Source organism: Amycolatopsis pretoriensis (assembly GCF_900107925.1).
Lineage (GTDB): Bacteria > Actinomycetota > Actinomycetes > Mycobacteriales > Pseudonocardiaceae > Amycolatopsis > Amycolatopsis pretoriensis.
The window spans coordinates 173,015-283,967 of sequence record NZ_FNUJ01000010.1; the positions used below are offsets into that span (position 1 = coordinate 173,015).

Sequence of the window (110,953 nt, forward strand, 5' to 3'; positions counted from 1 at the left end):
CTACGGCTTGGGCGACGGCCGGAAGGCGGGCCAGGTGTTCGTCGAGGCCATGACCGACCTCGTCTTCCGCGACGGCGTCAAGGAACTCCTCGAGTGCCACCAGGGCCGCTCGTACCGGTACGAGTTCGAGTGGCGGGCCCCGCGGCTCGGCGCGTGCCACGGCATGGAGCTGCCGTTCGTCTTCGACTCCCTCGCCGCGTCCGCCTCGCTCGTCGGCGACGAGCCACCGGCCGAGCTGGCCCGCGAAGTCAACGCCGCCTGGACGCGGTTCGCCGCCACCGGCGACCCGGGCTGGTCCCCGACCGGGACGACGCACCTGGGCTGATGGACACCCACGGCCTGCGCGAGCTGTACGACCTCGTCCTGCGCCTGTCGGCGGTCCACGACCTCGACGCGCTGGTGCAGGAGGTGGTCGACCACGCGCGGCGCCTGCTCGGCGTCGACGTCAGCTACCTCGCGCTGGCCGAGCCGGACGGTTCGCTCGTCATCCGCGTCACCGACGGCTCGCTCGGCCCGCGGCTGCGCGGTGTCGTGCTGCCGCCGCACAGCGGGCTGGCCGGGCAGGTGGCCGGCACGGGCGAGCCGGTGCAGAGCGCCGACTACCTCGGCGACGCCGCTTTGACGCACCTGGGCGAGGTCGACCGCGTCGCCGAGGACGAGGGCCTGCGCACGATCCTCGGCGTGCCGTTGCGGTTGCGCGGCAAGGTGGCCGGCGTGCTGATGGTGTCGCAGCGGGCGGTGCGCCGGTTCACCGCGGCGGAGTCGTCGCTGCTGACGTCGCTGGGCTCGTTCGCCGCGATCGCGATCGAGAACGCCAAGCTGGTCACCGCACTGGCGGAGGCGAACGACCGGCTGGAGCGGGCCGTCCGGCTGCACGACCGGCTCGGCGAGGTGGCGCTGCACGGCGGCGCCGCCGAAGACGTCGTGGTGCCGCTGTCGGAGCTGGTGGGCGGGTTGGTGCTGGTCGCCGACGAGCACGACGACGTCCGCGCGGCCGCCCGCGCCGGCTCGCTGGTGGAGGGACGTCTCGACGGCGCACCGTCGGCGTTGTTCGCCGCCGCCCGGCGGACGCACGTGACCGAGCGGGTGGTGACCGTGCCGGTCGCGTCGGCGAACGCGTATTTCGGCGCGCTGCAGGTGATTCCCGACGCGCCGCTCGCCGAGGCGGACGTCCGGTTGCTGGAGCGGTCGGCGATGACCGTCGCGCTGGTGGCGTCGGTCGAGCGCGCCGAGCGCCGGACGGCCGAGGAGCTGGTCGAGCACCTCGTGACGCGCCGGGTTCGCGAAGTCCCGGCCTACGCGCGCGACCTGCGGCGTCCGCACCTGGTCGTGGTGAGCGAAGACCCGCGGCTGCGGAGCCTCGCCACGCTTTCGTCCACAGTGGATGGTCGCCTGGTCGCCCTGGTCCGCGCCGACGAGGCGACGGTCCGCTCGTGGTCCCTGGGCACGACCGGTCTGGCGGGCCCGGCGACCGGGGCGGCCGCGCTGGCCGACGCGTACGACGACGCGGTCGCGTGCGTCCGGGTCTTGAACGCCTTGGGACGCAAGGGTTCCACCGCCTCGCCGGCCGACCTGGGTCCGTACCGCTACCTGCTGAGCCAAGCCGGGCGCGCGGAAGCCGGCACGTTCGTCACCCGCACGCTGGGCCCGCTGCTGGCCCACGACGAGGAGCGCGGCACGGACCTGGTCCACACGGCGGAGGTCTTCCTGCGCGCGGGCCGCCGCAAGACCCCGGCGGCCGAAGAGCTGACGATCCACCCGAACACGCTTTACCAGCGCCTGGACCGGATCACGGCGTTGCTGGGCGAAGGCTGGCAGGACGGCGATCGCGCGCTGGACGTCCACCTGGCCCTGCGCCTCCACCGCCTGGCCGCCGACCTCGCGTGACCCCCCTGTCGTCAACCCCTGTTCGGGCCGATTGACACAATGAGCGTGCGTCAGGGATCGTCGAGAGACGAAGAACACATTCCTCGTTTTTCCTCCGCGCAGACGAACCCACGGAGATGACCCATGACGAATATCAAGGTGACGCTTTCCGGCGGTCCGGCAGAACTGGTCGAACGGCACCGGGAGTGGACGGTCGCCGGCCTCGGCGAAGTCGCGAAGGTCAGTTTCGGCGCCGGCTACGAGCATTTCTCCCACGAAGGCGAGTTCACGACGACCACCGGCGGCGACCAGGTCCCGGTGTTCGCGTGGTGCGGCCGCACCCGGGTCGCCGAATAACCCGGGTTGTCGTGAGTGGTAATTCGGGTTCTAACCCGAATTACCACTCACGACATCTTTAGCCGTCCGACTCAGCGGAGGGGAGGTACGCCCCCGGCACCTGCTCGGGCGCCACGACCTGGTTCTCACCCGGGTAGGGCTGGGACCACCCGTGCGTCTGGTACCACGTGAAGTGGTTCATCTGCGCGGGGTTGGCGTAGTCCGCGACGGCGTTCGGGCCGGTCAGACGCTGGTGCGTCGTCCATTCCTGCCACTGCTCCGCCACCTGCTTCTTGTCCGCGGGCACCGCCGAGGACGGCACCGGCGCCGCCGCCGGGTTCGCCGCGGCCGGGGTGTCCGGACCGCACGACGGTTGCGTCGCCAGCCCGCCCGTCAGCGACGTGCGGTTCGGCAGCGCGGTGAACGGCGTGTAGTCCGGCTTCTTCGTGAAGGCCGCGCTCATCGGCGTCGCCGCGCTGTCCTTCTGGTTCATCGGCTTGACCCCGAGGATCTGCTCGATCGTCCGGACCATCGTGATCTGCGAGTAGTAGTGGCTGTCGACGACGCCGTGCTGGGCGTAGGGGCTGATGATCTGCACCGGCGCCCGGTGCCCGTCGACGTGGTCCAGACCGGCCTGGGAGTCGTCCTCGACGACGAAGATCGCCGAGTCCTTCCAGTACTGGCTGTGCGAAATCTCGTCCACGATGCGACCGACGGCGAGGTCGTTGTCGGCCACCTGGGCGGCCGCGTTCGGCGGGCCGCCGGTGTGGTCGCTGGACAGCCAGAACATGTTCAGGTTGGCCGGCCCGTTCTTCTCGAAGTCGTTCTTCCAGATCTGGTACCGGTAGACGTCCGGCACCGCCGTGTCGAACTTCGGGAAGCCCGGCACCGAAACGTCGTTCAGCGACGGGATCGGCGACGACGACACCAGCGGGTAGGCCGTCGGCTCACCCGTGGCCGCCATGTTCTTGGCGTCGCAGTACAGGTTCTGCCAGCTCGCCCCGGCGGGCTTGGTCAGGAACTGCTGGAACTCGCCGAAGTCGCGGACCGACTTCCCGGCCGCCTGCGCGCCGGTCCAGAGGAACCCGGAGCTCTGGTGGCCGAGCGCGTCGTCCTCGGTGTCGTAGCTGCGCAGGTACTCCCCCGCCGACGACTCGGTGTACTCGGGGTTGTCGGCCTGCATCAGCCAGTTGTGGCCCTCGGCGGAGTTCGTGCCGATGTCGTAGGTGTTGTCGTACAACCCGAACTGCTTCTCCAGCGCGTGCTGATTCGGCGTCACGTTCTCGCCGAACTGCGTCACGCTCGGGTCGCCGTTGCCGCGCGCGTCGTCACCGAAGACCTGGTCGTAGGTCCGGTTCTCCTTGACCAGCAGGAAGACGTGCTTGATCGTCGACGGGTCGCCGAGACGCGCGGGCACCGGCACCGGGCTGCGGTGGCCGTTGTCCGTGGCCAGCTGGACCGAGTCGTTCGTCCAGCCGTTCTGCTTGAACACCTGCGCGGTGTAGCCGCGGATCGCGCGGTCGTCCGGCAGCCGGAACTTCTGCACGCTCGACGTCGTGTCGTGCGTGCCGTGCCCGGCGGCCGTGGTGGGCCGGAGGGCGTCGATGCCGCGGGTGTTGGAGACGACGACGTCCTTGCCGACCGTGGTGATCGCGGTCGGGAAGTAGTCGGTCGGCAGCAGGCCGACGTAGCTCACCGGCTCCTGCGCCCGCTCGAAGCGGTAGACGGCGACCGCGTTCGCGCGGCCGAGCGTCACCAGCAGATGCCCGTCGCCGGTGAGGGTGACACCGTCCGGCTCGTACCCGACCGAAGCCTGCGGCCACGGCTGCGTCGCGATGGTCTGGACGACCTTGTCGCGGGCCGGGTCGATGACCGAAACCGTGTTGCTCGCGGTGTTCGTGACGAACAGCGCACCCTTGGCGGAGTACACCGCGGTCGGGTGCAGGCCGACGTCGATGCTCTTCGGCGCGGCGGTCGCGTTCGCGAGGTCGATCACGCTGACCGTGCCGCTGGTCGTGGCGCCGGTGAACTGGCTGGCCGGCACCTGGGTGTTGTAGGAGTTCAACGTCGGCTCGCCGGGCTTGGCCGGGTGACCGCCTTCGTTGCTGACGTACAGCTTGTCGCCGACCTTCACCAGGTCGCGCGGCGCGTTGCCGACGGCCCAGCTCTGCTTGATCGTGCCGGTCGCCGCGTCGAGGGCGACGACGCGGTTCTGGCCGTTGACCGCCGAGTACACAGTGGACGCATCGGACGAGAAGACCGCCTGCGCGACCAGCGCGTGCTTGGCGCCGTCCGCCGGGATCTTGACCGACGTCGGCGCGGCCACGGTGCCGTCGGGGTTCACCGTGAACTTCGTGTAGCCGTCGGTTTGGGCCAGCCACAACGACTTCCCGTCCGGCGAGTACGTCGGGCCTTCCTGCCCGACGTCGTTGCCGGCGATGCGCAGGTTCGCCGTCGCGGAGTTGCCGACGAGCTGCTGCACCTTCCAGTTCTTCAGGTCGACGACGGTGAGCGCGATGCCGCCGTCGGTGGTGAGCGCGGCGAGGTGGCTGCCGTCCGGGCTGACCGCGGACGCCATGATCTTGCCGTTGTTCACGACCAGGCGGTCACCGATCGGCTTGATGTACTGGTCCGCGGAGACGACCTGGCCGTTCTCGGTGACCTGGCCGACGTGCTCCTCGCCGAACTGCGCCGTCGACGCGACACCGACGCCGGTGCCGGTGGCGACGAGCACGAGCGTGGCGGAGCCGGCCGTCGCGTAGCGCAGCCGGTGGCCGCTGCTCCGGCTCTTCCCGGCACGCCGTCTGCGGCGTGTTACCTGCATCGGGTTATCCCTTCGTGGTGGTGAGCAGCTCGACGTTCCCGTCGAACTGCCAGAGCGGGTTGGGTTGGTCCCCCGCGGGGGTCCGCACCTGGAAGTAGCCGTTCACTTCCTTCGGTCCGTCGCCGTCGGCGACGTACCGCCCGTCCGAGGTGATGTCCAGCTGGTAGATCGCCTGGCCCGTCGCGTCGACGCCCGGCAGGTGCCAGGAGACGACGCACCGCCAGTCGTTGCCGGGCCCGTCCGGCGCGACCAGGCCGTCGCCCTTGGTGCACGCGGCCGACGCGGCCAGCTGCTCCTCGGTGACGTCGGGCCGGTTGAGCTGCCCGGCCTGCAGCCGGTAGAGGTGGGCGAAGGCGGTGGCGACCGACCGCTGGACCTTGTCCAGGTCGATCCCGGACCCGGTGGCCGGCGTGGCGAGCGCGACGATCCCCGCCGTCACGGCGAGCAGCGCGACCAGCGGCAGGACACCGAGGGTGAGCGCGCGGCGGCCCCCGCCGTCGTGGGCGGGGTTGGTGAAGTCGCGGCGCACGAAGAGCAGGTAGGCCAGCGCGGTCGCGACGACGGCCCACGCGAGGCTGACGCCGACCGCGATCAGCAGCGGCCCGAGCTGGGCGGGGTCGGTGAACAGGCCGTTCCACGCGATGAAGGCGTAGCTGGGCAGGGCGAGCCGGACGGCGACCGGCAGCGGCAGCAGCTGGGCCAGTGCCAGCACGAGCGCGACGACGGCGGGCAGCAGCAGCCCCATCGGCGAGCGGCCCCAGAGCACCGATCCGAGCAGCCCGATCGCGCCGAGGGCGAGCGTCGGGGCGAGCACGCAGACCCACGCGAGCAGGACCTGCACCGCGGCGTCGCCCGGGGCCAGGGAGTGGCCGTCGAGGCCGACCAGCGGCCGGCTTCCCGCCGCGAGCACCCCGCCCACCGCACCGGAAACGGCCATCCCGGCGACGAGCACGAGGATGGCGGTCAGGCTGGCAAGCGCTTTCGCGACGAAGATCCGCCGCGGCGAGCGGACCGCGACCAGCAGGTGGCGCCAGGTGCCGAGCCGGTCTTCGGAGGCGAAGACGTCCCCGGCGACGACCGACGTCAGCAGCGGCAGCGCGTACGTGCCGGCGAACCCGAGCATCACCAGCGGTCCCGCCCAGCCGGTCGCGTTCATCCACCGGCCGAAGAGGGTGTCGACGGGCAGCGAACTCTGCTCGCTGACCACCGCGACGAACAGCGCCGGCGCGATCCAGCAAGCGAGCACGAGCAGGCGGATGCGCCAGGCGGCGAACAGCTTGACGAGCTCGAAGCGGTAGCCGCGGGTCACCGGGACGGGCCGGGCGGCTTCCGTGAGGGTCGCGGTCATCGGCCGGCCTCCGGCTGTTCGGTGAGGGCGAGGAAAGCGGCTTCCAGCGGCGACACGACGGGCGCGAGCTCGCGCACCGCGATGCCGTCCTTCGCCAGCCGCAGCACCAGTTCGTCGAGCGCGGGGGTCAGCGCGCGCACCACGAAGACGTCGGCCTCGGGATCGGCGACGCGGACCCCGGGCGCGGCGGCGACCAGGGCGCGGGCTTTGCCCGGGTCGGAAGTGCGCAGGCGGTGATCGAGTTCGCCGTTCTCGGCCGAGAGCTTGCCGAGCGGGCCGGTGAAGACGACGCGGCCGGTGGCGAGGATGGTGACCTCGGAGCACAGCGCTTCGAGGTCGTCCATCCGGTGGCTGGAGAGCACGACGGTGGTGCCCTCGGCGGCGAGCCGGTCGAGGACGCCGTGGACGTGCTTCTTGCCGGCCGGGTCGAGGCCGTTGGCCGGCTCGTCGAGCACCAGCAGGCGCGGCTCGGTGAGCAGGGCCGCGGCGAGCCCGAGGCGCTGGCGCATGCCGAGGGAGAAGCCGCGCACGCGGTCGTCGGCGACGTCGGTGAGCCCGACTTCGCCGAGGACGCCGTCGATCTTCGGCGTCTTGCGGTCCCGGCCGTGCAGGCCCATCAGCGCGGCGAGGTTCTGCCGGGCGGTGAGCGACGGGTAGAGGCCGGGACCGTCGACGAACCCGGCGACCCCGCCGAGGTTCCTGCCGACCGGCGCGCCGAGGATCTCGAGGCTGCCCTCGTCGGCGACGGCCAGGCTGAGCAGCAGGCCGAGCAACGTCGTCTTGCCGGCGCCGTTCGGGCCGACGAGGCCGTGGATGTGGCCGGGCGCCACGTCGAAGTCGATGCCGTCGAGCGCGACGACGTCACCGAAGCACTTCGTGATCCCGCGCGCTCTCACTGCCAGGGGTGCGTCCATGGGTTCCTTGCTTTCACTCTGCGGCTCGAGCAGGAAACTTAGGCACCGCAAATTACGGCGGCGGGCGAGCAGGGTGAACAGGGTCCGAACGGCAGCCGACCGGCGCCCGCCGAGGCGGTGAAATGTCCGGGTTAAGCCGGTCCCTTACGGCGAGTTAACCGACCGCTTGTCTGTCCACAGTGGATCCGATGGATCTCCACCCCGGTCTCCACCCGGCGGAGGTCCTGCTCCACCCGGGTCCCGCCCTAGCGTTTCCTCGTCGGAACACGAGGAGGGAAACGGACATGGGTGAAGTCGTCCAGTTCATGCTGCTGCGGTTCGCGATCATCGGCGGCGGGGTGCTGCTGCTGCTGATCGTGCTCGGGGTGATCGCCGTCGTCTTGAAGAAGGTCGGGCGGTGATCACCGCTTCGGCTGCAGTCCGTGCCGTTCGGCGTAGCGCAGCGCCTCGACGCGGTTGCGCACGCCGATCTTGGCGAAGGCGTTGTTGATGTGCGTCTTGACGGTGGCCTCGCCGATGAACAGCTCGGCGGCGATCTTCGCGTTGCTCAAGCCGGCGGCGATCAACCCGAGGACTTCGGCCTCCCGCGCGGTGAGGCCGTCCGGAAGGCTTTCCTTGCGCGGCTTCACCCCGGAGAGGGCCCCGGCGACCTGGCGCGAGACGTCGGCCCCGAAGGTGAGCTGCCCGGCGACGACGGCCCGCAGCGCGGCGCCGATCTCGTGCCGCCCGGCGTCCTTGGTGAGGTAGCCCTTGGCCCCGGCGGCGAGCGCCCCGGCGATCGACTCGTCGTCGGAGTACGTGGTGAGCACGAGCACGGCGACGCCGGGGTGTTCCCGCGTCAGCCGTTCGGTCGTCTCGACGCCGTTCAGCACGGGCATGTTCAGGTCCATCAGGACGACGTCGAGGCGGTCGAGTTCGCCGGCCAGGGCGAGCGCCTGCTCGCCGTTCGCGGCCGAGCCGACGACGTCGACGTCGTCGAGCAGGCCCAGCAGCGCGACCAGGCCTTCGCGCACCACCTGCTGGTCGTCCACCACCAGCACCGCGATCGTCATGATCGGCAGTCTGCCGCATCCGGGAGGATGGGCGGGTGCTGATCCCCGAAAGTGTCCGGACCCACTGGTGGCGCGGCGCGCTCGTGGTGGTGGCGGTGGTCGTGGTCTGCTTCTCGACGAGCCCGTTCGGCGGGCTGTTCGGCCTGGTCCCGCTCGTGGTCTGGAGCACGCTGGCGCCGTCGCGGCGGTCCGGGCTGATCGTCGGGGCGGTGCTGCTGGCGCTGCTGGCGTGGTTCGTGCTGCCGGGCGCGCTGGGTCTCGCCGGGCGCTGGGTGCCGGCACCGATCGAGATCTACTGGCTGCACACGACCATCGCGGCGGTGGTGTGCGCGATCGGCGCCCGGCGCGGGTTCGTCGGGCTGTTCCTACTGGTCATCGCCGGATTCATCGTGACCGGCGGCGCGCTCTTCGCGGCTTACGAGTCCCCGCCCGGCTGCGAAGGAGTGGCGCCCGGTCCCGCGCAGTTGCGGATTACTCGCGACTTCAACTGCGGCTCGCACAACTGCTGGGGCGTCCTGGAGACCACCGGCGACCGCGCCCCCGAGGTGATGCGCGACTACCTCGTGGCCCGGCACTTCACGCCGGCGCCGACGATCAACCGAGTTCCGCGCTACTGCCGGACGACGGGGCTCCTCGTGGAGCACGAGGTCTGCGTGGACGTCTGGCCGCTCGGGCCGGCCGCGGCGCGGGTGGAGTGGTACGTGAACTGAGGGAAGGTGGCGCGGCGGGTTCCGGAGCCGCCGCGCCACCGGGCCTCACCCGGGCGCGACCGCGCGGCCGGTCTGCGGCGAGATCATGCCCGCGCACAATCCGCGTTGCGCCAGGGTCTGCGCGATCCGCGGGATGGCGGCCAGCGTGTTGGCGGGCCATTCGTGCATGAGGATGATCTGGCCGTTCCCGAGGCGGGCGTTGGCCTGCACGATGGCGTCGACGCTCGCGTTGTTCCAGTCCTGCGAGTCGACGTCCCAGATGATCTGCCGCAGGCCGTACTTGGCCTCGACGGCCTGCAGTGTCCCGTTGGTTTCCCCGTAGGGCGGCCGGAACAGCTTCGGCGTCCCACCCCCGGCGGCCGCGATGGCTTGCTGGGTGCGGGAGACCTCGGAGTCCATTTGGGACTGGCTCTGCTGCGTGAGGTGCGGGTGGGTGTAGCTGTGGTTCCCGACCCACATCCCGGCACTGACTTCGGCCCGCACTTGAGAAGGATAGGCGGCGGCGTACTGCCCTTCGTTGAACATGGTGGCGCGCAGGCCGTTCTGCCGCAGCGCGTTGAGCAGCGACGGGGTGTGCGCGTTGGATGGACCGTCATCGAAGGTGAGCCCGACGTACCCACCGCAGGCAGCGGCGTGCGCGGGAGTGGTGCTTATTGCACTGGTCATCGCGAGCAGCGCGGCCGCGAGGATTGTCATGCGCATCGGTCAGCCCACCGAGATGTTCGAGTTGCCGCTGCTCTGGTACCCCTCGGTGGCGAGGATCATGTAGTAGTTGAAGCTGCCCATGCGCATGCCGTAGCGCGCCCAGGCGTCGAAGTGGTTCCCGGTGGTGATGCTGCCCCCGGTGCGCTTTTGTTGCCGCACGGACCAGTACTGGTTGAAGGTCTTGGTCCCTTCGACGGAAGGGGCGTTGTAGCGGGTGGTCTGGTAGACGTCGTAGGTGCCGCCGTCGCTGGTGACGGTGCCCTTGTAGGTGCCGGTGGGCCGGTAGGTGCCCCAGTTGTCGACGATGTAGTACTCGACGAGCGGGTTCGAGGTCCAGCCGTAGAGGGCGAGGTAGCCGTTGCCGGAGGGGTTGAAGCTGCCGGAGTAGTTGACGGTCCGCCGGCTCCCGTTGCTCCACCCCTTGCCACCGACGAAGTTCCCGACGTTGCTCCAGTTCATCCGGTAGTTCCCCCCGGACCCGAGCGTCATCTGCACGGACCCGCCACCATCGGTCCAGAAGGAGTAGTAGTAACCCCCGTTGTTCCCGGTCTGGCTGGTGGTGATGACGGTATCGGCCCGCGCGGTCCCGGGCAGCAAGGCGGCGACCAGCGCAAGGGCGGCCCCACCGGCGAAAACCCTGAAGCGGTTCTTGGTGAGCATGCTTCCTCCTCATCGAGGCCTGGCGATGGGTAAAGCATGTGATCGGGAAGAGTGGCGGGACAATGACTTTCGGAAAGTTTCGCGAGTACGGCAGTGATTACCAACTCACCAGCAGACGAGCCAACGCGTCCACAACCTGCTGGTGCACCAGCTCCACGACGGCGGCCTGGCCGAAATAGCCATCGCGACGTCGGCCACGATGGTGACCGGTGACGTCGCCCAGGAGCTGTCGCTCCGGCGGAAGACCGCGCGCGTCCTGGCCGATGGCGGGTGGTGCCCCCTCGGCACCACCCGCCTTCCACCCCCGCAGCTACTCCCGCAGGCCGATAGCGTCGATCGGCCGGGCCCTCAGTGCCACGAACGTCGACAACCCCATCGCCAAGAACCCCAGTACCGCCGCCCCGCCGATGACTCCGAAGTAGACGGACAACGGACCCGACGGCACCGGGCTCCCCCGCAACCCCGCGTTCAGCAACCCCAATGGCACCAACGCGACCACAGTCCCCACGACCACGGCGATCCCCACCGTCACCAAAGCCTCGAGCCGCATCATGTGCGTCACCTGGCGACGAGTCGTCCCCACCAACCGCAGCAACGCGAACTCGCGGGACCGCTGGGCCGTCGTCAACACCAGTGTGTTGGCCACCGAAATCGCCAAGTACCCGACGATCACCCCCGCCGCCACCAGGTTCAAGTAGAACTGCGCCTCCGAAGACGGCGAAGCGGACGCGGACGAAGACGACGCAGCCACCGTCAAACCCGGGTACGGCAACGAACGCAACGCCGCGGCCACCGCCGCGGGATCCGCGCCGGGAGCACGCCGGACCAGCACCGAGTCGTCCAACCGCCCGCCATTGTGCTGACGTGCCAACGAAACCGGCAGGACGAAGTCGCCGAAAGCCTTGTCGTGCGTGTACGTCGCCACCAGGCGGAGCTTGGCCGGGACGCCGTCGCCGAAATAGAACGTCACCTCGTCGCCCAGCTTCTTGTCCTGCCAGGCGGCCTCCGCCTTGCTCAGCGCCACCGTGTCGCCCGTCAAATCCGCGAGCCGGCCGGAGTCGACGCCCAGTTCCAACACCCCCTGAGACGAACCCAGCCCCTGCGCCGACGTTCGCTGGACGTCCGTGCTGTCGCCCACCGTCGACACCGTCAGCACCGACGTGCGCACCACCGGCGTCGCCGCGGCCACGCCCGGCAACCGGCTGACCGCCGCGGCCACCTCCGGCGAGACCCCCGCCGGGCCGGACAGCTCGTAGTCGGCCGTGGTCGAGCGCGAGGTCTCCGCTGCGGCGGCCGCCGTCGCGGACGTGGGGCCGTAGAACATCGCCAGCGCGAACGCGATCGCCAGCATCAACGGCGTCGCCGCCGCGGCCAGGCGCCGCGTGCCGGCCTGGGCGTTCGCCCCGGCCAGGTAGCCGCTGATCCGCCACAGCCGCGCCAGCACCGGGCTCAGGAACCGCACCGCCACCCCGGTCACCTGCGGCCCCACCACGGCCAGCCCGATCACGATCACCAGCGTCGACATCGACGAAACCGCCGTCGCCACGTCGCCGCGCAGGAACAGCGGCACCAGCGCACCGGCCAACCCGGCCAGCACCAGGCTCCAGCCGGTGATCGCCCGGACGCGGCCGAGCTCACGACGTTCGACCGCCGCCTCGCCGAGTGCCTCGACCGGCCGGATCGACGACGGGCGCCGCGACGCCGCCCACGCCGCCAGCCGGGCCGCGCCCAGCCCCAGCAGCACCGCCGCCAGCGACGGCAGCGGGCTGATCGCCAGGCCGAAGTCGGCCGGGATCACGCCGATCGCGGCGAACGCGTCGCGCAGCCCGGACGCGACCGCCAGGCCCAGCGCGCCGCCGAGCACGCCGGCGACGAGCGCGACGATCGTCGTCTCCAGGCCGATGAGCTTGCGGATCTGCCGCGGCGTCGCCGCGACCGCCCGCAGCAGCGCGAACTCCCGGCGCCGCTGGTTGATCGTCAACGCGAGCGTGCTGGCCACCACGAAAATGGCCACGAGCAGGGCGAACCCGCCGAACGAGCCGGCGATCGCGAGCAGCAGCGTCCGCGTCTGGCTGACGTCGAGGAACTCGATCGTGCTGCGCTCGACGCCGGTGGTGACTTCGGCGCCACCGGCGACCGCGCCGATCCGCTCGGCCAGCGTCTCGGGCGCCACACCAGGTTCGGCCAGGACGCCGATCGCGTGCGCCTGGCCGGGGCGGGCGGCCAGTTCCAGGGCCCGGGACGGCGTGAAGAACAGCGCCGACTGCCGCGACAACGCGTCCACGATCCCGCTCACGCGGAACTCGACGGGCACTGATCGGGTCATGATCCGCACCTGCCCGTCGACACCGACCCCCGCCTGCCGCGCCAGTTCGGCGTCCAGCACGACCTCGTCCGGCGCCCCGGGCGCCCGGCCGGCGCTCAGCCGGAACGGCGCCAGGACGGCCGCGTCCCAGTTGTGGCCCAGCGACTGCGGGCCGCCGAGCACCTCCCCGGAAGCCGTGACGACCTGCGCCGGGAAGCTCTGCTCGGCCACCGCCGTCCGGACACCGGGCACCGAAGCGATCCGCCCGGCCAGCTCCGCGGGCACCGAAGGCTGCTCGCCGACCTGGTCGAACGTCAGCGCGTCGGCACCCGGCGGGTGCACGGTCTGGGCACCGCCGACGACGACGGCCGCGGCGGCGTAGCGCTGGGTGGGGACGCCGGCGCGCAGGCCGGACTCCATGAGGACCCCGCAGCCCGCGACCAGCGCGGTACCGCAGAGGATCGCGATGAAAGCGCCGGTGAACCCGCCGAGCCGGCTGCGGATGGTCTGCCACGCGAGGGTCAGCACGCTCACCACTCCCCGAGGTGCGTCATGCGCTCCGCCACCCGCTCGGGGGTGGGGTGCGGCAGGTGCCCGGCCAGCTTGCCGTCGGCCAGGAAGAGGACGCCGTGCGCGGCCGAGGCGGCGACCGGGTCGTGGGTCACCATCAGGACCGTCTGGCCCATCCCGTCGACGACGGCGCGGAGCAGGTCGAGGACCTGCCGCGCGGTGCGGGTGTCGAGCGCGCCGGTCGGCTCGTCGGCCAGCACGACGTCGGGCCGGGCGATGAGCGCCCGCGCGATCGCGACGCGCTGCTGCTGCCCGCCGGACAGCTCCGCCGGCCGGTGCTCCAGCCGCTTGGCCATCCCGACGCCTTCGACGATTTCGCGCAGCCACTGCGGATCCGGCTTGGCGCCGGCCAGCCGCATCGGCAGCGTGATGTTCTGCAGCACGTTCAGCGACGGCAGCAGGTTGTAGGCCTGGAACACGAACCCGACGCGGGTGCGCCGCAGCCGCGTCAGCTCGTTCTCCTTCAGCCGCCCGATCTCGGTGCCGCCGAGCACGACCTTCCCCGACGTCGGCCGGTCCAGCCCGGCCGCGCAGTGCAGGAAGGTGCTCTTGCCCGAGCCCGACGGGCCCATCACGGCGGTGAACGTCCCCCGCGGCACCCCCGTCGTCACGCCGTCGAGCGCGGTGACGGCGCCGTCGCCGGAGCCGTACACCTTCCGCACCCCGGCCAGTTCCAGCGCGTTCCCTGTGGTCATTTTCGATCCCCTTCGTTCTCTGACACGAAAACTAGGGCGCTGACCTGGCCCGATCGATCCCGTGGAGAGGTGGATCCGGGGTAGCGCCAGCACCACCACGGTGGTGGGGTGGGACACTCCCGTCGTGAAGTCCCGCCTGCGCGTGTGGTGGTCGGCGATCCGGTACCTCGTGGTCGGCGCCGGCACCTCGGTGCTGTCGATCCTGGCTCTGGCCGGGCTCTTCGGCGTGCTGCTGCTGTGCCCGTTCGGGGTCGGGATCCCGTCGCTGGCCCCGGCGATCCGGCTTTCGCGGTGGCCGGTCGGGGTCGACCGGCGCCGGGCCGCGCGCCGGCTCGGCGAGGCCATTCCCGAGCCCTACCGCGACGGCTCCCCGCTGAAGGACCCGGCGACCCGCCGCGACCTCGCGTGGCTCGCGATCCACGCCGCGACCGGGATGCTGCTCGGCAGCATGGCGTTCGGCCTGCCGCTCGGCGTGGTCCAGCAGGTCGTGACGCTCGTGGCCTGGCCGGCCGCGGGCGGGATCGAAGGGTCCCTCGGCTTCGTGGTCGATTCGTGGCCGCGGGCCGGGCTGACCCTCCTGGCCGGCATCGCCTTCGCCGGGCTGACGCTCCTGCTGCCCCGCGCCGCGCGCTGGCAGGCCCGCACCGCGCGGAAGCTGCTCCGGCCGGCGCCCGGTGTCGTGCTGGCCGACCGGGTCGCCGAACTGACCGCGACGCGGGCGGCCGCGCTGGAGGCGCACGGCGCCGAGCTGCGCCGCATCGAGCGTGACCTGCACGACGGCACCCAGGCGCGGATCGCCGCGGTCGTGCTCCAGCTCGGCATCGCCGGGCAGCTCTACGACCGCGACCCGGACACGGTGCGCGACCTGCTGGTCAAGGCCCAGGACACCGCGACCGACGCGCTGGCCGAGCTGCGGACCGTCGTGCGCAGCATCTACCCGCCGCTGCTGAGCGAGCGCGGGCTCACCGGGGCGGTGCGCGCGCTGGCCGAGCACTGCCCGGTGCCGACGGCGGTCCACGTCGAGTACGAGACCCACCGCCCGGCCGCGGTCGAGGCCGCCGCGTACTTCGTCGTCGCCGAGGTGCTGGCGAACGTCACCAAGCACGCCGACGCGTCCACTGTGGACATCACGCTCGGCGGCACGGCTTCCCTGCTGTCCCTGCGGATCCGGGACGACGGCCGCGGCGGCGCCGACGAGCGGCGCGGCAGCGGGCTCTCCGGGATCCGGCGCCGCGCCGAGGCCTTCGACGGAACCCTCACCTTGACCAGCCCACCCGGTGGGCCGACCGTGCTGCGAGTGGAGCTGCCATGCGGGTCGTGATCGCCGAAGACGACGCCTTGCTGCGCGAAGGCCTCGCGCTGCTGCTGAAGACGGCGGGCATCGAGGTGGCCGCCACGTTCGACAACGCCGAGGGCTTCCTCGAGTTCGTCGAAGGCGACCGGCCCGACGCCGTCGTCATGGACGTCCGGATGCCGCCGACCCACCGCGACGAGGGCCTGCGCGCGGCCGTGCGCGCCCGCGAGATCCACCCCGGGCTGCCGGTGCTGGTGCTGTCGGCGCACGTCGAGACGAGCTACGCCGTCGAGCTGCTCGCGGACGGCGTCGGCGCGGTCGGGTACCTGCTCAAGGAGCGCGTCGGCAAGGTCGAGCGGTTCCTCGACGCGCTCGAACGGGTCGCGAAGGGCGGCACGGCGATGGACCCGGAGGTCATCGGCCAGCTGATGTCCCGCCGGCGCGCGGCCGACCCCCTCGAAGCGTTGACCGCGCGGGAGCGGGAGGTGCTGGCGCTGATGGCCGAGGGCTACAACAACGGCACGATCGCGGAGCTGCTCGTCGTCAGCGACGGCGCGGTGCTCAAGCACATCCGCAACATCTTCGCGAAGCTCGGCCTGCCGTCCGACGAAGGCGGCGGGCACCGCCGGGTGCTGGCGGTGCTCGCCTACCTCGGCCGCGACGCGGGGTAGCGCTGGCGCTACCCCGGATCCGGGTGCCGGCGGGATCGTTCCGGCAGCGGCGCGTTCGTAGTGTTCGGGGCATGGAAAACACCACTGCTCCCGCCCGCACCGCCACCCCCGTCGTCCTCTGGGTGGTCCTCGCCGTCAGCGCCGCTGTCAACGCCGGCGGTTCCGTGACCGGCCTCGACTTCACGCTCCGGATGATCGCCGGCGGGATCGCGCTCGCCGCGACCGCCGGCCTGATCACCTACTACGTCCGGCGACGGCAGCAGCGGTGAGCACCGCGGCGACCCAGAACGGGTCCAGCGCGCCGGCGAGGATCGGACCCGCCGTCGCGCCGACGTTCAGGGCCGCCGTCGCGTAGGAGCCCGCCATGGTCGGCGCACCGGTGGCCGCACGGAGGATCCGCGTGATCACCGTGCCGCCGACCGCGAAGGCCAGCGCGCCTTGCGGGAACGCGAGGACCACGAGCGCCGCCGGCACCAGGGCGAGCACGACCCAGCCCCCGAGCAGCAGCGACCCACCGAGGGCGACGACCCGGCCGGGCCACCGGTCCGCGAGCCGCCCCGCCGCGGTGATGCCGGCGAAGCACCCGGCACCGAAGAGGCCGAGCACCACCGGCGCGGGCGCGACACCTTCGCTCAGCGGCGCCAAGTAGGTGAAGACGCCGAAGGTGGCGGCGTTGACCAGCGCCGCCCGGAGCAGCACCGGGGCGAGCGGGCGGAGTTCGGCGAACTCGCTCCTCAGGTCGGCCACCCCGCCGGCGGGGGTGCCGGGGACGCGCGACACCGCGGCGAAGGCGGGCAGGCACAGCGCGGCGACGGTCCAGGAGGCCGTGGGCCAGCCGAGCAGCGCCCCGCCGGGGATGCCCGCGGCGCAGGCCAGGGTCGTCCCGCCGAGGAGGACGGCGAGCGCGCGTCCGGTGCGGTCCGCCGGCACGAGCGAGGTGGCCGCGGTCAACGCGACGGCGAGAAACCCGGCATTCGCGACGGCGGCGACCAACCGCGTGCCGAGCAGGACGCCGAACGACGACGTCAGCGCGCCGACGACGTGCATCGCGACGAAGAGGGCGAGGAAGGTCCGCAGCGCGGTCCGGCGACGCCAGGTCCGCGCGAGGGCGGCCATGAGCGGCGCCCCGACCACCATCCCGGCGGCGAACGCGCTGGTCAGGTACCCGGCCTGCGCCAGCGTGACGTCGAACGCGGCGGCGATGCCGGGGACGAGCCCGGCGAGCATGAACTCGGACGTGCCCATGGCGAACACGCCGAGGGCGAGGAAGTAAAGGGGCACAGCGAAACTCCAGGGATCACGAAGGCATGGGACGCTTTCGTGGTCACCCGGGAGCCCGGGGAGGCGGGGAGTTACCGGGCTGCCGGAGTGACCGGCAGCCCCGCCCTGGACGCTTCGGGGCTCGACATGGCGCCGACCCTAACGCAGCCGCCGGGATCAGCCCACCGGGGCCCGGAAGCTCGCCCGGTAGGCCTGCGGACTAGTCCCCACCACCCGCTTGAACCGCTCACGGAAGGCCCCCGGCGACCCGAACCCCACCAACCCGGCGATCCGGTCCACCGGCTCCCCCGTCGACTCCAGCAGGTGCTGCGCCCGCCGGACCCGCACCCGCAGCAGCCACTGTAACGGCGTTGTCCCCGTCTGCTCGCGGAAGCGGCGGTTCAACGTGCGCGTGCTCATCCCCACCTGGGCCGCCACTCCGGACAGCGTCAGCTCCGACGCGCAGTTCTCCTCCAGCCACGCCAGCACCGGCTCCAGCTCCGACCCGCGCGGCGTCGGCGGTGGGTCGTGCGCGATGAACTGGGCCTGGCCGCCCTCGCGCTCCAACGGCATCACCGACAGGCGGGCCGCCGAGGCCGCCACCGCCGAACCGTGGTCGCGGCGGATCAGGTGCAGGCACAGGTCCAGGCCCGCCGCCGCGCCCGCCGAACTCAGGAGCTGCCCGTTGTCGACGTACAGCACGTCCGGGTCCACCTCGATCGCCGGGTACCGCCGGGCGAGCTCCCCCGCCGCCGCCCAGTGGGTCGTCGCGCGCAGGCCGTCCAGCAAGCCCGTCTCGGCCAGCACGAACGCGCCCGAGCAGATCGACGCGATCCGCGCTCCCCGGGCGGCCGCGGACCGCAAAGCGGAAATCACCGAAGCCGGCACCGGCGGGTTAGCCGAACGGCCCGGCACGATGATCGTGTCGGCGTCGGCCAGCCCGGACAGGTCCCACGGCGGCCGCAGCGTGAACATCCCCGCGTCCAGCTCGCGCGCGGGGCCGCAGATCCGGACCTCGTACGCCGGCCGGCCGCTCAGGAGCGTCCGCGAGAAGACCTCGATGGGCGTCGCCAGGTCGAACGGGACGACCTGGTCGAGCGCGAGGACCGCCACGATGTGCATGCCCCCACGATAGATCGTCCACTATGGACGGAGGCTGCGCAGCATCAGGTTCGCGAAGTGCTCGCCGACCTGCTCGCCCGACAGCGAGCCGTCGGCGTGGTACCACATGCCGAGCCGGTGGATGGCGCCGAAGTGGTAGTTGATCACCAGGTCGGCGGGGACGTCGGCGCGGAACACCCCGGCCCGCTGCCCCTCGGCGACCAGGTCCCGCACGCGCTCGTGGTAGGTGCGCCGCTCGGCGCGCACCTGGACCTGCTTGGACTTCTCCAGCAGCGGGAACGACTGGAAGAACACCGTCGCCGCGTCGAGGTCGGCGATGCTCGTCACGACGACGTCGGCGACGATCGCGTGCAGCCGCTCCGGCAGCGGCAGGTCCGACTCCGCGATCGTCACCATCCGGCGCGTCTGCATCCGCAGCATCGCCGTGTAGATCTCGAAGAGCAGGTCGTCCTTGGACTCGAAGTAGTGGTACAGCCCGCCTTTGGTGACGCCGGCCTCCTCGACGATTTCGCGGACCGTCGTGGCCTCGAAGCCCTTCTCGGCGAACAGGCGCACCGCCGCCCGCACCACCTTGTCCCGCACGTTCATGTCGCCACCCTAGGTGAGCGGCCGGACCGGCCCGCGCGGCGCCACGGGCCGGTCCGGTCCATTACTTACCCAGCAGGTTCACCTGGTCCGGGGTGGCGCGTTCACCGGTGTACGGCGTGATCGCCCCGGTGCCCCGGTCGGTGACCGACGGTGGCTGGATCACCGTCGTCGTGGTGTCCGGGTTGATCTTGAACACGTACGCGCCGGTGTAGCCGGAGTGCGAGTCCTTCGAGAACCCGAACGGCGTCAGCCCCGGCCCCTTCAGGGCGCCCGAGCTCATCGCTTCGACGATCTTCTGCCGCGTCGGGTCCGGCCCGGCGGCCTTCAGCGCCTGGCCGAACGTGTACGCCTGCACCATCCCGTAGAACAGCGTGTTGGTGAGCGGCTCCTTCGGGATGTACTTGTCGTGGATGCCCTTGAAGTAGGCGACCCACGGGTCGGTCGTCTGCGCGACGTCGGGCAGGTAGCCGGTGCCGATCAGCCCGGCCAGCAGCTGCGCGCTCGACACGCTGGCGCCGCCGCGCTTGGCGAAGTCCTGCAGCAGCCCCGACAGCGTCGCCGGGTCCGCGCCGATGCTGCTGACGACGAACTGCGGCTTGTACCCGATCTTCGCCGCGGCCAGGATCGACAGCGCAGTGAACGCCGGGATGCACTCGCAGACCACGACTTCGGCGCCCGCGGCCTTGAGCGCGGACAGCTGCGGCGTGACGTCGGTGTTCGCGCTGTCGTAGCCCTGCCGGACGACGGTCTGGTCCTTGACGAACTGGTCGAGCCCGGCCTGGGTGTCGCGGCCGACGTCGTCGTTCTGCGTGAAGTACCCGATCTTCTTGCCGGCGAAGGTGTCCTTGATGTACTTGCCCTGGATCTTGCCTTCGCGCGTGTAGTCCACCTGGTAGCCGAAGGTCATCGGCGCCTTCTGCGGGTTGTCCCACGCGAGCGCGCCCGAGGACACCAGCAGGTCCGGCACGCCCTCGGTGTTGAGGTAGTCGACGACCTTCGAGTGCGTCGGGGTCCCGAGCCCGCCGACGATCGCGAACACCTTGTCCTGCAGCACGAGCTTCTTGACGACCTCGACGGTCTTCGTCGGGTTGTAGCCGTCGTCCTCGACCTTGTAGTCGATCTTGCGGCCGTTGATCCCGCCGCCGTCGTTGATCGCCTGGAACACCGCCCGGGCGCCGACGGAGATCTTGCTGTACCCGGGTGCGGCCGGGCCGGTGAGCGGCTGGTGCGTGCCGATGGTGACGGTGTCCTTCGTGACGCCGACGGCCGAGTCGGCCGCCTGCTGGCCACCGCCGTCGCTCTCCCCCGCTCCACCGCACGCGGTCAGCGCCAGGGCGAGGGCGACGAACCCCGCGCCGTACCTAGTGGTTCTCATGGTTCTCCTTCTTTTCGGCGGGTCGACGGAGAATGCCGCGCAGCTTTTGGAAACCACCCTGGATACCGCGCGGGAACGCGAGCACGACGACGATGAGGATCACGCCGTACACCGCGAGCGGGAGGTTGTTGGCGACGTCGGTGTTCAGGTGCAGAACGTCGGCGAGGTCCTCGGACCAGGCCTGGAAGTAGACGAGCGCGACCGCGCCCCACAGCGCGCCCCACAGGGACCCGAGCCCGCCCAGCACGACCGCGGCCAGCAGGCTCAGCGACAACGCGGGCGTGAACGAGCCTGGCGCGGCGGTGCCGAGCAGGAACGCCTGGAGGCCGCCGGCGAGACCGCCGCACACCGCGCTGATGAGGAACGCGAGGATTTTCGTTCGTCCGACGGCGATCCCGCTCAGCGACGCGGCGACCTCGTCGTCGCGGACCGCGCGGAAGTCGCGCCCGAGCCGGCCGCGCACGACGTTCACCACGAGCACCAGCGCGATGAGCACGCTGAGCCAGACGATCCAGGTCTGCCAGCGCAGTTCCGGGATCGCCACGCCGGACGGTCTGCTGTGGACGGTGAAGCTCAACCCGTTGCTGCCGCCCAGGAAGTCCTGGAACCGGCGGGTCAGCGCGGGCAGGCCGACGGCCAGCGCGAGCGTCGCGCCGGCGAGGTACGGGCCGCGCAACCGGGCCGCGGCCGCCCCCGCCAGCAGCCCGGCGAGCCCGCCCGCGACCGACGCGAGCAGCAGGTCGGCCCACAGCGGGAACGACGGCACGTGCTTGACCAGCAAGGCGACCGTGTACGCGCCGATGAACATGAACGCGCCGTGGCCCAGCGAAACCTGGCCGGTGAGGCCGGTCAGCAGGGTCAGCCCGGCCACCGCGATCAGGTAGTAGCCGATGGTCGCGATCCGCAGGTTGGTGAACTCGTCGGTGACCAGGGTCAGCGCGACGACGGCGGCGAACGCGGCCAGCGCGTACAGGGTGTGGCGCAGCAGGGGCGGCAGCATCCGCTTTTTCGCGGCGGCTTCCACGCGGCTTTCCGGAAGGCTCGTGCGCACCGTCATACCCGCCTCACCTTCGCCCGGCCGAACAACCCGCTGGGCCGCACGATCAGCACGACGACGAGGATCGCCAGCGCCGCGATCGTCACCATCTCCGGTCCCAGGTAACCGGACACGTAGGACAGTCCGACGCCGAGCACGAACCCGCCGGCGATGGTGCCCAAGGGGTTGTCGAGCCCGCCGAGCACGGCGGCGGTGAGGGCGTAGACGAAGACGCCGTCCAGGACGTTCGGGAAGAGGAACGGCGGCGTGGCGAGCAGCCCGGCCAGGGAGCCGACGGCCGCGGCCATCCCCCAGCCGACGGTGAGCATCAGCCCGACCCGCACGCCGAGCGTGCGGGCGACGTCCGGGGCGAACGCGGCCGCCCGCATCCGCAGGCCCAGCGGCGTGTACTTGAACACCACCAGCACGAGCGCGGCGATGGCCAGCACGATCAGCACGACGAACAGGTCGTTGGCGGAGAACCGGCCGCGGAAGTCGAAGGCGTACGGGAACGCCAGCGGCTCGTTGGACCAGATCATGCCCGCGATCGCCTGCAGCACCAGCAAAAGCCCGAGGGTGACGATGATCGAGCTCAGCTCGGAGCGGTGCCGCAGCGGCCGGATCAGCAGCCGTTCGGTGGCGACACCCAGCACGGTCCCGGCCACGATCGCGACGGCGAAGCCGAGCCAGTAGCTGCCCGTCGCCTTCGTCACCGAGTACGCGAGGTACGTCGAGATCAGGGCGAGGGCGGGCTGGGCGAAGTTCACCACCCGGGTGGCCCGGTAGATGATGACCAGCGCGAGCCCGAGCGCCGCGTAGACCGCGCCGGCGGAGATCCCGCCGAGGGTCAGGTCGAGGAATTCCTGCATACCGGACCGTTCTCTCCCTGGTGGTTGCTCAGAAACCGAGGTAGGCGTGGCGGAGGCCGTCGTCGGCCAGCAGTTCGGCCGCGGTGTCGACGGCGACAACCCGGCCCAGCGCCAGGACGTACCCGCGGTCGGCGATGGACAGCGCGGAGTGCGCGTTCTGCTCGACGAGCACGACGGTGAGCCCGGTCGAGGCCCGCAGGTCGCGCAGGATCCCCATGATCCGGGCGGTGATCAGCGGCGCGAGCCCGAGCGAGGGTTCGTCGAGCAGCAGCAGCGACGGCCGGCTCATCAGCGCGCGGCCGATCGCCAGCATCTGCCGCTCGCCGCCGGACAGCGTCGACGCGGGTTTCGCCGACCGTTCTTCCAGCGGCGGGAAGAGCTCGTAGACCTCCTCGCGGGCGGCCGCGCGGTCGGCGCGGTCCCGCCGCCACAGGGCGCCCAGCCGGAGGTTCTCGTCGACGGTCAGCTCGGTGATGACGCCGCCGCCCTCGGGCACGTGCGCGACCCCGCCGCGGGCGATGCGGTCGGGCGCCAGGCCGGTCAGTTCCTTGCCGTCCCAGGCGATCCGGCCGCGGCGGGCGGGCTGCAGGCCGCTGATCGTGCGCAGCAGCGTCGTCTTGCCGGCGCCGTTCGCGCCGAGCACGGCGGTGATCCCGCCGCGGTCGACCTCGATGCCGACGCCGTCGAGCGCGCGGACGGCGCCGTAGGCCACGGAAAGCCCGTCGATCTCAAGCATCCGGGGCCTCCTCGGCGGGGTCGCCCAGGTAGGCCTCGGCGACGCGGGGGTCGGCCTGGATCTCGGCCGGTGTGCCCGCGGCGATCACCTCGCCGAAGTTGAGCACCACGACCCGGTCGCACACCTGCATCACGAGGTCCATGTGGTGTTCGACCAGCACGACCGCCATGTGCCGCCGCAGCGAGAGGATCAGCGTCGACAGCTCGACGAGCTCGGCGAACAGGCCGCTCGCGGGTTCGTCGAGCAGCAGCAGGTCGGGCTCGGCCACCAGCGCCCGGGCGAGGGCGACGCGTTTTCGCACGCCGTAGGGCAGCACGCCGGGCAATCGGTCGGCCAGGTCGGCGATCCCGAGTTCGCCGAGCGTGGCGCGGGCCCGCGCGGCCAGGTCGGATTCGTCGCGCGCCGACCGGCCGGCGCCGACGAGCGCGGGCAGGACGCCGGTGCGGGCGTGGCGGCCCGCGCCGGCCATCACGTTCTCGAGCACGGTCAGCCCGGCGAACAGGCCGAGCCCCTGCAGGGTCCGGACGATCCCGAGGCCCGCGAGGTGCTCGGGGCGGTGGCGCACGAGGGGCTCCCCGCGCCAGACCACGCGGCCGGACTGCGGCCGGACGAACCCGCAGATGACGTTGAAGAGCGTGGTCTTCCCGGCGCCGTTGGGCCCGATGACCCCGACGACCGTGCCGGCGTCGACGCTCAGCCGGACGTCGTGCAGCGCGGTGAGCCCGCCGAACCGGACGGTGAGACCGTCCACTACGAGCAGGTCCTCGCCGGGGAGGGTCATCGTCGACTCCTGTCTCACCATGTGGACCAGGCCGTACCGCGCGGTCGGTATGAAGAGGGTGGGGTGCGACGCCGGTCGTGTCAAGGCACGAATCCACACGAAAAGGGCGGGCGCGCTCTTCAGCGCACCCGCCCTTCGTCGTGTCGTGCCGGGATCAGCCCGTGCCGGCCTGCGGGGTGATCATCGAAGAGGCGTCGAGCTTCGTCTGGATGACGCCCAGCTGCTGCAGCAGGTCCGGCACGCGCTGGATGCGGCGGGCGTCCAGGGTGGACCCGAACGCCGGCATCACCATCAGGCTCGCGATGTCCTGGTCCACGTGGGCGTTGCGGACGACGAGCGGCTCGATCCGGCCCCGGTCGACCGCGGCGCGCGTGGCGTTGAGCATCGCGCGCTGGAACGCGAGCATCGTCTTCGGGTGGTCCTGCACCCACTTCCCGGTGGCGCCGAAGCCGGTGAGCGGGAAGGCCTGCGTACTGCCGCTGGCGGCGTCGATGACCGGGAACGCCCCGGCCGTCTTGGCGGCCTGGGTGAGGAACGGCTCCGGCTGGTAGGCGGCGTCGACGCGGCCCTGCGCCAGCGCGACCCCCATCTCCGGCAGCGGCATCGGGACCCACTGCACCTTGTCGAACTCGACGCCGTGGTCGCGCATGACCGACCGGGTCAGCACGTCGGACGCGGCGTTCTTCGAGCTGATGGCGATCCGTTTGCCGTTGAGGTCGTTGACGGTCTTCACCGCCGAGTTCGGCACGGTGACCAGCTCGTTGCTGCGCGGGCTCGCCGACGTGGCGTCGGAGACCAGCTTCACGTCCGAACCGTTGTTCTTCGCCAGGAAGAACAGCGTGTAGGTCGAGAGCGCGAGGTCGTCCTTGCCGTCCGTCAGGCGGGACAGCGACTCCTGCCCGCTGGCGGCGGTGTCGGCCTGCACGTCGAGGCCCTCCGCCTTGAAGTAGCCGCCTTCCTGCGCCAGCCAGAAGGTGGCGAGATCGACGGTGGCGAAGACCGCGACCCGGATGGACGGTTTTTCGACGGCACCGCCGCCGGAGGCGGTGCGCTGGCTGCACGCGCTGACGAGTGCGAGGACCAGCGCGAGCACGGCGAACCGGCGTGTCGAGGCGCGTTTGCGCATGCCACTCCTCGGAAAAGAAACACGGGGACCACGGATTCCGGCGTCAAAGCCGTTGATCGCCGGACTGTAGATGACGATTTCCCGGACCGCAAACACGTTGCCGAGAAATACCGCGCCGGTGCTCACCACCGGAAACAAACCAACGAAAAGCGGGCACACAGCGTGATCGTTGTCCGCCATCCGGCCCAGCCCACTGCGTCGGATGATCGTCAGTGAGGTTCCTCCCGGCCGAGCCATCCGAAAACGGATAACCGGTCTCGCCGCGATTAACGGAAATCGAATCCGTCGTAACAGCAGGGTCCGCCGCGGAGACTCTGGCCGCGAAAAGAGGGGTTGGAAAACGATGAACGCAACCTGGAAGTACCGGCCGCCGATGCTCTCGCCCCGGTTCGCCCACGAGGTGGCGACCGTCGGCGACGACGTCTTCGTGCTCGGCGGCACCGACGGGAACGTCGCCTACGGCTCGGTGGAGACCCGCGGGCTGACCGGCAGCGGCGAGTGGCACTACGTCAGCCCGATGCCCACGCCGCGCGGCAACCACGCGGCCGGCGTGCTCGGCGGGCTGGTCTACGCCGCCGGCGGGATCACCCCGGACGAGCGCACGACCGACGTGGTGGAGGTCTACGACCCGGCGGCCGACGCGTGGCGGGCGAGCCCGCCGCTGCCGGTCCCGCTCGGCGCGCCTTCGGCGGCCGGCCTGGGCGGGAAGCTGTACGTGGCGGGCGGGTTCGTCGGCGACGGCGATCCGGAGGAGCACGCCACGGACGCCGTGCTCGCCTTCGACCCGGCGGCGGGGCGCTGGGCGCCGGTGGCCCCGATGCTCACGCCGCGGGCGCGGTTCCGGCTCGTCGCGACCGAGACGCACCTGTACGCCCTCGGCGGGCTGCCCAGCAGGCAGCAGAACGCGCTCGATTCGGTGGAGCGGTACAGCCCGGACACCGGCCGCTGGGAGGCCGTCGCCCCGATGCGCAAGCGCCGCGGCGCACCCGGCGCGGTGCGGGTCGGAGACCGGATCATCGTGGTCGGCGGCGGTCCCGCGCCGGTCGAGGACCCGACCGCGCGGGACCGCACGACCGAGGTCCTCGACGTCCGCACGGGCGAGTGGGTGCTGCTGAGCACCCTCCTGCCGCACGGCCGGGCCTCGGTGGTCTGCGCGGCCACCCCGGCCCACCGGGTGCTCGCGATCGGTGGCAGCGCGAACCTCTACGGCCAGCGCGTGACGGTGCCGGACGTGCTTTCGCTCAAGCTGCCGTGAGCGGTCAGCAGAACCAGCCGGCCTGGATCCAGCCGCGCTGGTTCACGTGACCCATGGCGTACCCCTCGGCCCAGTCGCCGCTGGGCGAGTACCGCGAAAGCTCGAAGTGGTCGCCGCGGTAGAGGGTGCCGATGATGACGCCGGCGGGCTGCGTCCGGACGTAGAGGTCCTGGGCGCAGATCTCGTGCACGGTACCGGCGCTCGCGGCGGGCGCGAGGGCGATCGCCGCGGCGGCGGCGAGGGTGGTGGTCAGCAGGGCGCGTTTCATCGGTTTCCCTTTCAGTTCAGGGCGAAGCAGTCGCGGAGGAGGAAGCCCCACTTGCTGCTGCCGTGCCAGAAGACGTCGGCGGAGTAGTGGTCTGCGGTGATGTACCGGACGCCGATGTAGTTGCCCTGGACGAGCGTGGCGATCGGGTCGGAGTGGCCTTGGCCCGGGGTGTAGTTGCCGAAGAGGGTGGCGGTCTGGCACGTGATGTGCGCGGCCCGGGTCGGCACCCAGGGGTCGTTGATGGTGCCGCTGCCACTTTGGACGGTCGCGTGCGCGGGGGCGGCGGTGACGGCCGCCGCCGCGACGGCGAGGACGGCTGCCGCGCGGATGCGTTCGAGCATGTCGGGTCCTTTCCCGTGTGTGTCAGGAAAGAACTACCTTCCGGCGCCCGGCGGCGGAAGCCCACCGCGTGACGGTGCGTGCACACTTCGGGTCCGGCTGTGCACCCGGCGCTCAGGCGATCCGGAACTCCAAGACCGAACGCCCGCCCGCGTCCGTCACCGAGTCCAGGACCAGCCCGTGGTCCGCCGCGAGCGCCTCGAACTCCTCGACCCGGCGCTCGCGCCCGCCGAAGATGACGAGCATGGCCAGGTCCATCTCGGTGCCGGCCTGCCGCCCGCCGACGGGTTCGACGACGACGATCCGCCCGTCGGGCGCGGCCGCCTCGACGCAGCGGGCCAGGATGAGGTGGGCGTGCTCGTCGTCCCAGTCGTGCAGGATGTCGACGAGCAGGTAGGCGTCCGCGCCGGCCGGGAGCGGGTCGAAGAAGCTGCCGGCCGTCACCGCGGCGCGGTCCTCGAGCCCGTGCTCGGCGAACGTCGCCGCCGCCGTGGTGACGTCGAGGTCGACCAGCCGGCCCCGGGTCGCCGGGTGGGCGGCCAGGATGCCCGCGAGCACCGTGCCCGGCCCGCCGCCGAGGTCGACGATCGTGGCGAACCGGCCCCAGCCGAACCCGGCCGCGAGGTGCGGGACGCCGGCCCGCAGCCGGTGCGCCATCTGCCGGTCGAAGGACTCCCGCAGCGGCGGGTGCGCGGCGAGGTCGGCCCAGAAGTCTCGCCCGTGCCGGCGGTCGTAGCCGGGCTGTCCGGTGGTGACGCTGTGCAGGAGCTCGGTGAACGCCAGCTCGGCGCGCCCGCCGGCGGTGTCCAGGTTCAGCAGGACGGTGGTGAGGCTGTCGCCGCACAGGTTCTCGCCGAATTCCGTGGTGCGGTAGCCGGTGGGTGTCCGTTCGAAGAAGCCGAGCGTCGTCAGGTGGGCCAGCAGCAGGCCGAGCGGGACGGGCCGGACGCCGAGGTCGCCGGCCAGCCGGTCCACGGTGAGGTCCTGGTCGTGCAGGCGGTCCGGCAGGCCGAGGGTCACCGCCACCCGCAGGGCCATCGGTGTCGCGAGGCTCGCCATGCGCAGAATCGTGTTCGCGTCGTCACTCCCCATGACCACGTATGGTCGCAGCCCGGCGATTCCCTCCACAAGGGACGGCCGGTGAGCGGACGACCACTGCGAGCAAAGGGAAGCGGATTGGAAGTCCCCTCGGGCAAGATCGACGCGCATCCCGAAGCGTGAGGAGTCGAAAACATGAAAGCCCGTGTTCTCCAGGCCGTCATCGGTACGGCCTTCCTGGCCGTCCTCGTCCTCGCGCCCGCCGCGCAGGCGGCCGAGACCCCGCCGCAGACCGGCCCCTCGATCGGCGTCGGTCCCTACATCGGCGACTCGCCCAAGCCCGGGACGGCCAACGCGGAAACCAAGTAGGCCGCCCGCAGGACGGCGTCGCGCAGCAGCGCGCCGCTGTCCCGCTCGCGGGCCGGGGCCAGCACGAACCCCGCGTCCGTGTGCTCGCCCCAGCCCGCCATCGCGTGCGGCTCGCCGAAGCCGCGGATCGGGCACGGCAGCGGCGGCGCCACCGGCACGTGGGCGTCGCTGGCCAGCAGGCTGACGTCCGCGCGGGCCGCCAGCTCCGGCACCGCCCGCGCGGCCCGGTCCGGCGGCGCCTGGTGCGCCACGACGAGTGCCCGCGGGACCCCCAGTCCCGCGGCCACCCGCCGCTGCGCCAGCCGGTAGGCGACCAGCGCGCCCAGCCCCGCGCCGAACAGCACGTGCGGCCGGGCGAGCACCCCCGCCAGCTCCGCCGCGAGGGACTCGACGAGCAGCCACATGTCCCGGTAGGGGTGCTCCCCGCTCCGCTCGCCGCGGCCGGGCAGCTCGACGACGTGCACCGCGATCCGCGGATCGCGCCACGCGCGGTACCGGCCGGCTGCCTCCCCCGCGTCCGGGAAGCAGACGACCAGCAGCCGCTCGGCCTCGTCGGTGTCCACCCACGGCCTCCTTTGCCCTCGCCCCGCCCGGTGCCGATCCGGCCAAAGCAGGCCGCCCCGCGGCGGCACGCAACCGTCGCCGCGGAGTTGTGGCCGTGACTGCGGTCGGATCGGCACCGAGCCGCACAGTAGGGTCGATGACGGCACTTCCGTTCCGCTTCGGTCGGCCTTCTGGGGGCTACTCGTGCGCTACCGCCTGCTCGGACCGGTCACGGTCCTCGGCGATGCGGGCGCCGTCCGGCCCGGTGGCCAGAAGCAGACGTCCGTGCTGGCCGCCCTCCTGCTGAACCCGAACCGCGTGGTCGGCGAAGACCGGCTCATCGACCTGACCTGGGGCGAGAACGCGCCGCCGAGCGTCCGCGGGCGGCTGCAGGTGCACATCTCGGAGCTGCGGAAGCTCCTCGGCCGGGATGCGATCGTCCGCCGCGCGCCCGGATACGTCCTGGAGGTCGCGCCCGGCGACCGCGACCTCGACGTGTTCGACGACGAGGTCGCGCTGGCCCGGGCGACGTCCGGGCCGGCCGCCGTCACGCACCTGCGGGCCGCGCTCGCGTTGTGGGAAGGCACCCCGCTCGGCGGGGTCAGCGAAGCGCTGGCCGCGCACGAAGGCCCGGCGCTGGCCGAACGCCGGCTGGTCGTACTGGAGGAGCTGTACGAGCAGGAACTGGCTTCGGGGCGCCACGGCGAGGTCGTCGGGGAGCTGCGCCGGCTCGTCGACGAACACCCGTTCCGCGAACGCCTGCGGGCCGCGCTGATGCTCGCGCTGCACCGCTGCGGCCGCAGCCCGGAAGCCCTCGAAACCTACGCGCGGGCGCACGAGCTGCTGGTCGACGAGCTCGGCATCGAACCCGGCCAGGCCCTGCAGGACCTGCGCCTGCGGATCCTGCGCGGCGAAGGCGAGCCGGCGCCCGCCGCGGCCCCGGTCGTGCCGCGGCCCGCCGAGCTGCCGCTGGACGTCCGCGGGTTCACCGGCCGGGCCCCGGAACTGGCCGCGCTCGACGAGCCCGGCGACGTCTGGGTCATCACGGGCACCGCCGGCGTCGGCAAGACCGCGCTGGCCGTGCACTGGGCCCACACCGCGCGGGCGCGCTTCCCCGACGGTCAGCTGTACGTGAACCTGCGCGGCTTCGACGCCGACGACGAGCCGCTCACCCCCGCCGCCGCGCTCGCCCAGCTGCTGCGCACCCTCGGCGTCGACCTGCGGGACGTGCCGCCGGGCGTCGACGACCAGAGCAAGCTCTACCGCTCGCTGCTGGCCGACCGGCAGGCGCTGGTCGTGCTGGACAACGCCCGCGACGCCGCCCAGGTGCTGCCGCTGCTGCCGTCGTCGGGCCGGGTGCTGGTGACCAGCCGCCACCGGCTCGACGAGTTCGTCGCGCGCACCGGCGCCCGGGCGCTGGGCCTGGCGCAGCTGCCCGAGGACGACTCGCGCGCGCTGCTGACCGCGCTGCTCGGCGACCGCGCCACCGCCGAGCCGGACGCGGCGGACGAGCTCGCCCGGCTGTGCGGGCACCACCCCCTCGCCCTGCGGATCGCCGCGGCGAACACCGGCGTCGCGAGCCTCGGCGAGCTCGTCGAGGAGCTGCGCGGCGACCCCCTGGCCCAGCTCGGCTTCGACGGTGCCGAGGAAAGCGCTGTCGCGACGGCGTTCTCGGTGTCCTACCAGGCGTTGCCGCCCGGGCTGCGGCACGCGTTCCGGCTGCTGGCGCTGGTGCCCGGGGCCGACTTCACGGCGATCGCCGCGGCGGCCCTGTTCGACGTCCCGGCCGAGGAGGCGGCCCGGCGGCTGCGCGGGCTGACCGCGGCGAACCTGATCGAGGCGCACGCGCCCCGCCGCTACCGGTTCCACGACCTCGCGCGGCGCTACGCCGAGCGGTGCGTCGGCGCCGACGAAGACGAGATCGCGCGGGAAAAGGCGTGGGAGCGGCTCTTCACCGGCTACTGTGCGGCCGCCGACGCCGCGGTGGCCCTGCTGGGCGCGCGGATCGTCACCCTGCCCCGCGAAGACGCCCCGGCGGCGCCGAGCCCGATCGCGTTCGCCGACGCGGCGGCCGCCGTGGCCTGGCTGGACGTCGAGGCGACGAACCTGGCGGCGGCGCTGCGGCTGGCGGCGACGCGCGGCCCGTACCCGGCGGCGTGGTACCTGGCCGACGCGCTGCGGCGCTTCTTCCACGACCACGGCCGTCGCGCGGAGTGGCTGGAGCTCGCGCCGATCGTGCTGCGTGCCGCCCGCGAGCACGGCGCCCAGCCGGCCGAGGCGCTGGTGCACCTGTCCGTCGGCGGCGCGTACTTCCGCGAGGGCCAGCACGAGGCGGGCATCCGGCACTCGGAGAAGGCGGTGCTGGCCAGCCGGGCGTGCGGCTGGCGCCAGTGCGAGGCGACGGCGGTCGCGAACCTGGGGTCGATGCTGGAGTGGACGGGCCGGCTGTCGGAGGCGGTCGAACACAGCCGCCGCGCGATCCAGCTGTTCCGCGAGCTGGAGAACCGCTCGGGCGAGGCGCTCGCGCTGAACTCGCTGAGCTGCCACTACCGCCAGCTCGGCCGGCTGGAACAGGCGGAGGACTGCCTGTGCGAGGCGATCGCGTTGTGCCGCCGGGAGGACCTGCGGTTCTGGGAAGCCGCGAACCTCGCCGACCTCGCGTGGGTGCAGCTGGAGACGGGCCGGTTCGACGAGGCGGGCGACGCGGCCGAGCAGTCCCTGGCGGTGTTCCGCGACCTGGGTTCGAGCTTCGGCGAGGCGACGGCGCTCACGGCGTTGAGCGCGTTGCGGAGTGCGCGTGGCGAGCACGCGTCGGCGGCCCGGACGGCCGAGGAAGCCCTGGACCGCGTCCGCCGCGACGGCGACCGCCAGGTGGAGGCGGCGGCGCTGATCGCCCTGGGCCGCGCCTCGGAAGCCGGTGGTGATCTGGAGCTGGCGGAGCGGGTGCTTTCGGAAGCCCGCCAGCTGGCGGTGGAGTCGGGGCTGCGGGGCCAGCTGGCGGAGGCATCGGCGACGCTGGCGTGGGTGCTGGCGGCGGCAGGCCGGGTTCCGGAGGCGGGCGAGCACGCGCGCACGGCCCTGGACGCGGCCCGCGCCGGCGGGTACCGGCTGCTGGAGGCCCAGGCACTGCTGGGACTGGCGGCGGTCGAGGGCGCGGCCGGCCGCCCGATGCTGGCCGCGGGGACGGCGCGGGAGGCGCGGGGGTTGTACCGGTCGGTCGGGCACGTGACGGGGGAAGCGGTGGCCGAGCGGTTCTTGGCCGATCTCGCTCGCCGCGCAACGGGCTGAGCTGATCGCGCGAGCTTCGCCGGAGCGGATGCGGAAGCGCCGGCCCGAGCCGCCGGCCGACCCGAGGCAGCCACAGCCGGTGAGCCCGCGGATCGGAGATCGCCGGCCGAGCCGCGCCGCTCCTGACCGGCCCCGGTCGCCGCCGGACCAACCGCCGTCCACCGATCGCGCAGACCCGCTGGCCCCGTCGGCAGCCCGGACCTGCGCCCGAACGTCGCCACCTCGCCGCCTCCACCGTCGCGCCACCGGATGAGCGGTGTTACCCACCGGCCGGCCTCGCGACATACTGAACCCATGCCCCGTCCGAAACACGTCCCCGCGAGCGATCTCCGGCTCCCGGACGCGCTGCAGCCGGGGCGGCCGAAGGGCGACCAGCTGCGCGAGATCCTGGAAAGCGTCGCGACCGACGCCGGGCCCGGGCGGCTGATGCCGTCCGAACGGTTCCTCGCCGAGCACTTCGGCGTCGCCCGCGGCACCGTGCGGCAGGAGATCAACCGCCTGGTTTCCGACGGCGTCCTCTACCGCCAGCACGGCACCGCCACCTTCACCGCCGAACGCCAGGCCGCGCACATCGACATGCTGACCTCGTTCACCGAGGACATGAAGGCCCGCGGCGTCGTCCCGAAGACGAAGGTGCTGCACGCCGAGGTCGAGTCCGCGCTCCCGCGGCTCGCCGGCCGGCTCAACGTCCCGCCGGGCGCGCGCGTGTTCCACCTGGAACGGCTGCGGTACGTCGACGACGAGCCGTTCGCCGTCGAGCGCACCAACCTCTCGGTCGACCGGTTCCCGGGCATCGAGCTGTTCGACTGGGAGACGCAGTCCCTGCACCGCACGATCGAGGAGCGCTGGGGCGTCCAGGCGGAGTGGAACGACACGGCGATCTCGGCGGTCCTCCCGGACACCGGCGACGCCGCCCTGCTCGGCATCGAGCCGAGCCAGCCGTGCCTGATCATCGAAGGCACCCTGCACGACCAGAGCGGCGGCGTCATCGAGGCGGGCCGGTCGCTCTACCGCGCGGACCGCTACACCGTCTTCACGCAGGCGCGGCGCAGCCCGGCCTGACGGGGCAACCCCCGGCGTCCCTTTCGCGTGCTACCGGCATGGCCGGCCGGACCAGGTTCTTCGCCCTCACCGCCGCCCTCCTGGGGTCGACGGCCGCGCTCGCGGCGTGGTCCGCCCGCCGGCCCCGCACGAACCCGTCGCCCAAAGCCAAGCCGAAGGCCGAGGTGAAGGCCAAGCCCGAGCCGCGCCGCCGGGTGCCGGCCGACGACCCGGGCTGGCGCTGGCGGAAGACGTGCCGCCGGCTGGTGTTCGCCGGCCTCCTCGCCGCTTCGGCGGCGATCTCGGTCTGGGCCGCGCACCAGGAGACCCGGCTCGGCGAGACCACCGTCCTCGTGGCCGGGTTCGGCGTGCTCGCCGCGGCCCTGTGGGCGGTCGCCTGGTGGCGCGGCGCCTGGGTGTGGGGCGGGGACTTCGGCCAGCTGACGTTCAGCATGCTCGGCCTGGCCGTCCTGGCCCTCTCCGGCTCCGGCCTGGTGACCGAGCTGGTCCTGACCCACCGCGGCGCGCTCACGCAGATCGAGGTGGCGCCGGCGAGCCCCGGCCACCCCGTCCCGCTCGTCCTCCCGGGCGGCTCGACGCCGCTGCGCGGTGACCTGCGCGGCATGGTCGAGACCGTCCCGGGAGAACGGTTCACCGTGGCGCACGACCGCGGCCGGTTCGTCCGCCCGATGCTGCCCGAAGACGTGAACCCGTCGCTCGGCACGGTGTTCTTCCTGGTGGGCGCCGGGCTGCTGGGCGTCACCGTGCTCGGCTTCGGGTTCCCCCTCGACTGGCCTAGGTGGGGTCCGCCCGATGAGCCCGCAGCAGCTTGACGCAGTGCTCCACCAGCTTGTCCCCGGCGTCGGGCTCGAACAGCGTCACGTACGACTCGTAGATCCCGTCGCGGTGGCCGTCGGCGTCCGGCAGGTAGCCCAGGTAGCCGTCGGAGTAGCCGATCACCCGCGTGTGCCGGAACGGGCTGCCCCGCCGGATCCGCAGCCCCAGCGACGCGAACAGCTCGAACGGCGTGTGCAGCCAGGCGATCTCCCCCAGCGTCACGACGCTGACCGGGACCTCCGCGCAGCCCGTCGGCCGGTCGGTGGCCGCCATCGCCGCGAGCATCGCGCAGCCTTCGTAGCGCGTCTGCGCGATCCGGACGGCCGGGTGGTCTTCGCCGTGGTGCGCCAGTTCGCGCTGCCACTCCCGCTCGGCCGTCTCCCGCAGCTCCAGGCTGTGTTCCAGCGTCGGCACGTCCCGGTAAGGAAGGTGCAGCGCCGAGCGCGTCATCCGGACCGGGCCGGTCTCGGCGCCGGGCGAGGCCTCCGCCAGCGTCCGGGCGATCGACGTCGCCAGGTGGCCGCCGAGGGTGCGGACCTCGGCGTGGTCGCGGCCGCGGCGGACGAACCGGGAGCTCGCGTCCCCGGCCGCGCCCTGCAGGAACGCCGAGACCGGCTGCCCGATCAGCGCCGCCAGCTCGCGCCGCGTCGCGCCCGGCCAGTCGGCCGACCAGGTGAGGTTGTCCGGCCCCAGGACGGTCGGGTGGCTCGCGTAGTCGAACAGCAGCGCGGCCGGCGATCCGTCGTCGCGACGCAGTTCGAGCACGCCGAACGACGTGTCGTGCGGCCCGTCCGGCCGGTAGCGGTTGCCGCCGACGGCCTCGGTCGAGCCCGCGTGCCAGCGGGCCCGGACGCGGCCGCGGCACGCGCGCAGCCGCAGCGCCGCGCCGGTGACCGTCTCCGCCATGCGGCCGACCAGCCCGGCGTCGCGCTGCCCGGGCAGCCCCGGGTGCAGCGGGCCGGTCCAGCCCTCGGGCCCGGAATGCGTGTGCGACGCGCAGACGAGCACCCGCTCCGGGTCGATGCCCACCGCCGCGGCGACGGCGTCGGCCAGGGTGCGGGTGAGGCCGGCGTCGACCGCGAGCGCGTCGAGCGCCACCCACAGCACGCCCGGGTCGTCCTCGGTGGACAGCCAGATCAGCGACGCCTCGAGGTCGTCGTGCGTGCCGGTGGCGACGCCGTGCCGGGCCAGGTAGCCGCCGAGCGGGTGCCCGGGCCCCGGCGTGATCCGGACGTCTTGCGCGGCGAGCAGCAGCGCGGCGGTCACCAGGTCGATTCCAGGATGTCGACGACGCCGTCGCGGCCGGCGGCGCGCGCCACCCCGGCCAGCTCGGTGACGTCGCCGGTCGTGTGCAGCAGGACTTCCAGCAGCATCGGCAGGTTGAGCCCGGAGACCAGCTGGATGCGCGGGTGCACGGCGGTGAGCGCGCGCACGGCGTTGAACGGCGAACCGCCGTGCAGGTCGGCGAGCACGAGTGCCTCGGTGGCCTCGCCGAGCAGCGCGAGCAGCCGGACGCCGAACTCCTCCGGGCTGTCGTGCGGGCTCAGCTCGCAGACCTTCAGCCGCGACTGCGGCCCCAGGATCATCTCGGCGGCTTCCCCCACGCCGGAGGGCAGCCGCCCGTGCCCGGCGAGGACGATCGGGACGGACATGGCGGTGTCTCCTAACCCTTTGCCGGGGCCGACGGCGCGAACCAGCCGAGCCACCCCAGGATGACCCCGGCGACGACGACGATGGCGATGATCCAGACGGGCCGCAGGCGGGCCTTGGCCGTGAGCAGGTACACCCCGGCGGTGACGAGCACCGGCAGCAGGAACGGCACGAGCTCGTCGAGCCGGTCCTGGATCGCGACGGCCTGGGTCACCGGCTGCCCCTGGACCGTCGTGGTCTGGCGGTAGGTCAGCGTGGTGACGACCTTGACGATCGACGGGATGAAGCCGCCGAGCACGACGAACCCGAGCACAGTGGCGCCCTGCGCGACGCGGGCGAGCGCGCCGGCGGCGAGGTGGCCGGCCAGCCGTTTGCCCTCGCGGTAGGCGAACCCGAACTGCCAGCGCCGGATCAGCGCGTAGGGCACGAGGACCATCACCGCGGCGAAGGCGGGGCCGAGCCAGTTGCCCTGCAGCGCCCACGACGCGCCCATGGTGAAGACGATGCTGTTGTACAGCGCGAAGACGACGGTGTCGCCGATGCCGGCCATCGGGCCCATCAGCGCGACCTTGGTGCTCGCCGCCGACTTCGGCGTCCCGGCCTCCTCGAGGGCGACGCTCGAGCCGAGGATCAGCGGCCCGCCGACAAGCACGGAGGTGTTGAAGAACTGCAGGTGCCGCTGCAGGCCGGCGACGTAGTCGGCCTTCTCCGGGTAGAGCCGGCGCAGCACCGGTTCCATCGAGTACGCGAACCCGAGCGCCTGCATCCGCTCGTAGTTCCAGGAGATCTGGCTCGACCAGAAGTACCGGCGGAACACCCGGCGCAGGTCCTGCTTGGTCAGCCGCGCGTCCACAGTGGACTCGCTGTCGGCTTCTCCGGCTATTTCGATCGCGGGTTCGTCACGCTTCAGCGTCACGAACAGCATCGCGACCGCGACCCCGATCAGCGCGATGCCCAGCAGCGGCACGTGGAGGTAGGCGAACGCGACGAACCCGATGAGGAGCAGGTACCAGTACCGCGAGAGCTCCATCATGCCGAGCAGCAGCGCGAACCCGACGGCGGGCAGCAGCGACCCGGCGAGCGTCATGCCCTGCACGAACCCGGCGGGGATGCTCGTGGTGATGTCCTTGACCAGGCCACCGGACGCGGCGAGCGCGGCGAGGAACGTCGGGATCGCGCGCACCGCGACCCACGGCACCAGGCTGACCCAGTGGATCACGGCGAGGCCGCGGGCGTTGCCGTCGGCGGCGTAGCCGTCGGCCCGGTGGACCAGCGCGGTGGTGATGATCTTGCCGACGGGGTCGAGCGCGGAGAGCAGGATCGCGGCGGGCAGCCCGACGCCGAGCCCGATGGCGACCTGCGCGGACGTGTCCCCGGCGGCGCCCGCGGCCAGCGCGGTGCCGACGATCGCCCCGGTCTGGTAGTCCGGGATGGTCGCGCCGCCGTAGGTGTAGACGCCGAGCGCGGCGAGTTCGAGGGTGGCGCCGATCAGCAGGCCGAGCAGCGGGTGCCCGACGATCAGCCCGGCCACGGAGCCCGCGATGAGCGGGCGCTGGGCGTAGATGAGGAACGGGCCGAGCCCGTCGTAGGTGCAGTAGATCGCCCAGAGGGTCAGGGCCAGCGCGACGAGCATGCGGGGCTAAAGCCCTTTCCGGTCGAGCAACGGGACGAATTCGGCGGGCTTGTCCTGCGGCATCAGCTGGGTGACCAGCGGGACGCCGGACGCGGCCAGCTTGCGGTAGGCGTCGGCCTCGTCCGCGGTGACCGCGATCGAGCGCGTGACCATGGTGTAGGTGGTGCCGGGGCGCGGGGCGACGTTCCCGACGTTGACGGTTTCGGGTCTCAGGCCGCCTTCGACCAGGCGAAAGGCGTCATCGGGATCCTTGGCGAGGATCATGACGCCTTGGGTTTCGGTGGTCTCGAGCGTCTGCTTTATCGTGAAGACGTCGGTGGGCAGCCCGCGGGCGGCCTGCGGGAGCAGCATCCGCTGCAGGTCGTCGGCGGCGACGTCGTCGTTGCAGACGACCAGCCGGCGCACGCCGAGCCGCCGCGTCCACGCGACGGTGACCTGCCCGTGGACCAGCCGGTTGTCGATCCGGACGTGTACCCCCGCCATGTGTCTCCTCCCGGCCGCGCAGCGTCCATCCTGGTTCGTACCAGTAGTTGTGTCAACGCTGTCCGTGACCGGCGGTGTTCAACGACGGCTTCGCGCGGCCGACGGAAGGACCCCTCAGACCTTCCGTCGGCCGGCGAGCGCGAAGCCCCCTCGGATTTACCCGGACCCTCCCATAAAGGTATATACCAGTATGGACGTACGAGATCGACTGTCAAGACCTGCGCCGATGATCGGTACGAAGATCATTTTCAATCGGTCGACCGAAATAGACCGGCCGGGCGAACCCGTGGGCGATTCACTCCAGGCTGTCCGTTCTTGTCAGTGACAGCCCGGTCACCCCCTGCCTATCATCCTCAGTGGTCTAGACCGCACTTCTCGTCCCCTGCCGTACCGGGAAAGGCGGAACTCCCCCATGACCGCGAGATCCCTGCGCCTCGCCGTGCTCAGCGGCGCCCTCCTCCTCGCCGGCTCGCTGCTCCCCTCGGCCGCCGCCGCAGGCGATGGCACCGAGCCGCTCCCCGATCACCTGCGCAAACAGGAAACAGCGCAGGTGAAAGCCACCGTCTGCGACGGCGACGGCACCAGCGGCAAGCGCGTCCAAGCCCTCTACGTCCGCGGCGCCGGCCAAGCCGACCGCTACGCCCAGTTCGCCGGTCAGTTCCAGACCTTCGCGAGCCAGATCGACGACGGCTTCGTCGAGGCCGCCTACCGGCTCGGCGGGGGCGTGCGGCACGTCCGGTACGTCACCGACTCCAGCTGCCGCGCCACGGTGAACAACGTTGTCATCGCCCAGAACGACATGGCCACCGTCGACACCATCACCAACGCCATCAAGGCGCAGGGCTACAACCGCGCCGACCGCAAGTACATCGTCTGGTACGACAAGGACGGCTGCGGCCTCGCCTTCGGCAACGGCGGCAACGACAGCCCCGGCTCGGGCAACCCCTACAACGCCGGCCCGCACTACGCCACCGTCGGCACCGGGTGCTGGTCCTGGCAGGCGACCGGGCACGAGCTCCTGCACACCCTCGGTGCCGTCCAGGGCAGCGCGCCGCACTCCAGCGCCTTCGGTCACTGCTGGGACGACGAGGACATCATGTGCTACGACGACGGCGGCCTGCCGAACCCGCCCGGCACCCTCGTGAAGGTCTGCCCGGGCGCGCCGGAGAACCAGTTCGACTGCCTCGGCGACGACTACTTCAACACCAACCCCGCCCCCGGCAGCTACCTGGCGACACACTGGAACGTCGCGAACAGCGCGTACCTCATCTCCAGCGGCACGCCCTACCCGGCGGGCACCATCACGGGGATCAACAGCAAGTGCGTCGACGTGTCCAACAGCGGCACCGCCAACGGCACCGCCGTGCAGCTCTGGACCTGCAACAGCACCGCCGCGCAGCGCTGGACGAGGCAGAACGGCACCGTCCGCGCCCTCGGCAAGTGCCTCGACGTCTCGAACAGCGGCACCGCGGACGGCACGCTCGTCCAGCTGTGGGACTGCAACACGACCGGCGCCCAGAACTGGCAGGCCCGGTCCGACGGGACGCTGCTGAACCCGCAGTCGGGCAAGTGCCTCGACGCCCCCGGCGGGTCCACCGGCGACGGCACCCGCCTGCAGATCTGGGCCTGCTCGGCGGCGGCCAACCAGCGTTGGGTTATCGCGGGGTAAAACGCCGCAACCTGCCCGCGCCCCCGTCGTTATCCGCTTCGTCAGTCCAGGGGAGGAACCATGCCGGCCGTCACTTCGAACATCGTCCCGCTCCGGCACGCGCGCCCGGGGGTGGTCGCGTACGTGAAGTCGCCGGCCGAATGGTTCGTCTCCAACAGCGGGTGGATCCAAGGCAGCGAGGGTGTCGTGCTGGTCGACACCTGCGGCACCGAGCAGGCGACGCTGGAGCTGGTGCGCGACGTCCGCAAGTACGCGGGCGAGCAGGAACTCACCGTCGTCGTCACGCACGCGCACGGTGAGCACCACAACGGCGTCGGGGTCGCGCTGCGCGAGGGCGGGACGGCACTGGCCGCCCCCGGCAGCGTCGACCTCGTCAAAGCCGGGCCGCAGACCTACGGGAACGTCTTCACCTACACCCAGTGGGGCGTGCTCGAGCCGCCGGAGCCGGCCGCGGTCAAGCCGGTGCCGGGCTGGCAACGGCTCGACCTCGGCGACGCGGTCGCCGACGTCGTCGCGGTGCCTGGTGTCGCGCACACCGCGGGCGACCTCGTGGTGCACGAGCCGCGCTCGGGCACGCTCTTCACCGGCGACCTCGTCTACATCGGCGACACGCCGCTGGCGGTGCACGGCTCGGTCCCGGGCTGGCTCAGCGCACTCGACTGGCTGCAGGACACGTTCCGCCCTCGGACGCTCGTGCCCGGCCACGGCCCGGTGGCGACCCCGGGCCACAGCGCGCTGCACGCGATGCGCGTCTACCTCGAGTGGCTGCTCGAGGTGACCGAGCGCCAGACGGACTTCACGCGGCTGGCGAACCAGGCGTCGCTGCGCTGGCCGCACTGGCGCAACCCCGAACGACACATCGGCAACCTGATGCGCGCGTACGCCGACCAGCACGGCCGCAAGCTCGACGTCGATCTGGCCGTGGACGCCGTCCTCGCCGCGGCCGGCGGCCGGATCGACCTCGACTGCGTGCTCGGCGGGGAACCGGTCCGCCGCATCTCCTAGAGCCGCACCACTTCCGGCGCCACGGGCGTGTCCCCGAGCCACGTGCAGGCGGGTACGCCGATGCTCGAGGGCACCGGCACCGCCTTGCCCACCTTCACGCCGGTCACCGGCCGCCCGCAGGCGACCAGGTCCAGCACCAGCAACGGTATGACGAGCAGTATTTTCCGGATCCGCATATCGGCTCACCCCGGTTTTGTCTCCACACTCCCACCCCGGCACACGGCGCCCGCGACGGCGCGGTTCAGCGCGATCGGGTGTATTTCCGCGGGCCGCCGCGGATCGGATGAGCGGGGGGGGGACGACCGGAAGGAATCCCCCGATGGAGTACCGGCTGATGGCTAGGCTGAGCGGGTCGATCGGAGGTGCGGTGGACACCACGACCCTGCTCGAAACGGCCGCGCGTGGCGACCAGGAGGCCTGGGACACCCTGGTGGACCGGTACACGAGCCTGCTGTGGGCGATCGCGCGCGGCCACCGGCTCTCGGACGCCGACGCGGCCGACGTCGTCCAGACGACGTGGCTGAAGCTCGTCGAGAACCTCGGCCGGATCAAGGAACCGGACCGCCTGCCCGGCTGGCTCGCGACGACCGCGCGGCACGAGTGCCTCCGCCAGCTGCGCCGCGCCGGGCGCGAACGGCCGTCCGACGACCGGGACTGGCCCGAAGAGCCCGCCGGCCACCCGGGCGTCGACGCGGCCCTGCTGCTCGACGAGCGCAACGCCACGCTGTGGCGCGCGCTGGCGACGTTGTCGGAACAGTGCCGGCAGCTGCTCCGGGTCTTGATGGCGACGCCGCCGCCGTCGTACGCGGACGTGGCGGCGGCCCTCGACATGCCGGTCGGCAGCATCGGCCCGACCCGGCAGCGCTGCCTGGCCCGGCTGCGGGAGCGGGCCGGGGCGGCCGGGCTCGGAACGGAGGACCGGACGTGACCGACGACGAACTCCTGGACGAGCTGCGTGCGGCCGCCGAGCAGGCGGACCCGGTGCCCGGCCTCGTGCTGCGCCAGGCCCGCGCGGCGCTGGCCACCCGCGACCTCGACGCGGAGCTGGCCGAACTCGCCTTCGACTCGGAGGTGGCGGCGGGCGCGGTCCGCGGCGGCGACGTCCGCCTGCTGTCGTTCGACTCGGCCCGGGTGTCGGTGGAGCTGCAGGCCGAGTACGAGGACGGCCGCGTCACGCTGCGCGGCCTGGTGACGGGCGCGGCCGGCGACGCGGTGATCGAGACCGCGGGCGAGCGGCACGTCCGGCCGATCGATCCCGACGGCTGGTTCACCGCGACCGGTCTGCCCCGCGCGGCGACGCGGGTGAAGGTGACGGCGGCGGACGGTACGACGGTCACCACCGGCTGGACGAGTCTCTGACCCGTTCCCGCGCGGCTGAAGGGCACCTTCAGTGCATCTGACGTGAGGAAGGTGCCCCTCAGCGCGCCACATGCGTCGAAGGTGCCCTTCAGCCGACCCGGGGCATCATGGAACCGTGCGGATCACGGCTTGGTGGCGCGGAATCAGCCCGCGGCGGCGGCTGCTCATGGGCGGCGTCGGCGTGGCGGCCGTCGCGGTGCTCGTCGCGTCCGTCCTCGCCGCCACCGGGACGAGCGCCGCGCCGCAGTCCGGCGTGCCCGACCAGGCCAGGCCCGGGCCCGTGCTGCTCGTCCCCGGCTACGGCGGCGGTCAAGGCGCGTTGAACGAGCTCGCCGCCCGCATCCGGCAGACCACCGGGCGCACCACCGAGGTCCTCACCCTGGCCGGCGACGGCACCGGTGACCTCGTCGAACAGGCCGGTGTCCTGGCCGAAGCCGTCGAGAACGCGTACGCGCGCGGAGCACCTTCGGTGGACATCATCGGCTACTCCGCCGGCGGCGTCGTGGCCCGGCTGTGGGTCAGCCGCGACGGCGGCGACCACCAGGCCCGCCGCGTCGTCACGCTCGGCGCGCCGATGCACGGCACCGGCCTCGCCGCGGCCGGCGGCGCGCTCGTCCCCGGCGCCTGCCCCACGGCGTGCGTCCAGCTGGCGCCGGGCAGCACGCTCATGCAGGAGCTGGCGAAGGAACCGATCCCGGCGACGCTGCCGTGGCTTTCGGTGTGGACCGAACGCGACGAGACCGTCACGCCTCCCGAGTCCGCCCGGCTCGACGGCGCCGTCAACGTCGCCCTCCAGCAGGTCTGCCCCGGCAACCAGGCCGGCCACGGCGACCTCCCGACCGACCCCGCCGTCACCGAGCTGGTCCTGCAGGCCCTCGGCACCGGCCCGCTCGAAGCCCCCACGGAGTGCCTCAGCTCGTGACGTCCTTTGTCGCGAAGTTCGCCCACGCGGCGCCGAAGAACACGACGATGTAGCCGGCCTGCAGCAGCAGCCCGTGGTCGATGTTGCGCCACAGCACGGGATCCCTGAAGAAGTCGATCCAGGACAGCCAGTAGTGCGTCGGCAGGTACGGCTTCACCGACGCCGCCGCGTCCAGGGTTTCCAGCACCGAGCTGGTGATCAGCACGGCCAGCCCACCCAGCGCGGCCCCCAGCGCCGAGTCGCTCAACGTCGACAGGAACACCGTGATCGCGGCGAACCCGAGCATCGACGCGACGATGTAGGACACCGCGCCGAGCAGCCGCAGGCCGAGCCCGGACGAGCTGAGCGACTGCCCCGACAACGACGTCACGCCGGTCGGCTGCCCGCCCGGCCCGGCGACGCCCGGCGTCCCGCCGGTGCCGAACAGGATCACCCCGAGCACCAGCGAAGTCAGCACGACGATCACGATCGCCGCGGTCACGTACACGGCCAGCGCGACCATCTTCGCGCCGAGCAGCCGCGTCCGGCCGACCGGGCGCACCAGCAGGTAGCGCAGGGTGCCGCTCGACGCCTCCCCCGCGATCGAGTCCCCGGCGACCACCGCGACGGCGATCGGCAGGAACAGCGGCAGCACGAGCGCGAGCGCGGCCGCCGGGAACAGCGCGCCGTCGTTGACCACCGCCGACAGGAACGCCCCGCCCTGCCCGGGTGGCGGCGCGAAGTCGGCCGTGGCCAGGAAGATCCCGACGATCGCCGGCAGCAGGCAGAGCAGCAGCACGCTGACCCACACCCGCGGGCGCAGCGCGAGCTTGCGCAGTTCGACGGCGATCACCCGGCGGCTCCGAACCGGTCCGAGCCCGGACCCGTCACGTCGAGGACGACCTCTTCGAGGGTCCGCTGCTCGGCGCGGATCGACGTCACGCGCACCCCCGCTTCGACGAGCATCGCGTTCAACGCGGCCGGGTCGGCGTGCCGGATGACCAGGCGGTCGCCGTCGCGGGCCTCGAGCTGGCCGTCGAGGACCGCGGCCGCTTCGGCCGGGTCCGGCGTGCCGACCAGGATCCGGCCGGTCGCCGCCCGCAGCGTCGACAATTCCTCTTCCAGCACCAGCCGCCCGCGGTCGACGACGCCGACCCGCGTGCAGAGCTGCTCGACCTCGGCCAGCAGGTGGCTCGACAGGAACACGGTCGTGCCGGCCGCGTTCAGCTCGACGAGCAGTTCACGGATCTCCTTGATGCCCTGCGGGTCGAGGCCGTTGGTCGGCTCGTCGAGGATCAGCAGCCGCGGCTTGCGCAGCAGCGCGCCGGCGAGGCCGAGGCGCTGCCGCATGCCGAGCGAGTACGCCTTGACCGGCCGCTGGTCGACGCCGCCGAGGCCGACTTGTTCGAGGGCTTCGTCGATGCGACGCCGCCGGGTGCGCCGGCCGCCGCCGCGCCCGGCGGCGTCGAGCAGCGCGAGGTTCCGCCGGCCGGACAGGTGCGGGTAGGCGGCAGGCCCTTCGACGAGCGCGCCGACCTCCGGCAGCACTTCGGCGACCCGCTTCGGGACGGGCTTGCCGAGCACCTCGATCTCGCCGCTGGTCGCGTACACGAGCCCGAGCAGCATCCGGACCGTCGTGGTCTTGCCCGAGCCGTTCGGGCCGAGGAAGCCGTAGCGGTCGCCTTCGCGGACGGCCAGGTCGACGGCGTCGACGGCCACCGTGGTGCCGTACCGCTTGGTCAGCGCGCGCGTGACGATCATCGGAAGCCCCGGCGCAGGTTCGTCAGCTCTTCGGCGACCGTCCTCAGCACGTCCGGCGTGACCGTGCCGGCCAGCAGGTAGGAGCGGCGGAAGGAGGACGCGCGGACGATCGCGAGCGACAACGGCGTGATCGACAGCTGCACCACGGTCCCCGCCGCCAGCTTGGTCTGCACCGCACCGGCCTTCCCGGCGGCGTCGCTCGCGGCGTTCCCGACCGCGCGCGGCACGGCGATGACCGCGAAGGCCGCCAGCCCGGTGCCGTAGAGCGCGGCGCCCTCCACGCCGCCGAACTTCGACGACGACACCGGTCGCCCGGCGAGCGTCGGCGGCAGCGGCGCCTGCGCCAGCGCGCCGAGCGCGTTCGAGACGTCCGGGGCGCTCGCCACCGTGTACCCCGAGCCGGGCACCGGCCGCGGTGCCTCGACGACCGGCGTCGTCTGCTCGAGCTGCTGGAACTCGGTCACCAGGATCGGCGCCTGCTGGCCCCGCGCGGTGACCTCGACGCGCACGGCCACGCCGGTCGCCGGGTCCGCCCAGACGTCGACGCGCCCGATCGTCGTGGCCGGGTCGGCGGGCACGAGCCGGAACCCGGACGCGGCGACGCCGGCGACGTTGCGGCCCGGCAGCGCGCTCACCGGGTCACCCTTGGCGGCCTCCAGGATCCGCCGCGCGAGCTCCGGCGGCAGCAGGTCCGCGGCCCGCGGCAGCCGGACGCTCGGCTCGCCGACCAGCGCGGTCAGCGTGTTGTCGCCGTAGTCCCAGGTGTATTCGCCGTCGGGGAGCCGGTAGACGTCGTGTTCGCCGGCGGTCCCGAGGATGTCGACGCGGTAGCGGTCGGGTCCGGCGTACCACGCGCGCATCGGCGTCCGCATCGAGAAGAGGGCCGTGACGGGAGCGAGGTTCGGCAGCTCCGGCAAGGCGAGCGAGCCGGCGCTTTCGGCGTACCCCTGGTACGGCTTTCCGGCGGACGCCAGCACGAGCTCGCGCAGCCGGGCCGGGTCGGTGCTCGCGCCGGCCGGGGCGAGCGCGGCGACGACCGACGGCACGGACACGAGCACCGCGGCCACGGCGGCGACGACCGCCCACCGGCGCCGCTTCGCGTGCCGCACCACCGAGGGCGTCATCCGGCATCACCTCTTCGTCCTTTGTACGCCATGGCCGCTACTGTCGAGGGGTGACGAATCCCGTTCATGCTGCGGTCCTGAGCTAGTCCGGCTCCGGACTCCCGCACATCCGCCCGTCCCGCGGGTGCTTCACCGTGCCCGCAGCAAGAACGGAAACCCCTTTCCCGTGGCTCAGCTCGTCGTGCCCGGCGAACCCCCTCGCCGGCTCTTTTCCCCACCGTCGCGCCAAGCGGTCGTCGCCGACGACCGCCTCTCCGCCGACGCCGCCCTGCGTACGCGGTCGGCCCTGCTCTGGCGCGGGGACTACCCCGCCGCGCGGCGGTTGCTCGACGCCGTGAACCGGCGGATCTCCCCGCCGCCGCCGGACGACTACGCCCGCTACCGCGCGTGGCGCACCCGGCGGGCGCAGCGGCTCTCGCTGCTCTACGTGCCGGTGGACCCCGGCCACGTGATTCCGCTGCGCCGGGCACCGGACGTCTCGGCCGCGTGCACCGCGGTCTACGGCCCGCTCGACGTCCCCGCGGCGGTACCGCTGCGGGAGCTGCTGGGGGTGATCGGCGCGGCGGAATGGCGGCGCCGGGGCATCGCCGTCCCGGCCCTCGGCGCGCGGATCCACCCGCACCACGGCGTGTTCGCGCCGATCCGCCAGGAGTACGTCGACCTGGTCGCGGCGGCGCCCCTGCCTTCGCTCGCCTCGGCGTTCGACATCGGGACCGGCACCGGGGTGCTGGCCGCGGTGCTCGCCCACCGCGGCGTCGCCCGGGTCGTGGCGACGGACGCCGATGCCCGCGCGGTCGCGTGCGCGACCGAGAACCTGGCCCGCCTCGGCCTCGGCGCGCGCACGCGAGTCGTCGGCACGGACCTGTTCCCGCCGGGCCGGGCCCCGCTGGTGGTGGCGAACCCGCCGTGGCTGCCGGGCCGCCCGCGCACGCGGCTCGACCACGCCGTGTACGACCCGGGCAGCCGGATGCTGAGGGGGTTCCTGGACCGGGCCCGCCGGCACCTGACGCCGGGCGGGGAGGCGTGGCTGGTGTTGTCGGACCTGGCGGAGCACGTCGGCTTGCGGACGCGTTCCGAGCTGCTCGGCTGGATCGAGGCAGCGGGCCTGCGGGTGGCTGGGAGGCTGGAGACGCCGGCGCGGCACCCGCGTGCGGTGGATTCCGCCGACCCGCTGTACCGGGCGCGGGCCGCGGAAGTCACGTCACTGTGGCGGCTCAGTCCATAGTGGACAGCAGGCCCGCGACCGCCTCCACGGCTTCCCGCGTCTCCCGGACGTTGTGGGCCCGGAAGACCGCGGCACCCGCGTGCGCCGCGATCGCCGTGGCCGCCAGCGTGCCCGCCAGGCGGTCGTGGGCCTCGACGTCGAGCGTCTCGCCGATCAGGTCCTTGTTCGACAGCGCGACCAGCACCGGCCAGCCGGTCGCCACCAGGCGGTCGAAGTGCCGGAGCAGCGAGAGGCCGTGGCGGGTGCTCTTGCCGAAGTCGAACGTCGGGTCGACGAGCACGCCGCCGCGCGGGACCCCGGCCGCGACCGTCCGTTCGGCCGCCGTGGTCAGCTCGGCGACCACGTCCGCGACCACGTCGTCGTACCGGGGCCAGAACGGGCGGGCGGGCGTCGGCTCGGGGTACGGGTCGGTGCGCACCGGCATGCCCCCGACGTGGGAGCAGACGTAGCCCGTGCCGAACTCGGCGGCCACCTCGACCAGCTTCGGGTCGGCGCCGGCCCAGGTGTCGTTGAGCAGGTCGGCGCCGGCTTCACAGACCCGGCGGCCGACCTCGTGGCGCCACGTGTCGACGCTGATGACCAGGTCCGGGTGGCGTTCGCGCACCTCGGCGACGAACGGCACGACCCGGGCGCTCTCCTCGTCGACGTCGACCTCGGGCCCCTCGCCCGCCTTCACCCCGCCGATGTCCACGATGTCGGCGCCCGCCGCGACCGCGCGGTCCACGGCGTCACGCGCGGCGTTCCGCGCGAAGGTCGCGCCCTTGTCGTAGAAGGAGTCGGGCGTGCGGTTGACGATGGCCATGACCAGCGCGCGGTCGCCGGGCATGCGGCGGCCGCGGAAGACCGTCTCCGGCCGGGGTGACGTCATACCCCAACCCTGCCAGGTCACGGCTCGGTCCGGAACGCCGCGTCCGGCGCCGCGGTCCGGTTATCCTCGGGCGCACACCGAGCGGGGGGAACGAGATGACGAGCGGCGAGGGCCCGGCCCGCAGCGAAGCCGAGATGATGATCGCCGAGGCCAAGAAGGCCTTGTGGGTGATGGTCGGCCTGCTGGCCGTCATCTGGGTGATCCAGCTGATCAACGCGCCGACGGGCTACGACCTGAGCCGCGAGTTCGGCATCGAGGCGCGCGACCCGGCGTCGCTGCCGGAGATCTTCAGCTCGCCGTTCCTGCACTACGGCTGGGGCCACATCGAGGGCAACTCGGGGCCGCTATTCGTGTTCGGCTTCCTCGCCGCCTACCGCGGGGTGAAGAAGTGGCTCGGCGTGAGCGTGCTGATCATCATCGCCAGCGGTCTGGGCGTGTGGTTCATCTCGCCGTCGCACTCGGTCACGGTCGGCGCGAGCGGCCTGGTGTTCGGCTACTTCGGCTACATCATCGTGCGCGGCCTGTTCGACCGGCACCCGATCGACATCGTGATCGGCCTGGTGATGGCGTTGTGCTTCGCGTACCAGTTCGCGTCGCTGCTGCCGAGCCAGGAGGGCGTCAGCTGGCAGGGTCACCTGTTCGGCTTCGCCGGCGGCATCATCGGCGGCTGGCTGTTCCGGGACAAGCGCCCGAAGGCGGTCACCTCGCCCGACCCGGCGACCACGCTGCTGCCGAAGAACTTCGGCTAGGGCGACCGAACCGGGCACGGCCGGAATCCGTGTCCGTGCTGTGAGCCGCTGTGAAGTCGCTGTGCATCCGCTTCGCCGCGCTGCCGAGCGGGCGCCGGTGTGGTGATCTGGAACAGTGGCGATCAAGTTCCTGAGGCCCGCGCTCGTGGCCGCGGCGGCTGTGCTGGTGCTCGGCGCCGGCCTGGTCGCCGGCACGGACACGACCGCCGACGACGCCTACGCGGCCGGCGCCCCGGTCACCACTCCGATTCCGCCCGCTTCCGCCGCGCCGGCGAAAACCGTTTCCCCGGTCGGCGCGTTGTTCGCGAACGGAAGCCATTTCTGCACCGCGAGCGTCGTCCATTCCGGCGGCGGCGACCTGGTGCTGACGGCCGCGCACTGCGTCAAAGACGGAATGTCCTTCGCTCCGTCCTATCACGACGGTGTCGCGCCACTGGGAATGTGGACGGTCACCGATGTCGCCGTCGCGGACGGCTGGACGTCGTCGGCGGATCCGGATCTGGACTTCGCGTTCCTGACCGTCCGGCAGGCCGGGAATCCGGCGTCGCTGGAAAGCCTCACCGGCGCGAACGTCCTCGGCACCGATCGCGGATTCGACCACACGATCACCCTCACGGGGTACCCCGACACGACCGATTCCCCGGTGGTGTGCACCGGAACGACCACGCGGTCCGACACTTATCAGCAACGCGTCGCGTGCCCCGGTTTCCCGGACGGCACCAGCGGCGGGCCGTGGGTCGCCGACGGCGCGGTCATCGGGGTCATCGGCGGCTACGAGCTCGGCGGCGACACCCCGGACGTCTCCTACAGCGCGTACTTCGACGACGACATCGCGAAGCTGTACGCGTCCGCGACCAGCTGAAACGCGAACCGGGCCCGCGTCCCTGGCGGAGGACACGAGCCCGGTTCACCTCTCGCGAACCCTCAGCAGGTCACGATGAGCCCGGTGAGCGCCGAGCACGTCTTGGACGCGCTGTCGTTGGCGCCGTTGGGATCGGCCGGCGAGCTGGCCGTGCGCACCGCGGTCGTGGTGTACGAGCCGAGCGCCAGCAGGCCGCCGTTGACCGAGAACTTCGCCGTCGCCGAGGCACCCGGCGCCAGCGACGCGACGTCGCAGTTCACGTTCCGGGTGCTGCCGGCGCGGGCGCAGCCGGTGCCGCTCGCGTACGACAGGCCGGACGCATACGTTGCCACCACGCGGATCCCCGACGCGGCCGCCGGGCCGTTGTTCGTCACGGTCACCGTGTAGTCGATGCGCGCGTTCAGGCCGCCGTGGCCGGTCGCGGCGAGCCCGACCTTGACGTCGGCCTGGGTCGCCGGGTCGGCGATCGTCATGACCGGGCCGTCGAGGATGTCGAAGGCGTAGTTGTCGCCGACGAACTGGTGCTGCAGCGTGAACTGCCCGGGCGCCGCGGTGTCCTTGACCTTCAGGGTCCACACCGTGGTCTTCGTGCCGCCCGCCTCGAGGTCGCCGAACGCGGCGCGGTAGCTGCTGCCGGCCTGGAAGCAGCCGACCGCCGTGGTGTTGGTGCAGGACACGACATCGACGACGTCGGTGATCGCGGTCGGGTTGCCGTAAATGGCACCCTTCGCGAAAGTCACCGTGAAATCGCGGTCGTTGTGAATGGTTTGCGTGACGGTGAAGGTCTGTCCGGGCACCACGGTGGTGGTGCTGACATCGACGGCACTCGTGGGCGTTTCCGCCTGCGCGGCGGGCGCCAGCGCGATGAACGCCGTGGCCAGTGCGGCCACCGAGGACAGGATCGTGGTCCGTCGCCAGGGTCTGTGCATAGTCGTGGTCTCGCTGTTCCGTCCGGGGAATGCCGCTCTGACTGATGCTGCGTGGTATTCGTGGACATCCGACGCTGATCAGTCGTCGTGAAACGGGCAATCGTTACCGCCATCCGGACGCGTCGCGCGAGGGCCGTCAGGACGGGTGCCAGCGGCCGTTCATCTCACCCGGGCGCGGCGGCGGACCGGGCAGCACGCGGTCTTTTCCCGCTTCCAGCCCCTCGACGAGCATCGCCAGGTACCGGCGGCGCAGCTGCCCGGTGCGCTCCGGGTCGTCGACGCGGATTGCCGCGCAGCACTCCAGGATCATGCCGATGTCCTCGGTGACGGCGTCTTCGCGCAGCCGCCCGGTGCCGCGCGCCCGCGCGAAGAGGCCCGCCGACAGCTCGTTGGCGCGCCGCGCGTCGGCCCCCATCTCCGCGGTCGGGGTGAACGTGCCGGCGAGGTGCACGGTCAGCGAGTGGACGTCGGCGTCCACGACCCGTTCGAGGAAGCCGGTCAGCGCGGTCCAGGCGTCCGGCTCTTCGTCGGCGGCCTCGGCCTCGGCGATGTAGGTGCGCAAGCCCTCGTGGCAGAGCCGGCAGAGCAGGAGCTCCTTGCTCGGGTACCGCCGGTAGAGGGCGCTGATGCCGACGCCGGCGCGCTCGGCGACCTTCGAGATGGGCGCCTTCGGGTCCGCGAGGAAGACGTAGCGCGCGGCGTCGAGGATGACGAGGTTGTTGCGGGCGGCCTGGCCGCGGCGGCCGGGCAGGGCTGTCTCGGGCATGCCCCGGAGATTAGCACTGGAACGGATCGTTCCGGTCTGCTACGGTTCGGAACGAAGCATTCCGTTCCACTCTGATCGAGGAGCCAGCCATGACCGTTCGCCCGTTCCGCGCCGAGGTCCCCCAGCCCGCCCTGGACGACCTGCGGGGGCGTCTCCAGCGGGCGCTGTGGCCGGACGACCTGCCCGCCGAGTACGGCGTGACGAACGAGCGGGTCCGCGCGCTGGCCGAGCACTGGCTGGAGAAGTTCGACTGGCGGGCGTTCGAGGAGCGGCTCAACGCGTACCCGCAGTTCGTGACGGAGATCGACGGCGAAACGATCCACTTCCTGCACGTCCGGTCGTCGCGGGCGGACGCGACGCCACTGGTGCTGACGCACGGCTGGCCGGGCTCGATCGTCGAGTACCTCGACGTGATCGGTCCGCTGACCGAGCCGGAGTCGGCCGACGAGCCGGCGTTCCACCTGGTGATCCCGTCGCTGCCGGGCTTCGGGTTCTCGGGCCCGACGAAGGCGGCGGGCTGGGGCACGCACCGCACGGCGGCGGCGTGGGCGGAGCTGATGAGCCGGCTGGGCTACGAGTCCTACGGCGCGGCGGGCAACGACGCGGGGTCGATGATCTCGCCGGAGATCGGCCGGCTCGCGCCGGAGAAGGTCGTCGGCGTGCACGTCACGCAGCTGTTCTCGTTCCCGTCGGGCGACCCGGCGGAGCTGGCGGACCTGACCGAGGCCGACCAGGCCGCGCTGGCGCACCTGCAGTGGTTCTACGAGAATATGTTTTCCTTCAACACCTTGCACAGCCAGCAGCCGCACACCCTGGCGTTCGCGCTGGCCGACTCCCCGCTGGCGTTGCTGGCGTGGAACGCCCAGCTGTTCGGCGAGCACCTCGACGCGGACTTCGTGCTCGCGAACGTGGCGCTGTACTGGCTGACGGGCACGGGCGGCTCGTCGATCCGCTTCTACTTCGAGGACGCGCACACGACGGCTCACCCGGAGGGCCCGACGACGGTCCCGACGGGCCTGGCGATGTTCGCGGGCGACTTCCAGTCGATCCGCCGGTTCGCCGAGAGAGACCACGCGAACATCGTGAGCTGGAACGCGTACGACACGAGTTCGGGAAGCGGCGGCCCCCGCGACGCGGCCGGCCACTACTCGGCGCACGAAGCCCCGGAGATCCTGGTGGCGGACATCCGCGGGTTCTTCGCGGGGCTGAACAGCTGGCCGGTCCTGACGGCGGCGCACAACGCCTTGCGCGCGGCCGTGGCGGGGGTGACGGACGGCACCCTCCCGACCCCGTGCGCGGAGTGGACGGTGAACCAGGTGATCCACCACGCGGGCGGCGACCAGCAGGGCTACGCGGCGTTCATCACGGGCGAGGAGGGCCCGAACTTCAACCCGTTCGCCCCGTCGGGCTCGCTGGAGGACGCACTGGGCTTCCTGGAGCCGACCCTGGCGGCGTCGGCGGCAGCGTTCGCAACGGTTTCCCGTACGGCAACGGAAGTCCCGACGCCCCTTCCCCAGGGCGCGCTCCCGGCACCGGTGGCGGTGGGGGCGGCAGCGCTGGACGCGGCGGTCCACGCGTGGGACATCGCCGTGGCGACGGGTCAGGAGTCCCCGTTGAGTGAGCATCTGGCGGAATCGCTGCTGCCGGTGGCGAAGGAGCTGGCGGAACCGTTGCGGGGGTTCGCGTACGCGCCGGCTTTGGAGGAGTCGGAGAAGGACGACGCGGCTTCGCGGCTGCTGCGGTACCTGGGCCGCGATCCTCAGTGGACGGTGTGAGTGGCCCGGGGCCGGGGAACCGCGGAGACGGTTTCCCCGGTTCTGGCGTTCGCCGGCCGTGGGAGTTGCCGCCGGGCTGGTTGAGGGGTTCCGGCAGCGGCCTCTCGGTAGCTGGCGGCCGGGCAGTTCGGCCGCCTGCCAACTCGGCCACCTCGTCGCTCGGCCCTTCAGCCACCCAACCGGACCACCCAGCCACCCGGATCCCCCAGCCACCCGGATCGCCAGGGTCGCCCAGCCACCCGGCAACTCGGCCACCTCGCCGCTCGGCCCTTCAGCCACCCAACCCCGACCACCCAGCCATCCGGATCACCCAGCCACCCGACCGCCCAGGTCGCCCGGCCACCTGGCCACCCGGCCGCCCAGGTCGCTCAGCCGCCTGGCCACCTCGCCGCCCGGACCTTCAGCCACCCAACCCGACCACCCAACCACCCGGATCACCCAGCCACCCGACCGCCCGGGTTGCTCGGCCGCCTGGCAACTCGGTCGCCCGGCCCGGCCACCCGGCCCAGGATCCTCTGACAGCAACCCCTCCCGAGTCACTCGGCCCAGGATTCGCCGGCAGCAACCCCTCCCCAGCAACCCACCAGCAACACCCTTCCCAAGCTAGCTCAGCGCCTCCCAGCAGCAACCCCTCCCCCGCCGCCCTGATCAGTGCCGGCACCATCCCTCCCGACCGGCCGGCCGACTCAGGGCCTCCCGCAGCAGCATCCTCTCGCAACCAGCGGTTCTCCAGACCGAGCCCACCAGCGCGCCGAGCCCTCGCGATTCGGCCGCCTTCCTCCGCCGACAGGCTCAGCAGCATCTTCCCGATGCCGGCTCCCCAAGGCCGCAACCGCACCGGACCAGCACGCCGATTGCCTCCGCTGCAGCATTCTTCCGTGGCCGTCCCGCCGGGGCTTTCCCAGCAACAGCCTTTCCCGCCGGCAAACCAAACTCCTGATCACGACCGCCCCACCAGGCTCCCAACAGCAGCTCTCCCCGCCGCGAGCCAAACTTGCCGCCGCCGCCCTGCTGACCGCGCCAAGCCGTTGCCCGGCAACAAGCTTCCTCAGCCCAACCACGAAACACCGCCCCACCGCAACCGAATACCCACCCCAAAACCCTTTGCCCCCAACCAAACCCGTCCCTACCCTCAACCCCATGACGAACCGACCATTCCGGTGGGACCTGGTGCGTCCCGACCAGGTCGGGACACTCCTCGACCACACCAAGCAACCCCGCCTCTGGTTCCTCGACGACCTCACCGAAGCCACCGCGAAAGTCCTCGCCCGGTGCGGTGACGGCGAACTCCACTTCGTCGGCCGCTCGCTCGACAGCATGCACGACCTCCTCGGCGGGGCCCTCGAACGGACCTCCTGGCACGACCGCGTCCACCAGCTGCCGATCTCGCTCAAACCGCGGCTGACCTACAGCCGCCGGGATGTCGAGACCCTCCGGGAAAACCTCGCCGAGAACGGCATCACCCCCTACGCACTCGCGCGCGGGACGCGGCCCACCGTCTTCGTCGATCTCGTCTTCGAAGGCGATACCTTCACCGAGCTCTACCTCCGGCTGCGCGATTGGATCGACGACGAACGCGAGGCCTGGCACGTCATCCGGCGGAAGCTGCGGTTCCTCGGCGTCACCCTGCGGCAGCCCGTCCGGCCGGATGCCTGGCGGTGGCAGGAAGACGTCGACTGGACGCGGGAGCTGCCGGCCGCCGCCGTGCGGAACGTCTCGCTCGCGCGGGATGTCTGGTTCTACTTCGGCGATGACCAGCCGAAGCTGACTCCCTCCTTCCCGCGGCAGCGGTGGAGCGATGAGACCGTGCGGACGCCCGACCACGGCGGGGCGACCCGGCGCGCGCTGGCGGAGGCCTTCGCCCTCGTCGATGCCGGGCGGTCCGCCGAAACGCGGGACCGGCTCGTCCGGGCGATCTCCGCCGAACCCGCGATCGCCGGGCCGTGGCTGCGGGCGCTCGTCACCGAGCTGCGGTGCTGACCCACCCGGGTACCGTTGCCCCATGAAGCGCAAGGAGGTCGCCGTCCGGCGGGAAGAAATCCTGCTCGCCGCGCTCGACCAGGTGCGGTCGCGGGGCATCGCCGGGGTGCGGGCCGCCGATGTTGCGCGGTCCCTCGGGGTCAGCACCGCGCTCGTCTTCTACCACTTCGGCACGCTCGAAGCCCTCATCATCGAGGCCTTCCGGCAAGCGGCCGAGCGCAACCTCGCCGTCCTGCGCGACGAGCTGGCCCGCCCCGGCCCGGTCGGTGAACGGCTGCGTGCCGTCCTCGCTCTCTACGGGCCGGCCGAGCCCACCGCCGGCTGGCACCTGTGGATCGAGGCCGGCGCCGCCGCGATGCGGGACGCCGAACTGCGCGAGGTCGTCCAGCGGCTCGACCTGCGGTGGCGTGACGCCGTCGTCTCGCTCATCACCGAGGGGGTCGCCGCCGGCGAGTTCCGGTGCCCGGATCCGCACGGTGCCGCCTGGCGGCTGACCGCCCTGCTCGACGGGCTCGCCGTGCAGGTCGTCGCCCGCGAAGACACGGTCACCGCCGACGACTGCACCCGGTGGGTCGAGCAGGCGCTGGCCCACGAACTCGCCCTGACCGCGGAGGTCCGATGACCGAGCCGGCGCTCGACAGGCTCGCTTCGGGAACGAATCCACCCCCTAGGTAGTTGAACGCTCTATGAAACTCGGCATCTACAGCTTCGGCGACCGCGCGCCGGACCCCCGCACCGGCGAGCAGCCGTCCGTCGCGCAGACGCTGACCGACACCCTCGAACGCATCAAGCTCGCCGACGAACTGGGCCTGGGCTTCTACGGCCTCGGCGAGCACCACCTCGACCAGTACGCGATCTCCAGCCCGGGCACCGTCCTGGCCGCCGCGGCGAGCATCACGAACCGGATCACCCTCAGCTCCGCCGTCACCGTGCTGAGCACCGAGGACCCCGTCCGCGTCTACCAGCAGTTCACCACCCTCGACCAGCTCAGCCACGGCCGCGCCGAGCTGCTCGCCGGCCGCGGGTCGTTCACCGAGTCCTTCCCGCTCTTCGGCAGCGACCTCGGCGACTACGACGAGCTCTTCGAAGAGAAGCTCGCCCTGCTCCTGCACATCGACCGCGAGGACCCGCTCACCTGGTCCGGCAAGTTCCGCCCGCCGCTGGACAACGCGCGGATCCTGCCCCGTCCGTACGGCGACCACCTGCGCATCTCGATCGGCACCGGCGGCAACCCGGAGTCGTCGATCCGGGCCGGGCTGCTGGGCCTGCCCGTCGTCTACGCCGTGATCGGCGGCCGGCCCGAACGGTTCGCCCCGCTCGTCGACCTCTACCGCCAAGCCGGCGAGGCCGGCGACCAGCGGGACCTGCACGTCACGATGAGCGCCATCGGGTTCATCGCCGAAAAGTCCCAGGACGCCAAGGAAACCTTCTACCCGTACTGGCTCGAGACGATGAAGTACGGCGCGAAAGCCCGCGGCTGGGCCGTCCCGACCCGCGCGGAGTACGACTCCTACACCCACAACGCGCAGGCGTTGTTCGTCGGCAGCCCGCGGGAGATCGCCGACCGGCTGATCACCGTCGGGAAGCTCACCGGCGCCGACCGGTACGCCCTGCAGATGGACTGGTCGGGCGTGCCGCACAAGGACGTCATGCGCGCCATCGAACTGCTCGGCACCGAGGTGCTTCCGCTGGTGGAAAAGGAGTTCTAGACGTCGTTCCCGGCGACGAACCCGAACGTCATCGCCGGGCCGATCGTCGACCCGGCGCCCGCGTAGCTGTGGCCCATCACCGCCGCGCTCGCGTTGCCCGCCGCGTACAGGCCCGGGATCACCGAGCCGTCGGGGCGGAGCACGCGGGCGCGGGCGTCGGTGCGCATGCCGCCCTTGGTGCCGAGGTCGCCGGGCACGATCTTGAACGCGTAGAACGGCGGCGCCCACAGCGGTGCGAGACACGAGTTGGGCAGCACCAGCGGGTCGGTGTAGTAGTGGTCGTACGCGCTCGCGCCGCGGCGGAAGTCACCATCCACACCGGACCACGCGAAGCCGTTGAATCTGTCTACTGTGGACTTCAGCGCGGCGGGCGGTACGCCGATCGCCGAGCCCAGTGACTGGATGCTCGACGCCTTGTACACCGCGCCCGCCGAGTACCACGCGTCCGGCAGCGGCAACAGCGGCAGGGTGTCGCGGAACAGGTACTTGTTCCGGTAGTTCTGGTCGACGACGAGCCACGCGGGGATGTCCGGCTCGGTGGGGTTCTTGTCGTACATCACGTGCACGACGTCGCTGTAGGGCGCGGCTTCGTTGACGAACCGCTTGCCCGCCTGGTTGACGATCAGCCCACCGGGCAGCGTCCGCTCGGCCAGGCAGAAGTACGGGTCGCCCGGGATCGGGATGGCCGGGCCCCACCACGCGTCCTCCATCAGGTCGAGCGCCGCGCCGGCCCGCTGCCCGGCGCGGTGGCCGTCGCCGGTGTTCTCCTTCGCGCCGACCGTCCACGCGGTGCCGATCGGCTGCCGCTGGTACTGCGCGCGCATCGCGGCGTTGTGCTCGAACCCGCCCGTCCCGACGATCACGCCGCGCCGCGCCCGCACCAGCCCGTTCGGCGTCAGAACCCCTGTCACCGCCCCGTTTTCGACGTTCAGGTCGAGCAACGGCGTGTTCAGCAGCACCGGGACGTTCGCCCGCTGCAGGCCTACGCGCAGGCCCGCGGCGAGCGACTGCCCCATGGTGAGCGGCTTCTGCCCGGCCAGCGCCGCGGCCGTGCCGCGGGCGAGGCACGCGGCGGCGACCGCCGCGCCCTTCGCGTTGACCGCGGCCAGGTTCAGCCACTTGTAGTCGGCGCTGAACACCACCATCCCGGCCGGCGTGGCGAGGTACGGCGGGTTCAGGTTCGCCAGCTCCGCGCCGAGGAGGTTGCCGTCGAACTGGTCCGGCTCGATCGAGCGGCCGTTCGGCAGCCCGCCCGGCAGCTCCGGGTAGTAGTCGCTGTAGCCCTCCATCCAGCGGAACCGCAGCGGGCTGTTGGCCAGGACGAACGCGATCATGGCCGGCCCGTTGCGCAGGAACGCTTCCTGCCGCGCGGCCGGGACGTCCGGGCCGACGACGGCGGCGAGGTACTGGGCGGCCTTGGCCGGGGTGTCCGGCACGCCGGCGGCGAGCAGCACCGGGTTGTTCGGGATCCAGATGCCGGCGCCGGAGCGCGCCGCGGACCCGCCGAACGTCGGCGCCTTCTCCAGCACGACGACGCTGAGCCCGCGCTTGGCCGCCGTCAGCGCCGCGGTCATCCCGGCGGCACCCGCGCCGACCACGACGACGTCGTACTCGGCGGCGGCCACAGCGGCGTTCGCGAGCCCGGGGGTCATGGCGAGGCCCACGCCCGCCGCGGTGCCGCGCAGGATCTGGCGGCGGGTCAGCTCGGCATCCATGGCGCACATCGTGTCGGTCCACTCCGGAAACTGGAACAGGTTCTACACGCTTGGAGCAGTGCGGTAGGCCACTGGTCCGAACCCATGACGACATTCGCCGCACCAAGTTGACGGCACCCTCAGGTTGTGGCTAAGTTGAGATGAGTCTCAAGTTAATTCGAGGAGGACCTTTGTCCAAAGTGATCGCCGTCCTGGGGGTCGGCCCGGGGCTCGGCCTGTCGATCGCCCGCCGCTTCGGCCGTGAAGGCTTCACGACGGCGCTGGTCTCGCGCACCGACACCCGGCACGCGAGCTACCGGGAGTCCGTGGGCGGCACGACGCACACCTACGCCGCGGACGTGACCGACCCCGCCGAACTGAAAGACGTTCTAGCGCGCATCGAAGCCGACGCCGGAGAGCTCGACACGGTGTACTTCGGCCCGGCGGACCTCTCCGGTCCCCGTCCCGTCCCGCTGACCGAAGCGGGCGCCGACCTCGTGCGCGCGCCGTTCGAGTCGATCGTGCTGCCGGCGGCCAGGCTCGTCGAAGCGGTCCTGCCGCGCATGCTCGACCGCGGGTCGGGCGCGCTGCTCTTCGCCGGTGGCCTGAGCGGCAAGTACCCGATGCCGATGCTGGGCAGCTTCGGGCCGGCGTCGGCGGCGCTGCGCATGTACGTCCTGACGCTGAACGCGGCCCTGCGCGAAACGGGCGTCTACGCGGGCGCGCTCACGATCGGCGGCCTCATCGAGCGCGGCGACATCCACCGGGAGTTCACGTCCCAGGATCACGGGTTCACGGCCGGGACGCTGAACCCGGACGACATCGCCGACAAGGCGTGGTCGCTGTATGTCGAGCGCGAGGAGGCCGAAGCGGAGTTCAACGCGATGGCCGCGGTCTAGCTCAGCGGTCGGCGCCGTTGCTGCTAACCGGACAGGTAAGCGAGTTCCGGGTGTGCGGCGACATAGGCGTCGAGCAGCCGCCGCGCCACCGAGACCGAGTCGACCAGCGGGTGCAGCGCGAACGCTCGCAGCGCCGCCGCGCGTGAAGCCGTCGTCGCCGCTTCGATCGTCGCCCGCTCGACGGCCTTGACCGTCGTCACCAGGCCCAGTTCGTGGTCGGCGAGGGGCTCGGTGGCGAGCGGTCGCGCGCCGTTCGCGTCGACCTCGCACGGCACCTCGACGACCGCGTCCGCCGGTACACCCGGGAGCGCGGATCCGTTGCGGACGTTGAGGATCAGCGTCGTGCGCTCGCCGTGCGCGATGGCCCGCATCAACGCCAGTGCGACGTGCTCGTAGCCGCCGCCCTCGAGATCGTCACGCTCTCCTTCGCGCGTCTCGGCCATGTAGGTCGCTTCGCGCTCCAACCGGGTGCATTCCCACGAAGACAGCGAAGGCTCGGCGTAGAAACCGCGTTGCTGGTCCAGCAACTGCGCACCGCGCGACGCCGAACCGCCGGCCTCGCGCGCGAAGTAGTAATAGTGCAGGTATTCGTTGGGCAACGCGCCGAGCGCGCGCAGCCACTCCGCGCCGAAGAGCGCACCCTCCTCGAAGGATTCGAGGGCCCCGGTGTCGGCGAGCAGCTCCGGCAGGACGTCCCGGCCGCCGACGCGGACCGCGCGCAGCCAGCCCAGGTGGTTGAGGCCGGCGTAGTCGAACCACGCCGTCGCCGGGTCGATCCGCAAGGCCCGCGCGACGCGGCGGCACAGCCCGACCGGCGAGTCGCAGATGCCGAGCACGCGGCCGCCGAGGTGCGCGGCCATGGCTTCGGTGACCATCCCGGCGGGATTGGTGAAGTTGATGACCCACGCGCGCGGCGCCAGCTCGGCGATCGTCCGGGCGAGGGAGACGGCGACCGGGACCGTCCGCAGCCCGTACGCGATCCCGCCCGCCCCCACGGTTTCCTGTCCCAGCACGCCTTCCGCGTGCGCGATCTGTTCGTCGAGCCGGCGTCCGCGCAGCCCGCCGACGCGGATGGCGGAGAACACGAAGTCCACATCGGACAGTGCGACGGCGAGATCGGTGGTCGTCCGCACGCGCGGCGCGTTCGCCACACCCGCGGCCTGCTCGGCCAGGACCCGCTCGATCGCCGCGAGCCGCCCGGCGTCGACGTCGTGCAGGACCAGCTCGGTGACGCCGCCGTCCGCCAGCAGCGCGCCGTGCACCAGCGGCACGCGGAACCCGCCGCCACCGAGGATCGCGAGCCTCACCGCAGCACCTCGACGCCCGCCTCGCGCAGGGTCGCACACGTCGGCTCGTCGGCGCCCGGTGTCGTGACGACGACGTCGAGCGCGTCCGGCCCGCACACCTTCGCCAGCCCGGTGCCGGGGAACTTGCCGGCGTCGGCGAGCAGCACCACGCGGTCGGCCGCGGCCACCATCGCGCGCTTGACCGGCACCTCGACGACGGTCGAGTCCATGACGTGCCCGTCGCCGCGAACACCGCTGGTGCCCAAGAACACCGTGCCGGCGCGCACCTGGCGCAGCGCGTCCTCGGTCAGGAAGCCCACCATCGAGTGATAACTGCGCCGCACCACGCCGCCGAGGAGGACGAGCTGGACGTCGTCGGCGTCCTTCAGCTCTTCGTAGACGGCGAGGCTGCTGGTGATCACGGTCAGCGCCCGGTCCCGCAGGTGGCGCGCCAGCCGGTGCGCGGTCGTGCCGATGTCGAGCAGCACGGTGTCGCCGTCGGCGACCAGGTCCGCCGCGCGCCGGGCGACGGCGTCCTTCTCGTCCGCCCGCTCGGCGGCCACGCGCGCGAACGGCTCGTCGCCGGCCGCCATCGCCCCGCCGTAGACGCGGGTCAGGCGGCCTTCGCGGCCGAGGAGCACCAGGTCGCGGCGCACGGTGGCCTGGCTGACGCCGAGCCGCTCGGCCAGCACGCCGACCGGCGCGGGGCCCTCCGCGCGAAGGGCCCGCAGGATCAGCTCGTGGCGACGCTGGGGCAGCATGCGGGGACGATAGCAGTCAAACCCGCTCACCAGCCGATCGAGTTTGCGCAGGTCTTGCGCATTCCGCGCATCTGAAGCACGCTCGTGCGCATCCTCGATCCCCGGAGGCGCCCGTGCCGGAAGAGTCCGTACCCGACATCGATGTCTTCCTGTCCGGCCTGCTGTTCTTCGACCTGGTCTTCACCGGGCTCGAGCACCCGCCGGCGCCGGGCACGGAGGTGTGGACGGGCGGCATGGGCTCCGGGCCGGGCGGCATCGCGAACTTCGCGGTCGCGCTGAGCCGCCTCGGCCTGCGGACGTCGCTGGCGGCGGCGTTCGGCACCGACGTCTACGGGCGCTACTGCTGGGACGTCCTGTCCCGGCAGGAAAACATCGACCTCTCGCGGTCGCGGCGGTTCCCGGAATGGCACTCCCCCGTCACGGTCTCGCTGGCCTACGCCGGCGACCGCGCGATGGTCACCCACGGCCACCCGCCGCCCGTCCCGGTCGCCGAGCTGGCCGGCTGCCCGCCGCGGAGCCGCGCGACCGTCGCGCACATCGGCCTCGACACCGCCGAGTGGGTCCACACCGCGCACCAGGCCGGCAGCCTCGTCTTCGCCGACGTCGGCTGGGACCCGTCCGAGACGTGGTCGGCGACGCTGCTCGACCAGCTGGCCTGCTGCCACGCGTTCCTGCCCAACGACGTCGAAGCCATGCGCTACACGCGCACCGACACCCCCGAGGCGGCGCTGGCCAGGCTCGCCGACCACGTCCCGGTCGCGGTCATCACCCGCGGTGCGGCCGGCGTCCTCGCGGTCGACGGCACCACCGGCGAGACGGCCGACATCCCGGCGCTGCCGGTGAACGTCCTCGACGCGACCGGCGCGGGGGACGTCTTCGGCGCGGGGTTCGTCGCCGCCACCCTGACCGGCTGGCCGCTGGCCGACCGGCTGCGCTTCGCGGGCCTCACGGCCAGCCTGTCGGTCCAGCACTTCGGCGGTGCGCTCGCCGCCCCGGGCTGGCACGAGATCGCCGAGTGGCACGCCCGCACCCGGCTGCCGGACTACGCCTTCCTCGACGACGTCCTGCCCGCCGAAACGATCGCCGAGACGTCCCGCCGCGGCCCGGTGACGCTCGGCTTCGGCGACGACAGCTGGCGCTGAGTGCACCCCCGCGCCGGCCGCTACACGACGTCCGGGCTGCGGACGTCCCTGCTGTCGGTGCCGGGCGCGGTGAGCGCCGAAGCGGTCGGGCTGCGGCCGGTCGGCGAGGTGATGGGCTGCGTCGTCGCGCAGTCCGAGGATCCGGTCTCGGGCCTGCGCCGCGGTTACGCGACGGCGTTGGACCGGCTGCGCGCGGAGGCGACGGCGCTGGGCGCGGACGGCGTACTGGCGATCGCCTGCACGGTGACCGGCGTGAGCGCGACGGTCCGCGAGTTCGTCGTGCTGGGCACGGCGGTCCGCGCGGTCCGGGGCAAGCGCCCGGCCCGGCCGTTCACGACGGGCCTGTCCGGCCCGGACGTGGCCAAGCTGCTGCTGGCGGGCTGGGTCCCGGTGACGCTGGCGATCGGCATCGGCGGCGGCCACGCGTACGACCTCGCGATGACGGACCGCCCGGGCGCGGAGGCGCCGATGCCGACCGAGCTGGTGACGCGCGTCCGCGCGGCGGCCCGGGTGGAGTTCGGGACCGCGGTGGCGGAATCGGGCGCGGACGGCGGACTGGTGACGTCGACGACGTTGCGCGCGTGGGCGTTGGGCCACACGGGGGCGGCAGCGGTGGCGAGCGTGTTCGGCACGGCGATCGCCCGCTGCGCCGACGGTCCCGCCCCGACGGCCACGCGCGGCGCCCTGCCACTCGGCTGATCACGACCTTCCGGACATGCTCCGACTTCGCCGCGCCCGGACGGGGATCCGTGCCACGATGGGAAGAGCCGCGGCGAAAGGAGGTCAGCCGGTGCCCGAGTGGGACGGTCGTGGCCTGCCGCCGGTCGCGCGGGCGCGCGTCGACCGCTTCGCCGCGTCCGGGCTCAGGACCTCGCTGCTCAGCGTGCCCGGCGCGGTCGGTGCCGAGGTCGCCGGCTTCACGCCCGTCGGCGAGGTCATGGGCTGCGTCGTGCAGCAGGTCGGCTGGACCGCGCTGAGCCAGTGGGCCACCGAGCAGGTCCAGCAGATGGCGGCCACGCTGCGCGAGGGCTACGCGACCGCGCTCGGCCGGCTCACCGAGGAAGCGAGCGCGCTCGGTGCGGACGGCGTGCTCGACATCCGGTTCACGACCACCTCCCTCGACGGCACGGCCCAGGAGCTCGTCGCGCTGGGCACCGCCGTGCGGGCCGAGACCACGCAACGGCCCGGGCGGCTGTTCACCACCGACCTGCCCGGCCAGGACGTCGGCAAGCTGATGCAGGCCGGGTGGGTGCCGGTGCGCGTCGCGGTCGGCGTCGCCGCGCGCGGGCGGTTCGACTACAACATGCAGAACCAGACCAACTTCTGGGCCGGCAACCTCGAAGTCGACGCCCCGACCAGGGTCGTCAACCAGGTCCGGGCCGCGGCCCGCGCGGAGTTCGCCCGCGCGATCCACGACTGCGGCGCCGACGGCGGCATCGTCTCCGACCTGCGGTTGCGGACGTGGCCGGTGCAGGAGGTCGCGGTCGTCGGCATCGCCAGCGTCATCGGTACCGCGATCGCCCGCTTCCACGAAGGCCCCGCCGCGCCCACCCGCGCGCTCAAGATCCTGCCGTTGAACCGTTCCTGAGGAGGCTTCGTGACCACCGCGGACCCCGCCGCGCAGCACATCCCCGAGGATGCGATGCGCCGGCTCGCCGAGATGAAACCGGGCCAGAAGACCAGCCTGTTCACCTCGGACCTGAGCGTCAACGAGTTCCTCCTCGTGCGCGAAGCCGGGTTCCGGCCGCTCGGGCTCGTGCTCGGCTCGAGCATCTACCACGTCGGGTTCCAGATGGGACGGTGGAGCAAGAACCAGGAGCTGGACCGGCTTTCGCAGGCGATGTACCACGCCCGCGAGCTGGCGATGTCCCGGATGGAGAGGGAGGCGGACATCCTGGGCGCCGACGGGATCGTCGCGGTCCGGTTGGAGATCGAGTTCAAGGAGTTCGGCAGCGACCTCGCCGAGTTCATCGCCGTCGGCACCGCGGTGAAGGCCGACGAGCCCGGCGAATGGCGCAACAACACCGGAAAGCCGTTCACCAGCGACCTTTCCGGACAGGACTTCTGGACGCTGGTGCAGGCCGGCTACGCGCCGCTGGGCATGGTCATGGGCACGTGCGTCTACCACATCGCGCACCAGCGGTTCCGGCAGATGATGGGCAACATCGGCCAGAACGTCGAGATCCCGCAGTACACGGAGGCGTTGTACGACGCGCGCGAGCTCGCGATGTCGCGGATGCAGGCCGAGGCGGAGCAGCTGGAGGCGGAGGGCATCGTCGGGGTGCAGCTGCTGTCGCTGCCGCACCGCTGGGGCGGGCACACGACGGAGTTCTTCGCGATCGGCACGGCCGTGAAGCCGTTGCGCGCCGACCACCACATCGCCAAGCCGCAGCTCGTGCTGCCCCTCACCGACTGATGGGCGGCGAGCTGGACTTCCACCTGGTGGCGGCGGCCCTGCGCACGGACCGCGCGGACGTCGAGTCCTACCACCGGGTCCTGTCGGACACGCTGGGCGGCGCGCTGCCGCCGGGCATGGTCGAGGTGGAGCGGCACCGCACGTTCGCCGACCGCGTGGCGGGCCGCGAAGGCCAGGCGACGGCGGTGCGCGTGCGGACGCCGGACCGGGTGCTGGTGCTGAGCGCCGGCAAGCACGGCGGGGTCGCGGCGGAGATCCACCAGGTGGTGCGCGGGGTCGTGATCAGCCGCAAGGAAGCCGCAGTCGACGACTGGCTGGCGGCGCTCGCGCAGGAGCTGACGGCGTTGGCGGAGAAGGACGCGAGAGCACGGGACGCACTCTCGCGCCTCCTCGGCGGCTGAAGGGCACCTTTAGTGCACGAGATGCGCTGAAGGGCACCTTCGTCTCATCAGATGCACGGAAGGTGCCCTTCAGCCGACCGTCACCAGCAGGATCTTGTTGTGGCTGTTGTGCGGCGTGCTGTCCTTGTCACCGTCCACACTGGTCGCCAGCCACATGCGGCCCTCCGGCGCCGGTTCCACCGTGCGGAGCCGGCCGTACGTCCCGCTGAAGAACGTCCGGAAGTCCGTCAGCGAGCTGCCGCCGATCACCGCCCGGTACAGCCGCGTGCCGCGCTGGCACGCCACGTACAGCGCGTCGTGGATGATCGTGATGCCGCTGCACGATCCCTGCGCCACCGGGTACGTCTTCTTCGGCGCGAGGAAACCGGTGCAGGAACCCGATGTTCCCTCGCACGAAGGCCAGCCGTAGTTGCCGCCCTTCACGATCAGGTTCGTCTCGTCCATGACGCTGTTGCCGAACTCCTGCTCCCACAGCCGGCCCTGCGAGTCGAACGCCAGGCCCTGGACGTTCCGGTGCCCGTAGCTCCACACCGCGTTGTGGAACGGGTTGTCCGCCGGGATCGAGCCGTCCGGGTTGATCCGCAGCACCTTTCCGTTGGGGCTGCTGGTGTTCGACGCGTTGTCGCCGTTCTGCGCGTCGCCCGTGCCGGCGAACAGGTACCGGCCGTCCGGGCTGAAGCGCAGCCGGCCGCCGTTGTGGAACTTGTTGCGCGCGATGCCGGTCAGCAGGACCTGCTCGGTGCTCGTGGTGAGCGAGTCGGCTGCCGGGTCGTACTTGATCCGCACGATCCGGTTGTCGTTCGGCGAGGTGTGCATGAGGTAGAGCCAGTGGTCGGACGCGAACGACACCGGGTTGACCTCCAGCCCGGTCAGGCCGCCTTCGCCGTCGGTGCTCTGGACGTTCGGCACGGTCCCGATCGTCTTCTTCGCGCCGGTTTTCGGGTTCAGGTGGACGATGTCGTGCGCGTCGCGCTGGTTGTAGAGGATCGTCCCGTCGGGCAGGGACACCAGGCCCCACACGACGTCGTCGTCGGTCGCGACCTGCGTCGCGCCGCAAACCCCTTGCGCCGGCGTGCAGTTCGAGCCACCGGTGGTCGTGACGTCCAGGACCGGCGTGCTCGGGTCGCTCAGGTTGCCGTTCGCGTCGACCGCCCGCACCTGCAGGTGGTACGCCTTGGCCGGGGTCAGGCCGCCGAGGGTGGTGGCGGCCGTGTCGGACGTGCCGAGCTGCGTGCCGGAGTCGTAGATCCGGTAGCCGGTGACCCCGACGTCGTCGGTCGACGCCGTCCACGCGAGACCGATCGACGTGCTGCTGACCGAGGTCGTGTGCACGTTCCCCGGCACGGACGGCGGCGTGTGGTCGTCCGACGGCGGCGTCTTCACCGACAGCGTGCCGCTGGCCTGCGAGACGTTCCCGGCGGCGTCCCGCGCGTTGACGTAGAAGCCGTACGTGCCGTTCGGGCTCAGGTTGCCGCAGGTGGCCTGCAACGCGCCGGTCGTGCTCGCGCAGAGCTGGCCGTCGCGGTAGACGTCGTAGCCGGCGACGCCGGCGTCGTCGCTCGCCGCGGTCCACGCGATGGTCGCGCTGGCGGGCGTGACCGAGACGAGCGTCGGCGTCCCGGGCGGCGACGGCGGCGTGACGTCCCCGGTCGAGCCGTAGACGCCGAACTCCTGCAGCGAATACCCCTTCGACGCGTCGGTGCGGCAGCGTTTCGTGCCGTACACCCGGACGTACCGGCCGGTGCCGTCGAGCGACGTCAGGTCTTCGACGCCGCCTTTCCCGGTGGTGGTCGCGTAGATCTTCGTCCACGTGACGTGGTCGGCCGAGGTGTCGATTTCGTACGCCGTGGCGCAGGAAGCGTCCCACTGCAACCGGACGCGGCTCACGTGCGCCGCCGCGCCGAGGTCGACGTAGATCCACTGTGGATCGACGCCGGCGGCGCTGGCCCAGCGGGTCGCGGAGTCGCCGTCGACCGCGTTCGCCGCCGGGCAGCACCCGCCCGACGACGACGCCGTCACCGGCTTGCCTTGCGACAACAGGGAATCCGCGGCTCCCGCCGGGCTGATCGTCGCGGCGGCCAGCGCGAGCGCCATCGCCCCCACCCGAATCCGTCTGCCCATAACCGTCCTCCATGAGTGCTGGCGACGGCGGAGGTCGGAAAAAACCCTACGAGGGCCTGGACCGCGTGGTCAACCGGCATCCCGGTCACCGGGCAGCACCCGCCCGAGGAAGCCCCGGACGTACCCGGCGATGGCGTCCAGGTGGCTCTCCAGCGCGAAGTGGCCCGAATCGAGCAGGTGGATCTCGGCGTCGGGCAGGTCGCGGGCGTAGGCGCGGGCACCGTCGGCGATGAAGATCCCGTCGTTGCCGCCCCAGACGGCCAGCAGCGGGACCCCGCTGGTCCGGAAGTACTCGTGGAACTTCGGGTACAGGCCGATGTTGTGGTGGTAGTCGGCGAGCAGCGCCATCTGGATTTCGGCGCCGCCGGGCCGGTCGAGCAGGGCCTGGTCGTGGATCCAGACGTCCGGGCTGACCAGCTCCGGGTCCGGGACGCCGTCGAGGTACTGCGCCTTCGTCGCTTCGAGGCTGACCATGCCGCGCAGGTCGTCTTCGGACAGCGTGCCGGCGGCCAGCCTCTGCGGGAGCCCCTCGCCCAGCCCGTCGACGTAGGCGTTGCCGTTCTGCGTGACGATCGCGGTCACCCGCTCCGGGTTCCCGGCCGCGATGCGCAGGCCGACCGGGGCGCCGAAGTCCTGGATGTAGAGCGCGAAGCGGTCCAGGCCGATCTCGTCGAGCAGGCCGAGGGTCAGTTCGGCGAGCGCGTCGAACGTGTAGGTGAACTCGCCCACCGGCGGCGCGTCGGACGCGCCCGCGCCGAGGTAGTCGGGCGCGACGACGTGGTAGCGGTCGGCCAGCGCCGGGATGAGGTGCCGGTACATGTGCGAGCTCGTCGGGAACCCGTGGAGCAGCACGATCGTGGGTGCGTCGGCGGGCCCGGCCTCCCGGTAGAAGAGCCGGTGCCCGGCGACGGTGGCGTAGCGGTGGTGCACGGCGACCATCGGTCACTCCTTCACGTCTCATGTTTATTGACTCATTTATCCATGAGACAGCGTAGGCTGTCAACATGAAGACCGGACTTCGGGAGGCGAACGTGGTCACTGCGGCACCCGGCGAGGAGCGCTCGCCCGCGCTGGCGCTGGTCAACACCCGCCGGCTGACCGCGGGCGGCGAGGACGACGACCTGGCCGGGCCCGCGGACGCCGCCGGGTGGCTGGGCCTGCCCGCACTCGATGCCGGCGACCTCCGCCGCGTCACGGACCTGCGTGCCGCGGTTCGCGAGCTGCTGACGGCGCTGGCGGAGGACCGCGAGCCGTCCGCCGCCGCCGTCGAGACGGTGAACGCGGCCGCGCGCGCCGACGCCGCCGCGCCGCAGCTCGTCTGGCCCCGCCGCGAGTGGCGCAGCACACGCCCGGGCAGCCTGGATGAGGCCCTGGCGGCACTGGCCCGCGACGCGATCGACGTCGTGACCGGCGAACTCGGCGCGTTGGTGCGCCCGTGCGAGGCCCACGGTTGCGTGCGGTTCTTCCTGCGTGAGCACGCCCGCCGCCGCTGGTGCTCGACGACGTGCGGCGACCGCGTCCGCGCCGCCCGCCACCAGCGGCTGGTGGTCGAGCGGCGCGGGTAATGTGCGTCACATGGAGTGGACGCTCGAAGTGGTCGTGGTGCCGGTGTCCGACTTGGACCGCGCGAAGGCCTTCTACGCGGAGCAAGTCGGGTTCACCGTCGACCACGACATGACGGTCGGCGAAGGCGCCCGGTTCGTCCAGCTGACCCCGCCGGGCTCGGGCTGCTCGGTGGTGATCGGCAAGGGCGCGGTGCCGGAGATGCCACCCGGCTCGCTGAAGGGCCTGCAGCTGGTGGTCAACGACCTCCCGAAGGCCCACGCGATGCTGCGCGAGCGCGGCGTCGAGGTGAGCGAGATCGAGGTCTTCGGCAGCGGTGCGTGGGACGGCGAAGCGAACCTGGACAACGTGGGCTTCGTCCACTTCGCCGACCCGGACGGCAACGCCTGGATGGTGCAGCAGATCTCGTCCCGCAAGTAGCTAGTCCACCAGGGCGCCGCAGCTGACGTTGACCGTCGAGGCCGTCATCGTGCGGGCCCGGTCCGAGGCCACGAACGCCGCCACCGCGCCGACGTCGGCCAGCGTCGCCGTGCGGCCCAGCAGCGTCTTGCCCGCGATGCTCGCCTCGATCGCCTCGCGGCCCGCGAAGTCCGCCGGGAGCGTCTCCGGGATGCCGCCGGTCCGGAGCGTCACCGCGCGCACGCCGTGCGGGCCCAGCTCCGCGGCCAGCTGGCGGCGCATGGCCTCGAGCGCGTGGAACGCGATCTGCAGGCCGCCGACCGCGAACTCGCGCACCGGTTCGCCCGCGCCGCCGAACAGCAGGAGCACGCCCGACCGCTGCTTCACCATGTGGCGGGCGGCCGCGCGAGCCGTCAGGAACTGCGTCCGGACCGCGGTCAGCACCGGGCGCTCGTAGTCGGCGAGGGCCATGTCGATCAGCGGTGTCCCCTGGACGTCGCCGTGCGCGATCAGGTTGAACGAGATGTCCAGGCCGCCCTCGGCCGCCACCGCGTCCGCGTGCTCGTCGACGGCCCGCTCGTCGAGGGCGTCGACCTCCGCCACTTCGGCCGCGCCGCCCGCCGCGCGGATCCGTTCGGCGACGACGTCGAGCCGCGCGCGGGTCCGGCCCGCGAGGAACACCCGCGCGCCCTCCTCGGCGAAGGCCGTGGCCACCGCCGAGCCGATGCGGCCACCACCGCCGTAGACGATCGCGTTCTTGCCGTTGAGCAGGGTCATGTGTCCCTCCGATGGGTCCGGGTTCACCCGTGCGTCGAACGGGACCCGCCGGAATCGACACGTCAGGGGCGCGGGACGCCCATCGGGTTCGGGACCGGGACGACGCCCGCGTCGACGACCGCCCGGCTGAGCGGGACCGCCAGCTCCAAGACCCGGTCCAGCTCCGCCCCGAGTGCTTCGACGGGTGCCGACGCCAGGCGGTCGGTGTCCTCCTCGAGGCGGGTGCGCACCGCCGTCCCTTCCGCGGTCAGCCGGCCTTGCGGATCCAGCAGGCCGCGGGCCCGCAGGCGCTCGGCGGCCGACGTCCAGTCGTCCTCGGTCCAGCCCCGGTGCGGCTGGACGTCGCCGCGGCCGAGCACCCCGTCGCCGATGTGGGTCAGCGTGGTCTCCAGGCCGGTCAGCCCCGTGTGGACCGCGGCCAGGACGTGACCGTCGCCGCGGTGCTCGCGCAGGACCGTCGCGGCCAGCCAGAGCCGGCCCAGCACGCCGGCCGGCCGGGGCACCGCGGACCACGCCGCCGCGAGCGGACGTCCGTCGAACCGGCACGCGGCGACGGCCCGTTCCAGCAGCTCCGCCAGTTCGCCGTGTTCGGTTCCCACGACCCGCTCCAGCGCGGTTTCGACGGCGGCCAGCCGGGAGCCGAGCACGTCGTCCGGCGAGGCGAACGCCCACGCGTCCGGCAGCGCCCGCGCCACCATCGCGGGCGCGAAGCCGAACAGCACGGCCGTCGCCGGCACCGGCCCGACCGGGCCCAGCGGCGCGAGACGGCCCGCGAAGTACCCCATCCAGTACCCCCGCAGGCCGGCCTCCTTCGCCGCGGCCGCCGTCTCCGGCGCGAAGTAGACGACGGCGTGCAGGGGTTCGACGGCCGCCCACAGCCGCCGCGCCGGTGAAGGTGTCATGCCGCCATTCTCAGCCCCAGGCGACCGGCAGCTCCCGCACCCCGTAGACCAGCGTGTTGTGCTTGAACGCGAGCTCCTCCCGGGGCACCGCGAGCCGCAGATCGGGCACGCGGCGGAACAACCGCGTCAACGCTTCCTGGAGTTCGACGCGCGCGAGCTGCTGGCCGATGCACTGGTGCGCCCCGAAGCCGAAGGCGACGTGCGTGCGCGGCGAGTCGCGGTGGAAGTCGAGCTTGTCCGCGCCGGCGAACAGGTCTTCGTCGCGGTTCGCCGAGTTCAGCGCGGCCACCAGCCACTCCCCCGCCTTGACCGCCCGGTCACCGACCTGGACGTCGGCGGTCGCGTACCGCAGCACGCCGAACTGCACGACCGACAGGTACCGCAGCAGCTCCTCGACGGCGCGTTCCGGCGCGGACAGCACGACGTCGCGCTGGGCCGGGTGTTCCAGCAGCACGAGCGTGCTGAGCGCGATCATGTTGGCGGTCGTCTCGTGGCCGGCGACCAGGAGGCTGAGGCCCAGCACCACGAGTTCCTCCATGGTGAGCGGGTCACCGGTGGTCTCGCCGCGCGAAATGAGCCTGCTGAACAGGTCGTCCTGCGGATTCCGCTGTTTGTCGGTGAACAGTTCGGCGAGGAACCCGGAAAGCTCGTCGTAAGCCTGCTGGCCTTCTTCGCGGGTGGCGTCGGTGCTGACGAGCAGGCCGCTCTGCCGCTGGAAGCGCGCGCGGTCCGCGTAGGGGACGCCGAGCAGCTCGCAGATGACCAGCGACGGGATCGGCAACGCGAAGTCCCGCACCAGATCGGCTTCCCCGGGCCGGGCGAGCATCGCGTCGAGGTGGGTTTCGACGAGTTCCTGGACGTAGCCGCGCATCGCTTCCACGCGCCGCACGGTGAATTCGGCGATCACCATCTTCCGGATGCGCGAGTGCGCGGCGCCGTCCAGCTGGATGATGGAGCCGGGGCTGACCTCCTCGTCGAGGTCGGCGTTCGGGTTGACGTGCACCGAGGAAGCCCCGCGCGAGCTCATGGTCCGCTCGGCGAGCACGGCGCGGACATCGCTGTAGCGCGTCACGAGCCAGGCATCCATGCCCGCCGGGCAGCGCACCTGCGAGGTGGGCGCGGTTTCGCGAAGGGCGGCGTAGTTTTCGGGCGGGTCGAACGGGCATCCGGCCGGTCGTGCCGTCGGGAGGGCCGGGGTTGCGGATGCTGCCGTCACGGCGGATCACACCTCTCATCCGGTGGTCTGGACACTTCCACCATGGAGAGAACCGGGGCGGTCGTGGGACGTTCGACCCACTTCCGACCCGGATGGCGTAGCGCGCGGACCGCTCGGCGTACTCGTCCGGTTTTGGCCGGTTCGACGGGCCGGAGCCGGTGTTCGGGATCCCGGATCAGCTCGCCGGTCTTCTGATGGATGTAACAGACGCGCAGGTAGCTGATTTTCGAACCGGGCAGGACAACGCGGTGCCAGGTGTCGCCGATGACCTTCTTCTCGAATTCATCGCCGCCACCGAGCGGCTTTCCCTGGTAAGTCAAGGACTCACCCTCGATCACGAGCTCGCGATCGGCCATCGGTCCCGACGGGGTGTAGGAGCGCAGATATCCGAAGAACGACGATCCGTCGTCCAGAAGGACGTGCAACCAGGGTCGGGTTCCGCTCGGACGATCCAGCCGCAGCGCTTCCATCCAGGCCGACCACTGCCGCACGGAAGCGCGTTCGCGCCCGTACCGGCCGAGAACGAGGTCGAAGGCTGCCGCGAGCCCGCAGGCCAGAGCCAGTTCGACGGCGACGCTGACGACGATGAGCGTCAGGTGTTGCCGCGCGTAGGTTTCCCCCGTCGAAAGCCATGCTTCGGTGTCGAGGAACAGCCGTCCGCCACTGACTGCCCGCAACGCGGCGAGGACGAGCACCGCCGCCATCGTGAAGGTCAGGCTGCCCAGCGCCACCCGCGCGGCTTCCCGGAAGGCCGTCTCGGTACGCCGCGCCCAATGACGTTCACGGCGCAGTTCGAAGACGATCCCGGGCGCGACCAAAGCCAGGAACGCGGCCAACGCGCCCAGCGTCTGGGGGATCATGGCCGCTCAGCTGGTCGGCCCGCTCCGCCGCGGCGGTGGGCCGTCCTCCGAATCGATCTCGGGAAGCACGACTTGATAACAGGGAGGTGGGCATTCCGAATGGATGGGATGGTCACCATGACCGAGATGGTCGATGTGAACCCAGCCGTGTTCGTCGGGTTCCAGCGAGGGAACCACCGGAACCGCGGAATCGACGTCTTCCTGAATTGCTTCCATGGGATCGAGTTCGTCGACTCCGGAACCGGACATGTTCATCGGACATCCCCTCGCGATGGCCGTTTCACGATACCGCGCGCGAGGGGATGTGGCCATGACGAACGACGCTACCGCGCCCCGTAAGCCCCTCCGTTCACATGAACCACCTGCCCGGTCACATGCCCCGCCTCCACCGAAGCCAAGAACTCCACCGCCGCCGCCACTTCCTCCGGCGTCCCCGCTCGCTTGTCGAACGCCACCGATACCCGCTCGGCCACCCATTCCTCGGAAACCGTGCCGTGGAAGAACTCCGTGTCCAACGTGACTCCCGGCGCCACCACGTTGGCCGAGCCCGCCGTGCCGAGCCGGCGGGCCAGGTCCGTGTTCCACGCCTCGATCGCCGCCTTCGCCGCGCCGTACGAGCCCGATCCCTGCTTCGCCGCGATCGAACCGAGCGTCACGACCCGCACGTTGTCCGCGAACCGCGGCTCCAACGCCGAGGTGACCAGCACCGCGGAAACGACGTTCGCTTCGAAGTTCGCCCGCCACGCGTCGGCCAGGCCCGCCAGGTCCCCGGGAGCAGGCGCTTCCCGGACGCGGTCGGTGTTGCCGCCGGCGTTGTTGACCAGGACGTCCACCCGCGAAGGCAGTTCCGCCAGCGCGGCCTGCACCGCCTCCGGGTCGCTCGCGTCGAACGCCACCGCCCGCGCGCCCAGCTTCTCCGCCGCCGCTTCGAGCACGTCCTTGCGGCGGCCCGTGATCGTGACGCGCTCACCCGCCGCCGCGAACCGGGCGGCGATCGCCAGCCCGATGCCCGTGCCGCCCCCGGTGACCACGACTTCCCGTTGTTCGCTCATGGCGTCATCTTCGCCGAGCGGCTCCCCGGCGCGCGTGGTTTTCCCGGCGACCGGGACACGAAACCGGATTCGTTAGGAAACTTTACGAACAGGTCTTGACGGCGCGGCCCCGCCCGGCGAACCTGGACCCACGCCGCAGTCATCGTCCGCCCCACCCCTTCCGGAGGCAGCATGACCCGGCGCGCGCTCGTGCTCGTCGTGACCCTGTTCCTCGCTCTCACCTCCGCGCTCGCCGGCGCGAGCCCGGCGAGCGCGGCCACCACGCAACCCACCTTCCTCACCTTCTACGGCTGGTGGGACAACACGCCGCCCGGCGGCGACATCTCCTACCCGCAGATCCACGACACCGCGGGCGGCAAGGGCACCTACGCCGACCCGATCACCTTCGCCACCAGCAGCGACGAACTCAAGCCCGGCACCAAGGTCTGGGTGCCGCGGGTGAAGAAGTACTTCATCATGGAGGACGGCTGCGACGAGTGTTCCGACGACTGGAACAGCCAGGGCCCGAACGGCGGACCCGGCCTGCGCCACATCGACCTCTGGCTCGGCGGCAAGGGCGGCAGCGCCTTCGACGCGATCGACTGCGAAGACGCGCTCACGCACTACAACGCCGACAACACGCCGGTCATGGAACCAGTCGTCGTCGACCCGCCCTCCAATGAGGACTACGACGCGACGCCGATCTTCAACACCAGCACCGGTGCGTGCTGGGGCGGCGCCCAGCCGAACACGACGGTCGGGCAGTACAAGAACAACTCCACCGGCACGTGCCTCGAAGCCCCGAGCAGCGGCACGACGCTGAAGGTGGCCGCCTGCACCGGAAGCGACGCCCAGCGGTTCACCTTCCACGGCGCTTTCCTCGTGATCGACGACAAGTGCGCGGGCATCTCCGGCAGTTCGATCGTGCTGCAGACGTGCACCGGCGGCCCGGCCCAGCAGTGGTCGATCAACCCCGACGGCACCATTTCCGACATCCAGACGAGCAAGAAGTGCTTCCGCGCCTCGGGCACGACGCTCACCGCGGGCAGCTGCTCGGGCACCCAGGCCCGCTGGACGTTCACCGCGGCGGGCGCCCCGAGCAGCCTCAGCGTGACGCCGTCGTCGGTGTCGGTCGCGCCGGGCACCTCGGCGACGGCCACCGTCACCAGCACCGACGCCGTGACGCTGTCCGCGAGCGGCGCGCCCGCGGGCGTGACCGTGTCCTTCGCACCGGCGTCGGTGCCGGCCGGCGGAACCTCGACCGTCACGGTCGCCGCCGCCGCGTCCGCGAACCCGGGTTCGGCGACGATCACCATCGCCGGCGGGACGAAGACCGCCTCCCTGGGCGTCACGGTCACCGGCGGAGGCGGCACGGAAACCCTGCTCTCCCAGGGCAAAACGGCGACGACGTCCTCGACGGAGTCGTCGTCCTACCCGGCGGGCGCGGCCTTCGACGGCAACCTGACGAGCACGCGCTGGGCATCCAAGGAGGGCAGCAATGCCGAGTGGCTGCGCGTCGACCTCGGCGCCACCAAGCAGGTCTCGCACGTCAAGCTGACGTGGGAAGCCGCGTACGGCAAGGCCTAAAGCATCCAGACCTCGGCCGACGGCACGACCTGGACGACGATCTACAGCACCACGACCGGCAACGGCGCCACCGACGACCTCACCGGGCTGACCGGCAGCGGCCGCTACGTGCGGATGAACGGCGTCACGCGCGGCACGTCGTACGGCTACTCGCTGTACGAGATGCAGGTGTACGGCACGGCCTGAGTTGCCATTCCGGCAACGCGATTTGCCTCCTCGGTGACGTCCTCCGCATGCTGGGGACGTCACCGAGGAGGAACCATGCCGCACGAGGGCCCCATGATCGTCGAAGACATGCTCAAGCAGGAATTCTGGGAAGCGATGTACCAGCGCGACGAGCACCGGATCTGGAGCGGGAACGTCAACGCGAACCTCAGCTCCGAGGTCGAGGGGCTGACGCCCGGACGCGCGCTCGACCTCGGCTGCGGCGAAGGCGGCGACGCGATCTGGCTCGCGAAGCGCGGCTGGACGGTCGACGGCGCCGACATCTCGACCGTCGCGCTCGCCCGCGCGGAGGAAGCGGGCAAGGAGGCGGGTGTGAACGTCCGCTGGCTGCACCGCAACATCCTGGAGTGGCAGCCGGAGGAGCAATACGACCTGATCTCGGCGCAGTACATGCACCTGCCGCCGAAGCTCCGCGCAGACGTCTTCACCGCGGCCGCCAAGGCGATCCGGCCGGGCGGGTCGCTGCTGGTCGTCGGGCACTCGCCGAAGGCCATGCGCGAGTTCGACGGCCAGAAGCCGCCGGAGGAGCTGTACTTCGAGCCGGAGGAGATCACCAGCTACCTGGGCGACGCCTGGGAGTGGCTCGTCGAGACGTGCGAGACGCGCGGCGAGGGCCACCACACCGACGCCGTCTACCGCGCGAAGCGGCTCGAAGCCTGACACGCGCGAGGGCGGCACTTTCACGTGAAAGTGCCGCCCTCGCGATCGTGGTTCAGGCGAGCTCGAGGCCGTAGGCCTGCAGCTCCAGGGTGAGCGGGTAGAAGTAGCTGGTCACGGTGTCGCCGCCGGACAGCGTGCCGAGGCCCTTCGAACCGTCGTAGGCCGGGCCGCCGGAGTCACCGTGGTCGGTGTGGGCCGTGGTGCCGAACTCGTGGTTCAGGACGCCGACGTCGAAGTTGACCGACTCGTCGACCGAGGTGACCTCGCCGCTGCCGCCGCCGGTGGTCGAGCCCTGCTTCTGGATCTGCTCGCCGACGGTCGGCTCGGCCGCCGAGGTGATCTGCTGGCCGGTGTTGATCTCGCCCGGGCCGGAGCCGTTCGGGCGGGTCAGCAGGCCGGAGTCGGCACCCGGGCAGTCGCTTTCGACGACCTGCGCGCCGGAGACGTCGCCGCCGGACCACGTGCCGCCGAGGTTGGTGCAGTGGCCCGCGGTGAGCAGGAACGGCTGGCCGCCGCGCGTCACGTTGAAGCCGAGCGAGCAGCGGCCCTGGCTGTTCTGGATGGCGTCGCCGTCCTGGATGTGCAGTTCCAGCTTGCCGGTGCGGTGCTCGACGCGGACGCTGTCGCCGTACTTCGCGGCCGCCGCGCTGACCTTGTCGGTGGTCTCCTTGCTGGCGGCGTCGTAGACCTTCACGACGACCTGGTTGGTCTTGGTGTCGATGCCCCACGCGGTCTGCGGGACGTTCTTCACGGCGTCGAGCTGGTTCTTGACACCGGTGAGCGCGGCGAAGGTGTGCTTGACCTTCTTCGCGGTGAGGCCGGCCTCGGTCACCTTCTGGGCCGCGGCGTCGTCGACGACGTTCACGACGGCCTTGCCGTTTTCGAGGTAGACACCGCCGGAAGCGGCGCCGAGCGCGCTCGCCACCTGGGTGGCGCTGGTGATCGCCTGGGCCTGCAGTTCCGCGAAGGCCAGTGGGGACGCAGTCGCCGCCGACGAGCACACGCCCGCCGTCAGCGCGGCAGCCGACAAGACGGCGAAGGTCTTGAGGGCGGTCTTCCGGGGAGTCATCAACTTCCTCCAGTTTGCCGGTTCGAAGCCTGCGCCGGTCACTTTCGTTGCCGGGCAACCAACGCAACACCGACGAAGGTTGGTTAATAACCAGCAGATCTGGACATACCTCGCGTTCTGGACCCGTTCGCCGCAGTGACACTGCTGCGTTCGGCGTAAGAACGGGCCGGTCGGGCGCCCGGAGGCGACCGACCGGCGCAGCCCTTCGGCCACCGGACGTCACGAACGGTCGGCCGATGGCCTCGGGTCAGGACCGCTTGCGGCTCGCGATCTCGTCGAAGAGCTGCCGCACCCGGGCGGGGTCCGCGTCCCGGGCGAGGGCGACGCAGTGGTCCATGACGGCCGGCCGGTAGCGCACCGGCAGCTTCTGCCCGGGGGCGAGCCGGGTGAGCTCGGTGATCGTGAGGTCTTCGTCCGCGATACCGCGGAACGAGCGGCCGTCGGCGGTCTCGACGTCGAACATCAGGACCACGCGTGGATTGCTGTTGACCTCCCGCCAGTCGACGAGAACGCCGAGCGCGAGCACCCCGGTGCGCAGTTCCGCGGTGCGCTTCCGCGCCTCGCCGCTCAGGAGCGGGTTCGGGGCGACGCCCGGGAAATCGGGTCCGACGCCGAGCGATTCCCGGCTCAGGTCGGGCCTGAGCTGTGCCGTCAGCTCGTTCAGGCCGTCGAGCTTCTTCTTCCAGCCGAACACCCGCTCAGCCCTTCGGCCGGCGAACGTGGTCCTCGTACCCCGGGTTCTTCTTCAGGTACCCGGCGATGAACGGGCACACCGGCACGATCGTCCGCCCCTTCGCGACGACGTCGTCGAGCGCGCCGGCAGCCAAGACCTTCCCCAGCCCCTGGCCCGCGAAAGCGTCGTCGACCTCGGTGTGGGTGAACACCGTCAGCTCGCCGCGCTCGTCGTAGTACGCCGAACCCGCCAGCTTGTCGTCGACCCACACCTCGTAGCGGCTCTCGTCGGGGTTGTCGACCACTCGGTTCTCGGTCATCGGCACTCCTGTCGTCACTGGGCCGGCCGGGGGAAGTGCCCGACCCGTTCGTGTGCAACCCCGGCTGCTCCTCTTGGCGGGCACCCGCGTCTTTGGTTGCCTCACTGGGTGCCCGAGCAGCCGTTCGTCCTCCCCGAGTTCTACATGCCCTACCCGGCGCGGCTGAACCCGCACCTGGAACGGGCTCGCACGCACAGCAAGGCGTGGGCGCGCGGGATGGACATGATCGACGTCCCGCAGCACGGCACGGTCATCTGGACCGAGCACGACCTCGACTCCCACGACTACGCGCTGCTCTGCGCCTACACCCACCCGGACGCCGGCGCGGACGAGCTCGACGTCATCACCGACTGGTACGTCTGGGTCTTCTACTTCGACGACCACTTCCTCGAGCTGTACAAGCGCACCGGCGACATCGACAGCGCGCGCACCTACCTCGACCGGATCGACCTCTTCATGCCCGCCGAAGGCGAGATCACCGCGACCCCGGAGAACCCGGTCGAGCGCGGCCTCGCCGACCTGTGGAACCGGACGGTCCCGCACCGCACGGCCGCGTGGCGGCGCCGGTTCGTCGACAGCACGAAGGCGCTGCTCGAAGAGTCGCTGTGGGAACTGGCGAACATCAACGAAGGCCGGCTCGCCAACCCCATCGAGTACGTCGAGATGCGGCGGAAGGTCGGCGGCGCGCCGTGGTCGGCGAACCTCGTCGAACACTCGGTGCACGCCGAAGTCCCGGACGCGATCGCCGCGACGAGACCCCTGGAAGTCCTGCGCGACTGCTTCGCCGACAGCGTCCACCTGCGCAACGACCTCTTCTCCTACCAACGCGAAGTGCAGGACGAGGGCGAGCTGTCCAACGGCGTCCTCGTGTTCGAGAAGTTCCTGGACCTGCCCACGCAAGAGGCGGCCGAGGCCGTCAACGACCTCATCACCTCGCGGCTGCACCAGTTCGAGCACACGGCGCTCACCGAGGTCCCCGCGCTCTTCGACGAGCACGGCGTCGACCCGGCGGCCCGCGCGGCGACGTTCGCCTACGTCAAGGGCCTGCAGGACTGGCAGTCCGGCGGCCACGAGTGGCACCTGCGGTCCAGCCGGTACATGAACGAAGGCGCCCTCGACGACCGGCCGCCGGCCGCGCGGATCCTGTCGTCGGTGCTCGCCACCGCGCCACAGCGGCTGCGGGCCTACGGTCACCCGCCGTTCGGCGAGGTGCGCGTGGCGCGGCCGAGCGTCGAGCCGCCGTTCCCGGTGCGGCTGAACCGGCACCTGGACGCCTGCCGCCGCCGCAACGTCGACTGGGCGCGCGCGATGGGCCTGCTCGACGGCGCCGTGTGGGACGAGCGGAAGCTGCGCGCCGCCGACCTGCCGCTGTGCGCGGCGGGCATCCACCCGGACGCCCCGGCCGAACGGCTCGACGTCACCAGCGACTGGCTGACCTGGAGCACCTACGCCGACGACTACTTCCAGGAGGTCTTCGGCGCGACGCGCGACCTCGCCGCGGCGAAGGCGTGGCTCGAACGTCTGAAGCTCTTCATGGGAGACGCTCCGACGCCGCTGAACCCCGTCGAAACCGCGCTCGCCGACCTCTGGCCGCGCACGGACGACCGCGACGCGGTGCGGCGGGCCGTCGAGTCGATGACCGGAAGCTGGCTGTGGCGGCTGGCGAACCTGGCCCAGAACCGGGTCCCGGATCCCATCGACCACATCGAGATGCGGCGCCGGACGTTCGGCGCGGACCTCTCGATGGCCCTGACGGCACCGGACGCGCGGCCGGCGCTCAAGCACCTCGCCGCCGACTACGGCGGGCTGCTCAACGACCTGTACTCCTACCGCAAGGAGATCCGGTTCGAGGGCGAGCTCAACAACTCCGTCCTGGTCGTGCGGAACTTCCTCGGCTGCCCCGAGGAACGCGCCTTCGCGGTGGTCGCCGACCTGGCCGACGCGCGGCTCGCGGAGTTCCGGCACACGGGGGACGCGACGCTGCGGGACTGGCTGGCGGGCGTGGCGCACTGGCACGAGCACGCCGGCCGGTACACCGGCACCGAACTGGGTCACCACCCGCGGTTCAGCGGCCCGACCGGGATCGGGACGTCGTCGCTGCGGATCTCGTCCCTGCTGCCCGCCGGCCGCTGAGGTGCCCAACGACAAGCAGGTGCGGATCGCCGAGCTGCTGCACGGGATCGGCATGCACCGCGAAGCCGAGCAAGCGCTGCGCACGGACCTGCGCGCGAGGTGGCGCCGGATGCGCCGGCGCCTGAAGCTGCGGCTGACCGGACGGCCCCGGCCGCGGGGCCAGGGCTAGCGAGCCCGCCGACCCGAAGGGAGTGCACGAGCCACCCGCCGTCACCGGGCAGCGTTGTTCACGCCACTCCGCCGGGCATCCGCCACGGCCGAGGGCGATACTCGACACCGTGAGCGGCTTCAACCTGCGTTTCCTCGGCCATTCGACCGTCCGGCTGGAACTGGCCGATCGGGTCGTGCTGACCGATCCCGTGCTCACCGCGCGCGTCGGCGGCCTCGTCCGGGTCGTGCCGCCGCCACCGCCGGACGCCTACGCCGGCGTCGACCTCGTACTGCTCTCCCACCTCCACGGCGACCACCTGCACCTGCCGTCGCTGAAGCTGCTCGGCACGGGCACCCGGATCGTCGTCCCGCGCGGGGCCGGGGCGTGGCTCGCCAGGAAGGGATTCCGGAACGTCGAGGAGATCGCGCCCGGCGAGACCCTCGCCGAGGGCGCGCTCACGGTCACCGCCACCGAGGCCGTCCACTCCGGACACCGGTGGGGCCCGCGGCTGACCCACGGCCCGCAGAGCCCCGCGATCGGGCACCTGATCGAGGGCGCCGGCACCAAGGTCTACAACGCCGGCGACACCGACCTCTTCGCCGGGATGGCGGATTTCGGCCCGGTCGACGTCGCCCTGCTGCCCGTCTGGGGCTGGGGGCCGAACCTCGGGCCGGGTCACCTGGACCCGGCTCGCGCCGCGGAAGCCGCCGGAATCCTGCGGGCGCGCGCGGCCGTGCCGGTGCACTGGGGCACCCTGGCCGTCCCCGGCCTGAAGCGGACCGCCCGGATGCGCCGGCTGCTCGCCGACCCGCCACGCGTGTTCGCCGCCGAGGTGAAAGCCGCCGGCGGAACCACCGAAGTCCTGTTCACCGAGCCCGGCGCCGACGTCGTGCTCCCCGCGCCGACGGACCGCGCGTGAACTGGACCGACCCGGCCGCCATCGGGTACCCGGCCGTGTTCGGCGGCGTGCTGCTCGGCTCGATCATCCCGATCGTGCCCACCGGCGCGGTCGTCGGCGCCGCGGCCGCCGTCGCCACCACCACCGACCACCTGTCCCTGCCGCTGGTCATCGTGCTCGCCGTGCTCGGCGCGTACGTCGGCGACGTCGTGACGTTCGGGATCCCGCGCCTGGGCAGCGAAGCCGCGTTCCGCTGGATCAGCCGCCGCCAGCCCGCCGAACGGCTGGAGAAGGCCCGCGACCAGTTCACCCGCCGCGGCTGGCAGCTCGTCGTGATCGGCCGGCTCGTCCCGGCCGGCCGGATCCCGGTGCTGCTCGCCGCGGCCGCGTTGAGCTACCCGTGGCGGCGGCTGCTGCCCGCGGCGCTCGTCGCGTGTGTGCTCTGGGCGACCGCGTACAGCTTGCTCGGCATCCTCAGCGGCGGCATCTTCGACTCACCGCTCATCGCGACCCTGCTGGCGACGGTGCTGGTCCTGCTGGTCACCGTGCTGCTGAACCTGGTCTCCCGGTGGCGGCGCAAAACCAAGGAGAAGGTGTGACGACGACCGCGCCGAAGGGCCGTCTGCTGCGAGGCGGCCGGGCCGTCGCCCGCATCCTCCTGGTGTGGGCCGCGGTCACCGGGGCGCTGCGCCTGCTCGACGTCCTCCTGCCCGGCTTCCGGATGACGCACTGGTGGCAGCCCACGGTGTGCGCGCTGGTGCTGGGCGTGCTGGTCGCCTTCGTCTGGCCGCTGGCCATGCGGATCGCCTACCCGCTGGCGTTCTTCACGTTCGGGCTCTTCGGGTTCCTCCTGCTCGGCGCGGGCACCCTGGCGGTGTTCCGGACCATCCCCGGCGTCGAACTGGTCGGCTTCCGGACCGCGGTGATCGTCACCGTCGCCATGGCCGGCGTCGGCGCGCTCATCTCGACGGCGCTGGCCGTCGACGAGGACGAGATCTTCTTCCGCCGCGCCGCCCGGCGCCGCCGTCGTCATGCGGCCGCACCCGGTGCCCCCGACCAGCCGCCCGGTGTGGTGTTCCTGCAGATCGACGGCCTCGGGTACGACACCGTCCGCCGCGCGGTCCGCGACGGCGACATGCCGACGTTCGCCGCCTGGCTCGCCGAAGGCAGCCACACGCTGACGCCGTGGCACACCGACTGGAGCTCCCAGACCGGGGCGAGCGTGTGCGGCATCCTGCACGGGGACAACCACGACATCCTCGGCTTCCGCTGGTACGAAAAGGACCGCGACCACGTGATGGCGTGCGCGCACCCGACCGACGCGGCCGAGATCGAGCGGCGGCATTCCGACGGGCGCGGCCTGCTCTCGGGTGACGGCGCCAGCCGCGGCAACCTGTTCTCCGGCGACGCCGAGCACGTCAGCCTCACCATGAGCTCGATCCCGGTGCTGGTGCCGAAGAAGCTGCGCCACCGCCGCCGCGACCGCCTCGGCGCGGGCTACTACGCCTACTTCGCGAACCCGGTCAACGCGCTGCGCACGTTCGTCGTCGCCCTCGCCGACGTCTTCCGCGAGATCAACGCGTCGGTCCGCCAGCGCCGCGCCGGGGTGGTGCCGCGGATCCCGCGCGGCGGCTGGTACCCGCTCGCCCGGCCGGGCACGACGGTGATCGCGCGCGACGTCGTCGTCTCGGCCATCCTCGGCGACATGCTGGCCGGGCGGCCGGTGGTGTACGCCGACTTCCTCGGCTACGACGAGGTCGCGCACCACTCCGGCATCGAGCGGTTCGACACGCTGTCCGTGCTGCGCTCGATCGACCAGCAGATCGCGCGGCTGCACCGGGCTTCGCGGCTCGCCCCGCGCCGCTACCACGTCGTCGCGCTGTCGGACCACGGCCAGACGCAGGGCCAGGCGTTCTCGGAGCGGTTCGGCGAGACGATCGAGGCGTACGTCGGCCGGCTGTGCGGGGGTTCTCCGTCGGCTGCCGCGGGCAAGCGGCGCCAGGCCGAGAGCTGGCAGATCAACGCGGCGCTGGCGGAGGCGACGAAGAGCGGTGGCCTGATCGCGCGCCGGCTGCGCGGCCGCGTCGAGAACGCCGAGACCGGTGGCGACCGGCCGCGCACGGAGTCCGGCTCGCCGGGCGCGGTGACGCGCGTGGCGCCGGGTGTGGTCGTGGTGGTGTCCGGGCACACGGCGATGGTGTCGTTCACCGAGCACGAAGGCCGGGTCGAGCTGGAGACGATCGAGCGTGAGTTCCCGGAGCTGCTGCCGTCGCTGGTCGACCACCCCGGGGTCGGGTTCATGCTGGTCCGCAGCCGCGAGTTCGGCCCGGTGGTGCTGGGCCGCGACGGCCTGCACCGGCTGGCTTCCGGGGTCGTCATCGGCGAGGACCCGCTGCTGCCGTACGGTCCGCACGCGGCCGACCTGATCCGGCGCGTCGACACGTTCCCGCACTGCGCCGACGTGATGATCAACAGCCGCTACGACCCGGACTCGGACCAGGCGTCGCCGTTCGAGACGCACGTGGGCTCGCACGGCGGGCTCGGTGGGCCGCAGCAGCGCGGGTTCGTGGTGCACCCGCGTTCGCTGGCGCCGCTGGGCGAGGTCGTCGGCGCCGAGGCGCTGCACCAGGTGTTCCGCGGGTGGCTGACCGAGCTGGGTCACCCGTCGCCCGTTCCCGACGCTGTTTCGGAGGTTGTTTCGTGAGTTTGACGGTGTACGGCGCTTCCTGGTGCCCGGACGTGAAGCGCAGCCGCGCGCTGCTCGACCGCGAGGGTGTCGAATATTCCTATGTGGACGTCGAGGCGGACGCGGCGGCCGAGGCGCGCGTCCGCGAGCTGCAGGACGGCGCCCGCCGCATCCCGACGATCGTGTGGGACGACGGCACCTTCCTGGTCGAGCCGTCCGACGACGAGCTGAGCGCGCGGCTGTGAAGCTGCTGCGGGACCTGCCGCTGGGCACGCGGGTGGTGGTCCGCTACCGGATCGAGGGCGGGTTCACCGACGCACTCGGCGACCTGGTGGCGCGCGACTCGACGACGTGCACGGTGGAGACCCGGCGCGGCCCGGTCGTGGTGGCGTTCGACGCCGTCACCCTGGCCAAGCCGGTGCCCCCGCCGCCGGTGCGGAAATCGCGTTTCGACGAACTGGTGGCCGAAGCCGACGCGGTGTCGGTGGACGGCTGGGATTTCTCCTGGCTCGACGGCCGCGCCACCGAGGCTCGCCCGTCCTGGGGTTACCAGCGGATGCTGGGCTCGCGCCTCGCGGACGTCCAGGCCGCGCTCGACCTCGAGACCGGCGGTGGCGAAGTCCTCGACGGCTGCCCGTCCCTGCCGCCGCTGATGGCCGCCACCGAGTCGTGGCCGCCGAACGTCGCACGCGCTTCGGCCCGCTTGCGGCCGCGCGGAGTGGTGGTCGTGGCCACCGAAGGCATTCCCTTCGGCGACAACGTGTTCGACCTGGTTTCCAGCCGGCACCCCGTGACGACGGCGTGGTCCGACATCGCCCGTGTCCTGCGCCCCGGCGGCAGCTACTTCTCGCAGCAGGTCGGACCGGCGAGCGTGTTCGAGCTGGTCGAGTTCTTCCTCGGCCCGCAGCCGGCGGAGGGCCGCAACAGCCGCCACCCGGACCGAGCCGTGGCGGCCGCCGGTGCCGCCGGGCTGGAGGTCACGGACCTGCGGTCGGAGTCGCTGAGGACCGAGTTCTTCGACATCGGCGCGGTGGTCTACTTCCTGCGCAAGGTGATCTGGATGGTCCCGGGGTTCACGGTCGAGCAGTACCTGCCGAAACTGCGGGAACTGCACGAGCTGATCGAGCGCGACGGCCCGTTCGTCGCCCACACGACGAGGTTCCTCATCGAAGCTCGGAAGCCCTGACGATCGCCGTCTCGACGCCGTCGAGCAGCAGTTCCAGGCCCGCCTCGAACGCCAGCCGCGCCTCGCGTTCGAGGTAGGGCTCGTCGGAAGGCTCACCCGGCGGCAACCGCGCCACCGTCGGGAACCGGGCCGTCAAATCCGGTACCAGCTCCCCCAGCAACGCCGACCGCGCACCCCACCAGTCCTCTTCGGACAATCCCGTCTCGCGCGCCGCCTGGCGGGATTCGGCCGCCGTCTGGACCGAGCCGCGGACGACGTTGAACAGGGCCGACACCACCCACCGCACCCGGGACAGGGGCAACCCTGTCGTCGCCAGTACCGACAGCAGCGTCTCCTGGACGTGGAACTCCCCCGGCCCCAACACCGGCCGCGCGGGTGACACCAGGAGCAGCCACGGGTGCCGCAGGTGCAGGTCCCACAGGGCGTCGGCCAAAGCCAAAGCCGCCGCACGCCAACCGTCGGACGAAGAAAACGATGACGGCAATTCACCCAGGGTCCGGTCGTACATGAGGTCGACCAGCTCGGTCTTGCCCGGCACGTACGTGTACAACGCCATCGCCGTCCGGCCGAGGCGCTCGCCCACCGAACGCATCGACAGCGCCGTCATGCCCTCGGTGTCGGCGATGTCGATCGCCGCCGCGACGATCGCCTCCACGGACAGCCCCGGTTTGGGCCCGGGGCCCGTGCGCGGCGCGACCACGCGCGGCCCCCACAGCAGTTCCATGGACCGGCGGGCGTCGCCCTGACCCGCGAAGACGACCACCTTGCCGACTCCTTACACCCTAAAGTATTGTACGATCGAGAATCACTTTACAGCCTAAAGTATCAAGAAGGACAGCATGACCTCACCCAGGCGGGCCGCCGACACCCACGACGTGATCGAGGTCCGGGGGGCCCGGGAGAACAACCTGACCGGCGTCGACCTGGACATCCCGAAGCGCCGGCTCACGGTGTTCACGGGCGTGTCCGGCTCCGGCAAGTCGTCCCTGGTCTTCGGCACCATCGCGGCCGAGTCCCAGCGGCTGATCAACGAGACCTACAGCGCCTTCCTCCAGTCGTTCATGCCGAGCCTCTCGCGCCCGGACGTCGACCTGCTGGAGAACCTCAGCGCGGCCATCGTCGTCGACCAGGAGCGGATGGGCGCCAACTCGCGCTCCACCGTCGGCACCGCGACCGACGCCTACGCGATGCTGCGGATCGCCTTCTCGCGCCTGGGTGAACCACACGTCGGCACGTCCGGCGCGTTCAGCTTCAACCTGCCCGAAGGCATGTGCCCGGCCTGCGAGGGCCTCGGCCGCGTCTCCGACCTCGACGTGAACGCGCTGCTCGACTTCGACCGCTCGCTGCACGACGGCGCGATCCTCGTGCCCGGCTTCACGCCGGACAACTGGTACGTGCAGACCTACCTCTCCTGCGGCTTCTTCGACCCCGACACGCCGATCCGCGACTTCACGCCGCAGCAGCTGGACGACCTGCTGCACAAGGGCCCGTGCAAGGTGAAGGTCGGCAAGACCAACATCACCTACGAGGGGCTCGCGGTGAAGGTCCGGCGGCTCTACCTGCAGAAGGACACCGAGACCCTGCAGCCGCGGCTGCGGGCGTTCATCGAGAAGGCAGCGACCTTCAAGACGTGCGACGCCTGCGGTGGCGCCCGGCTGAACCAGGCCGCGCTGTCGGCGAAGATCGACGGCAAGAACATCGCCGACTGCGCCGCGCTGCAGATCAGCGACCTCGCCGAGTTCGTCCGGAGCCTCGACGCGCCGTCGATCCGGCCGCTGCTCGGCAACCTGCGCGACACCCTCGACTCGCTCGTCGAGATCGGCCTCGGCTACCTCTCCCTGGACCGGGAATCCGCGACGCTCTCGGGCGGCGAGGCGCAGCGCGTGAAGATGGTGCGCCACCTCGGATCCAGCCTCACCGACGTCACCTACGTCTTCGACGAGCCGACCGTCGGGCTCCACCCGCACGACATCGAGCGGATGAACAACCTGCTGCTCTGCCTGCGGGACAAGGGGAACACGATCCTGGTCGTCGAGCACAAGCCGGAGACGATCCGGATCGCCGACCACGTCGTCGACCTCGGCCCCGGCGCGGGCACCGACGGCGGCCGGCTCTGCTACACCGGCAGCGTCGACGGCCTGCGCGCGTCCGGCACGCTCACCGGCCGCCACCTCGACCACCGCGTCACGCTGCGCCCCTCGGTGCGGACGGCGACCGGGCACGTCTCCATCACCGGCGCTCGCCTGCACAACCTGCGGGACGTCAGCGTGGACGTCCCGCTCGGCGTCCTGACCGTCGTCACCGGCGTGGCGGGCTCCGGGAAGTCGTCGCTGATCCACGGCTCGCTCGCGAACCGCGACGACGTCGTCGTGGTCGACCAGTCGGCGATCCGCGGTTCCCGGCGGTCGAACCCGGCGACCTACACCGGGCTGCTCGACCCGATCCGCACCGCGTTCGCCAAGGCCAACAGTGTCAAGGCGAGCCTGTTCAGCGCCAACTCCGAAGGCGCCTGCCCGCGCTGCAAGGGGCTCGGCGTCATCTACACGGACCTGGCGATGATGGCCGGAGTCGCGTCGGTCTGCGAAGAGTGCGAGGGCAGGCGGTTCACACCCAAGGTGCTCACGTTCGAGTTGCGCGGCAAGAACATCAGCGAAGTCCTCGCGATGTCCGTCGCCGAAGCGCGCGAGTTCTTCGCAGGCGGCAACGCGCGGACGGTCCTCGACCGCCTCGCCGACGTCGGCCTCGGCTACCTGACGCTCGGTCAGCCGCTGACCACGCTCTCCGGCGGCGAGCGGCAACGGCTCAAGCTGGCCATCCGGATGGCCGAGAAGGGATCGACGTACATCCTCGACGAGCCGACGACCGGGCTGCACCTCGCCGACGTCGACCAGCTCCTGTCCCTGCTCGACCGGATCGTCGACGCGGGCAACACGGTCATCGTGATCGAGCACCACCAGGCCGTGATGGCCCACGCCGACTGGCTGATCGACCTCGGCCCCGGCGCCGGCCACGACGGCGGCCGGGTCGTCTTCGAAGGGACCCCGGCGTCGCTCGTCGAGAACGCCTCGACGTTGACGGCCCGCCACCTGCGCGAATACCTGGAGAAGCCGTGAACCCGACCGGCCTGCTCGAAGTGACCGCGGTGCGGCACCCGACACCGCGCACCGTGCGCGTCACGTTCACCGGCTCCGGCTTGCGCGAGCTTCCGGCGTGGCCCGACCAGCAGCTCAAGCTCCTGTTCCCGCCGCCGGGCCGCCCGGTGCGGCTGCCTTCGGCCGACGACGGCGACGTCATGCGCTGGTACCAGGCGTACCTGGCGATCCCGGAGGACGAACGGCCGGTGATGCGCAGCTACACCGTGCGCTCGCGGGACGGCGACACGATCGACGTCGAGTTCGTGCTGCACTCCGGTCACACCGACGGCCCGGCGACGGCGTGGGCGCGGACCGCAGCGCCGGGTGCCGTTCTCGGCCGGTACGGCCCGGACGCCGCGTACCGCCGTCCACTGTCCACAGCGGACACCCTGCTGCTGGCCGGCGACGAGACCGCGGTGCCGGCCATCGCCACGATACTGTCCGAAGTGGACAACGCCGTGGCGTTCGTCGAAGTGGCGGACGCGGCGGAGGAACAGCCATTGCCCGTCCACTGGCTGCACCGGGACGGCGCACCGCACGGGAGCAAGCTGCTCGACGCCGTGCGCGGCGCCGCTCTCGGACCGGGGACGGCGGCTTGGCTCGCGGGTGAAGCGGGAATGGTGCGGTCGCTGCGCCGTCACCTGGTGGGCGAGCGGGGGTTCGCCAAGGGGGACATCGAGTTCACCGGCTACTGGCGCCGCAAGCTGACCCAGGACGACGCGCCGACCCCCGAGGATCTCGCCGACGCGCGCGAAAAGCTGACCTAGTGGCAGACTCGGCCGGGTGCGCGCGGAACTGACGGCATCGGGCATCGACCCGGCTTCGGTGGTGGCGGCCGAGGACATCGGCGGCGGAACGTACAACACGGCGACACGCCTGGAGCTGGCCGACGGGCGGCGGCTGGTGCTCAAGATCGCGCCCACCGCGCCGGGGCTCTCGCACGAACACGACCTCCTGGCCACCGAAGCCGAGTACTACCGCCGGGTTTCCGGCCCGCTGCCGTCGGTGGTCGGGTCGGGGCCGGGGTTCCTGCTGATGACGGAGCTGCCGGGCGTGCCGTGGTCGCAGCTGCCCGAGGGGCCGCGGCCGCACCGGGAGCTGGGCGAGGTCGTGGCCGGGCTGCACACGGTCACCGGCGACGGCTTCGGTTATCCGCAGGAGACTCTGCACCCGACGTGGCCGAAGGCGTTCACGGCGATGGCGGACGCGATCCTGGCCGACGCCGTCCGCTACGGCGTCCACCTCCCGCGCCCGGCGGCGGAGATCGCGCACCTGGTGCGCCGGCACGAGCCGCTGCTGGAGCTGGTGACGACCCCCGTGCTGGTCCACTTCGACCTGTGGGACGGCAACCTCCTGCTGGACGACGGCCGGCTGTCGGGGATCATCGACGCCGAGCGCGCGTTCTGGGGCGACCCAGCGGCGGAGTTCGTGTCGCTGGGCCTGTTCCGCGACCTCGACCCGGGCCTGCTCGAGGGCTACCGGACGGCGGGCGGCCCGGTGCGGTTCGGCATGCCGGTGTGGGCGCGGCTGGGGCTGTACCGGGTGTACCTCGACTTGATCATGCTGGTGGAGATGGTGCCGCGCAAAGTCGACGACCCCGACCGGGCGCGTTTTATCCGGCACCGCCTGGCCGGTCATCTCGATACGCTGCAGCGTGCGCTCTGAAATCGTGGTCCCGCTGACCATCCGCGACCTCACGGAAGCCGACCTGCCGGAGTGCGGCTGGTCGGGGTCCCGGCTGCACCTGGAGCACGTGGCCCGGCAGCTCGCGCGCGTCCCCCTCGGCGAGGCGGAGTACCTGGCCGCGTGCGCGTCGCGGTCCGGGCTCCCCGTCGGCAAAGGCCTGATCGACTACCGCGCGAACCCGGAGGCGGGGACGATCGGCCAGCTGGCGGTGCACCCGGCCCTGCAGTCGTGCGGAATCGGCTCGGCACTGGTGCTCGCCGCCGAAGAACGCATCCGCGCCCGCGGCTTGCGGCACGCGGAACTGGGCGTCGAAGTGGACAACCCGCGCGCACAGGCGCTGTACGAGCGGCTCGGCTACGCCGCCTACGGCAAGGCACCCGAGAGCTGGGACGAAGAGGCGCCGGACGGCTCGATCCGCCGTTACGAGACCACGTGCGTCCTGATGCGCAAGCCGCTCACCACGTGACCGGCAGGCAGTGCACCCCGTACACCAGCATGTCGTCCTTGAAGGCCAGCTCCTCCACCGGTACCGCGAGCCGCAGCCGCGGGAGGCGCCGGTACAAAGTCCCGTACACCACCTGCAGCTCCACCCGGGCCAGCGTCTGGCCGAGGCACTGGTGCACGCCGTACCCGAACGCCACGTGGTGGCGGGCCTCGCGCGTCACGTCCAGGCGGTCCGGCTCGGCGAACACCGCGCCGTCGCGGTTGGCGACGTCGCCCGCCGCGATGAGGCCTTCGCCCGCGCGGATCAGCTCGCCGCCGATTTCGATGTCCTCGACCGCCACCCGGCGACGTCCGGTGTGCGTGATGTTCAGGTAGCGCAACAGTTCCTCGACCGCGCGGCGCAGCAGGTCCGCGTCGCCGGTGCGGACCAGTTCGAGCTGGTCCGGGTGCTCCAGCAACGCGACCGTGCCGAGCGCGATCATGTTCGCCGTCGTCTCGTGGCCCGCCACCAGCAGCAGCTGACCCATCGACGCTACTTCTTCCGCGCTCATGCGCCCGGTCGCGTACTGGGACACGGCCAGCTTGCTCAGGACGTCGTCACCCGGGTCGGCGACCTTCCGCTCGACCAGGCCGCCGAGGTAAGCCAGCAGTTCTTCGGTCGCCTGCACCGCTTCCGCGGGCGTCGCCGTCCGGGAGACCATCACCTTCGTGATGTCCTGGAACAGCTCCCGGTCCTCGTAGGGCACGCCGAGCAGCTCGCAGATCACCAGCGACGGCACCGGCAGCGCGAACGCCGTGACGAGGTCGACGGGCTTCGGACCGGCCAGCAGCCCGTCGACGAGGTCGTCGACGATCCGCTGGATCGCCGGGCGCAGGGCTTCCATCTTCTTTACGAGGAAGTCACCGGTCAGCAGCCGCCGCTGGGCCGCATGCTCGGCGCCGTCCATGGTGATGAACGACTTCGCGCGCTGCCGCCGAGCCGCGGAAGCCGCGCTCTGGTGTGGATAGCCGGCCCGATCGGAGTCGGCGCTGACCCGCGAGTCGCGCAGCACGGCCCGGACATCGTCATAGCGCGTGACCAGCCACGGCGTGCTGCCGTTCCACAACCGGACGCGCGACACGGGCGGCAGCTCGCCGAGTTCGGCGGGCGGGTCGAAGGGACACCGCCGGGTCATCGGAAACGCGGGCACGCCGTCCACCGGATACCTCCCGAAGCTGCCGGAAATTTACATAGCTATGCTAAGCATCTTCCGGGGACTTCGCCACCCTGCCGATCAGGCGAACACGAGCGACACCAGCTCGTCGACGAACGGCTCCACCAGCTCGGCCCCCGTCCGGTTCAAAACGCTGTGGAACAACGCGACCCGCCCATGCGCCCCCACGAACACGACCGCCGCCGCGCGTCCCGGTGTCACCCGCAGCGCGTGACCCGCCTCGACGCACCTCTCGAAACCCGCCGCCAGCCGGTCGATCAAGTCCAGCAGCGGCCCTTCCGCCGGACCGCCCGGCTCCACCCGGGATGCACCGTTGGCCAGCATCAACCGGTAATGCCCCGGGTTCTCCATCGCGAACGTGCAGTACGCGTGAATCTGCGCCCGGACGCGGCCGACGACGTCCGTTTCGCCGAGCGTCTCCTCGGCCGCGCGCATCGATTCCGCGAGCCGCGCGTATTCGTGGTCGAGCAGCCCGCGCACCAATTCCGCGCGGTCGGAAAAATGCTGGTAGATGCTCGCCGGGGCGATGCCGACCGCGCGAGCCACACCGCGGATCGTCAGCCCGTCTTCCCCGCCGAGCTCGGCCAGCAACCGCCCGGCCGCTGCCAGGATTTCCCCGCGCAGCCGTTCGCCTTCGCCCCAGCGGTTCCTCGTTCGGCCGTTTCCGGCTTCGACGTTCTCCGGCACCCGGCCATTCATACGCCCGGGTCCGGGACACCCGTGTTCCGGGGTCCCGGAGCACCCCGGAATTGTCGGAAATTGATAACTCAGGAGACGAGGGCCGGGTAAAGCCCCGCGAGGTCACCCGACAGCCCGGCCCGGACGTTCCGGGTGACGTCGTCGGCGAGCACCTCGAAGCGGCCCTGCCCGACGCCGTCGAGCGCGAGCCCGGCCACGACCGCCGGGTCGATCTTCGGCCCGTCGACGTGCTTGGCCATGTCGGTGTCCATGTAGCCGACGTGCAGCGCGGTCACCTGCGTCTTCTGCGGCGCCAGTTCCAGGCGCAGCGCGTTGGTCAGCGACCAGGCCGCCGACTTGGCCGCGGAGTACGCGGCGACCTGCGGCGAGGTGAACCACGACAGCACCGACAGCACGTTCAGGACCGCGCCGCCGCCGTTGCGCTCGAGGATCGGCGCGAACTCGCGCGTCACGGCGAGGGTGCCGAAGTAGTGCGTGTCCATCTCGAGCTTGATGTCGTCGAGGGACCCGCCGAGCAGCGACGACCCCGTGGACGACCCGGCGTTGTTGACCAGCAGCGTGACGTCGCCGGCCTGCGCGGCGGCCGCCCGGATCGACTCGGGGTCCGTGACGTCGAGGCGAAGCGGCACCACACCCGGCAGGTCGACGGACTCCGGATTGCGCGCGGCGGCGTAGACCTTCTTCGCGCCACGCGCCAGAAGAGCGGCGGCGAACTGCCGGCCGAGTCCCCGGTTGGCTCCGGTGACCAGCGCCACCGCACCCGTGATCTCCATGACGAGCTCCTCTCGCACCTGACTTGCTCTTTGCAAGCTAGCTACGGCCGACTGTACGGCGTAGACTTGCTCCGAGCAAGTCAGGTAGGAGGGATCACATGAGCCGCCGGACCACGTGGGAGGACAACTCCTGCCCGATCGCCCGCGCCGCCGACATCATCGCCGAGCCGTGGACGCTGCTGATCCTGCGCAACGCGACCGCGGGCACGACCCGGTTCGAAGACTTCCGCGCGCAGCTCGGCATCGCCGACAACGTGCTGACGACCCGGCTGGCGAAGCTCGTCGAGCGCGGGCTGATGACGAAGCTCCCCTACCGCGACGGCGGCCGGACGCGGCACGAGTACCGCCTCACGAAGGCCGGCTCGGACGCGCTGCCGGTGCTGCACGCCCTCGGCGCGTGGGGTGACGCCCACACTTCGTCGGAAACCGCGTACGGCCCCATGCAGCTGGTCCACTGCGCCTGCGGCGAGCTGACCCGACCCGGCGAGAAGTGCGACGCGTGCGGAAAAGCGCTGGTCAGGGACGATTTGGCGTGGCGCGGCTCGTGGCTGTCCGAAGGTGAGATTCCGCTGGCAGACCCCGTCGGTTGGTAAATCACCGTTTTCCTTGCAGTACGAAAGTCGGGTCACAAGAGCCGGTCGAGTTTGTAAGTTCGACACCCAGCGCGCGCAAACCCGGCAAATTCCCCACGGCAAGGAGTCCCGATGTCCCGGAAGTACCTGCTGCCCGGTGCCGCCGTCGCACTGGCGATGATCGCGACCCCGCTCACCGCAGCGCCCGCGATGGCGGCCCCGGAAGCGGCCACGGTCGTCTACTACGACACCTCGGACGCCCCCACCTTCCGCGACCAGATCAACGCGGGCGCGGCCAACTGGAACGCGGCGGTGTCGAACGTCAAGCTCCAGGAGAGCTCCTCGGGCGCGTCGCTGCACTACACCGAGGGCAACGACCCGCGCGGCTCGTACGCCCAGACCGACGGCCACGGCAGCGGCACGATCTTCATCGACTACTCGCAGGCCGAGCAGTACAACCAGACCCGCATCACCGCCCACGAGACCGGCCACGCGCTGGGTCTGCCGGACCACTACGAAGGTCCGTGCTCGGAGCTGATGTCCGGCGGTGGCCCCGGCCCGTCGTGCACCAACGCGAACCCGAACGCGCAGGAGGCCGCGCAGGTGGAATCCCTGTGGGCCAACGGCTTCGCGGGTGCGCGCAAGGCGCCGGTCCGCGTCTACGAAGTGACCATGCCGGTCAAGTGACCGAAGTCTGACGTCGTCGGGGGAGGCCGCACCGGGTACGCCCGGTGCGGCCTTCGTGCGTCAAAGCCGCGACAGCAGGCGGTCCCGCGCCACCTCGAGGTGGTCGGTCATCGCCTGGCGCGCCGCCGCCGCGTTCCCCGCCACCAGCGCGTCCACGATCACCCGGTGCTCGGTGATCGTCTGCTCGCCGAACGGCTGGTTGTAGTTCAGCCGGAAGAAGTGCAGGTGGCAGTGGGTCCGCGCGAACGCCTGCTCCACCGCCACGTTGCCGGCCAGGTGCAGGATCAGCTCGTGCAGCCGCTGGTCGTGCGCCGTCAACGCCTTGTAGTCGCTGTACGCGTCTTCCGCCGGGGCGGCCGGGCACGTCGCCAGCTCGGCCTCCAGCAGAGCGACGTTGGCGTCCGACATCGCGGCCGCCGCCAGGCCCGCCGACGGCGGCTCCAGCAGCAGCCGCAACGCGTACATGTCGTCGACTTCCTTGCGGTCGAGCAGTTCGGTCACCCGGTAGCCGCGCAGCGGCAGCCGGCTGACCAGTTCCTCGGACTCGAGCCGCGCCAGCGCTTCGCGCACCGGCGTGCCCGACACGCCCAGCTCGCGCGCGATCTCGTCGATGTTGACGCGCGCACCGGGTTCGATGCCGTCGTTCATGATCAGCGCCCGGATCTGCTCGTAGACGCCGTCGGCCAGCACCTGCCTGCTCGGCAGGGCTTCGAGCCTTCGTCCGGCGGCCACCCTGGCTCCCCTCGTGTCGTGCCTACAGGCTACTGCTTGCCCAGTACCGTCCGGCTCTTCGACGCCATTTCCGCGAAGACGTCGGCGTCGCGCTGGTGGGCGAAGTACGCCTCGAACAGCGGCCGTTCCGCGTCCTGCAGCGCCGCGCCGTTGCCGTAGACGACCGCGGGCACCAGCGTGCCGTCCTTGAGCATCGACGTGAACACCGAAAGATCGACGCCCTGGCCCTTCATGGCCGCCGCGGCCGCGTCCATCGACGCCGGGATCGACGGGAAGAACGTGCCGCTCGCGCCGGCCGCCGACTGGCACTCCGGCGACCCCATGTAGGACACCCACTTCCAGGTCAGATCGGGGTTCTTCGTGCCCGCCCAGATGTTGTTCCCGTTCGAATTGGACAGCACCGCGCGCTTGCCCGTCGGCCCCAGGACCGTCGGCGCGATGCCGACCTTCAAGGGCAGCTTGGCGAAGGTCCCGGCCGTCCACGAACCCGCCGTCTCCATCGCGACCTTGCCGGAGCCGAGCAGGTCGGTGTCGCTGATGCTCGCCTGGCCGCCGGTCGTGAACGTGCCGATCTTCGGCGCGAACCCGCGGTCGGCCAGCGACCGCACCCAGCTCAGGGTCTTGGCGAACACCGGGTCGTCGTAGGTGAACGTCGTCGGCCACGACTGCTTGTCGGCCATCCGCCAGCCGGTGGTCATCGCGAACGAGCTCCACGTGGACTCGCCGATGAAGTCCCGCGAAGCGAGCTGTCCGGTGCCGTAGGTGGCGACGTGGTCCTTGTCGAACCCGGGCTGGTCGCCGCGGACGCCGTTCTTGTCCACGGACAGGTGGGCCGCGACCTTCTCGAACGTGCCGCCGTCGTCCGGGTTCCAGGTCAGTTTCGCCAGGTCGGCGGGGGTGTAGCCGGCCTTGGTGATCGCGTCGGTGTTGTAGTACAGGCCGGTCGCGGACCAGTCGAGCGGCAAGCCGTACTGCTTGCCGTCGGTGAACTTCCACGCGTCGACGCCGACGGAGAACCGCTTCAGGTCGAACTTGTCGCGGGAGATCAAGTCGTCCAGCGGCAGCAGCTGGTGCTGCGACGCGTACGCCTGGAAGTACTGGACGCTGTTCTGGAACGCGTCCGGCGCGGTGCCGCCGACGAACCCGGCGGTCAGCTTGGTGAAGTAGTCGTCCACGTTGTACTGCGTGATCTTCACCGTGATGCCCGGGTTCGCCTTCTCGAACGCCGACGCGCACGTCTGGTACGCCGCGGCCTGCTTGTCGTCCCAGGTCCACCAGTTGACGGTGGTCCCGCTGCCGCTCGCCGACCCGCCACCGCAGGCGGCGACGAGCGCGCCAAGGGTCGCAGCCAGACCGGCGGCCACCGCTACGCGAAATCCCATGTCTTCCTCACTTCGTCGGTTTGAGCAGCGACTCGAAACTGCCGAGCACCGCGCGCAGGTCGTCCGCTCCCCCGGCTTCGTGGGCGCTGTAGTCCCACACCGCGATCTCCTTGGGCCCGCGGTAGGTGTGGTAGGCACCGAACACCGTGGAGGGCGGGACGATGTCGTCCATCAGCCCCACGGAGAACCACGCCGGAGCCGTCGCGCGGCCCGCGAACCCGACACCGTCGAAATAGGACAGTGTCTCGAACGTTTCCCGTTCCCTGGTGCGATGAGTCGCGAGGTAGCCGGTCAGCTCCGTGTACGGCCGGCCGCCGGCGACGAGGCTCGCGCGCCGGAAGTCGCACAGGAACGGCGCCTGGGCGTGCACGGCGGCCACATCCGGCACCAGCGCCGCGGCGGCCAAGGCGATGCCGCCACCCTGGCTGTTGCCGACGACGGCCACCCGGGCCGGGTCGACCTCCGGCAGCACCCGGACGGCGTCCACCGCACGGGCCGCGTCGGTGAAGATCCGCCGGTAGACGTAGGTGTCCCGGCTCTCGATGCCCCGGGTCAGGTGGCCCGGGTACGCCGGTCCGCTGCCCACTGGGTCGGGCGTCACGCCGCCTTGACCACGCACGTCGACCTGCAGGTGCGCGTATCCGGCCGAGGCCCAGTGCAGCTGCTCCAGCTCGCTGCCCCGGCTGCTCCCGTAGCCGTGGAACTGGACGACCGCCGGCAGCGGCTCCTCCGCGCTGCGCGGCAGTCGCAGCCAGGCTCGGATCGGGTGCCCGCCGAAGCCGGCGAACGTCACGTCGAAGACGTCCAGTGTCCGCAACGGCGTTTCGACCGGTGTGAGGGTCAGCCCGATGTCGTGCGCCCGCGCTTCGGCGAGCGTCGACGCCCAGAAGCCGTCGAAGTCCTCTGGTGCTTCATACGAGCTGCGGTACGCCCACAGCGCGTCGAGGCCGAGGTCCGTGAGCATCACAGTCCTTTCAGGACGGTCGATTCGCCGGTCCGCAGCCACAGCTCGGTCTCGCGGCCGCGGTAGCGCACCCGCACCGGCTCGGCCGGGTCACCCGACAGCCGCCGCAGGACGGCGTACCGCAGTTCGCCGTCGCGCCACTCGATGTCGGCCGCGAGCCCGCCGCGGCACCGCAGCCCGCGGGCCTCCCCCGACGTCCAGTCCGCGGGCAGGGCCGGCAGCAGCGTCACGACGTCGTTTTGGCTCTGCAGCACCAGTTCCGCGAGGCCGGCCGGGAAGCCGTAGTTGCCGTCGATCTGGAACGGCGGGTGCGTGCTGAACAGGTTGGGCAGCAGCCCGCCCCACTCGGAGCCGTCGACCGGGGCGTCGCGGTGGCGGTCGCCGGTGACCGGCTGGGTGGCCTCGTTCAGCAGCTTCCGCGCGGTCTCACCGTCGCCGAGCCGCGCGCGCAGCGCGATCTTCCACGCCCACGACCAGCCCATCGCTCCCGGTCCACGCCGGTCCAGCACCCGGCGGGCCGCTTCCGGGGAGTCCAACTGCCCCAACGGGTACAGCGCGACGAGATGGGACAGGTGCCGGTGCGTCGAGTCCTCTTCGGGCAGGTCCTCGGCCCACTCCCCCAGCCGCCCGTCGGGGAGCACGGGCAGTGGGCGCAGCCTCGGCAGCGCGGCCTCGATCTCGGCGTACAGCGGATCGTGCACTTCCAGGGCGTCCATCGCGGCGAGGCTCCGCTCGAGCACCGCGCGGATCAGGACGAGGTCCATGGTCGCCGAATGCGTCAGCGACTCCTTCGTCCCGGCTTCGGAGAGGAACAGGTTCTCCGGTGACGTCGACGGGCAGGTGCCGAGGAAGCCGTCGTCCTCGACCAGCCAGTCGAGGCAGAACTCGGCGCAGCCGCGCAGCAGCGGCCACGCCGTCGACGCCAGGAACCCCCGATCACGCGTGAAGTCGTAGTGCTCCCAGGCGTGCTGTACCAGCCAGGCGCCCCCCATCGGCCAGATCGCCCACGACGGGTTGCCGTGCCCCATGCCGACCGGCAGCGCCCAGCCCCACGGGTCGGTGTTGTGGTGGGTGACCCAGCCACGCGTGCCGTACAGCTCGCGGGCGACGTCGGCGCCGGTCACCGCGAGTTTCCCGAGCAGGTCGAACAGCGGACGGTGGCACTCGCCGAGCCCGGTCGTCTCCGCGGCCCAGTAGTTCATCTGGGTGTTGATGTTGATCGTGTAGTTCGACGACCAGGCCGGGCGCAGGTCGTCGTTCCAGATGCCCGACAGGTTCGCGGGCGGCGCGCCGGGCCGGGACGCGCTCGCCAGGAGGTAGCGGCCGTACTGGAAGAGCACGGTCGCCATCAGCTGTTCGTCCGTTCCGGACAGCAGTTCGGCGACGTCGTGGGTGCCGCCCCGCCGCTCGCCGATCCTCAAGCTCGCGGCCGCGAGCAGCGGTCGCAGGTCGGCTTCGTGTGCCCGCCGCAGAGCCTCGATACCTTCCGCGGCGGCCCGCTCAGCGAGGACGGCCGCGCGCCGCCGGTGTTCGTCGCGGGTGTGCTGGCGGTCGCCGATCCAGGCGTCGTAGGCGCTGGTCGAACTGGCCAGGACGATCAGGACGCCGGTCTCGGTCCGGGCGACCCGGACGGAAACCGCGGCGAACGGGTCGTACCCCTCGGCCGTTCCGTACCGCAGCGGTTCCGCCACCTGCGGTTCGTGCCGTGGTGCGCCGTCGACCGGGATCTCGATGCCCAGGTCCAGACCGTCGCGCGACACCTCACGCAACGGTGTCGACAGATCGACACCGACCTCGGTCCAGCCGGACAGCGCGACACACAGCACTTGCGCGGGCCGGCTCACCCAGACCGTCCGTTCGACGTCGTGGCCGTCGATGGTCAGCCGTTCGGTCGCGACGCCGTTGTCCAGGTTGAGGGTCCGGCCGTGCGAGGTGCCCTCGGGCAGCGTCAGCCAGAGGTCCACATAGGGAAGGAACTCCTGGCTGTACGGCCCTTCGAAGCCCATCAACAGGTCTTCGGCCCGCCGGAAGTCCTTCGCGAACACGGCTTCGCGTACTTCGGCGAGCCGTTCGGGACCGCCGTCGACCCCGGCCAGCGCGGCCGTCGGGCCGTCCGGGGTGCCGGACCAGACCGTGGCGTCGTTGACCTGGACGCGGGTGCGGCCGGCACCGCCGAAGACCATCGCGCCGAGCCGGCCGTTGCCGACCGGCATCGCCTCGGTCCAGTCGTTCGCCGGGTGTGGCCAGGAAAGCAGGAGATCCGTCATTTCAACCCCGTGAAGCCGATGGAATTGACCAGCCGGCGGCCGAACACCACGAAGAGCAGCAGCATCGGCAGCGCGGCGACGAGCGTGGCGGCCATCAGGCCGGCCCAGTCCAGCGCCGCCTGCGGCGAGGACTGCTTGAACACCGCGAGCGCCAGCGTGAGCGGGCGGACGGTGTCGTCGTTGGTGACCAGCAGCGGCCACAGGTAGTCGTTCCAGGTGTTTATGAACGTCAGCAGCGCCAGGGTCGCGATCGGCGCGACGCTCATCGGGAGGACGATCCGGAAGCAGACGCGCAGCGGCCCGGCGCCGTCGATGATCGCGGCCTCTTCGACCTCGTTGCTCAGCCCCAGCATGAACTGGCGCAGGAAGAAGATGTTGAACGCCGAGAAGAACGCCGTCGGCAGGATCATCCCGCCGAAGCTGTTGAGCAGCCCCAGGTCCTTGATCAGCACGAAGTTCGGCAGCAGCGTCAGCACCTGCGGCACCATCAGCGCACTCAACAGCACCGCGAACACGGCGTTGCGGCCCGGCCACCGCAGCCGCGAGAACGCGAACGCGGCCAGCGCGGAGAAGAACACCGTGCAGACGGTGAGCAGCACCGCGTAGACGATCGAGTTCCGCAGTGCGGACAGCAGGTCGATCGACGCGGCCGACCCACCTTGCGCCGCGGCCTCGGCCGGGGACGCCAGGCCCAGCGCACGCTTGAACGCGCCGAGCGTGAAGCCCACCGGGCCGGGCGACGACGGGTCCGTCGCCAAGGCGTAGTTGTTCGACAGCGCGGTCCGCACGATCCAGTAGAACGGGAAGATCGTGACGACCAGGACGAGCACGAGGTACGCCCAGGCGAGCACCCGGCCCGGGGAGATCCGGCGCACGGTCCCTCCTAGTTGGTGTCGGACTCGCCGGCGCGAGCCATCTTCAGCTGGGCGAAGGTGACGGCGGCCAGCAGCACGAACAGGGCCAGCGACATGGTCGCGGCGTAGCCGAAGTCGAACTGGCCGAAAGCCTTGTCGTAGATGTACATCTGGAGCACCTTCGACGCGTTCGCCGGACCGCCCTTGGTGGTCACCTGCACGATGTCGAAGATCTGGAAGGAGCTGATCACCGTCAGCACCACGACCATCACCAGGATCGGCCGCAGCAGCGGGACGGTGAGCCGCCGGAACATCTGCAGCTCGCTCGCGCCGTCGATCCGGCCCGCTTCGTACACGGTGGCCGGGATGGTCTGCAGCCCGGCGAAGATCAGCACCGCGTTGTAGCCCATGGACTTCCAGATGTTGAGCCCCGCCAGCGTCGGCACCGCCCAGGCTCCCGACCCGAAGAACAGCACCGGTTCCCCGGTGACCTTCGTGAGCAGGATGTTGACGATGCCGAGCTGCGGGTCGAGCATCCACGACCAGACGAGCGCGGTGACCACGCCGGAGATGAGGAACGGCAGGATCATCAGCCCGCGGACGGTGGCCGACACGGCGAGCCGGTGCAGGATCACCGCCGTCACCAGCGAAACCAGCACGCCGAGGACCACCGACAGCGCGACGAAGTAGACCGTGACGAACAGCGAGTGCCAGAACTCGCCGTCGCCCACGAGCTGTTCGAAGTTGCCGAAGCCGATCCAGCGCGGGTCGCTGAGGACGTGGAACTCGGTGAAGCTGAGGTAGAGCCCGCGCAGGGTCGGGTAGGCGAAGAACACGGCGAACCCGCCGAGCGCGGGGCTGATGAGCAGCCACGCGATCGGCGCGTCCCGCCGCCTAGACGGTGATCTTGTCGACGTCGTAGACATAGCCTGCCTGGTTGCCGATCTGGACGGTGTTGGCCCCGGCCTGCAGGTACACCGGTACGGTGACGGTCTGCGGCGTGTTCCAGTCGTCGTCGTTGCTGCCGGCGACCGGGAGCGGGAACGACGTCCCGTTCACCGTGACGATGCCGGTCCGGCTGGAGTCACCGTCCACGTAGGACAGCTGCAGCAGGTAGGTGCCCGCCTTGGCCGTGGTGACCGTCGGCAGGACGACGTACCCGCTGCCGCCGAGGTAACCGACCTTCTTGCCGCCCGAGCAGGCGCAGTCGTAGACGGTCGCGCCGCCCTGCGGGCTGCCGTTCTCGGCTTCGTAGGCCTTCGGACCGTCCGCCGCGGGTGTCGTGACGCTGATCTTCCGGCTGGGCGCCGACGGTTTGCCGTGCGGCTGGTTCGCGACGACCGTGAAGTCGTAGCTCGTCGAGGGCTTGAGGCCGGTGACCGTGACGTTCGAGCCGGTGGTCGTGGCGACCTTCTTGGTCCCCGCGAAGACGTCGTAGTTCTGCGCGCCCTTCGAGGCGTCCCAGGCCAGGGAGACGCTGGTACCGGTGGCCGCGGTGCCGTGCACGACGGCCGGGGCCGCCAGCGTGTTGCGGTCGCGCGGGGTCACCTTGAACAGGCGGGAGCCGTGCACGGGCAGGTCGGCGGTCGTCGAGCCGGCGTTCTTGTGCGCCCAGAGGTCGCGGATCTCGACCGGGCCGGTGATCCCGAGCTGCGCGAGGTCCGCCGTGACGCGGGCCGGCGTCGCGGCGAGGTTGAACAGCGCGACCGTGTAGCTGCCGTCGGCGTCGCGGTTGTACCAGACCTGCTGGTCGGTCGTCTGGCTCACCGGCTTGGCCGGGATCCCGGCCTGGTTGACCGCGATGACCTCGTCGTTGGTGAGCAGCTTGACGCCGTAGTCGTCGAGCTGGGTCAGGTCGTCGCCGATGTAGAGCGGTGCGGCCTCGATCGCCCACAGCGTCAGGTAGCTCTGGCGCTCGGCTTCGGTGAGGCCGTCCATCTTGCCGCTGCCGACGTCGACGGAGTCGAGGTTGTTCCAGTGGCCGGGCCCGGCGTCGGGGATCCACTGCACGACGTCGTTCCAGCGCTGCTTGACCGAGTTGTTCCAGGTCACGAGCGTGTCGCAGTAGCACTCGACGTCGGTGTCGACGCGCCAGCCGTTCGTGTTGGCCTTCCAGACGCCGGCCTGCCGGTGGCTGAGTGCCCAGGAGACGACGAACTCCATCGGGCGGCCGGTCTTGGCGATCGCCTGGTGCCACGCCTCGACGTCCGCGGTGTTGGTGTAGTTGTCGCCGCCCTTGAAGGAGCCGGGGCCGACGCCGTCGAGCTTGAGGAAGTCGACGCCCCAGCCGGCCAGCAGCTTCGCCACGGAGTCCACGTAGGACTGGGCGCACGGGTTCGTGAAGTCGATCTTGTAGGCGGAGTCCCAGCCGTTGGTCTTGCGCAGGTCGGGGTAGACGAGGTCCTTGGTGTGGCAGTTCGTGGTCCCCGCGATGGGGGAATTGCCGTCGTTGTAGGCCTTGAGGTCGAGGCCGACGGCCAGGTAGGACCCGAGCTTCAGGCCCTTCTTGTGGACGTAGTCGGCGACGTACTTCATGCCGTCCGGGAAGGTCGTGGGGTTGACGACCGGGCGGGCGTGCTCGTCGAACCCGTTCGACCAGCCGGCGTCGATGTTGACGTAGGTGTAACCGTGCTGCTTGAACTTCGCGGCGAGGACGTCGGCCTGCTGGAGCACGTGCTGCTCGGTGAGCCAGCTGGCCGGGCCGGTCGGGTTGACGCCGGGGTAGTTCGTCGACTCCAGGCTCCAGCTGCTCCAGCCCATGTACGGCTTTTGGGCCACCGGTTGCTGTTGTCCGGCCGCTTCCGCCGCTTCCGCCGCGGGGGCCGTCAGCAGGCCGGCGATCACCGTCAGTCCGGCGAGGGCACCTAGGGCCCGTCTGCCGCGTGCTGCCATGACCACTCCTTCGAGGTCGGTGGAATCATCGGATGACCGCGGTTCGATCGAGCAGAACCGTGGATCCTATAGGATCGACGACGGCTGATTCTGGCTGTTCGGGTTCGCCGATGTCAACGGCTTCAGTGGACAAAGATCGGACGAATCCGGATTGTCGGGGGTGACGGCTAGGTTCGGGGCATGCTGACCACGCTGGCCGTCGAGAACTACCGCTCGCTGCGCGACCTGGTGCTGCCGCTGTCCGGGTTGACGGTGGTGACGGGCCCGAACGGCAGCGGCAAGTCGAGCCTGTACCGGGCGCTGCGGCTGCTGGCGGACGCGTCCCGCAACGGCGCGGTGGCGGCCCTGGCGCGTGAAGGAGGTCTGCCGTCGACGCTGTGGGCGGGCCCGCAGAACGGCGCCCGCCCGGGCGCGCGGGTCCAGGGCACGGTGCGCACGAAGGCGGTCGGTCTGAGGCTGGGGTTCGCGGGCGACGAGTTCGGCTACGCGCTCGACCTGGGCCTGCCGGTGCCCCAGAAGAAGACGATGTTCAACCTGGACCCGGAATTCAAGCGCGAGGCGGTGTGGTCGGGACCGGTCCTTCGCCCGGCGTCCCTGCTGGCGGACCGGGCCGGCCCCTCGGTGCGCACGCGGTTCCTCGGGCGGCTGGGATCCGGAGGCGTTCCGGATCCGCCTGACGGACAGCATGCTGAGCGAGTTCGCGGACCCCCGGGCCTGCCCGGAGCTACTGGTGGTCCGCGAGCGCATCCGATCCTGGAGGTTCTACGACCACTTCCGCACGGACGCGGCGGCCCCGGCCCGCCAACCCCGCCCGGGCACGCGCACGTTCGTGCTCGCCCAAGACGGTGCGGACCTGGCCTCGGCATTGCAGACGATCATCGAGATCGGCCGGTCATCGGAGCTGGCGTCAGTGGTGGACGCGGCATTCCCGGGCTCCCGGGTATCAGTGGAGTCCCAGAACGAGGTGCTGTCAGTGCGCTTCCACCAGCACGGGTTGTTGAGGCCGTTGTCGGCGGCAGAGCTGTCGGACGGGACGTTGAGATTCCTGCTGTGGGTGGCGGCGCTGCTGACGCCGCGGCCACCGGAGTTGTTGGTGCTGAACGAGCCGGAGACCTCGCTGCACCCGGAGTTGCTGCCGGCACTGGCGGCGCTGATCGCGACGGCGGCGAAGGAGACGCAGCTGGTGGTGGTATCGCACGCGTCCCCGCTGATCCGGGCGTTGGCAGAGGTGGCGGAGGTCGGCGAGCTGGAGCTGGAGAAGGAGGCCGGGGAGACGAAGCTGGTGGGGCAAGGGACGTTGGACCGCCCAAGCTGGCCCTGGCCGAGCCGCTGACCCCGGCGCCAGATGGCATGAAAGGGTCGTTCATGTCATCTGACGCGATGAAAGAGTCGTTCATGACGCGCAGCGTCGCGGCGTCCAACCGGCAGCCGGCAAAGCAGGCCTACCACTAGGCAACCGGCAGCCGGCAACGCAGGCCGACCACGAGCTCACCAGACCTCCCCCGCCCCTCATCCCAAGCCGCAGTTCAGTCGAGGCTCGGGTTTGTCAAGGCACGCTTTCCCGCCTTGACAAACCCGAGCCTCGACTGAGAATCCGAAAGGAGGGGCGGGGGAGGTCGGACCCGACTCAGCCGCGGAAGACTGTCCTACTGCCGCGGCAGAGGGCAGTGGCGGGGTCCCGCTTTCGCCGCGACAGCGGGACCCGCCCTCCACTGCAGCACCGGCTTCGCCCTCTACCGCGGCAAAAAGCAAAAGACTGTCCTCGCCGGACGGGCAGGCTCCGGGATGACCAAGACCCCCGCAGTCCCCTCCAGTTCTCGGGTGGGTCGCTGGGTGGTCATCCCGTCGCCTGAACGAGGCCTATCACTTTGAGCCGGGCCCGCAAGCCTGGCATTCTCCCTCACCCCGGGCAGCCGGTTGCGGGCCCGGCTCAAAGTGATTTACCGGCCTCAGGCGACGGGATGACCACCCAGCTTCTTTTTCGGGCTAGCGCCCGCTCGTGCTCTCGCGGACCTCCAGCGCGAACGGCGTCTGGATGTCCTGCGGCGGCAACCCCTTGTCCCCCGTGATCCGCCTGTGCACCAGGTCGATCGCCGCCTCGGCCAACGCCGTCTTGTCCGGTGCGATAGTCGTCAACGAGGGCAACGAAAACGCGCTCTCCTCGTTGTTGTCGAACCCCACGATCGCGACGTCCTCCGGCACCCGCAGCCCCAGCTCGGCCACCGCGCGCAACGCACCGATCGCCAACAGGTCGTTGAAGCAGAACACCGCGTCCGGCGGCGCGGCCGAAGCCAGCAGGGACCGCATGGCCGCCGCCCCCACCGATCGGTGCCACTTCTCCGCCGGTGCCACCAGACTGTCCGAATAGGACAACCCCGCCGCCACCAACCCCGCCCGGTAGCCGGCCAACCGCTGCGAAGACGTCCCACGAGCCGGGTTCCGCCCGATGGCCGCGATCCGCGTCCGGCCGAGGGACGCCAAGTGCGTCACCGCCGTCTGAGCCGCCAGGACGTTGTCGATCGCCACGTGGTCGATCGGCACGTCCACCGCGTGCTCGCCCAGCATCACCAGCGGGATCTCCCCCGGCGACGGAAAGTCCGCCGCTTCCAAGGCTTCCGGGTGGACCAACGCCCCGTCGACCAGGTGGGGTCCCAGCGACGACAGCGTCTCGCGCTCCCTCGAGCGCGTCCCCTGCGTCTGCTCGATCAGGACGCTCCAGCCGCGCTTCTGCGCCGCCGTGATGACCAAGCCGGCCAGCTCGCCGAAGTACGGGATCGACAGCTCCGGCACCATCAGCGCCAGGAAGCCCGTGCGCCCGCGGCGCAGGTTTCGCGCGCCGACGTTGGGCCGGTACCCCGTCGCCGCCAAAGCTTCCTCGACGCGCCGGCGGTTCTCCGGCTTGACGAAGGCGTAGCCGTTGACCACGTTCGACACGGTCTTCACCGATACTCCGGCGAGCGTGGCGACGTCCTTGAGCGTCACGGTCACGGGCGGCTCCTTCTCAGGTGGTGAGCACGAAGCATAGCGACAATTTGCCGGTTTACAACGTTGTTCCAACGATGTAAAAAGTACCTCAAGGCTCCCGCGGTGACTCCGATCACCCCGGTGAGCGGGCCACCACCGTCGCTGCCCGAGGAGTCACCGTGCCTCTGTCCACCCGTCCCCTCCTGGTCCTGGCCACCGCGGCCGCCGCCGCGCTGACCCTGACCTCCTGCACCAGCCGGGAAGAGACCCCGGCCGCCCCCTCCAGCGGGGGCGGACCCGCCGCCAGCGCCCAGTCGGTCGCGCCGTCCGCCGACGGCTGCACCATCGACAAAACCGGTTACCCCAAGGTCGACCTCAAGACCGCGGTGGTCGGTTTCTCACAGTCCGAAAAGGAAGCCAACCCCTTCCGGATCGCCGAGACGCAGTCCATCCGGGACGAAGCCGCCAAGCTCGGCATCGCGAACGACAAGCTGCTCGTCACCAACGCCCAGAGCGACCTGAACAAGCAGATCAGCGACATCAAGTCGATGCTCGACCGGGGCGCCCAGCTGCTCGTCGTCGCGCCGCTGAACTCCGACGGCCTCCAGCCCGCGCTCGACGCGGCGAAGGCCAAGAAGGTCCCGGTCGTCACTATCGACCGCAAGGTGACCTCGCAGCCCTGCACCGACTACCTGACCTTCATCGGCTCCAACTTCGTCGAGCAGGGCAAGCGCGCGGCGCAGGAGATGGCGCGGGTCACCGGCGGCACCGGCAAGGTCGCGATCCTGCTCGGCGCGTCCGGCAACAACGTCACCACCGACCGCACCTCCGGCTTCAAGGACGAGCTCGCGAAGACGGCCGGGCTGTCCGTGGTCGCCGAGCAGACGGGTGAATTCGACCGGTCCAAGGGCCAGGCCGTGATGGAGCAGCTCATCCAGAGCCACCCGGACATCACCGCCGTCTACGCCGAGAACGACGAGATGGGCGTCGGCGCGGTCAACGCGCTGAAGACCGCCGGCAAGACGCCGGGCAAGGACGTCAAGGTCATCTCGATCGACGGCACCCGCAACGCCGTGCAGCTGATCGCCGACGGCAGCTACAACGCCGTCATCGAGTCCAACCCGCGCTTCGGCCCGCTGGCCTTCCAGACGCTGCAGAAGTTCGAGAACGGCGAGGCCATCCCGGCCAGCATCGTGATCACCGACGACCAGTACGACGAGACCAACGCGGCCCAGAAGGTCGGGAACGCGTACTGATGACGGCAGCCACCGAAGAGGACGTCGCCATGACGACCACACCGGTGCTCGAGGTGGCCGGGGTGACCAAGCGGTTCCCCGGCACCCTCGCGCTCGACGACGTCAGCTTCACGCTGCGACCGGGCGAGGTGCACGCGCTGGTCGGCGAGAACGGCGCGGGCAAGTCCACGCTGATCAAGGTGCTCACCGGCGTCTACCAGCCCGACGAGGGCGAGGTGCGCCACCTCGGCGAGCCGGTGACGTTCAAGCGGCCGATCGACGCGCAGCGGGCCGGGATCTCCACGATCTACCAGGAGGTCAACCTCGTCCCGCTGATGAGCATCGCCGGCAACGTCTTCCTCGGCCGCGAACCGCGCACCAAGGCCGGTCTCGTCGACTGGTCCAGGATGTACGCCGACGCCCGCGAGCTGCTCAAGGGCTACGGCATCACCGACGACGTCAAGCGCCCACTGCACACCCTGGGTGTCGGCGCGCAGCAGATGGTCGCGCTCGCCCGCGCGGTCTCGACCGACGCGAAGGTCGTCATCATGGACGAACCGACGTCGTCGCTCGAGCCGCGCGAGGTCGAGACGCTCTTCGAGGTGTTGAACCGGCTGCACGCCGAAGGCATCGCGATCGTCTACGTCAGCCACCGGATGGACGAGCTGTACCGGGTCTGCGACAGCGTCACCGTGCTGCGCGACGGCCGGGTCGTCCACAGTGGACCGTTGAAGGACCTGCCGCGCATCGAGCTGGTGAGCAAGATGCTCGGCCGGGAGATCAAGCAGATCCGCGAGGAAGGCGTCACGGCGTTCGGCGAGGAGCACGACGTCGAGCGCGAACCGCTGCTCAAGGCGGAAAACCTGTCCGGCATGCGGCGGCTGCACGACGTCTCGGTGAGCATCCGGCCCGGCGAGGTCGTCGGCCTCGCCGGCCTGCTCGGCTCCGGCCGCAGCGAGACGGCGCGGGCCATCGTCGGGGCCTTCCCCCTCGACAGCGGATCCGTGCTGCTGGCCGGGAAACCGCTCAAGAAGGGCAAGATCAAGGCCGCCATGCGGGCCGGGATCGCGCTGCTGGCCGAGGACCGCAAGACCGACGGGATCATCCCGAACCTGTCGGTCCGCGAGAACATCGCGCTCGCCGCGCTGCCGTCGCTCTCGCCGTTCGGCCTGGTCAGCAAGGCCAAGCAGGACAGGATCGTGAAGATCTTCATGGAGCGCCTGCGGATCAAGGCCGCCAGTCCCGAGCAGAAGGTGTCCGAGCTCTCCGGCGGCAACCAGCAGAAAGTACTGCTCGCCCGCTGGCTGGCCACCGGCCCGAAGATCCTGCTCCTCGACGAACCCACGCGCGGCATCGACGTCGGCGCGAAGGCCGAGGTGCAGGCGCTGATCGACGAACTCGCGCAGGAAGGGCTCGGCGTGCTGCTCATCTCGTCCGAACTCGAAGAGCTGATCGACGGCTCCGACCGCGTGGTCGTGCTGCGCGACGGCTCGGTCGTCGGCGAGCTGACCGGCGACCGGATCACCGAAGAAAACGTCCTGACCGCCATCGCGGCAGAAGCCACAGAGGGTGACAACGATGTCTAGCGCCACCCTGACGAAAAGTCCCGACCGCGCGAAAGTCACGGCGTGGCTGCAGAACTACGGCGTCTACCTCGCCGTCGTGGTACTGCTGCTGTTCAACGTCGTGTTCACCGAGAACTTCCTGTCCACGGCCAACTTCCGCACCCAGCTGGTGCAGGCGGCGCCGGTCTGCATCGTCGCGCTCGGCATGGCGCTGGTGATCGGCACCGAGGGCATCGACCTCTCGGTCGGCTCGGTGATGTCGATCGCCGCCGCGCTCATCCCGCTCTACCTGGGCGCCGGCCCGCTGATGGCGATCATCGTCGCCGTCATCGCCGGCGTGCTCTCCGGTCTGTTCAGCGGCTACCTGGTGGCGTACCTGGGGATCCAGCCGATCATCGCGACACTGGCGCTGCTGGTCGGCGGGCGGGGACTCGCCCTGGTGATCGCCCACGGCCAGCTCGTCCAGCTGCGCAACCAGGACTTCCTGGAGCTGGGCACCGGCGACCTGCTCGGCGTCCCGATCATGGTGATCGTCGCGGGCGTGCTGGCGGTGCTGACCGGGCTGGTCGTCCAGCGCACGACGTTCGGGCGGCACCTGGTCGCGGTCGGCGGCAACCGCGCCGCGAGCACCCTGGCCGGCCTGCCGGTGAAACGCGTGCTCATCAGCGTCTACGTGATTTCCGGGGCGCTGGCGGCGATCGCCGGCGTGCTGGCGACGTCGCGGCTGGCCGCCAGCGACCCGAGCGACGTCGGCCTGCTCATGGAGCTGTCCGCGATCACCGCGGTCGTCGTCGGCGGCACGCCGCTGACCGGCGGCCGGGTCCGCGTGCTCGGCACCGTGTTCGGCGCCCTGCTCATGCAGCTCGTCCAGGCGACCCTGATCAAGCACAACCTGCCGGACTCGACCGCGCAGATGGTCCAGGCGGCCATCATCGTCGTCGCGGTCTACGTCGCGCGCGAGCGGAGCAGCCGATGACAGCACAGTCCGCCACTCCGGTTTCGGCGCGCAACGCCGCGTTCGCCGGGGTGCTGCAACGCCAGGGCGCGGCCGTCGTGCTCGTGCTCGGCATCTTCGCTTCGTGGTTCGCCTTCCCGCACTTCGGCACCGCGGACAACCTGCGCAGCCTCGTGCTGCAGGGCTCGTTCCTCGCGGTGATCGCGCTGGGCATGACGTTCGTGATCATCTCCGGCGGCATCGACCTGTCGGTCGGGTCGAACTACGCGCTCGGCGGCGTCCTCGCCGCCTGGGGCGCGCAGTACGGCCTGGTCGTCGCGATCCTGTTGCCGCTGGCCGTGTGTTCGCTGATCGGCTTCGTCAACGGCCTGCTCATCGCCCGCACCGGGATGGCGCCGTTCATCGTGACGCTGGCGTCGCTGTTGTTCGCCCGGGGTTTGTTGCTGGCGCTGACGTCCGAAGGCGCGACGACGTACAAAGTGGACCCGGGTTCGGCGTTCCTCTGGCTCGGCCAAGGCACGATCTTCGGCGTCGGCGTCCCGGTGTACCTCGCGCTCGTACTGTTCGCGCTCGGCGGGCTCCTCCTGCGCCGCACGCGGTTCGGCCAGTC

Annotated in this window: 109 protein-coding genes and 3 pseudogenes (2 of these 112 cut by a window edge); 54 read left to right on the plus strand and 58 right to left on the minus strand. The window is 71.6% G+C overall.

What is annotated here, in order from left to right; translation table 11 throughout:
- The 3 genes from BLV96_RS38180 to BLV96_RS38190 all read left to right on the plus strand — a co-directional run.
- Window positions 1–325, plus strand: the 3' portion of a protein-coding gene (locus tag BLV96_RS38180; RefSeq protein WP_086674098.1) for a carboxylesterase/lipase family protein. The gene continues 1,061 nt to the left of window position 1, outside the view; only the last 325 of its 1,386 coding nucleotides appear in the window; its start codon lies off the left edge, out of view; the stop codon is at window positions 323–325.
- Window positions 325–1,887, plus strand: coding sequence for a helix-turn-helix domain-containing protein (locus BLV96_RS38185; RefSeq protein WP_086674097.1), 1,563 nt, complete (start codon window positions 325–327; stop codon window positions 1,885–1,887). The genes BLV96_RS38180 and BLV96_RS38185 overlap by 1 nt, the downstream gene beginning before the upstream one ends.
- 123 nt (window positions 1,888–2,010) lie before the next feature.
- Window positions 2,011–2,223 carry a DUF5988 family protein gene (locus BLV96_RS38190; RefSeq protein WP_086674096.1) on the plus strand — a complete coding sequence of 71 codons (213 nt, stop codon included), beginning with the start codon at window positions 2,011–2,013 and terminating at the stop codon, window positions 2,221–2,223.
- 58 nt (window positions 2,224–2,281) lie between these two features.
- On the opposite strand, the gene BLV96_RS38195 is transcribed toward BLV96_RS38190, so the two are convergent.
- The 4 genes from BLV96_RS38195 to BLV96_RS38210 all read right to left on the minus strand — a co-directional run bounded on the left by BLV96_RS38195 (window position 2,282) and on the right by BLV96_RS38210 (window position 8,340).
- Window positions 2,282–5,026: an alkaline phosphatase family protein gene (locus tag BLV96_RS38195; RefSeq protein ID WP_086674095.1), complete on the minus strand. Its 2,745-nt coding sequence runs from the start codon at window positions 5,024–5,026 to the stop codon at window positions 2,282–2,284.
- A gap of 4 nt (window positions 5,027–5,030) precedes the next feature.
- Window positions 5,031–6,374 carry an ABC transporter permease gene (locus BLV96_RS38200; RefSeq protein ID WP_086674094.1) on the minus strand — a complete coding sequence of 448 codons (1,344 nt, stop codon included), beginning with the start codon at window positions 6,372–6,374 and terminating at the stop codon, window positions 5,031–5,033.
- Window positions 6,371–7,288 (minus strand): ABC transporter ATP-binding protein, encoded by a 918-nt coding sequence (locus BLV96_RS38205; protein ID WP_167379878.1) that lies wholly within the window; start codon window positions 7,286–7,288, stop codon window positions 6,371–6,373. Before BLV96_RS38205 ends, BLV96_RS38200 begins: the two co-directional genes overlap by 4 nt.
- 401 nt (window positions 7,289–7,689) lie before the next feature.
- Window positions 7,690–8,340: a response regulator gene (locus BLV96_RS38210; protein ID WP_086674092.1), complete on the minus strand. Its 651-nt coding sequence runs from the start codon at window positions 8,338–8,340 to the stop codon at window positions 7,690–7,692.
- A gap of 35 nt (window positions 8,341–8,375) precedes the next feature.
- Between BLV96_RS38210 and BLV96_RS38215 the strand changes: the two genes are divergently transcribed.
- Window positions 8,376–9,050, plus strand: coding sequence for a hypothetical protein (locus BLV96_RS38215; protein WP_086674091.1), 675 nt, complete (start codon window positions 8,376–8,378; stop codon window positions 9,048–9,050).
- Between the two features lie 45 nt (window positions 9,051–9,095).
- Here the strand turns inward: BLV96_RS38215 and BLV96_RS38220 are convergent, their stop codons facing one another.
- From BLV96_RS38220 to BLV96_RS38235, 4 genes are all read right to left on the minus strand, one after another.
- Window positions 9,096–9,752, minus strand: coding sequence for a polysaccharide deacetylase family protein (locus BLV96_RS38220; protein WP_086674090.1), 657 nt, complete (start codon window positions 9,750–9,752; stop codon window positions 9,096–9,098).
- A 3-nt stretch (window positions 9,753–9,755) separates the two neighbouring features.
- Window positions 9,756–10,415: a glycoside hydrolase family 11 protein gene (locus BLV96_RS38225; protein WP_086674089.1), complete on the minus strand. Its 660-nt coding sequence runs from the start codon at window positions 10,413–10,415 to the stop codon at window positions 9,756–9,758.
- Window positions 10,416–10,725: 310 nt separating this feature from the next.
- Entirely contained in the window at window positions 10,726–13,248 is a 2,523-nt protein-coding gene (locus BLV96_RS38230; RefSeq protein WP_167379885.1) for an ABC transporter permease, read from the minus strand.
- A 2-nt stretch (window positions 13,249–13,250) separates the two neighbouring features.
- Window positions 13,251–13,985, minus strand: coding sequence for an ABC transporter ATP-binding protein (locus BLV96_RS38235; protein WP_086674087.1), 735 nt, complete (start codon window positions 13,983–13,985; stop codon window positions 13,251–13,253).
- 124 nt (window positions 13,986–14,109) lie between these two features.
- On the opposite strand from BLV96_RS38235, the gene BLV96_RS38240 reads away from it, so the two are divergent.
- The 3 genes from BLV96_RS38240 (at window position 14,110) to BLV96_RS38250 (ending at window position 16,219) form a co-directional block, all read left to right on the plus strand.
- Window positions 14,110–15,306, plus strand: a complete 1,197-nt coding sequence (locus BLV96_RS38240) for a sensor histidine kinase (RefSeq protein ID WP_086674113.1) — start codon at window positions 14,110–14,112, stop codon at window positions 15,304–15,306.
- Window positions 15,294–15,950: a response regulator gene (locus tag BLV96_RS38245; RefSeq protein WP_086674086.1), complete on the plus strand. Its 657-nt coding sequence runs from the start codon at window positions 15,294–15,296 to the stop codon at window positions 15,948–15,950. The genes BLV96_RS38240 and BLV96_RS38245 overlap by 13 nt, the downstream gene beginning before the upstream one ends.
- A gap of 71 nt (window positions 15,951–16,021) precedes the next feature.
- Window positions 16,022–16,219: a hypothetical protein gene (locus BLV96_RS38250; protein ID WP_086674085.1), complete on the plus strand. Its 198-nt coding sequence runs from the start codon at window positions 16,022–16,024 to the stop codon at window positions 16,217–16,219.
- On the opposite strand, the gene BLV96_RS38255 is transcribed toward BLV96_RS38250, so the two are convergent.
- The 9 genes from BLV96_RS38255 to BLV96_RS38295 all read right to left on the minus strand — a co-directional run bounded on the left by BLV96_RS38255 (window position 16,185) and on the right by BLV96_RS38295 (window position 24,843).
- Window positions 16,185–17,231 carry an MFS transporter gene (locus tag BLV96_RS38255; protein WP_086674084.1) on the minus strand — a complete coding sequence of 349 codons (1,047 nt, stop codon included), beginning with the start codon at window positions 17,229–17,231 and terminating at the stop codon, window positions 16,185–16,187. The two genes, BLV96_RS38250 and BLV96_RS38255, sit on opposite strands and share 35 nt — an antisense overlap.
- Window positions 17,232–17,387: 156 nt before the next feature.
- Window positions 17,388–18,332 (minus strand): GlxA family transcriptional regulator, encoded by a 945-nt coding sequence (locus BLV96_RS38260; protein ID WP_086674083.1) that lies wholly within the window; start codon window positions 18,330–18,332, stop codon window positions 17,388–17,390.
- A gap of 21 nt (window positions 18,333–18,353) precedes the next feature.
- Window positions 18,354–18,920 (minus strand): TetR/AcrR family transcriptional regulator, encoded by a 567-nt coding sequence (locus BLV96_RS38265; RefSeq protein ID WP_086674082.1) that lies wholly within the window; start codon window positions 18,918–18,920, stop codon window positions 18,354–18,356.
- A 61-nt stretch (window positions 18,921–18,981) separates the two neighbouring features.
- On the minus strand, window positions 18,982–20,295 hold the full coding sequence (locus BLV96_RS38270; protein ID WP_086674081.1) for an ABC transporter substrate-binding protein: 1,314 nt from the start codon (window positions 20,293–20,295) through the stop codon (window positions 18,982–18,984).
- Window positions 20,282–21,352 carry a branched-chain amino acid ABC transporter permease gene (locus tag BLV96_RS38275; protein ID WP_086674080.1) on the minus strand — a complete coding sequence of 357 codons (1,071 nt, stop codon included), beginning with the start codon at window positions 21,350–21,352 and terminating at the stop codon, window positions 20,282–20,284. Before BLV96_RS38275 ends, BLV96_RS38270 begins: the two co-directional genes overlap by 14 nt.
- A complete protein-coding gene (locus BLV96_RS38280) occupies window positions 21,349–22,200 on the minus strand; it encodes a branched-chain amino acid ABC transporter permease (RefSeq protein WP_086674079.1) in 852 nt (283 codons plus the stop codon). The genes BLV96_RS38275 and BLV96_RS38280 overlap by 4 nt, the downstream gene beginning before the upstream one ends.
- A 28-nt stretch (window positions 22,201–22,228) precedes the next feature.
- Window positions 22,229–22,936 carry an ABC transporter ATP-binding protein gene (locus tag BLV96_RS38285; protein ID WP_086674078.1) on the minus strand — a complete coding sequence of 236 codons (708 nt, stop codon included), beginning with the start codon at window positions 22,934–22,936 and terminating at the stop codon, window positions 22,229–22,231.
- Complete coding sequence (locus BLV96_RS38290; protein WP_086674077.1) at window positions 22,929–23,717, minus strand: ABC transporter ATP-binding protein; 789 nt, start codon at window positions 23,715–23,717, stop codon at window positions 22,929–22,931. Before BLV96_RS38290 ends, BLV96_RS38285 begins: the two co-directional genes overlap by 8 nt.
- Window positions 23,718–23,871: 154 nt before the next feature.
- Complete coding sequence (locus BLV96_RS38295; RefSeq protein WP_086674076.1) at window positions 23,872–24,843, minus strand: ABC transporter substrate-binding protein; 972 nt, start codon at window positions 24,841–24,843, stop codon at window positions 23,872–23,874.
- 343 nt (window positions 24,844–25,186) lie between these two features.
- On the opposite strand from BLV96_RS38295, the gene BLV96_RS38300 reads away from it, so the two are divergent.
- Window positions 25,187–26,098: a Kelch repeat-containing protein gene (locus BLV96_RS38300; protein WP_158104093.1), complete on the plus strand. Its 912-nt coding sequence runs from the start codon at window positions 25,187–25,189 to the stop codon at window positions 26,096–26,098.
- Between the two features lie 4 nt (window positions 26,099–26,102).
- On the opposite strand, the gene BLV96_RS38305 is transcribed toward BLV96_RS38300, so the two are convergent.
- The 3 genes from BLV96_RS38305 to BLV96_RS38315 form a co-directional block, all read right to left on the minus strand.
- Complete coding sequence (locus BLV96_RS38305; RefSeq protein ID WP_086674074.1) at window positions 26,103–26,366, minus strand: SH3 domain-containing protein; 264 nt, start codon at window positions 26,364–26,366, stop codon at window positions 26,103–26,105.
- A gap of 11 nt (window positions 26,367–26,377) precedes the next feature.
- Entirely contained in the window at window positions 26,378–26,707 is a 330-nt protein-coding gene (locus tag BLV96_RS38310; protein WP_086674073.1) for a hypothetical protein, read from the minus strand.
- A 112-nt stretch (window positions 26,708–26,819) separates the two neighbouring features.
- The gene (locus BLV96_RS38315) at window positions 26,820–27,797 is read right to left on the minus strand and encodes a methyltransferase (RefSeq protein WP_086674072.1); all 978 of its coding nucleotides are present in this window, start codon (window positions 27,795–27,797) and stop codon (window positions 26,820–26,822) included.
- Between the two features lie 141 nt (window positions 27,798–27,938).
- Here BLV96_RS38315 and BLV96_RS50070 point away from each other — a divergent pair, with 141 nt between their 5' ends.
- A complete protein-coding gene (locus BLV96_RS50070; RefSeq protein ID WP_158104092.1) occupies window positions 27,939–28,112 on the plus strand; it encodes a hypothetical protein in 174 nt (57 codons plus the stop codon).
- Here the strand turns inward: BLV96_RS50070 and BLV96_RS38320 are convergent.
- The gene (locus tag BLV96_RS38320; RefSeq protein ID WP_086674071.1) at window positions 28,061–28,675 is read right to left on the minus strand and encodes a thioesterase II family protein; all 615 of its coding nucleotides are present in this window, start codon (window positions 28,673–28,675) and stop codon (window positions 28,061–28,063) included. The genes BLV96_RS50070 and BLV96_RS38320 overlap by 52 nt on opposite strands.
- A 184-nt stretch (window positions 28,676–28,859) precedes the next feature.
- On the opposite strand from BLV96_RS38320, the gene BLV96_RS38325 reads away from it, so the two are divergent.
- From BLV96_RS38325 to BLV96_RS38335, 3 genes are all read left to right on the plus strand, one after another.
- Complete coding sequence (locus tag BLV96_RS38325) at window positions 28,860–31,943, plus strand: AfsR/SARP family transcriptional regulator (RefSeq protein ID WP_086674070.1); 3,084 nt, start codon at window positions 28,860–28,862, stop codon at window positions 31,941–31,943.
- A 294-nt stretch (window positions 31,944–32,237) separates the two neighbouring features.
- Complete coding sequence (locus BLV96_RS38330; protein ID WP_086674069.1) at window positions 32,238–33,005, plus strand: GntR family transcriptional regulator; 768 nt, start codon at window positions 32,238–32,240, stop codon at window positions 33,003–33,005.
- Window positions 33,006–33,043: 38 nt separating this feature from the next.
- Window positions 33,044–33,817, plus strand: a complete 774-nt coding sequence (locus BLV96_RS38335) for a hypothetical protein (RefSeq protein WP_086674068.1) — start codon at window positions 33,044–33,046, stop codon at window positions 33,815–33,817.
- Here the strand turns inward: BLV96_RS38335 and BLV96_RS38340 are convergent.
- The 4 genes from BLV96_RS38340 to BLV96_RS38355 are packed head-to-tail and all read right to left on the minus strand — an operon-like array spanning window position 33,780 to window position 37,587.
- A complete protein-coding gene (locus tag BLV96_RS38340) occupies window positions 33,780–35,087 on the minus strand; it encodes a hypothetical protein (protein ID WP_086674067.1) in 1,308 nt (435 codons plus the stop codon). The genes BLV96_RS38335 and BLV96_RS38340 overlap by 38 nt on opposite strands.
- Window positions 35,084–35,473, minus strand: coding sequence for a PTS sugar transporter subunit IIA (locus BLV96_RS38345; protein WP_086674066.1), 390 nt, complete (start codon window positions 35,471–35,473; stop codon window positions 35,084–35,086). The genes BLV96_RS38340 and BLV96_RS38345 overlap by 4 nt, the downstream gene beginning before the upstream one ends.
- An 11-nt stretch (window positions 35,474–35,484) precedes the next feature.
- Window positions 35,485–37,104 carry a PTS system mannose/fructose/sorbose family transporter subunit IID gene (locus tag BLV96_RS38350; protein ID WP_086674065.1) on the minus strand — a complete coding sequence of 540 codons (1,620 nt, stop codon included), beginning with the start codon at window positions 37,102–37,104 and terminating at the stop codon, window positions 35,485–35,487.
- Between the two features lie 6 nt (window positions 37,105–37,110).
- Window positions 37,111–37,587, minus strand: a complete 477-nt coding sequence (locus tag BLV96_RS38355; RefSeq protein ID WP_091390128.1) for a PTS sugar transporter subunit IIB — start codon at window positions 37,585–37,587, stop codon at window positions 37,111–37,113.
- A 412-nt stretch (window positions 37,588–37,999) separates the two neighbouring features.
- Here BLV96_RS38355 and BLV96_RS38360 point away from each other — a divergent pair, with 412 nt between their 5' ends.
- Window positions 38,000–39,256 (plus strand): RICIN domain-containing protein, encoded by a 1,257-nt coding sequence (locus tag BLV96_RS38360; RefSeq protein ID WP_086679207.1) that lies wholly within the window; start codon window positions 38,000–38,002, stop codon window positions 39,254–39,256.
- 60 nt (window positions 39,257–39,316) lie between these two features.
- A complete protein-coding gene (locus BLV96_RS38365; RefSeq protein WP_086679206.1) occupies window positions 39,317–40,261 on the plus strand; it encodes an MBL fold metallo-hydrolase in 945 nt (314 codons plus the stop codon).
- Here BLV96_RS38365 and BLV96_RS38370 read toward each other — a convergent pair.
- Entirely contained in the window at window positions 40,258–40,437 is a 180-nt protein-coding gene (locus BLV96_RS38370; protein ID WP_086679205.1) for a hypothetical protein, read from the minus strand. The two genes, BLV96_RS38365 and BLV96_RS38370, sit on opposite strands and share 4 nt — an antisense overlap.
- Before the next feature lie 191 nt (window positions 40,438–40,628).
- On the opposite strand from BLV96_RS38370, the gene BLV96_RS38375 reads away from it, so the two are divergent.
- From BLV96_RS38375 to BLV96_RS38385, 3 genes are all read left to right on the plus strand, one after another.
- Window positions 40,629–41,189, plus strand: coding sequence for an RNA polymerase sigma factor (locus BLV96_RS38375; RefSeq protein WP_086679209.1), 561 nt, complete (start codon window positions 40,629–40,631; stop codon window positions 41,187–41,189).
- A complete protein-coding gene (locus tag BLV96_RS38380; protein ID WP_086679204.1) occupies window positions 41,186–41,620 on the plus strand; it encodes a hypothetical protein in 435 nt (144 codons plus the stop codon). Before BLV96_RS38375 ends, BLV96_RS38380 begins: the two co-directional genes overlap by 4 nt.
- 115 nt (window positions 41,621–41,735) lie before the next feature.
- Complete coding sequence (locus BLV96_RS38385; RefSeq protein WP_244180788.1) at window positions 41,736–42,542, plus strand: esterase/lipase family protein; 807 nt, start codon at window positions 41,736–41,738, stop codon at window positions 42,540–42,542.
- Here BLV96_RS38385 and BLV96_RS38390 read toward each other — a convergent pair.
- From BLV96_RS38390 to BLV96_RS38400, 3 genes are read right to left on the minus strand one after another with little or no spacing between them, the layout of a single operon-like run.
- Complete coding sequence (locus BLV96_RS38390; RefSeq protein ID WP_086679203.1) at window positions 42,532–43,374, minus strand: ABC transporter permease; 843 nt, start codon at window positions 43,372–43,374, stop codon at window positions 42,532–42,534. The genes BLV96_RS38385 and BLV96_RS38390 overlap by 11 nt on opposite strands.
- Window positions 43,371–44,282 carry an ABC transporter ATP-binding protein gene (locus BLV96_RS38395; protein WP_086679202.1) on the minus strand — a complete coding sequence of 304 codons (912 nt, stop codon included), beginning with the start codon at window positions 44,280–44,282 and terminating at the stop codon, window positions 43,371–43,373. The genes BLV96_RS38390 and BLV96_RS38395 overlap by 4 nt, the downstream gene beginning before the upstream one ends.
- Window positions 44,279–45,406 carry a hypothetical protein gene (locus BLV96_RS38400; protein WP_086679201.1) on the minus strand — a complete coding sequence of 376 codons (1,128 nt, stop codon included), beginning with the start codon at window positions 45,404–45,406 and terminating at the stop codon, window positions 44,279–44,281. The genes BLV96_RS38395 and BLV96_RS38400 overlap by 4 nt, the downstream gene beginning before the upstream one ends.
- A gap of 166 nt (window positions 45,407–45,572) precedes the next feature.
- Between BLV96_RS38400 and BLV96_RS38405 the strand changes: the two genes are divergently transcribed.
- Window positions 45,573–46,631 carry a methyltransferase gene (locus BLV96_RS38405; RefSeq protein ID WP_086679200.1) on the plus strand — a complete coding sequence of 353 codons (1,059 nt, stop codon included), beginning with the start codon at window positions 45,573–45,575 and terminating at the stop codon, window positions 46,629–46,631.
- Here BLV96_RS38405 and folP read toward each other — a convergent pair.
- On the minus strand, window positions 46,621–47,499 hold the full coding sequence (gene folP, locus BLV96_RS38410; RefSeq protein ID WP_086679199.1) for a dihydropteroate synthase: 879 nt from the start codon (window positions 47,497–47,499) through the stop codon (window positions 46,621–46,623). The two genes, BLV96_RS38405 and folP, sit on opposite strands and share 11 nt — an antisense overlap.
- Window positions 47,500–47,594: 95 nt before the next feature.
- On the opposite strand from folP, the gene BLV96_RS38415 reads away from it, so the two are divergent.
- On the plus strand, window positions 47,595–48,248 hold the full coding sequence (locus BLV96_RS38415; RefSeq protein ID WP_086679198.1) for a rhomboid family intramembrane serine protease: 654 nt from the start codon (window positions 47,595–47,597) through the stop codon (window positions 48,246–48,248).
- A gap of 115 nt (window positions 48,249–48,363) precedes the next feature.
- Window positions 48,364–49,110 carry a trypsin-like serine peptidase gene (locus BLV96_RS38420; protein ID WP_086679197.1) on the plus strand — a complete coding sequence of 249 codons (747 nt, stop codon included), beginning with the start codon at window positions 48,364–48,366 and terminating at the stop codon, window positions 49,108–49,110.
- A 62-nt stretch (window positions 49,111–49,172) separates the two neighbouring features.
- Here the strand turns inward: BLV96_RS38420 and BLV96_RS38425 are convergent, their stop codons facing one another.
- Both BLV96_RS38425 and BLV96_RS38430 read right to left on the minus strand, forming a co-directional pair.
- The gene (locus BLV96_RS38425; RefSeq protein ID WP_086679196.1) at window positions 49,173–50,000 is read right to left on the minus strand and encodes a DUF11 domain-containing protein; all 828 of its coding nucleotides are present in this window, start codon (window positions 49,998–50,000) and stop codon (window positions 49,173–49,175) included.
- A gap of 175 nt (window positions 50,001–50,175) precedes the next feature.
- Window positions 50,176–50,805, minus strand: a complete 630-nt coding sequence (locus BLV96_RS38430) for a TetR/AcrR family transcriptional regulator (RefSeq protein ID WP_086679195.1) — start codon at window positions 50,803–50,805, stop codon at window positions 50,176–50,178.
- Window positions 50,806–50,894: 89 nt separating this feature from the next.
- Between BLV96_RS38430 and BLV96_RS38435 the strand changes: the two genes are divergently transcribed.
- The 4 genes from BLV96_RS38435 (at window position 50,895) to BLV96_RS38450 (ending at window position 56,269) form a co-directional block, all read left to right on the plus strand.
- Window positions 50,895–52,580 carry a TIGR03086 family metal-binding protein gene (locus BLV96_RS38435; protein ID WP_086679194.1) on the plus strand — a complete coding sequence of 562 codons (1,686 nt, stop codon included), beginning with the start codon at window positions 50,895–50,897 and terminating at the stop codon, window positions 52,578–52,580.
- 1,140 nt (window positions 52,581–53,720) lie between these two features.
- Window positions 53,721–54,560, plus strand: a complete 840-nt coding sequence (locus BLV96_RS38440; protein WP_208608434.1) for a hypothetical protein — start codon at window positions 53,721–53,723, stop codon at window positions 54,558–54,560.
- Window positions 54,561–54,582: 22 nt separating this feature from the next.
- Window positions 54,583–55,182, plus strand: a complete 600-nt coding sequence (locus tag BLV96_RS38445; RefSeq protein ID WP_091390131.1) for a TetR/AcrR family transcriptional regulator — start codon at window positions 54,583–54,585, stop codon at window positions 55,180–55,182.
- A gap of 64 nt (window positions 55,183–55,246) precedes the next feature.
- The gene (locus BLV96_RS38450; protein WP_091390134.1) at window positions 55,247–56,269 is read left to right on the plus strand and encodes an LLM class flavin-dependent oxidoreductase; all 1,023 of its coding nucleotides are present in this window, start codon (window positions 55,247–55,249) and stop codon (window positions 56,267–56,269) included.
- Here BLV96_RS38450 and kstD read toward each other — a convergent pair.
- Window positions 56,266–57,984 carry a 3-oxosteroid 1-dehydrogenase gene (kstD, locus tag BLV96_RS38455; protein WP_091390137.1) on the minus strand — a complete coding sequence of 573 codons (1,719 nt, stop codon included), beginning with the start codon at window positions 57,982–57,984 and terminating at the stop codon, window positions 56,266–56,268. The two genes, BLV96_RS38450 and kstD, sit on opposite strands and share 4 nt — an antisense overlap.
- A 179-nt stretch (window positions 57,985–58,163) precedes the next feature.
- On the opposite strand from kstD, the gene BLV96_RS38460 reads away from it, so the two are divergent.
- Window positions 58,164–58,862, plus strand: coding sequence for an SDR family NAD(P)-dependent oxidoreductase (locus tag BLV96_RS38460; RefSeq protein WP_244180825.1), 699 nt, complete (start codon window positions 58,164–58,166; stop codon window positions 58,860–58,862).
- A gap of 23 nt (window positions 58,863–58,885) precedes the next feature.
- Here the strand turns inward: BLV96_RS38460 and BLV96_RS38465 are convergent, their stop codons facing one another.
- Together BLV96_RS38465 and BLV96_RS38470 are read right to left on the minus strand one after the other, a co-directional pair.
- Window positions 58,886–60,169, minus strand: a complete 1,284-nt coding sequence (locus tag BLV96_RS38465; RefSeq protein ID WP_091390144.1) for a 6-phospho-beta-glucosidase — start codon at window positions 60,167–60,169, stop codon at window positions 58,886–58,888.
- Complete coding sequence (locus BLV96_RS38470) at window positions 60,166–60,909, minus strand: DeoR/GlpR family DNA-binding transcription regulator (protein ID WP_091390146.1); 744 nt, start codon at window positions 60,907–60,909, stop codon at window positions 60,166–60,168. The genes BLV96_RS38465 and BLV96_RS38470 overlap by 4 nt, the downstream gene beginning before the upstream one ends.
- Before the next feature lie 113 nt (window positions 60,910–61,022).
- On the opposite strand from BLV96_RS38470, the gene BLV96_RS38475 reads away from it, so the two are divergent.
- The 5 genes from BLV96_RS38475 to BLV96_RS38495 all read left to right on the plus strand — a co-directional run bounded on the left by BLV96_RS38475 (window position 61,023) and on the right by BLV96_RS38495 (window position 64,868).
- Window positions 61,023–62,051, plus strand: a complete 1,029-nt coding sequence (locus tag BLV96_RS38475) for a carbohydrate kinase family protein (protein ID WP_091390148.1) — start codon at window positions 61,023–61,025, stop codon at window positions 62,049–62,051.
- Window positions 62,052–62,750, plus strand: a complete 699-nt coding sequence (locus tag BLV96_RS38480; RefSeq protein ID WP_091390151.1) for a heavy metal-binding domain-containing protein — start codon at window positions 62,052–62,054, stop codon at window positions 62,748–62,750. It begins immediately after the preceding gene.
- Window positions 62,751–62,841: 91 nt separating this feature from the next.
- Window positions 62,842–63,639 carry a heavy metal-binding domain-containing protein gene (locus tag BLV96_RS38485; RefSeq protein ID WP_244180790.1) on the plus strand — a complete coding sequence of 266 codons (798 nt, stop codon included), beginning with the start codon at window positions 62,842–62,844 and terminating at the stop codon, window positions 63,637–63,639.
- A 9-nt stretch (window positions 63,640–63,648) separates the two neighbouring features.
- The gene (locus tag BLV96_RS38490; protein ID WP_244180792.1) at window positions 63,649–64,467 is read left to right on the plus strand and encodes a heavy metal-binding domain-containing protein; all 819 of its coding nucleotides are present in this window, start codon (window positions 63,649–63,651) and stop codon (window positions 64,465–64,467) included.
- A complete protein-coding gene (locus BLV96_RS38495) occupies window positions 64,467–64,868 on the plus strand; it encodes a hypothetical protein (protein WP_091390157.1) in 402 nt (133 codons plus the stop codon). The genes BLV96_RS38490 and BLV96_RS38495 overlap by 1 nt, the downstream gene beginning before the upstream one ends.
- Window positions 64,869–64,937: 69 nt before the next feature.
- Here the strand turns inward: BLV96_RS38495 and BLV96_RS38500 are convergent, their stop codons facing one another.
- Both BLV96_RS38500 and BLV96_RS38505 read right to left on the minus strand, forming a co-directional pair.
- The gene (locus BLV96_RS38500) at window positions 64,938–66,989 is read right to left on the minus strand and encodes a PQQ-dependent sugar dehydrogenase (protein WP_244180794.1); all 2,052 of its coding nucleotides are present in this window, start codon (window positions 66,987–66,989) and stop codon (window positions 64,938–64,940) included.
- A gap of 69 nt (window positions 66,990–67,058) precedes the next feature.
- The gene (locus BLV96_RS38505; protein WP_091390161.1) at window positions 67,059–67,928 is read right to left on the minus strand and encodes an alpha/beta fold hydrolase; all 870 of its coding nucleotides are present in this window, start codon (window positions 67,926–67,928) and stop codon (window positions 67,059–67,061) included.
- A 65-nt stretch (window positions 67,929–67,993) separates the two neighbouring features.
- Between BLV96_RS38505 and BLV96_RS38510 the strand changes: the two genes are divergently transcribed.
- On the plus strand, window positions 67,994–68,554 hold the full coding sequence (locus BLV96_RS38510; RefSeq protein WP_244180796.1) for a CGNR zinc finger domain-containing protein: 561 nt from the start codon (window positions 67,994–67,996) through the stop codon (window positions 68,552–68,554).
- 10 nt (window positions 68,555–68,564) lie between these two features.
- Window positions 68,565–68,972, plus strand: coding sequence for a VOC family protein (locus BLV96_RS38515; protein WP_091390164.1), 408 nt, complete (start codon window positions 68,565–68,567; stop codon window positions 68,970–68,972).
- On the opposite strand, the gene BLV96_RS38520 is transcribed toward BLV96_RS38515, so the two are convergent.
- From BLV96_RS38520 to BLV96_RS38540, 6 genes are all read right to left on the minus strand, one after another.
- A complete protein-coding gene (locus BLV96_RS38520; protein ID WP_091390167.1) occupies window positions 68,973–69,728 on the minus strand; it encodes an SDR family NAD(P)-dependent oxidoreductase in 756 nt (251 codons plus the stop codon). It abuts the gene before it with no gap.
- A gap of 62 nt (window positions 69,729–69,790) precedes the next feature.
- A complete protein-coding gene (locus BLV96_RS38525) occupies window positions 69,791–70,630 on the minus strand; it encodes an SCO6745 family protein (RefSeq protein ID WP_091390170.1) in 840 nt (279 codons plus the stop codon).
- A 10-nt stretch (window positions 70,631–70,640) separates the two neighbouring features.
- Window positions 70,641–71,846: a cytochrome P450 gene (locus BLV96_RS38530; RefSeq protein ID WP_091390172.1), complete on the minus strand. Its 1,206-nt coding sequence runs from the start codon at window positions 71,844–71,846 to the stop codon at window positions 70,641–70,643.
- Window positions 71,843–72,706 carry a DUF6338 family protein gene (locus BLV96_RS38535; protein ID WP_091390175.1) on the minus strand — a complete coding sequence of 288 codons (864 nt, stop codon included), beginning with the start codon at window positions 72,704–72,706 and terminating at the stop codon, window positions 71,843–71,845. Before BLV96_RS38535 ends, BLV96_RS38530 begins: the two co-directional genes overlap by 4 nt.
- Before the next feature lie 6 nt (window positions 72,707–72,712).
- Window positions 72,713–72,961, minus strand: a complete 249-nt coding sequence (locus tag BLV96_RS49430) for a hypothetical protein (protein WP_143051083.1) — start codon at window positions 72,959–72,961, stop codon at window positions 72,713–72,715.
- A gap of 68 nt (window positions 72,962–73,029) precedes the next feature.
- Entirely contained in the window at window positions 73,030–73,758 is a 729-nt protein-coding gene (locus BLV96_RS38540) for an SDR family NAD(P)-dependent oxidoreductase (protein WP_091390177.1), read from the minus strand.
- A 627-nt stretch (window positions 73,759–74,385) separates the two neighbouring features.
- On the opposite strand from BLV96_RS38540, the pseudogene BLV96_RS38545 reads away from it, so the two are divergent.
- Window positions 74,386–75,510: pseudogene (locus BLV96_RS38545) on the plus strand (discoidin domain-containing protein).
- Window positions 75,511–75,585: 75 nt separating this feature from the next.
- Window positions 75,586–76,209, plus strand: a complete 624-nt coding sequence (locus tag BLV96_RS38550; protein WP_091390179.1) for an SAM-dependent methyltransferase — start codon at window positions 75,586–75,588, stop codon at window positions 76,207–76,209.
- Window positions 76,210–76,261: 52 nt separating this feature from the next.
- Here the strand turns inward: BLV96_RS38550 and BLV96_RS38555 are convergent, their stop codons facing one another.
- The 3 genes from BLV96_RS38555 to BLV96_RS38565 all read right to left on the minus strand — a co-directional run bounded on the left by BLV96_RS38555 (window position 76,262) and on the right by BLV96_RS38565 (window position 78,270).
- A complete protein-coding gene (locus BLV96_RS38555; RefSeq protein ID WP_091390181.1) occupies window positions 76,262–77,278 on the minus strand; it encodes a S1 family peptidase in 1,017 nt (338 codons plus the stop codon).
- Between the two features lie 247 nt (window positions 77,279–77,525).
- Window positions 77,526–77,972 (minus strand): hypothetical protein, encoded by a 447-nt coding sequence (locus BLV96_RS38560; protein ID WP_086685264.1) that lies wholly within the window; start codon window positions 77,970–77,972, stop codon window positions 77,526–77,528.
- 4 nt (window positions 77,973–77,976) lie between these two features.
- Complete coding sequence (locus tag BLV96_RS38565; protein WP_091390183.1) at window positions 77,977–78,270, minus strand: GNAT family N-acetyltransferase; 294 nt, start codon at window positions 78,268–78,270, stop codon at window positions 77,977–77,979.
- Between the two features lie 144 nt (window positions 78,271–78,414).
- Here BLV96_RS38565 and BLV96_RS38570 point away from each other — a divergent pair, with 144 nt between their 5' ends.
- The 8 genes and pseudogenes from BLV96_RS38570 (at window position 78,415) to BLV96_RS38595 (ending at window position 85,324) form a co-directional block, all read left to right on the plus strand.
- Window positions 78,415–80,403 carry a terpene synthase family protein gene (locus tag BLV96_RS38570; RefSeq protein WP_167379887.1) on the plus strand — a complete coding sequence of 663 codons (1,989 nt, stop codon included), beginning with the start codon at window positions 78,415–78,417 and terminating at the stop codon, window positions 80,401–80,403.
- 1 nt (window position 80,404) lies between these two features.
- The gene (locus BLV96_RS50075) at window positions 80,405–80,572 is read left to right on the plus strand and encodes a hypothetical protein (RefSeq protein WP_158104197.1); all 168 of its coding nucleotides are present in this window, start codon (window positions 80,405–80,407) and stop codon (window positions 80,570–80,572) included.
- Window positions 80,573–80,681: 109 nt separating this feature from the next.
- Window positions 80,682–81,473, plus strand: coding sequence for an MBL fold metallo-hydrolase (locus tag BLV96_RS38575; RefSeq protein WP_086679389.1), 792 nt, complete (start codon window positions 80,682–80,684; stop codon window positions 81,471–81,473).
- Window positions 81,470–82,051 (plus strand): DedA family protein, encoded by a 582-nt coding sequence (locus tag BLV96_RS38580; protein WP_086679390.1) that lies wholly within the window; start codon window positions 81,470–81,472, stop codon window positions 82,049–82,051. Before BLV96_RS38575 ends, BLV96_RS38580 begins: the two co-directional genes overlap by 4 nt.
- Window positions 82,048–84,156 carry a phage holin family protein gene (locus BLV96_RS38585; protein ID WP_086679391.1) on the plus strand — a complete coding sequence of 703 codons (2,109 nt, stop codon included), beginning with the start codon at window positions 82,048–82,050 and terminating at the stop codon, window positions 84,154–84,156. The genes BLV96_RS38580 and BLV96_RS38585 overlap by 4 nt, the downstream gene beginning before the upstream one ends.
- Window positions 84,153–84,383 (plus strand): glutaredoxin domain-containing protein, encoded by a 231-nt coding sequence (locus BLV96_RS38590; protein WP_086679392.1) that lies wholly within the window; start codon window positions 84,153–84,155, stop codon window positions 84,381–84,383. The genes BLV96_RS38585 and BLV96_RS38590 overlap by 4 nt, the downstream gene beginning before the upstream one ends.
- Window positions 84,380–84,583, plus strand: a pseudogene (locus tag BLV96_RS50350) (putative acetyltransferase); the annotation flags it as partial. The gene BLV96_RS38590 and the pseudogene BLV96_RS50350, both read left to right, overlap by 4 nt.
- Window positions 84,572–85,324, plus strand: a complete 753-nt coding sequence (locus tag BLV96_RS38595; protein ID WP_091390213.1) for a methyltransferase domain-containing protein — start codon at window positions 84,572–84,574, stop codon at window positions 85,322–85,324. The pseudogene BLV96_RS50350 and the gene BLV96_RS38595, both read left to right, overlap by 12 nt.
- Here BLV96_RS38595 and BLV96_RS38600 read toward each other — a convergent pair.
- Window positions 85,302–86,087: a TetR/AcrR family transcriptional regulator C-terminal domain-containing protein gene (locus BLV96_RS38600; protein ID WP_086679394.1), complete on the minus strand. Its 786-nt coding sequence runs from the start codon at window positions 86,085–86,087 to the stop codon at window positions 85,302–85,304. The genes BLV96_RS38595 and BLV96_RS38600 overlap by 23 nt on opposite strands.
- Window positions 86,088–86,163: 76 nt before the next feature.
- Here BLV96_RS38600 and BLV96_RS38605 point away from each other — a divergent pair, with 76 nt between their 5' ends.
- From BLV96_RS38605 to BLV96_RS38620, 4 genes are read left to right on the plus strand one after another with little or no spacing between them, the layout of a single operon-like run.
- Complete coding sequence (locus BLV96_RS38605) at window positions 86,164–88,437, plus strand: ATP-binding cassette domain-containing protein (RefSeq protein ID WP_086679395.1); 2,274 nt, start codon at window positions 86,164–86,166, stop codon at window positions 88,435–88,437.
- The gene (locus tag BLV96_RS38610; RefSeq protein ID WP_086679396.1) at window positions 88,434–89,225 is read left to right on the plus strand and encodes a siderophore-interacting protein; all 792 of its coding nucleotides are present in this window, start codon (window positions 88,434–88,436) and stop codon (window positions 89,223–89,225) included. Before BLV96_RS38605 ends, BLV96_RS38610 begins: the two co-directional genes overlap by 4 nt.
- 16 nt (window positions 89,226–89,241) lie before the next feature.
- Complete coding sequence (locus tag BLV96_RS38615) at window positions 89,242–90,123, plus strand: phosphotransferase family protein (protein ID WP_086679397.1); 882 nt, start codon at window positions 89,242–89,244, stop codon at window positions 90,121–90,123.
- Complete coding sequence (locus BLV96_RS38620) at window positions 90,113–90,610, plus strand: GNAT family N-acetyltransferase (RefSeq protein ID WP_086679398.1); 498 nt, start codon at window positions 90,113–90,115, stop codon at window positions 90,608–90,610. Before BLV96_RS38615 ends, BLV96_RS38620 begins: the two co-directional genes overlap by 11 nt.
- On the opposite strand, the gene BLV96_RS38625 is transcribed toward BLV96_RS38620, so the two are convergent.
- The 3 genes from BLV96_RS38625 to BLV96_RS38635 all read right to left on the minus strand — a co-directional run bounded on the left by BLV96_RS38625 (window position 90,600) and on the right by BLV96_RS38635 (window position 93,274).
- Window positions 90,600–91,763, minus strand: coding sequence for a cytochrome P450 (locus BLV96_RS38625; RefSeq protein WP_086679399.1), 1,164 nt, complete (start codon window positions 91,761–91,763; stop codon window positions 90,600–90,602). The two genes, BLV96_RS38620 and BLV96_RS38625, sit on opposite strands and share 11 nt — an antisense overlap.
- Window positions 91,764–91,862: 99 nt before the next feature.
- Complete coding sequence (locus BLV96_RS38630) at window positions 91,863–92,426, minus strand: TetR family transcriptional regulator (RefSeq protein ID WP_091390214.1); 564 nt, start codon at window positions 92,424–92,426, stop codon at window positions 91,863–91,865.
- 143 nt (window positions 92,427–92,569) lie between these two features.
- Complete coding sequence (locus BLV96_RS38635; RefSeq protein ID WP_086681791.1) at window positions 92,570–93,274, minus strand: SDR family oxidoreductase; 705 nt, start codon at window positions 93,272–93,274, stop codon at window positions 92,570–92,572.
- Between the two features lie 98 nt (window positions 93,275–93,372).
- Here BLV96_RS38635 and BLV96_RS38640 point away from each other — a divergent pair, with 98 nt between their 5' ends.
- Together BLV96_RS38640 and BLV96_RS38645 are read left to right on the plus strand one after the other, a co-directional pair.
- Entirely contained in the window at window positions 93,373–93,867 is a 495-nt protein-coding gene (locus BLV96_RS38640) for a winged helix-turn-helix transcriptional regulator (RefSeq protein WP_086681793.1), read from the plus strand.
- Between the two features lie 111 nt (window positions 93,868–93,978).
- The gene (locus tag BLV96_RS38645) at window positions 93,979–94,533 is read left to right on the plus strand and encodes a snapalysin family zinc-dependent metalloprotease (protein WP_086681796.1); all 555 of its coding nucleotides are present in this window, start codon (window positions 93,979–93,981) and stop codon (window positions 94,531–94,533) included.
- A 60-nt stretch (window positions 94,534–94,593) separates the two neighbouring features.
- Here the strand turns inward: BLV96_RS38645 and BLV96_RS38650 are convergent, their stop codons facing one another.
- The 7 genes from BLV96_RS38650 to BLV96_RS38680 are packed head-to-tail and all read right to left on the minus strand — an operon-like array spanning window position 94,594 to window position 103,624.
- Window positions 94,594–95,265, minus strand: coding sequence for a GntR family transcriptional regulator (locus tag BLV96_RS38650; protein ID WP_208608435.1), 672 nt, complete (start codon window positions 95,263–95,265; stop codon window positions 94,594–94,596).
- 29 nt (window positions 95,266–95,294) lie between these two features.
- The gene (locus BLV96_RS38655) at window positions 95,295–96,647 is read right to left on the minus strand and encodes an ABC transporter substrate-binding protein (protein ID WP_086681798.1); all 1,353 of its coding nucleotides are present in this window, start codon (window positions 96,645–96,647) and stop codon (window positions 95,295–95,297) included.
- Between the two features lie 7 nt (window positions 96,648–96,654).
- Window positions 96,655–97,611 carry an acetylxylan esterase gene (locus BLV96_RS38660; RefSeq protein WP_086681802.1) on the minus strand — a complete coding sequence of 319 codons (957 nt, stop codon included), beginning with the start codon at window positions 97,609–97,611 and terminating at the stop codon, window positions 96,655–96,657.
- The gene (locus BLV96_RS38665; protein ID WP_086681805.1) at window positions 97,611–99,878 is read right to left on the minus strand and encodes a glycosyl hydrolase family 95 catalytic domain-containing protein; all 2,268 of its coding nucleotides are present in this window, start codon (window positions 99,876–99,878) and stop codon (window positions 97,611–97,613) included. The genes BLV96_RS38660 and BLV96_RS38665 overlap by 1 nt, the downstream gene beginning before the upstream one ends.
- Window positions 99,875–100,753, minus strand: coding sequence for a carbohydrate ABC transporter permease (locus tag BLV96_RS38670; RefSeq protein ID WP_208608437.1), 879 nt, complete (start codon window positions 100,751–100,753; stop codon window positions 99,875–99,877). The genes BLV96_RS38665 and BLV96_RS38670 overlap by 4 nt, the downstream gene beginning before the upstream one ends.
- Window positions 100,754–100,761: 8 nt before the next feature.
- Window positions 100,762–101,658, minus strand: coding sequence for a carbohydrate ABC transporter permease (locus BLV96_RS38675; protein ID WP_086681808.1), 897 nt, complete (start codon window positions 101,656–101,658; stop codon window positions 100,762–100,764).
- Window positions 101,627–103,624 carry a fibronectin type III domain-containing protein gene (locus BLV96_RS38680; RefSeq protein ID WP_086681810.1) on the minus strand — a complete coding sequence of 666 codons (1,998 nt, stop codon included), beginning with the start codon at window positions 103,622–103,624 and terminating at the stop codon, window positions 101,627–101,629. The genes BLV96_RS38675 and BLV96_RS38680 overlap by 32 nt, the downstream gene beginning before the upstream one ends.
- A gap of 180 nt (window positions 103,625–103,804) precedes the next feature.
- Here BLV96_RS38680 and BLV96_RS50970 point away from each other — a divergent pair.
- Both BLV96_RS50970 and BLV96_RS50975 read left to right on the plus strand, forming a co-directional pair.
- Window positions 103,805–104,086: pseudogene (locus tag BLV96_RS50970) on the plus strand (AAA family ATPase); the annotation flags it as partial.
- A gap of 223 nt (window positions 104,087–104,309) precedes the next feature.
- Entirely contained in the window at window positions 104,310–104,957 is a 648-nt protein-coding gene (locus BLV96_RS50975) for an AAA family ATPase (protein WP_244180800.1), read from the plus strand.
- Window positions 104,958–105,610: 653 nt separating this feature from the next.
- Here the strand turns inward: BLV96_RS50975 and BLV96_RS38690 are convergent.
- Window positions 105,611–106,612 carry a LacI family DNA-binding transcriptional regulator gene (locus BLV96_RS38690; protein ID WP_086681813.1) on the minus strand — a complete coding sequence of 334 codons (1,002 nt, stop codon included), beginning with the start codon at window positions 106,610–106,612 and terminating at the stop codon, window positions 105,611–105,613.
- 155 nt (window positions 106,613–106,767) lie between these two features.
- On the opposite strand from BLV96_RS38690, the gene BLV96_RS38695 reads away from it, so the two are divergent.
- The 4 genes in view from BLV96_RS38695 to BLV96_RS38710 are tightly spaced (each overlapping or abutting the next) and all read left to right on the plus strand, a layout consistent with a single transcriptional unit that may run on beyond the window.
- Window positions 106,768–107,844, plus strand: coding sequence for an ABC transporter substrate-binding protein (locus tag BLV96_RS38695; protein WP_086681816.1), 1,077 nt, complete (start codon window positions 106,768–106,770; stop codon window positions 107,842–107,844).
- A complete protein-coding gene (locus BLV96_RS38700; RefSeq protein WP_086681819.1) occupies window positions 107,844–109,409 on the plus strand; it encodes a sugar ABC transporter ATP-binding protein in 1,566 nt (521 codons plus the stop codon). Before BLV96_RS38695 ends, BLV96_RS38700 begins: the two co-directional genes overlap by 1 nt.
- Window positions 109,402–110,364: an ABC transporter permease gene (locus BLV96_RS38705; RefSeq protein WP_086681822.1), complete on the plus strand. Its 963-nt coding sequence runs from the start codon at window positions 109,402–109,404 to the stop codon at window positions 110,362–110,364. The genes BLV96_RS38700 and BLV96_RS38705 overlap by 8 nt, the downstream gene beginning before the upstream one ends.
- A protein-coding gene (locus BLV96_RS38710; protein ID WP_086681825.1) for an ABC transporter permease crosses the window boundary here: on the plus strand, window positions 110,361–110,953 show its 5' portion. 391 nt of this gene lie beyond the right edge of the window; only the first 593 of its 984 coding nucleotides appear in the window; the start codon lies at window positions 110,361–110,363; the stop codon falls past the right edge of the window. The genes BLV96_RS38705 and BLV96_RS38710 overlap by 4 nt, the downstream gene beginning before the upstream one ends.

What these genes read in the sequence shown, in the direction of transcription:
- BLV96_RS38185 (WP_086674097.1), top strand. Translation starts at nt 325, where the DNA reads ATGGACACCCACGGCCTGCGCGAGCTGTACGACCTCGTCCTGCGCCTG.
- BLV96_RS38190 (WP_086674096.1), top strand. Translation starts at nt 2,011, where the DNA reads ATGACGAATATCAAGGTGACGCTTTCCGGCGGTCCGGCAGAACTGGTC.
- BLV96_RS38195 (WP_086674095.1), bottom strand. Translation starts at nt 5,026, where the DNA reads ATGCAGGTAACACGCCGCAGACGGCGTGCCGGGAAGAGCCGGAGCAGC.
- BLV96_RS38200 (WP_086674094.1), bottom strand. Translation starts at nt 6,374, where the DNA reads ATGACCGCGACCCTCACGGAAGCCGCCCGGCCCGTCCCGGTGACCCGC.
- BLV96_RS38205 (WP_167379878.1), bottom strand. Translation starts at nt 7,288, where the DNA reads ATGGACGCACCCCTGGCAGTGAGAGCGCGCGGGATCACGAAGTGCTTC.
- BLV96_RS38210 (WP_086674092.1), bottom strand. Translation starts at nt 8,340, where the DNA reads ATGACGATCGCGGTGCTGGTGGTGGACGACCAGCAGGTGGTGCGCGAA.
- BLV96_RS38220 (WP_086674090.1), bottom strand. Translation starts at nt 9,752, where the DNA reads ATGCGCATGACAATCCTCGCGGCCGCGCTGCTCGCGATGACCAGTGCA.
- BLV96_RS38225 (WP_086674089.1), bottom strand. Translation starts at nt 10,415, where the DNA reads ATGCTCACCAAGAACCGCTTCAGGGTTTTCGCCGGTGGGGCCGCCCTT.
- BLV96_RS38235 (WP_086674087.1), bottom strand. Translation starts at nt 13,985, where the DNA reads ATGACCACAGGGAACGCGCTGGAACTGGCCGGGGTGCGGAAGGTGTAC.
- BLV96_RS38245 (WP_086674086.1), top strand. Translation starts at nt 15,294, where the DNA reads ATGCGGGTCGTGATCGCCGAAGACGACGCCTTGCTGCGCGAAGGCCTC.
- BLV96_RS38250 (WP_086674085.1), top strand. Translation starts at nt 16,022, where the DNA reads ATGGAAAACACCACTGCTCCCGCCCGCACCGCCACCCCCGTCGTCCTC.
- BLV96_RS38260 (WP_086674083.1), bottom strand. Translation starts at nt 18,332, where the DNA reads ATGCACATCGTGGCGGTCCTCGCGCTCGACCAGGTCGTCCCGTTCGAC.
- BLV96_RS38265 (WP_086674082.1), bottom strand. Translation starts at nt 18,920, where the DNA reads ATGAACGTGCGGGACAAGGTGGTGCGGGCGGCGGTGCGCCTGTTCGCC.
- BLV96_RS38270 (WP_086674081.1), bottom strand. Translation starts at nt 20,295, where the DNA reads ATGAGAACCACTAGGTACGGCGCGGGGTTCGTCGCCCTCGCCCTGGCG.
- BLV96_RS38275 (WP_086674080.1), bottom strand. Translation starts at nt 21,352, where the DNA reads ATGACGGTGCGCACGAGCCTTCCGGAAAGCCGCGTGGAAGCCGCCGCG.
- BLV96_RS38280 (WP_086674079.1), bottom strand. Translation starts at nt 22,200, where the DNA reads ATGCAGGAATTCCTCGACCTGACCCTCGGCGGGATCTCCGCCGGCGCG.
- BLV96_RS38285 (WP_086674078.1), bottom strand. Translation starts at nt 22,936, where the DNA reads ATGCTTGAGATCGACGGGCTTTCCGTGGCCTACGGCGCCGTCCGCGCG.
- BLV96_RS38290 (WP_086674077.1), bottom strand. Translation starts at nt 23,717, where the DNA reads ATGACCCTCCCCGGCGAGGACCTGCTCGTAGTGGACGGTCTCACCGTC.
- BLV96_RS38295 (WP_086674076.1), bottom strand. Translation starts at nt 24,843, where the DNA reads ATGCGCAAACGCGCCTCGACACGCCGGTTCGCCGTGCTCGCGCTGGTC.
- BLV96_RS38300 (WP_158104093.1), top strand. Translation starts at nt 25,187, where the DNA reads ATGAACGCAACCTGGAAGTACCGGCCGCCGATGCTCTCGCCCCGGTTC.
- BLV96_RS38305 (WP_086674074.1), bottom strand. Translation starts at nt 26,366, where the DNA reads ATGAAACGCGCCCTGCTGACCACCACCCTCGCCGCCGCCGCGGCGATC.
- BLV96_RS38310 (WP_086674073.1), bottom strand. Translation starts at nt 26,707, where the DNA reads ATGCTCGAACGCATCCGCGCGGCAGCCGTCCTCGCCGTCGCGGCGGCG.
- BLV96_RS38315 (WP_086674072.1), bottom strand. Translation starts at nt 27,797, where the DNA reads ATGGGGAGTGACGACGCGAACACGATTCTGCGCATGGCGAGCCTCGCG.
- BLV96_RS50070 (WP_158104092.1), top strand. Translation starts at nt 27,939, where the DNA reads ATGAAAGCCCGTGTTCTCCAGGCCGTCATCGGTACGGCCTTCCTGGCC.
- BLV96_RS38330 (WP_086674069.1), top strand. Translation starts at nt 32,238, where the DNA reads ATGCCCCGTCCGAAACACGTCCCCGCGAGCGATCTCCGGCTCCCGGAC.
- BLV96_RS38335 (WP_086674068.1), top strand. Translation starts at nt 33,044, where the DNA reads ATGGCCGGCCGGACCAGGTTCTTCGCCCTCACCGCCGCCCTCCTGGGG.
- BLV96_RS38345 (WP_086674066.1), bottom strand. Translation starts at nt 35,473, where the DNA reads ATGTCCGTCCCGATCGTCCTCGCCGGGCACGGGCGGCTGCCCTCCGGC.
- BLV96_RS38350 (WP_086674065.1), bottom strand. Translation starts at nt 37,104, where the DNA reads ATGCTCGTCGCGCTGGCCCTGACCCTCTGGGCGATCTACTGCACCTAC.
- BLV96_RS38355 (WP_091390128.1), bottom strand. Translation starts at nt 37,587, where the DNA reads ATGGCGGGGGTACACGTCCGGATCGACAACCGGCTGGTCCACGGGCAG.
- BLV96_RS38360 (WP_086679207.1), top strand. Translation starts at nt 38,000, where the DNA reads ATGACCGCGAGATCCCTGCGCCTCGCCGTGCTCAGCGGCGCCCTCCTC.
- BLV96_RS38365 (WP_086679206.1), top strand. Translation starts at nt 39,317, where the DNA reads ATGCCGGCCGTCACTTCGAACATCGTCCCGCTCCGGCACGCGCGCCCG.
- BLV96_RS38370 (WP_086679205.1), bottom strand. Translation starts at nt 40,437, where the DNA reads ATGCGGATCCGGAAAATACTGCTCGTCATACCGTTGCTGGTGCTGGAC.
- BLV96_RS38395 (WP_086679202.1), bottom strand. Translation starts at nt 44,282, where the DNA reads ATGATCGTCACGCGCGCGCTGACCAAGCGGTACGGCACCACGGTGGCC.
- BLV96_RS38400 (WP_086679201.1), bottom strand. Translation starts at nt 45,406, where the DNA reads ATGACGCCCTCGGTGGTGCGGCACGCGAAGCGGCGCCGGTGGGCGGTC.
- folP (WP_086679199.1), bottom strand. Translation starts at nt 47,499, where the DNA reads ATGACGTCACCCCGGCCGGAGACGGTCTTCCGCGGCCGCCGCATGCCC.
- BLV96_RS38415 (WP_086679198.1), top strand. Translation starts at nt 47,595, where the DNA reads ATGACGAGCGGCGAGGGCCCGGCCCGCAGCGAAGCCGAGATGATGATC.
- BLV96_RS38430 (WP_086679195.1), bottom strand. Translation starts at nt 50,805, where the DNA reads ATGCCCGAGACAGCCCTGCCCGGCCGCCGCGGCCAGGCCGCCCGCAAC.
- BLV96_RS38435 (WP_086679194.1), top strand. Translation starts at nt 50,895, where the DNA reads ATGACCGTTCGCCCGTTCCGCGCCGAGGTCCCCCAGCCCGCCCTGGAC.
- BLV96_RS38440 (WP_208608434.1), top strand. Translation starts at nt 53,721, where the DNA reads ATGACGAACCGACCATTCCGGTGGGACCTGGTGCGTCCCGACCAGGTC.
- BLV96_RS38445 (WP_091390131.1), top strand. Translation starts at nt 54,583, where the DNA reads ATGAAGCGCAAGGAGGTCGCCGTCCGGCGGGAAGAAATCCTGCTCGCC.
- BLV96_RS38450 (WP_091390134.1), top strand. Translation starts at nt 55,247, where the DNA reads ATGAAACTCGGCATCTACAGCTTCGGCGACCGCGCGCCGGACCCCCGC.
- kstD (WP_091390137.1), bottom strand. Translation starts at nt 57,984, where the DNA reads ATGGATGCCGAGCTGACCCGCCGCCAGATCCTGCGCGGCACCGCGGCG.
- BLV96_RS38470 (WP_091390146.1), bottom strand. Translation starts at nt 60,909, where the DNA reads ATGCTGCCCCAGCGTCGCCACGAGCTGATCCTGCGGGCCCTTCGCGCG.
- BLV96_RS38495 (WP_091390157.1), top strand. Translation starts at nt 64,467, where the DNA reads ATGGGCGGCGAGCTGGACTTCCACCTGGTGGCGGCGGCCCTGCGCACG.
- BLV96_RS38500 (WP_244180794.1), bottom strand. Translation starts at nt 66,989, where the DNA reads ATGGGCAGACGGATTCGGGTGGGGGCGATGGCGCTCGCGCTGGCCGCC.
- BLV96_RS38505 (WP_091390161.1), bottom strand. Translation starts at nt 67,928, where the DNA reads ATGGTCGCCGTGCACCACCGCTACGCCACCGTCGCCGGGCACCGGCTC.
- BLV96_RS38510 (WP_244180796.1), top strand. Translation starts at nt 67,994, where the DNA reads ATGAAGACCGGACTTCGGGAGGCGAACGTGGTCACTGCGGCACCCGGC.
- BLV96_RS38515 (WP_091390164.1), top strand. Translation starts at nt 68,565, where the DNA reads ATGGAGTGGACGCTCGAAGTGGTCGTGGTGCCGGTGTCCGACTTGGAC.
- BLV96_RS38520 (WP_091390167.1), bottom strand. Translation starts at nt 69,728, where the DNA reads ATGACCCTGCTCAACGGCAAGAACGCGATCGTCTACGGCGGTGGTGGC.
- BLV96_RS38525 (WP_091390170.1), bottom strand. Translation starts at nt 70,630, where the DNA reads ATGACACCTTCACCGGCGCGGCGGCTGTGGGCGGCCGTCGAACCCCTG.
- BLV96_RS38535 (WP_091390175.1), bottom strand. Translation starts at nt 72,706, where the DNA reads ATGATCCCCCAGACGCTGGGCGCGTTGGCCGCGTTCCTGGCTTTGGTC.
- BLV96_RS49430 (WP_143051083.1), bottom strand. Translation starts at nt 72,961, where the DNA reads ATGAACATGTCCGGTTCCGGAGTCGACGAACTCGATCCCATGGAAGCA.
- BLV96_RS38540 (WP_091390177.1), bottom strand. Translation starts at nt 73,758, where the DNA reads ATGAGCGAACAACGGGAAGTCGTGGTCACCGGGGGCGGCACGGGCATC.
- BLV96_RS38550 (WP_091390179.1), top strand. Translation starts at nt 75,586, where the DNA reads ATGCCGCACGAGGGCCCCATGATCGTCGAAGACATGCTCAAGCAGGAA.
- BLV96_RS38555 (WP_091390181.1), bottom strand. Translation starts at nt 77,278, where the DNA reads ATGACTCCCCGGAAGACCGCCCTCAAGACCTTCGCCGTCTTGTCGGCT.
- BLV96_RS38565 (WP_091390183.1), bottom strand. Translation starts at nt 78,270, where the DNA reads ATGACCGAGAACCGAGTGGTCGACAACCCCGACGAGAGCCGCTACGAG.
- BLV96_RS38570 (WP_167379887.1), top strand. Translation starts at nt 78,415, where the DNA reads ATGCCCTACCCGGCGCGGCTGAACCCGCACCTGGAACGGGCTCGCACG.
- BLV96_RS38605 (WP_086679395.1), top strand. Translation starts at nt 86,164, where the DNA reads ATGACCTCACCCAGGCGGGCCGCCGACACCCACGACGTGATCGAGGTC.
- BLV96_RS38625 (WP_086679399.1), bottom strand. Translation starts at nt 91,763, where the DNA reads ATGACCCGGCGGTGTCCCTTCGACCCGCCCGCCGAACTCGGCGAGCTG.
- BLV96_RS38635 (WP_086681791.1), bottom strand. Translation starts at nt 93,274, where the DNA reads ATGGAGATCACGGGTGCGGTGGCGCTGGTCACCGGAGCCAACCGGGGA.
- BLV96_RS38640 (WP_086681793.1), top strand. Translation starts at nt 93,373, where the DNA reads ATGAGCCGCCGGACCACGTGGGAGGACAACTCCTGCCCGATCGCCCGC.
- BLV96_RS38645 (WP_086681796.1), top strand. Translation starts at nt 93,979, where the DNA reads ATGTCCCGGAAGTACCTGCTGCCCGGTGCCGCCGTCGCACTGGCGATG.
- BLV96_RS38655 (WP_086681798.1), bottom strand. Translation starts at nt 96,647, where the DNA reads ATGGGATTTCGCGTAGCGGTGGCCGCCGGTCTGGCTGCGACCCTTGGC.
- BLV96_RS38660 (WP_086681802.1), bottom strand. Translation starts at nt 97,611, where the DNA reads ATGCTCACGGACCTCGGCCTCGACGCGCTGTGGGCGTACCGCAGCTCG.
- BLV96_RS38665 (WP_086681805.1), bottom strand. Translation starts at nt 99,878, where the DNA reads ATGACGGATCTCCTGCTTTCCTGGCCACACCCGGCGAACGACTGGACC.
- BLV96_RS38675 (WP_086681808.1), bottom strand. Translation starts at nt 101,658, where the DNA reads ATGTCTACGACGTCGACAAGATCACCGTCTAGGCGGCGGGACGCGCCG.
- BLV96_RS38680 (WP_086681810.1), bottom strand. Translation starts at nt 103,624, where the DNA reads ATGGCAGCACGCGGCAGACGGGCCCTAGGTGCCCTCGCCGGACTGACG.
- BLV96_RS50975 (WP_244180800.1), top strand. Translation starts at nt 104,310, where the DNA reads ATGCTGAGCGAGTTCGCGGACCCCCGGGCCTGCCCGGAGCTACTGGTG.
- BLV96_RS38700 (WP_086681819.1), top strand. Translation starts at nt 107,844, where the DNA reads ATGACGGCAGCCACCGAAGAGGACGTCGCCATGACGACCACACCGGTG.
- BLV96_RS38705 (WP_086681822.1), top strand. Translation starts at nt 109,402, where the DNA reads ATGTCTAGCGCCACCCTGACGAAAAGTCCCGACCGCGCGAAAGTCACG.